The organism is Streptomyces sp. NPDC088147, from assembly GCF_044741565.1.
Lineage (GTDB): Bacteria > Actinomycetota > Actinomycetes > Streptomycetales > Streptomycetaceae > Streptomyces.
The window spans coordinates 171,408-286,750 of the sequence record NZ_JBIUSY010000011.1 but is presented as its reverse complement, the minus strand read 5'-3'; the positions used below and the strand labels follow the sequence as shown (position 1 = coordinate 286,750).

The 115,343-nt window shown below is 71.1% G+C and carries 73 protein-coding genes (2 of these 73 cut by a window edge); 40 read left to right on the top strand and 33 right to left on the bottom strand.

All coding sequences use genetic code 11. The features are described from left to right. The 5 genes from ACIOGX_RS34065 to ACIOGX_RS34045 all read left to right on the top strand — a co-directional run. A protein-coding gene (locus ACIOGX_RS34065) for an IclR family transcriptional regulator (RefSeq protein ID WP_356516403.1) crosses the window boundary here: on the top strand, positions 1-222 show its end. It extends 564 nt beyond the left edge of the window; the window shows 222 of its 786 coding nt (coding positions 565-786); the start codon falls outside the window, past its left edge; the stop codon is at positions 220-222. Positions 223-380: 158 nt separating this feature from the next. Beyond that, on the top strand, positions 381-1,067 hold the full coding sequence (locus ACIOGX_RS34060; RefSeq protein ID WP_401762094.1) for a ThuA domain-containing protein: 687 nt from the start codon (positions 381-383) through the stop codon (positions 1,065-1,067). Further along, the gene (locus tag ACIOGX_RS34055; RefSeq protein ID WP_401918546.1) at positions 1,052-2,131 is read left to right on the top strand and encodes a Gfo/Idh/MocA family protein; all 1,080 of its coding nucleotides are present in this window, start codon (positions 1,052-1,054) and stop codon (positions 2,129-2,131) included. Before ACIOGX_RS34060 ends, ACIOGX_RS34055 begins: the two co-directional genes overlap by 16 nt. A 205-nt stretch (positions 2,132-2,336) precedes the next feature. Beyond that, on the top strand, positions 2,337-5,732 hold the full coding sequence (locus ACIOGX_RS34050) for an alpha-mannosidase (RefSeq protein WP_401918544.1): 3,396 nt from the start codon (positions 2,337-2,339) through the stop codon (positions 5,730-5,732). Continuing rightward, a complete protein-coding gene (locus ACIOGX_RS34045; protein ID WP_401918542.1) occupies positions 5,725-8,007 on the top strand; it encodes an ROK family protein in 2,283 nt (760 codons plus the stop codon). The genes ACIOGX_RS34050 and ACIOGX_RS34045 overlap by 8 nt, the downstream gene beginning before the upstream one ends. 144 nt (positions 8,008-8,151) lie before the next feature. Here ACIOGX_RS34045 and ACIOGX_RS34040 read toward each other — a convergent pair whose 3' ends face one another. Next, positions 8,152-9,426, bottom strand: a complete 1,275-nt coding sequence (locus ACIOGX_RS34040) for a glycoside hydrolase family 71/99-like protein (RefSeq protein ID WP_356516393.1) — start codon at positions 9,424-9,426, stop codon at positions 8,152-8,154. Positions 9,427-9,786: 360 nt separating this feature from the next. Between ACIOGX_RS34040 and ACIOGX_RS34035 the strand changes: the two genes are divergently transcribed. From ACIOGX_RS34035 to ACIOGX_RS34015, 5 genes are all read left to right on the top strand, one after another. Then, entirely contained in the window at positions 9,787-10,371 is a 585-nt protein-coding gene (locus ACIOGX_RS34035) for a DUF5134 domain-containing protein (RefSeq protein ID WP_401918540.1), read from the top strand. 212 nt (positions 10,372-10,583) lie between these two features. After that, a complete protein-coding gene (locus tag ACIOGX_RS34030; protein ID WP_383972179.1) occupies positions 10,584-11,519 on the top strand; it encodes a M56 family metallopeptidase in 936 nt (311 codons plus the stop codon). A gap of 59 nt (positions 11,520-11,578) precedes the next feature. Continuing rightward, positions 11,579-12,280 carry a phosphatase PAP2 family protein gene (locus ACIOGX_RS34025; RefSeq protein ID WP_401918538.1) on the top strand — a complete coding sequence of 234 codons (702 nt, stop codon included), beginning with the start codon at positions 11,579-11,581 and terminating at the stop codon, positions 12,278-12,280. Positions 12,281-12,299: 19 nt separating this feature from the next. Continuing rightward, positions 12,300-13,010, top strand: coding sequence for an HAD-IA family hydrolase (locus ACIOGX_RS34020; RefSeq protein WP_356516385.1), 711 nt, complete (start codon positions 12,300-12,302; stop codon positions 13,008-13,010). A gap of 216 nt (positions 13,011-13,226) precedes the next feature. After that, the gene (locus ACIOGX_RS34015) at positions 13,227-13,880 is read left to right on the top strand and encodes a helix-turn-helix domain-containing protein (RefSeq protein ID WP_356516384.1); all 654 of its coding nucleotides are present in this window, start codon (positions 13,227-13,229) and stop codon (positions 13,878-13,880) included. Here ACIOGX_RS34015 and ACIOGX_RS34010 read toward each other — a convergent pair. Further along, entirely contained in the window at positions 13,856-15,352 is a 1,497-nt protein-coding gene (locus tag ACIOGX_RS34010) for an LVIVD repeat-containing protein (protein ID WP_401918535.1), read from the bottom strand. The genes ACIOGX_RS34015 and ACIOGX_RS34010 overlap by 25 nt on opposite strands. 178 nt (positions 15,353-15,530) lie before the next feature. Here ACIOGX_RS34010 and ACIOGX_RS34005 point away from each other — a divergent pair, with 178 nt between their 5' ends. Continuing rightward, complete coding sequence (locus ACIOGX_RS34005; protein WP_384772021.1) at positions 15,531-16,199, top strand: DUF305 domain-containing protein; 669 nt, start codon at positions 15,531-15,533, stop codon at positions 16,197-16,199. A 62-nt stretch (positions 16,200-16,261) separates the two neighbouring features. Here ACIOGX_RS34005 and ACIOGX_RS34000 read toward each other — a convergent pair whose 3' ends face one another. Beyond that, positions 16,262-17,194, bottom strand: a complete 933-nt coding sequence (locus ACIOGX_RS34000) for a DUF6214 family protein (protein WP_401918533.1) — start codon at positions 17,192-17,194, stop codon at positions 16,262-16,264. Positions 17,195-17,383: 189 nt separating this feature from the next. Continuing rightward, entirely contained in the window at positions 17,384-17,761 is a 378-nt protein-coding gene (locus ACIOGX_RS33995; RefSeq protein ID WP_356516378.1) for a helix-turn-helix domain-containing protein, read from the bottom strand. A gap of 211 nt (positions 17,762-17,972) precedes the next feature. On the opposite strand from ACIOGX_RS33995, the gene ACIOGX_RS33990 reads away from it, so the two are divergent. The 4 genes from ACIOGX_RS33990 to ACIOGX_RS33975 all read left to right on the top strand — a co-directional run bounded on the left by ACIOGX_RS33990 (position 17,973) and on the right by ACIOGX_RS33975 (position 21,935). Continuing rightward, positions 17,973-19,052 carry an NADH:flavin oxidoreductase/NADH oxidase gene (locus ACIOGX_RS33990; RefSeq protein WP_401918531.1) on the top strand — a complete coding sequence of 360 codons (1,080 nt, stop codon included), beginning with the start codon at positions 17,973-17,975 and terminating at the stop codon, positions 19,050-19,052. 73 nt (positions 19,053-19,125) lie between these two features. Then, the gene (locus ACIOGX_RS33985; RefSeq protein ID WP_129771673.1) at positions 19,126-19,803 is read left to right on the top strand and encodes a uracil-DNA glycosylase; all 678 of its coding nucleotides are present in this window, start codon (positions 19,126-19,128) and stop codon (positions 19,801-19,803) included. 81 nt (positions 19,804-19,884) lie between these two features. After that, entirely contained in the window at positions 19,885-20,919 is a 1,035-nt protein-coding gene (locus ACIOGX_RS33980; protein ID WP_401918529.1) for an N-acetylglucosamine kinase, read from the top strand. A gap of 95 nt (positions 20,920-21,014) precedes the next feature. Further along, positions 21,015-21,935: a hypothetical protein gene (locus tag ACIOGX_RS33975; protein ID WP_356516372.1), complete on the top strand. Its 921-nt coding sequence runs from the start codon at positions 21,015-21,017 to the stop codon at positions 21,933-21,935. Between the two features lie 252 nt (positions 21,936-22,187). Here the strand turns inward: ACIOGX_RS33975 and ACIOGX_RS33970 are convergent, their stop codons facing one another. The 3 genes from ACIOGX_RS33970 to ACIOGX_RS33960 all read right to left on the bottom strand — a co-directional run bounded on the left by ACIOGX_RS33970 (position 22,188) and on the right by ACIOGX_RS33960 (position 27,283). After that, positions 22,188-23,246, bottom strand: a complete 1,059-nt coding sequence (locus ACIOGX_RS33970; RefSeq protein WP_401918527.1) for a lactonase family protein — start codon at positions 23,244-23,246, stop codon at positions 22,188-22,190. A gap of 149 nt (positions 23,247-23,395) precedes the next feature. Continuing rightward, positions 23,396-24,910, bottom strand: a complete 1,515-nt coding sequence (locus ACIOGX_RS33965; RefSeq protein WP_401918627.1) for an FUSC family protein — start codon at positions 24,908-24,910, stop codon at positions 23,396-23,398. 297 nt (positions 24,911-25,207) lie between these two features. Next, the gene (locus ACIOGX_RS33960; protein WP_401918525.1) at positions 25,208-27,283 is read right to left on the bottom strand and encodes a BTAD domain-containing putative transcriptional regulator; all 2,076 of its coding nucleotides are present in this window, start codon (positions 27,281-27,283) and stop codon (positions 25,208-25,210) included. A 167-nt stretch (positions 27,284-27,450) separates the two neighbouring features. On the opposite strand from ACIOGX_RS33960, the gene ACIOGX_RS33955 reads away from it, so the two are divergent. Further along, positions 27,451-28,329, top strand: coding sequence for an alpha/beta fold hydrolase (locus ACIOGX_RS33955; protein WP_401918523.1), 879 nt, complete (start codon positions 27,451-27,453; stop codon positions 28,327-28,329). A 50-nt stretch (positions 28,330-28,379) separates the two neighbouring features. On the opposite strand, the gene ACIOGX_RS33950 is transcribed toward ACIOGX_RS33955, so the two are convergent. The 3 genes from ACIOGX_RS33950 to ACIOGX_RS33940 all read right to left on the bottom strand — a co-directional run bounded on the left by ACIOGX_RS33950 (position 28,380) and on the right by ACIOGX_RS33940 (position 33,916). Then, a complete protein-coding gene (locus ACIOGX_RS33950; protein ID WP_401918521.1) occupies positions 28,380-29,039 on the bottom strand; it encodes a TetR/AcrR family transcriptional regulator in 660 nt (219 codons plus the stop codon). Between the two features lie 58 nt (positions 29,040-29,097). Then, positions 29,098-29,886, bottom strand: coding sequence for an SAM-dependent methyltransferase (locus ACIOGX_RS33945; RefSeq protein WP_356516362.1), 789 nt, complete (start codon positions 29,884-29,886; stop codon positions 29,098-29,100). A gap of 241 nt (positions 29,887-30,127) precedes the next feature. Then, the gene (locus ACIOGX_RS33940) at positions 30,128-33,916 is read right to left on the bottom strand and encodes a S8 family serine peptidase (protein WP_401918519.1); all 3,789 of its coding nucleotides are present in this window, start codon (positions 33,914-33,916) and stop codon (positions 30,128-30,130) included. 374 nt (positions 33,917-34,290) lie between these two features. Between ACIOGX_RS33940 and ACIOGX_RS33935 the strand changes: the two genes are divergently transcribed. The 3 genes from ACIOGX_RS33935 to ACIOGX_RS33925 are packed head-to-tail and all read left to right on the top strand — an operon-like array spanning position 34,291 to position 36,958. Further along, positions 34,291-35,703 carry a hypothetical protein gene (locus ACIOGX_RS33935; RefSeq protein ID WP_401918517.1) on the top strand — a complete coding sequence of 471 codons (1,413 nt, stop codon included), beginning with the start codon at positions 34,291-34,293 and terminating at the stop codon, positions 35,701-35,703. Positions 35,704-35,760: 57 nt separating this feature from the next. Continuing rightward, complete coding sequence (locus ACIOGX_RS33930; protein WP_356516356.1) at positions 35,761-36,243, top strand: Lrp/AsnC family transcriptional regulator; 483 nt, start codon at positions 35,761-35,763, stop codon at positions 36,241-36,243. A gap of 25 nt (positions 36,244-36,268) precedes the next feature. Next, complete coding sequence (locus ACIOGX_RS33925) at positions 36,269-36,958, top strand: HAD family hydrolase (RefSeq protein WP_401918514.1); 690 nt, start codon at positions 36,269-36,271, stop codon at positions 36,956-36,958. Positions 36,959-36,998: 40 nt separating this feature from the next. On the opposite strand, the gene ACIOGX_RS33920 is transcribed toward ACIOGX_RS33925, so the two are convergent. Together ACIOGX_RS33920 and ACIOGX_RS33915 are read right to left on the bottom strand one after the other, a co-directional pair. Continuing rightward, positions 36,999-37,796, bottom strand: a complete 798-nt coding sequence (locus ACIOGX_RS33920; protein WP_383972124.1) for an ArsR/SmtB family transcription factor — start codon at positions 37,794-37,796, stop codon at positions 36,999-37,001. Positions 37,797-39,252: 1,456 nt separating this feature from the next. After that, on the bottom strand, positions 39,253-40,149 hold the full coding sequence (locus ACIOGX_RS33915) for an SDR family oxidoreductase (protein WP_401918512.1): 897 nt from the start codon (positions 40,147-40,149) through the stop codon (positions 39,253-39,255). Positions 40,150-40,238: 89 nt separating this feature from the next. Between ACIOGX_RS33915 and ACIOGX_RS33910 the strand changes: the two genes are divergently transcribed. Continuing rightward, a complete protein-coding gene (locus ACIOGX_RS33910; RefSeq protein ID WP_401918510.1) occupies positions 40,239-40,844 on the top strand; it encodes a TetR family transcriptional regulator in 606 nt (201 codons plus the stop codon). A gap of 104 nt (positions 40,845-40,948) precedes the next feature. Here ACIOGX_RS33910 and trpC read toward each other — a convergent pair whose 3' ends face one another. From trpC to ACIOGX_RS33860, 10 genes are all read right to left on the bottom strand, one after another. Further along, the gene (gene trpC / locus ACIOGX_RS33905) at positions 40,949-41,755 is read right to left on the bottom strand and encodes an indole-3-glycerol phosphate synthase TrpC (RefSeq protein WP_356516345.1); all 807 of its coding nucleotides are present in this window, start codon (positions 41,753-41,755) and stop codon (positions 40,949-40,951) included. A 78-nt stretch (positions 41,756-41,833) separates the two neighbouring features. After that, positions 41,834-42,337: a YbaK/EbsC family protein gene (locus ACIOGX_RS33900; RefSeq protein WP_356516343.1), complete on the bottom strand. Its 504-nt coding sequence runs from the start codon at positions 42,335-42,337 to the stop codon at positions 41,834-41,836. Continuing rightward, complete coding sequence (locus tag ACIOGX_RS33895; RefSeq protein WP_401918507.1) at positions 42,334-43,479, bottom strand: branched-chain amino acid aminotransferase; 1,146 nt, start codon at positions 43,477-43,479, stop codon at positions 42,334-42,336. Before ACIOGX_RS33895 ends, ACIOGX_RS33900 begins: the two co-directional genes overlap by 4 nt. 66 nt (positions 43,480-43,545) lie before the next feature. Beyond that, the gene (locus ACIOGX_RS33890; protein ID WP_129771656.1) at positions 43,546-43,920 is read right to left on the bottom strand and encodes a nuclear transport factor 2 family protein; all 375 of its coding nucleotides are present in this window, start codon (positions 43,918-43,920) and stop codon (positions 43,546-43,548) included. A 60-nt stretch (positions 43,921-43,980) separates the two neighbouring features. Next, complete coding sequence (locus tag ACIOGX_RS33885; protein WP_129771655.1) at positions 43,981-44,190, bottom strand: MbtH family protein; 210 nt, start codon at positions 44,188-44,190, stop codon at positions 43,981-43,983. A 41-nt stretch (positions 44,191-44,231) separates the two neighbouring features. Continuing rightward, positions 44,232-52,238 (bottom strand): amino acid adenylation domain-containing protein, encoded by an 8,007-nt coding sequence (locus ACIOGX_RS33880; protein ID WP_401918505.1) that lies wholly within the window; start codon positions 52,236-52,238, stop codon positions 44,232-44,234. A gap of 132 nt (positions 52,239-52,370) precedes the next feature. After that, positions 52,371-66,773 carry an amino acid adenylation domain-containing protein gene (locus tag ACIOGX_RS33875; protein WP_401918503.1) on the bottom strand — a complete coding sequence of 4,801 codons (14,403 nt, stop codon included), beginning with the start codon at positions 66,771-66,773 and terminating at the stop codon, positions 52,371-52,373. A gap of 234 nt (positions 66,774-67,007) precedes the next feature. Further along, the gene (locus ACIOGX_RS33870) at positions 67,008-68,417 is read right to left on the bottom strand and encodes a serine hydrolase domain-containing protein (RefSeq protein WP_401918501.1); all 1,410 of its coding nucleotides are present in this window, start codon (positions 68,415-68,417) and stop codon (positions 67,008-67,010) included. Between the two features lie 319 nt (positions 68,418-68,736). Next, positions 68,737-71,505, bottom strand: coding sequence for an FtsX-like permease family protein (locus tag ACIOGX_RS33865; protein ID WP_401918499.1), 2,769 nt, complete (start codon positions 71,503-71,505; stop codon positions 68,737-68,739). 5 nt (positions 71,506-71,510) lie between these two features. Continuing rightward, positions 71,511-72,329 carry an ABC transporter ATP-binding protein gene (locus ACIOGX_RS33860; protein ID WP_356516331.1) on the bottom strand — a complete coding sequence of 273 codons (819 nt, stop codon included), beginning with the start codon at positions 72,327-72,329 and terminating at the stop codon, positions 71,511-71,513. 286 nt (positions 72,330-72,615) lie between these two features. Here ACIOGX_RS33860 and ACIOGX_RS33855 point away from each other — a divergent pair, with 286 nt between their 5' ends. After that, entirely contained in the window at positions 72,616-73,827 is a 1,212-nt protein-coding gene (locus ACIOGX_RS33855; RefSeq protein ID WP_383968112.1) for a sensor histidine kinase, read from the top strand. Next, positions 73,815-74,483, top strand: a complete 669-nt coding sequence (locus ACIOGX_RS33850) for a response regulator transcription factor (RefSeq protein WP_129769315.1) — start codon at positions 73,815-73,817, stop codon at positions 74,481-74,483. The genes ACIOGX_RS33855 and ACIOGX_RS33850 overlap by 13 nt, the downstream gene beginning before the upstream one ends. A gap of 190 nt (positions 74,484-74,673) precedes the next feature. Here the strand turns inward: ACIOGX_RS33850 and ACIOGX_RS33845 are convergent, their stop codons facing one another. Next, the gene (locus ACIOGX_RS33845) at positions 74,674-75,123 is read right to left on the bottom strand and encodes a hypothetical protein (protein ID WP_356516327.1); all 450 of its coding nucleotides are present in this window, start codon (positions 75,121-75,123) and stop codon (positions 74,674-74,676) included. A 281-nt stretch (positions 75,124-75,404) separates the two neighbouring features. Between ACIOGX_RS33845 and ACIOGX_RS33840 the strand changes: the two genes are divergently transcribed. Beyond that, positions 75,405-76,274 (top strand): thioesterase II family protein, encoded by an 870-nt coding sequence (locus tag ACIOGX_RS33840; RefSeq protein ID WP_384772091.1) that lies wholly within the window; start codon positions 75,405-75,407, stop codon positions 76,272-76,274. Here ACIOGX_RS33840 and ACIOGX_RS33835 read toward each other — a convergent pair. After that, entirely contained in the window at positions 76,156-76,791 is a 636-nt protein-coding gene (locus ACIOGX_RS33835; RefSeq protein WP_401918625.1) for an ATP-binding cassette domain-containing protein, read from the bottom strand. The genes ACIOGX_RS33840 and ACIOGX_RS33835 overlap by 119 nt on opposite strands. A 477-nt stretch (positions 76,792-77,268) precedes the next feature. On the opposite strand from ACIOGX_RS33835, the gene ACIOGX_RS33830 reads away from it, so the two are divergent. The 7 genes from ACIOGX_RS33830 (at position 77,269) to ACIOGX_RS33800 (ending at position 87,078) form a co-directional block, all read left to right on the top strand. Further along, positions 77,269-78,279 (top strand): NAD(P)H-dependent flavin oxidoreductase, encoded by a 1,011-nt coding sequence (locus ACIOGX_RS33830; protein ID WP_401918496.1) that lies wholly within the window; start codon positions 77,269-77,271, stop codon positions 78,277-78,279. Positions 78,280-78,484: 205 nt separating this feature from the next. Further along, positions 78,485-79,642: a LacI family DNA-binding transcriptional regulator gene (locus ACIOGX_RS33825; RefSeq protein ID WP_401918494.1), complete on the top strand. Its 1,158-nt coding sequence runs from the start codon at positions 78,485-78,487 to the stop codon at positions 79,640-79,642. Further along, the gene (locus ACIOGX_RS33820; RefSeq protein ID WP_401918492.1) at positions 79,639-81,201 is read left to right on the top strand and encodes a sugar ABC transporter ATP-binding protein; all 1,563 of its coding nucleotides are present in this window, start codon (positions 79,639-79,641) and stop codon (positions 81,199-81,201) included. Before ACIOGX_RS33825 ends, ACIOGX_RS33820 begins: the two co-directional genes overlap by 4 nt. Then, complete coding sequence (locus tag ACIOGX_RS33815) at positions 81,191-83,170, top strand: substrate-binding domain-containing protein (protein ID WP_401918490.1); 1,980 nt, start codon at positions 81,191-81,193, stop codon at positions 83,168-83,170. Before ACIOGX_RS33820 ends, ACIOGX_RS33815 begins: the two co-directional genes overlap by 11 nt. Positions 83,171-83,261: 91 nt before the next feature. Further along, a complete protein-coding gene (locus ACIOGX_RS33810) occupies positions 83,262-84,353 on the top strand; it encodes a ribokinase (RefSeq protein WP_401918488.1) in 1,092 nt (363 codons plus the stop codon). Continuing rightward, positions 84,350-84,736, top strand: coding sequence for a D-ribose pyranase (gene rbsD, locus ACIOGX_RS33805; RefSeq protein WP_401918486.1), 387 nt, complete (start codon positions 84,350-84,352; stop codon positions 84,734-84,736). The genes ACIOGX_RS33810 and rbsD overlap by 4 nt, the downstream gene beginning before the upstream one ends. A 122-nt stretch (positions 84,737-84,858) precedes the next feature. Next, complete coding sequence (locus ACIOGX_RS33800) at positions 84,859-87,078, top strand: NADP-dependent isocitrate dehydrogenase (RefSeq protein ID WP_401918484.1); 2,220 nt, start codon at positions 84,859-84,861, stop codon at positions 87,076-87,078. A gap of 63 nt (positions 87,079-87,141) precedes the next feature. Here ACIOGX_RS33800 and ACIOGX_RS33795 read toward each other — a convergent pair whose 3' ends face one another. The 8 genes from ACIOGX_RS33795 to ACIOGX_RS33760 form a co-directional block, all read right to left on the bottom strand. After that, on the bottom strand, positions 87,142-88,854 hold the full coding sequence (locus ACIOGX_RS33795; protein ID WP_401918482.1) for a hypothetical protein: 1,713 nt from the start codon (positions 88,852-88,854) through the stop codon (positions 87,142-87,144). After that, a complete protein-coding gene (locus tag ACIOGX_RS33790) occupies positions 88,851-90,686 on the bottom strand; it encodes an NAD(P)/FAD-dependent oxidoreductase (protein WP_356517101.1) in 1,836 nt (611 codons plus the stop codon). Before ACIOGX_RS33790 ends, ACIOGX_RS33795 begins: the two co-directional genes overlap by 4 nt. 126 nt (positions 90,687-90,812) lie before the next feature. Beyond that, positions 90,813-91,658: an SDR family oxidoreductase gene (locus ACIOGX_RS33785; protein WP_401762188.1), complete on the bottom strand. Its 846-nt coding sequence runs from the start codon at positions 91,656-91,658 to the stop codon at positions 90,813-90,815. Positions 91,659-91,743: 85 nt separating this feature from the next. Continuing rightward, on the bottom strand, positions 91,744-92,931 hold the full coding sequence (locus tag ACIOGX_RS33780) for an NAD(P)/FAD-dependent oxidoreductase (protein WP_401918479.1): 1,188 nt from the start codon (positions 92,929-92,931) through the stop codon (positions 91,744-91,746). Continuing rightward, on the bottom strand, positions 92,928-93,125 hold the full coding sequence (locus ACIOGX_RS33775; protein WP_129769303.1) for a ferredoxin: 198 nt from the start codon (positions 93,123-93,125) through the stop codon (positions 92,928-92,930). Before ACIOGX_RS33775 ends, ACIOGX_RS33780 begins: the two co-directional genes overlap by 4 nt. A gap of 93 nt (positions 93,126-93,218) precedes the next feature. Next, positions 93,219-94,460: a cytochrome P450 gene (locus tag ACIOGX_RS33770; RefSeq protein ID WP_401918477.1), complete on the bottom strand. Its 1,242-nt coding sequence runs from the start codon at positions 94,458-94,460 to the stop codon at positions 93,219-93,221. Positions 94,461-94,601: 141 nt separating this feature from the next. Beyond that, positions 94,602-95,447 (bottom strand): response regulator transcription factor, encoded by an 846-nt coding sequence (locus tag ACIOGX_RS33765; RefSeq protein WP_401918475.1) that lies wholly within the window; start codon positions 95,445-95,447, stop codon positions 94,602-94,604. 85 nt (positions 95,448-95,532) lie between these two features. Then, positions 95,533-96,087, bottom strand: a complete 555-nt coding sequence (locus ACIOGX_RS33760) for a MarR family winged helix-turn-helix transcriptional regulator (protein WP_401918473.1) — start codon at positions 96,085-96,087, stop codon at positions 95,533-95,535. A 144-nt stretch (positions 96,088-96,231) separates the two neighbouring features. On the opposite strand from ACIOGX_RS33760, the gene ACIOGX_RS33755 reads away from it, so the two are divergent. Both ACIOGX_RS33755 and ACIOGX_RS33750 read left to right on the top strand, forming a co-directional pair. Beyond that, entirely contained in the window at positions 96,232-96,996 is a 765-nt protein-coding gene (locus ACIOGX_RS33755) for an SDR family NAD(P)-dependent oxidoreductase (RefSeq protein WP_356517091.1), read from the top strand. 374 nt (positions 96,997-97,370) lie between these two features. Next, positions 97,371-100,394, top strand: coding sequence for a family 16 glycoside hydrolase (locus ACIOGX_RS33750; protein ID WP_401918470.1), 3,024 nt, complete (start codon positions 97,371-97,373; stop codon positions 100,392-100,394). A gap of 142 nt (positions 100,395-100,536) precedes the next feature. Here the strand turns inward: ACIOGX_RS33750 and ACIOGX_RS33745 are convergent, their stop codons facing one another. Next, entirely contained in the window at positions 100,537-101,736 is a 1,200-nt protein-coding gene (locus ACIOGX_RS33745; protein ID WP_401918468.1) for an ROK family protein, read from the bottom strand. A 165-nt stretch (positions 101,737-101,901) separates the two neighbouring features. Between ACIOGX_RS33745 and ACIOGX_RS33740 the strand changes: the two genes are divergently transcribed. The 8 genes from ACIOGX_RS33740 to ACIOGX_RS33705 all read left to right on the top strand — a co-directional run. Further along, positions 101,902-103,392 carry a sugar ABC transporter ATP-binding protein gene (locus tag ACIOGX_RS33740; protein ID WP_383974104.1) on the top strand — a complete coding sequence of 497 codons (1,491 nt, stop codon included), beginning with the start codon at positions 101,902-101,904 and terminating at the stop codon, positions 103,390-103,392. Next, on the top strand, positions 103,389-104,405 hold the full coding sequence (locus tag ACIOGX_RS33735; protein ID WP_401918466.1) for an ABC transporter permease: 1,017 nt from the start codon (positions 103,389-103,391) through the stop codon (positions 104,403-104,405). The genes ACIOGX_RS33740 and ACIOGX_RS33735 overlap by 4 nt, the downstream gene beginning before the upstream one ends. Beyond that, positions 104,402-105,409 (top strand): ABC transporter permease, encoded by a 1,008-nt coding sequence (locus tag ACIOGX_RS33730; protein ID WP_356517081.1) that lies wholly within the window; start codon positions 104,402-104,404, stop codon positions 105,407-105,409. The genes ACIOGX_RS33735 and ACIOGX_RS33730 overlap by 4 nt, the downstream gene beginning before the upstream one ends. After that, entirely contained in the window at positions 105,406-106,647 is a 1,242-nt protein-coding gene (locus ACIOGX_RS33725) for an ABC transporter substrate-binding protein (RefSeq protein WP_401918464.1), read from the top strand. Before ACIOGX_RS33730 ends, ACIOGX_RS33725 begins: the two co-directional genes overlap by 4 nt. Then, positions 106,644-107,510 (top strand): sugar phosphate isomerase/epimerase family protein, encoded by an 867-nt coding sequence (locus tag ACIOGX_RS33720; RefSeq protein WP_356517077.1) that lies wholly within the window; start codon positions 106,644-106,646, stop codon positions 107,508-107,510. Before ACIOGX_RS33725 ends, ACIOGX_RS33720 begins: the two co-directional genes overlap by 4 nt. Before the next feature lie 85 nt (positions 107,511-107,595). Further along, positions 107,596-110,715, top strand: coding sequence for a ThuA domain-containing protein (locus ACIOGX_RS33715; RefSeq protein ID WP_401918462.1), 3,120 nt, complete (start codon positions 107,596-107,598; stop codon positions 110,713-110,715). A 437-nt stretch (positions 110,716-111,152) separates the two neighbouring features. Beyond that, positions 111,153-112,829, top strand: a complete 1,677-nt coding sequence (locus tag ACIOGX_RS33710) for a hypothetical protein (protein ID WP_401918460.1) — start codon at positions 111,153-111,155, stop codon at positions 112,827-112,829. A 12-nt stretch (positions 112,830-112,841) separates the two neighbouring features. Beyond that, on the top strand, positions 112,842-115,343 hold the 5' portion of the coding sequence (locus ACIOGX_RS33705; RefSeq protein WP_401918458.1) for a DEAD/DEAH box helicase. The gene runs 504 nt beyond the window's last position; only the first 2,502 of its 3,006 coding nucleotides appear in the window; the start codon lies at positions 112,842-112,844; its stop codon lies off the right edge, out of view.

The following is a 115,343-nucleotide window of genomic DNA, read 5'->3' as shown; positions in this document are numbered from 1 at the left end:
GAGGCGCGGCTGCGCGGGTGGGCCATGGACGACGGCGAGAACTCGCCGGACATCCGGTGTGTGGCCGTGGCGCTCGGCACGGGCCACGGCGGCGGGGACGCGATCAGCTGCTCCGCGCCCAAGAGCCGGATGGACGACGCCCGCGCGGAGGAGATCGCTCTGGCGGTCACGGAGGCGGCCCACTCGCTGCGGACTCTGCTCAAACGGCTCGGGCAGCACTGACGCCGTTCCGCCGCCCATTTGGTAGAGTCGTTGACAAATAGATCTCCCTCTCCCTACGTTCGGATGGCAGTACGTTATTCCGCTATACGTATGCCCACGTTCGCCATGCCCACGTTCGCCGGGCCTGCCGCGCAACACCGATCTGCCCCGCACCACCGATGGGAGCGTGCACGACCATGACGTCCGAGACATCCGATGCCCGGAGGGCCCTGGTGGTCCGTGGCGGCTGGGAGGGACACCAGCCCGTGGCGATCACGGAGTTGTTCCTGCCCTTCCTCCGCGACCGCGGCTTTGACATCCGGATCTCCGACACCTTGGACGTCTACACGGACGCCGAGCTCCTCGCCGCCACCGATCTGGTGGTCCAGTGCTGGACGATGGGCGAGATCACGCCCGAGCAGAGCGCGGGACTCACCGCGGCGGTCCTGGCCGGCACCGGACTGGCCGGCTGGCACGGCGGGATCGTGGACTCCTTCCGGGGCGATGTCGGCTACCAGCTGCTCACCGGCGGGCAGTTCCTGATGCATCCGCCCGGCTTCTCCGACCATGAGGTCACGCTGGTCAAGGAGCGCGCCGACCATCCGGTGATCGCCGGACTGAGCGACTTCGGTGTCCACACGGAGAAGTACTGGCTGGCCACCGACCCGCTGATCGACGTCCTGGCGACCACGGAGTTCGCGGCGGACGAGGAGCGGGCACGGCCGGTCACCATGCCCGCCGTCTGGACCAGGACCTGGGGCGAGGGACGGGTCTTCGTCTCCACCATCGGCCACAAACCGGACGACTTCGATGTGCCCGAGGTACGGGTACTCACCGAGAGGGGACTGCTGTGGGCGAGCCGCTGAGGATCGGGATGGTGGGCGCGGGCAAGATCAGCGGCGCCTATCTGGACACACTGGAGCGGCTGGAGAACGTCACCCTGACGGCCGTCACGGATCTCGACCAGGAACGCGCCGGGGCGGTCGCCGCCCGGGTGCCCGGCACAGCGGTCGCCGGATCGGTGGCCGAGCTGGTGGCGCGCCCCGATGTGGACGCCGTCCTCAATCTGACGATCCCGGCGGTCCATGCCGACGTCGCCCTGACCGCGCTCGCCGCGGGCAAGCATGTGTACGGGGAGAAGCCGCTGGCCGCCACGCGCGAGGAGGCGGACCGGATGCTGGCCGCGGCCGGGGCGGGCGGGCTGCGGATCGGCTGCGCGCCCGACACCGTGCTCGGTACGGGCGTCCAGACGGCGCGCAAGGCGGTCGACGACGGGCTGATCGGCGCGCCGGTCGCCGCGACGGCCTTCATGACCACGGCGGGCCATGAACGCTGGCACCCGGACCCGGAGTTCTACTACCGGCGGGGCGGCGGGCCACTGCTCGACATGGGTCCGTACTACCTCTCGGCGCTCGTCCATCTGCTGGGCCCCGTCATCACCGTCACCGGCGCGGGATCCCGGCCGCGCGACGAACGGGAGATCGGCAGCGGGCCGCGGGCCGGGGAACGGTTCGCGGTGGAGGTCGACACCCATGTCACGGGCATACTGCGGCACGCCAACGGCGCCCTCACCACGCTGGTGATGAGCTTCGACATCCAGGCCGCCCGGCTGCCCCGTATCGAAGTGCACGGCACCGGGGGCTCACTGTCCGTCCCCGACCCGAACGGGTTCGACGGCACGGTCGAACTGCACCGGGGCACCGGCGAGTGGGAGACGCTGCCGGTCACGGCCGGATACGTGGGAGCCGGGCGCGGTACCGGACTCGCGGATCTGGCCGAGTCGCTCGCCGCGGACCGCCCGCACCGGGCGTCCGCCGAACTGGCGCGCCATGTCCTCGACATCATGCTGACGCTGCTCGACTCGGCGCGGCAGGGCAGGGCGCTCCCGGTGGAGAGCGTCTGCCGCAAGCCGGAGCCGGTCCGGCACTGACGCGGCACCGAGCGGCGGCCGTCCCTCCCTTCACCCGTTGTCAATTCACTTACTTTCCGACGGCTTCGCCATTCGTCAATTTATTAACCTGACAATTCCGATGCACGCCGTCACCACCAGGCAGAAGAAGGAAGAGGAAAGCCGTTGACTTGATAACACACGTGGTTTTACATGGCGGTTACTGGCTGGACAGGAAGGGCCGCCCATGTATGACCGCAGGAACTCCGGAGAGGCGCGGATCAGTCATTTCCTCGCCGCCCGACTCCGTCCCGCGCTGTACACCGGGCGGCTTCCGATGGATATCAGCGCCTGGCACATCCCCGGTGAGCCGGTCCCGGTCGATGTGGCCCTGCGGGCCGACTACACACCGTTCTTCGTGGGCGACGCCTGGGGCCGCCCCTGGTCGACCAGTTGGTTCCAGGTCCACGCCACCGTCCCGCAGCGCTGGGCGGGCGAGCGGGTGGAGGCGGTCTTCGATCTCGGCTTCGAGCCCGGCTCCGGCTTCGCGTCCGGCTCCGGCTTCGGTTCCGGTTTCGATCCCGGCTCCGGCTTTGGTTCCAGCTTCGGTTCCGGAGGCGGCGTCGGGTCGGGGAGCCGTGCCGTGGGACTCGTCCACGACCCGCGCGGCACCCCCCTCCAGGGGCTGCACCGGCTCCACCGGTCCATGACAGTGTCGGCCCCGGCGAGCGGGGGCGAGCCGGTCCGGCTGTTCGTCGAGGCCGCCGCCAATCCGCCGATCGACGCGGCCACCGGCGCGGGCGCGCACTACGGGGACCCGGTCACCGCGGGGGACGAGCCCCTGTACCGGCTGCTCCGCGCCGATCTCGCCGTACGCGACGAGGGCATCTGGCAGCTGATCCATGACATCGATGTCCTGGACGGTCTGATGCGCGCGCTCCCGGCGGAGCTGCCCCGCCGGTACGCGATCCTGCGGGCCCTCGAAGAGGCCGTGGACGCCGTCGATCCCCGCGATGTCGCCGGGACGGCCCCGGACGCGCGACGGATCCTCGCCCCCGTACTGGCCCGTCGCGCGCACGAGTCCGCGCACACCGTCTCCGTCGTCGGACGCGCGCCCCTGGGGGCGGCCCGGCTGGGGCCGGCGCGCGAGACCGTACGCGAGACCGCCCGCGCCTTCAGCACCATGGCCGCGCTGGCGGAGGAGTACCCGGAACTGACCGTCGCCGCGCCCTCCGCCCACCGGTACGCCTGGATGAAGGACCGCCATCCGGATGTCTTCGAGCGGGTGCGCAAGTCCGTCGCCGACGGCACCTGGGCGCCGGTCGGGGGGATGTGGGCGGAGCCCGACGGAAATCTCCCCGGCGGCGAGGCGCTGGCCCGCCAGTTCGTGTACGGCCGCCGCTTCTGCCGCGAGGAGCTGGGCACCGACACCGACGGTGTGTGGCTGCCCGGGGCCTCCGGACTGAGCGCCGCCTTCCCGCAGTTGGCGGTGCTCGCCGGGGCCCGCTGGTTCCTCGCGGAGAGTTCCGGCCCCGTGCCGCACCCGACCTTCTGGTGGGAGGGCATCGACGGCACCCGTATCCTCAGCCACTTCCCGCCCGCCTCCGCCCCCACTCATGGCGAACCGGCGGGCAGTGCACCCGACGGTGGCGAAACCGGTCGCGGTGAACTCGCTCGCGGTGCGCTCGGCGGCGACGAACTCGCCCACGCCGCGCGGGCGTTCGCCGAACAGGGCGACGCCGCCCGCTCCCTGCTGCCCCTCGGCCACGCCGACGGTTACGGCCCCACCCCCGGGACGCTGGAGCGCGCCCGCCGGCTGGCCGATCTCGAAGGCTCGCCGCGGGTCGTGAGCCGGCATCCCGCGCACTTCTTCCGGGAGGCCCTCGACGCGCGACCGGACACACCGGTGTGGCGCGGTGAGTTCCGCCCGGAGTCCCACCACGGCACGTACACCGGTCAGGCGCGCACCAAGCGCGGCAACCGCCGCGCCGAATCGCTGCTGCGCGAGGCCGAGTTGTGGTCGGCGACCGCCGCCGTACGGGACGGCGTCCCCTATCCGTACGACGAACTCGACACACTGTGGAAGAAGGTCCTGCTCCAGCAGAGCCACGATCTGCTGTCCGGCGCCTCGACGGCCTGGGCGCACCAGGAGGCCGAGCAGGTCCACCGCGAGGTCCACCGCCGTCTGGAGCGGCTGATCCGCCGGGCCGTGGGAGCGGCCGACGGCGGCGGCGCCACCGGCGCGTCCGTCTTCAACGCGGGACCGCTGGCGCGCCGCGAGGTGGTGGTCCTGGACCGGGACCGGCCGGCGGGCGGCGGTCAGCGGCTCTCCGACGGACGTGTCGCCGTACTGGCCGAGGCGCCGGCCCTCGGCCGCGGTGCGGTCGTTCCCGAGCCCGCACTTCCTGAGCCTGTCGCGCCGGTGACCGTCCGGCCCGCGGACGGCGGCGGGTGGCTGCTGGACAACGGACTGCTGCGGGTCCATGTCGACGCCGAGGGGCTCGTACGCTCCCTGCTGGACCTCGCCACCGGACGGGAGGCCGTCGCCCCGGGAGCGGCGGGCAATCTGCTGCGGCTGCACCGCGACGACCCGCCGCGCTGGAGCGCCCGGAGCCTGGACGCCCGCCATCGCGCGGTGTGCCGCGATCTCGACCGGGCGGAGTCGGTCGAAGTGAGCGAGGAGGGGGCGCTGTTGGCGGCCGTCCGGGTGGTACGGAACACCGGCAGGTCCGCGATCGAGCAGACGCTCTCACTGACCGCGGGCAGCCGGTCGCTGACGATCGACACGGAGATCGACTGGCGCGAACGCGACGCTCTCCTCAAGGCCGTCTGGCCGCTCGACGTACATGCCGAACACAGCCGCGCCGAGGTCCAGTTCGGCCATGTCGCGCGTCCCACGCACCTGAACTCCGGCCGGGACACGGCCCCTTGTGAGCTGTGGGCGCACCGCTGGATCCATGTGGGCGAGCACGGCTGGGGCGTGGCGCTGGCCGGTGATTCCACGTACGGCTACGACGTCTCGCGCGACACCCGCGAGGACGCCGGTACGACCACCACCGTACGGCTCACCCTGCTGCGCGCGGCGCACAGCCCCGACCCGCACGCCGACCGGGGTCCGCAGCGCTTCAGGCACTCGGTACGCCCCGGGGCGGGGATCGGTGACGCGGTCGCCGAGGGGTACGCCGTCGGTCTGCCGCTGCGCCCCGGCCCTTCGGAGCCCGCGGGATCGGCCGCGCCGCCGCTGGTCTCGGTGGACCATCCCGATGTGCTCGTGGAGGCGGTGAAGCTCGCCGACGACCGCTCGGGGGATGTGGTCGTACGGCTCTACGAGTCGCGCGGCGGCCGTGCCCGTGCGGCGTTCTCCGCCGCGTTCCCGGTGGCGTCGGTGTGCGAGACGGACCTCCTGGAGGAGCCGCTCGCCGCCCGCCCGTACGAGAACGGCTCGGTGGCGCTGACACTGCGCCCCTTCCAGATCCTGACGCTGCGGCTCACGCCCGGGGACCGCACGGCTGCGGACCGTACGGCCCTGTCCACGGACCGTACGAACGCGCCGACGGACCGTACGGCCCCGTCTGCGGGGCGTACGGGCTCGGCGACGGGCCCCGCCGCGGCGCGACCCGGGTCCGGAGGCACTGATGCCTGAGGCCCCCCAAGACGACGGCCCGGTCGGCTCTCTGCCCCCGGAGCACCGGGCCGTCTTACACCGCTGGGCCGAGGAGGGCGGCCCCCTCGCGACCCGCGCGCGTGTCGTCCTCCTCGCCGCCGAGGGGCTGCGCGACGCCGAGATCTCCCGTCGGCTCGGGGTGTCCCGGCAGACGGTCGGCACCTGGCGGCAGCGCTGGACGAGCGCGGGGATCGACGGTCTCGGACACCGTCCGCGCACCGGCCGGCCCGCCACCGTGGACGAGGCGGAGGTCGTCACCCGTACGCTGCTGGCGCCCGGTGGCAGCGGCGCCTCGCGCGCGGTCGCCAGGGAACTGGGGCTCTCGCACGCCACGGTCGCCGGGATACGGCGCCGCTGGCGGCTCTCGCCCGACGAGACGCCCGCCCCGTCCGTACCCACCAGACCGCCGCTGCCGAGCGGCGAGGTCTGGGTGATGGGCCTGTACGTGGACCCGCGGCGCGCCGTGCTCCTCACGGGCACAGGACAGGGGGTTCCCCGGCAGTCCGCCGCCGGGACCGTGCTCGGCGCGGACGTACTCGCCGGACTCGACCGGGCGGTGGAGGCCGCGCTGACGGCGGCGATGGCGCGCGGGGCGGCGGGCGACGACGCGCTTTCGTACGGCCTGGCGGAGTATCTGGCCGAGGCCGGCCGCAGCCATCCGGACCTCGGGCTGCACGCCATCACGCTCTGGGACGCGGCGGGCGGCATCGGCACCGGCACCGGCACCCTCCAACAGGCGCCGCCGGACGGCATGGTGACGAGGCATCAGATTCCCGCGCGGTCGACCTGGCGCACCTTCCTCCGGGCCATGATCGCGCTCGACAGCACCAGCCATCCGGAATCCTCGCGCCGCGTCTATCTCGATCTGGCGGCCGAGCTGGAACGGTACGCGACGGCGCGGCCCGACGCCCCGTGCACCGCGGTGCGCTGGCTGCGCGAGAACGTCGCGGGCCTTCCGGGCACCGACCGCCGCCCGGACAGCACGGCGGCGGGAAGCCAGTCCTGGAGCGGGGTCAACCAGATCGATCTGGGGTCGTTCAACGAGTGTGTGGTCATCGAGACGGTACGGCTCTCCGGCACCATCACCCGGGGCGAGATCGCCCACCGCACCGGCCTCACCCAGCAGTCGGTCTCCCGGATCGCCCGTTCGCTGCTGGACCGCGGCATTCTCATCGAGGACGCCCAGCGGCGCGCGACCTCGGGCAAACCCCGTACACCGGTGCGGCTCTGCGGGACGGCGGCCCACGCGCTCGGGATCCATATCGACCCGGAGGTGCTCACCGCGGTCGTCATCGATCTCGACGGCGCGATCGTCCGTACCCGTACCCGGCCCGTCACCGCCGACATCGATCCGGCGGAGTTCGTCGAACGGGTGGCCGCGCTGGGCCGGGAGACGCTGGCGGAGGCGCGCGGGTCGGTGCGGGAGGACGGCTTCCTCGGGATCGGGGTCGCCGTACCGGGGCCGGTCGATATCGCGTCGGGCACGGTCCTCGGGCCGCCGCTGATGTCGGCCTGGGGCGATCTGCCGCTGCTGTACCTGCTCCAGGACCACTTCCCGTGCCCCGTCCTGATGGAGAAGGACTCCACCGCGGCGGCGGCCGGCGAGCGGTGGATCGGGCGCGACCGCAGGGCCAGGGACTTCGCGTATCTCTATCTCGGTACGGGCGTCGGTACGGGGCTCTATCTCAACGGTGACCTGTACCGCGGGATCAGCGCCAACGCCGGGGAGTTCGGGCAGTTGTGCGCCATAGCACTGGGGCGGGTCGCCAAGGACGGCCGTCCGGAGATCCTTCCCGAGTGCAATCCGCCGGTGTCCGTGCCGGAGCTCGCGGTACGGGGCGGGATGCGACCCGTACCGGCCGCGCCGGGGAGTACGTCGGGGAGCACCGCCGCGTATCTGGCGGTGGGCGAGGCCGCCGCCGCGGGCGACCCCGCGGCGGCGGCGGCCGTACGCGAGGTCGCGCAGGCGGTGGGGCGGGGGGCGCTGGGCATGGTCGATCTGCTGGACATCGATCTGATCGTGCTCGGCGGCCCCTTCTTCACCGAGGACGTCGCGGACTTCTATCTGGACGAGATCGCCCGTACCGTCAACGCGTTCCCGACCGCCAGACGGCTGCGGCGGGTCGCGGTCGAGCCGTCCGTGCTGAGCGCGGAGGCCGCCGCTGTGGGGGCGGCCTCGACCATCTTCCACGCGACGTTCACCCCCCGGCTGCGCGGGCGGGAGAGCCGGACACGGCATCTGCCGGCCCGCTGACGCGCAGGGCCGCCGGGATGTCCCGGCGGCCCGTACGTCATCGTCCCGCTGCCCGACGCTCCGGGTCCGGCCTACTCGCGTCCGGCCTTCCGGCGCCCGGCCTTCCGGCGTCCGGCCTTCCGGCGTTCCGCGTCCGGCGTCCCGTCAGATCCTGGGCCGGGTGGGCCTGGTGGCCGTCAGTCCGATCTGCCCCTTGAGCATCCGGCCGCCGTCGCCGGTCAGCCGCAGGTAGTAGTCGGACGAGCAGGACGTACCGTCCTCGTCCAGCGCCCAGATGCCCGATCCGGACGGCACCTGCGTACCGGTCTCGGCGGTCTTCGCGATCTGGTTGCCCTCGTTGAACTCGTCGAACATGGAGATGTAGATGCCCTGCGCGCCGACCCGCACCATGTTGTAGAACTGCCGCCACATGAAGTCACCGTGGGCGCGGTGGCGTTCCTGGAGGTCCCCCGGCAGCACACACGGCTGGTAGTCGATGCCGCGGGCGTTGCACTCCGCCTGGTCGGGGGTGTTGACATCGCGGAAGAACCGGTCGGTGTCGGCGACGTTGCTGATCCGCCCGACCATCCAGGGCGAGATCATGTTGAACGCGCGGTACACGTCCTGGAAGCCGGGGCGTGAGTCGTCGGTGCTGTTGCGCCAGTGGGTGGGCACGCCGCCGATGACGTAGCAGCCCTGGGCCTTGAACCAGTCCACGACCTCCTTGCACGGTCCGGGCGCGAAGGGCCGGCCGGGGTCGTTGAAGCCGAAGCCCCAGATGCACACCACCGGCTTGCCGTTCTGCTTCGCGTAGGCGCTGGACGCGGTGTGCGCCCTCATCTTCGACGTCCAGTCCTCCTTGATCTGGGACTGCATGGACGTCCAGCCGGTGACGTCGTACATGATGTAGAACTTGCGGCCGTTGGCCTCGGCCGACTGGCGCACCTTCTGCGCCATCGCGTCCCGGGTCGGGCCCTCCGGGCTGAAGGGGTTGAAGCGCTGGAGCGCGGCCGTGTCGCAGTTGTTCTCCCGCATCCAGCGGAAGTGCGTGTCGACCGTCTGCTGGTCCCACGAGGAGAACAGCGTGGCGGGCTGGCCGCTGTTCAGGTTCGGGTACGCGGTGGGGTAACCGCGCGAGTATTCCCGCATGTCCGGCCACGACTTGATGGTCGTATTGCCGAGCGACGGCGGCTGGCTCATGTTCTGACTCCAGTGCCACCACCCATTGATGGGGGCGCCGTCACCGGTACAGGCGAACCAGCCCTGGTAGCCCACGGTGATTTTGCCGACCACGTCGCCGGGGGGACTCGCGGCGGGAGCCGGCTGTGCGCGTCGGCGCGGTTCGGAGGCCGACGCACTCTGCTGGGCTGCGCCGACACCGGCGATGGCGGCCGAGGCGGCCAGCGCGGACGCGATGGCGGACCGTCGTGACATATGCATGGGGGAATGCCTCCCACTCGATTTCTGCCAGAAAGACGTAAAGCCCTCGGGGGTGGGGGGTTTTACAGGCGTCGGCAGTCCGCCCGGCCCCCAAGGGCACGCCTTCGCAAAGTAGTCGGGCGCTACCGTCACCACAAGGCCACGCGCGCCAGGAATTCGTTCCGGGAAATCGAAGGTTTGTCAGCCGATTTTCTTTACGCTTTCCGTTTCCACTGAAATGCGAATAACCGAACTGCGGTGCGCTGCCGGGCCCGTGACCCCCGGTGCGCTCCCCCTGTGTCCCTCTGCGCTCGTATGCGCATCGTCGGCGTCGGGCATTCCCTGGACGAGTCCGCAGACGGGTACACGGAGAGGTGCGCGATGCACGGAACGGCGACGTCCGGCTGGCTGCTCGTCGCGCTCTGCGCGGCGGCCGGGAGCTACTGTCTGCTCCGGTTGCGCGACAGCGCGGGCGACCAGCGCGGTTCGGTGGGCGGTGAGGCCCTGATGGGGTTCGGGATGGCGGCCATGGCGGTGCCCGCCGCCGTGCTGACTCCGCCCCGGTGGGTCTGGGCGGGATACGTGGTGGTGTTCCTCGGCGCGGCGCTCCATACGCTCGTCCGCGCCGGTGGTTCGGGGCACCGGCTGCACCATCTGCTGGGGATGCTCGCGATGGTCTACATGGCCGGGGCCATGGCCGTCGCCCCGGCCGGGGCGCACAGCGCGCACACGCAGGGCGCGACGGGCGGGGGGAGCGGTGCGCCGCTGGTCACCGGCGTGCTGCTGGTCTACTACGCCGGCTACGTGCTGTGGGCGGGAGCCCGGCTGCTGCCCGTCCCGGCCGCCGCGGGCCCCGAGGGCGGGGGCGGTACCGCCCTGGTGGGCTGGGGCGAGCGGCCGGAGCTGGCGCTGGTGTGCCGGCTCTCCATGGGCATCGCGATGCTGGCGATGCTGCTCACGCTCTGATCGCGGCCGATCACAGCCTGCCTCGGTCTGCCTCGGCCTGACCCACTGATCCCGGCCGGTCCGGCCGACCTCGGAGCATCCGGACCCCGGAGGATCCGGCCCCCGCGAGCCGGCCCCGGAAGATCAAGGGTGCCCGCGCCGAAACGTGTCGTGGGTCACTTGCCAGGTAAGGACATACCCCTGAGTAGCGCGCCCCTCATACCCTGGGGCCCATGATGGTCTCCCTGGCACTGCTGCTGCTCGGTGCGCTGACCGCCGTCGTCGCCCCGCGGCTCCTGTCGCGCGCCGACTGGCCGGAACGCGAGCCCGTGGTGGCGCTATGGGTGTGGCAGTGCGTCGTGGCGGCCGTACTGCTGAGCTTCGCGCTCTCCATGACCTTCAGCGCCGCCGCCTCCTGGCTCCGTGTCCGCGGCCATGTCTTCGCACCCGCCCCGCGCGGCGTGGTGGAGGCCTACGCCTTCGGTTCGCACGGGCCGTGGACGATCGCGCTGACCGTGCTGCTGGCCAGTGGCGGCCTCTGGACGGTCGCGATGCTCACCCGCGAGATCCACCGGGCCCGCAGCCGACGCCGCCAGCGCCGCAAGGATCTGCTCGTACGCTCCCCCGTGCTGCCCGGTGAGGAGCCGAGCGGTGAGCCCCTCGTCGTCCTGGAGGGCGAGCGTCCCGGCGCGTGGTGGCTGCCGGGCGCCGCGCCCCAGCTGGTCATCACCACGGCCGCGCTGCGCCGCCTGAAGGGGCGTCAGCTCGATGCCGTACTCGCCCATGAGGAGGGCCACGCGCGCGCCAGGCACGACTGGCTGCTGCACTGCTCGGGGGCGCTGGCGAACGGATTCCCGCAGGTCCCGGTGTTCGCGGCGTTCCGCGACGAGATGCACCGGCTGGTCGAACTGGCCGCGGACGATGTCGCCTCGCGGCGCTTCGGACGGCTGACGATCGCGCTCGCGCTGGTCGAACTGAACGAGGACCGCGGGGTGTTCGGGCCCGGCACCACCCCGGACGCACAGCTGCCGCAACGGGTGAACCGGCTGCTGTCGCCCGTACCCCGGCTCACCGCGGGACGCAGGCTGCGGCTGACCGCGGCGGCGGCGCTGGTGCCGGTGGTGCCGCTGCTGGTCGCCTTCGTACCGGCGCTTCGCGCCCTGGGATAGCCCACCCCGCCCCGCCCCGGAATGGCCCCCCGCACGCCGCGTGCGCGAGGATCAACCCCATGCACTCACCCTCGGCCCCCGTGTCCTCCCCGTCGCCCCCGGCCCGTCCCCCGCTCGCCGGACTCACCGGAGCGGGCGCCCTGGCAACGCTGCTGGCCGTCCTCTCGGGGGTGCTGACCGTCCTCGTCGTCGCGGAGTGGGCTCCGCTGGTCTCCTTCGACCGGTGGGTCGCGGACGGCCTGCACCGCCGCGCGGTGGACGAGCCCGGCGCGACCTGGGCGAACCGGGTGCTGACCGACTGGGTCTGGGATCCCTGGATGATGCGGCTGCTGACCGCGGCGGCCGTGATCACGCTGTGGCTGCGGCATGAGCGACTGCTCGCGCTGTGGACGGCCGGGACGGCGGCGCTGGGCGCGGCCGTCTCCCAGGGGGTGAAGGCCGCGGTCGGCCGTGAGCGCCCGCGGTGGCCCGACCCGGTCGACTCCGCTCACTTCGCGGCGTTCCCCTCCGGGCACGCCATGACCGCCGCGGTGACCTGCGGGCTGCTGCTGTGGCTGGCACGCCGCCACGGGGCCGGCGGCCGGCTGTGGCGTACGGCGGTCGTCGTCGCGGCCGTATCGGTGGCCGGGGCGGGCCTCACCCGGCTCTGGCTGGGCGTCCACTGGGGCACGGACGTGATGGCCGGGTGGCTGTTCGGTGGCTGTCTGGTCGCGTTCTCGGTCTCGCTGTACGGGCGCGTGACCTTGTCCGGGAAGCGGTGACCCGGCGAGGATCGGACGCATGACCTTCAAGGGTGTGCTCTTCGACTTCTCCGGAACCCTCTTCCGTATCGAATCCGCGAGCTCCTGGCTGCGTGCCGTGCTCGACGAGGCGGGCGTCGCCGTACCCCCCGACGAGGTGCGGCGGTACGCGATGCGACTGGCCGTGGCGGGCGCACTGCCCGGTGGCTCCTCGCCGGAGCGGGTGCCGCCGGATCTGGCCGGGCTGTGGGCCACCCGCGACGAGAGCGCCGGGCGCCACCGCGCGGCGTACACAGGGCTCGCCCGGCAGGTGGAGCTGCCCAGCCCGGACCTGTACGACGCGCTCTACGACCGTCATATGACGCCGGACGCGTGGCGTCCGTACACCGATGCCGCCGAGGTGCTCGGCACGCTGCGACGCGAGGGCATCGGGATCGCGGTGGTGAGCAATATCGGCTGGGATCTGCGGCCGGTCTTCCGCGCCCACGGCCTGGACGCGTTCGTCGACGCGTATGTGCTCTCGTACGAGCACGGCATCCAGAAGCCCGACGCCCGGCTCTTCCAGGCCGCCTGCGAGCAGTTGGGGCAGGATCCGCACGATGTGCTGATGGTCGGCGACGACCGCGAGGCGGACGGCGGAGCGGCGGAGCTGGGCTGCTCGGTCCATTTCGTGGACCATCTGCCGGTCGAGGAGCGCCCGGCGGGACTGCGGCCCGTTATCGCCCTGGCGGCCCGGGGACCGTTGCGATAGACCCGTAAGGAGAACCGCGGGCAAAGCCTCAAACGGGCGCCCCGAAGCCCGAAACGGGCACCACCGCGGCCGACCGGGCATGCCGAAACCGCCTGCCTTGGACGATCCCCCGCGTCGCCCAAGGCAGGCGGAAGCCCCGCTGACCAGGCCCGGAAGGGTCTGCGACGGGACGCACTGAGTATATTGGCTTAGAGCCAGTCAACGCAGGAGTAAAGCATGTCCCCGCGGAGCGCATCGGTCAATGAAGAACTCCGTCGGCGTTCCCGGGAGCGGTTGCTGCAAGCGACGGTGGAGTTGGTCGCCGAACGCGGTTACGAGGCCACGACGCTCGCCGACATCGCCGACAGGGCGGGTTCCGCGCGCGGTCTCGTCTCGTACTACTTCCCGGGGAAGCGGCAGTTGCTGCAATCCGCCGTGCACCGGCTGATGCACCGCACGCTCCACACCGCCCTGGAGCGTGAACCGGCCACGGACGACGGCCGGGAGCGGCTGGCACGGGCGATCGACGCCATCCTGGGGCTCACCGAGGACAGCCCCGTCCTGATGCGGACGCATATGGCAGGCATCCTGCAAGCCGAGGGGTTCGTGCAGTGCCCGGAGCAGCAGCGGCTCGCGGGGCTGCTGCGGGAGACGGTGGAACGGTACGGCTCACAGGACCCGGACAGCGACTATCCGCTGCTGCGCGCCCTGTTGATGGGCGCGGTCTTCGCCGTTCTGATGCCGGGCGCGCCGATGCCGCTGCCGCGGCTGCGCGCCGAGCTGTTCCAGCGCTACGGGCTGGAGTGGGAACTCGGCGTTCCGCCGGGCGGCTGCCCGCCCGGCGGAACGAGTCAGGACACGATCACTCAGTGGCCCGAGCGGTCGAAGTAGTCCGGCTGCGTCTGCACGTTCAGCTCGGACATCCGCACCCGCTTCGCGGGGTCGGTCACACGGTCGTCGAGCCGGAGCACGTCGAAGCCCTTGACCATGTCGTTCGAGTAGATGTGGCCGTTGTAGTAGTAGGAGGACCAGGTGCCTCCGCCGACCATGGTCTCGGCCGAGATCGGACCGCGCTCGAAGTACGCGATCTCCTTCGGCTTCGAGGAGTTGGTGAAGTCCCAGACCGAGACGCCACCCTGGTACCAGGACTGGACCATGATGTCGCGGCCCTTGACCGGGATCAGCGAGCCGTTGTGGGCCACGCAGTTCTCGGTGTCCGCCTGGTAGCGGGGGATCTTGTAGTAGCTGCGGAAGACCAGCTTGCGCTTGTCGCCCTTGCCGACGATGTCGTAGATACCGTCGGCGCCCCTGTTCGGACCGATCTCGGCGTTGCAGGTGGCGGCGCCACCGCCGCCCAGCTCGTCGGTGAAGACGACCTTGTTGGCACTCTGGTTGAAGGTGGCCGAGTGCCAGAAGGCGAAGTTGACATTGTCCTGGACCTGGTCGATCACCCTGGGGCGTTCGGGGTTCTTGATGTCGAACAGGATGCCGTCACCCATGCAGGCACCGGCGGCCAGGTCCTTGGAGGGCAGCACCGTGATGTCGTGGCAGCCGGTGGTCGCCGAGACACCCGGGTTGGTGGGCGCTCCCGGGTTTCCGCCCTCGGGGAAGAGCACCGGGAAGTTCACGATCGCGGCCTTCTCCGGGGACTTGCGCGGCACCTTGATGATGGAGATGCCATCGTGCGGCGGCTGGCAGTCCGGGAAGGACGCGCTGGGCGAGTACGAGGAGACGTAGACGTAGACGTCCTTGCGCTCCGGTACCAGCGTGTGGGTGTGCGAACCGCACGCGGTCTCGACAGCGGCGACGTACTTGGGGTTCCGCTTGTCGCTGATGTCGAAGATCTTCATGCCCTCCCAGGACGACTTCTCCGTGGCGGGCTGCGTCGTGCTGGTGCACGAGTTGTCGCTGCGCGAGGAGTCGGTGGAGAGGAAGAGCAGATCGCCGGAGACCGAGATGTCGTTCTGCGATCCGGGACAGAGCACCTGGGCAACGGTCTTGGGGGACTTCGGGTTGCTGATGTCGAAGATCCGGAAACCGTCGTAGTTGCCCGAGAAGGCGTACTTGCCCTGGAACGCGAGGTCCGAGTTGGTCCCCGTGATCAGGTCTTTGGGCACATTGGCGAGATGGCTGATGTTGCGGCTGTGGACGATCTCGTCCACGCCGGGTATCTCGCCGTTCTCGATGGCCGACTTCACCTCGGCCGCCTGGCTGCTGGAGACCTTCTCCTTGGCCTGACGGTCACCGGGGTCGGGTGTGGCGACCGCCGGGCCGGCGGTCAGCAACGTCGCGAAGAGCCCGACCGCGGCTGCTGCCACGCCCAGGCGTCTGCGCCGCACGCGGGTGGTGTGCAACGAACTCACTACGTGTCCTCCCTTGTATCCCCGCCCAGACATGAACGGGTCACGGACCTCGGCAGTATCGTCCCTCTCATGTACATCTCAACAGATGGCAACAGAGATGTAATGAAAGTTTTTGATCACTCGTTGCCTGAAGCGTGCTAGGAAATGTCCACCACACCATGTGCCGCAGGAGGTCGCCGTGTTGATCCGCCACCGGAGCCCGCGTGTTCGCCGGTCCGTCGTCGCGGCGGCCGTCGCCGCCGCCGTACTCGCCCTGGGCGCCTGCGAATCGAGCGGTGACGACGGCGCGGACGCGGCAAAGGCCGACGCGGGCAAGGGTGCTGGGGTGGTGGCCCCCGGGAAGCCGGGCGAGCCCGCGAAGACGCTCTCCGCCGAGGAGGCGCTGAAGGCGGCGCCGGACAACACCCCCAACTCCGCCGATTTCACCTATGCGCAGATGATGATCGTGCATCACGGGCAGGCGCTGGACATGGCCGCGCTCGTGCCGGAACGGGCGGGCTCGGAGCAGGTGAAGCGGCTCGCGTCACGGATCGCCGACGCGCAGAAGCCCGAGATCGGCATGATGGAAGCCTGGCTGAAGAACAACGGCGGGGCGAAGAAGCACCAGGGCCATGATCACGGCACGATGCCCGGAATGGCCACCGAGGCCCAGCTGACGCAGTTGCGGGCGGCGAAGGGCAAGGCCTTCGACGAGCTGTTCCTCAAGCTGATGATCACTCACCACCAGGGGGCGATCACCATGGCGACCGAGGCGCTCTCGGAGGGCAACAACGTCCAGGTCGAGGAGATGGCGAACGATGTCATCTCGCAGCAGACGTCCGAGATGAACCGTATGCGCGCCATGTGAGGCGTACGCCCCGCAAGGCGATGATCCGCAGCTGACGTGACCGACGGGACGAACGCCGTGGGTCAGCGCCGGTGATGACGGGGGGTCAGATGTCCTTCGTCGCGGGCGCCGGCGATCAGTCGCAGCGCCTTGCGGCGGCTGTATCCGGTCGCGGACATCACGGCGAGCACCGGGTCCTGGCCGGCCTGCTGGGCGGCGCGGTAGATCTCGGCGACGCCCTGCCGGGCGGCACTTCCGCGCGGGAGGGACGGACGGGCGCGGTGCCTGCCGGACTGGATCTGGTCCTGAGCGGCTTCCGGGGCGGCATCCGGTGCGGCCGGCTGCGCGGACGTCGGCTCGGGCTCCGGCCGCACAGGGTCCCCCACGGGCTGTTCGGCCGGCCGCTCGGGCTCGGGCGCGGGCCCGGACGCGTGAACGGAACCTGACACGTGGACCGGCCCGGTGGCGTGAACGGAACCTGCCGCGTGAACGGGCCCGGCTTCAGGTGCCGGTACCGATTCGGTCGCCGCCACGGGTTCCGATGCGGGTACGGGTTCAGGTGCGGACGGGGACTCGAACCCGAACCCGGGCTCGGCTTCCTCCGCCGCCTCCGGCCTCTCCGGCCTCTCCGGCCCTGACAGCGGCTGTGGTCCGTCACCGGTGCCCGTGGCGAGCGGGGCGACCGGGGCGACCGGGGCGTCGGCGGAGACCGCACTGTCGACGGGCTGGGGCGCGGGCGGCCGGTGCCGGCCGGCGACCACCTGACAGGCGTTGTGGAGCGGCGCCTCGATCGCCTCGGCGAGCGCGGCGAAACCGTCCAGGGCGAGCGGCGGGTCGGCCTGCGCGTCCTCGATGGCGATCCGCCCGTCCCGTACCACCGCGAGCACATCGATGCGCGCACCGTCCGCGAAGGTCAGCCTGATATCGACCCAGGGGGGCAGGATCTCGCGCCGCGCGGCGCCGTCCCTGGGGTCCCCGGCACCGGTGACGGTGCCGTGCCCCTGCACTTCCCACACGGGCCATGGGTAAGCGTCGTGGTCGTGAGATTCCTGGGCGGAAATCGATTTATGTTCCGACACATTCACAACTTAATCAGGCAATCCAACCCTTATTGTCATGGCGCGCACGTGCCGAGGCGTACGGCACCCCGTCGGCTCATCGGATCAAGCGTGACCGGTCTGCGGGTCACGCGACCGGTCTCCGGATCAGCCGTCACCGAGCCGGCCGGCCTGCGCGGCGGCGGCGTCCAGAACACTGTCGAGCAGACCGGGGAAGAGACGGTCCAGGTCCTCCCTGCGCAGTCCGCTCATCTTGGCCGTCCCCCGGTAGTTCTGCTCGATCACGCCGCTCTCGCGCAGCACCCGGAAGTGGTGGGTGGTGGTGGATTTACTGACGGGCAGCTCGAAGTGCGAACAGGAGAGCTCGTCGCCCACCACGGCCAGCTCGCGGACGATCCGCAGCCGCAAGGGGTCGGAGAGTGCGTGGAGCACGCCCTCCAGACGGATCTCCGCACACGAGGGGTGAGCGAGTTCACGTGTGCTGGTCGCGGCGGTCACGGCGGGGCTCCACTTCATCGTGTTCATCGCGCCCCATGGCGCTTCATCGACGAGATCTCCTTGGGCGAGTTCCCATTGTACGAGAGTTCTCGTAGTTTGACATTCACCTTACTACGATGGGTATCGTACGAAGCGTTGGCGGGGCTCGCACCGACGCGGCGGCCCGTCCGTCACGTACCGATGCCCCCTGTACCGGTGACCCGCGCACCGATGCCCCACGTTCCGAATGGAGTCCGCCGTGAGCGCACTGTTCGAGCCGTACACCCTGCGGTCCCTGACCATCCCCAACCGGGTCTGGATGGCGCCCATGTGCCAGTACTCCGCGGACGAGACGGGCCCGGACGTCGGGGTGCCGAACGACTGGCACTTCTCCCATCTCGCGGCGCGCGCCACCGGCGGCACCGGCCTGATCCTCGTCGAGGCCACGGCCGTCAGCCCGGAGGGCCGTATCAGCCCCGCCGACCTCGGGATCTGGAACGACACGCAGGTCGAGGCGTTCCGCCGGATCACCCGCTTCCTCTCCTCGCAGGGCACCGTCGCAGGCATCCAGCTCGCTCATGCCGGGCGCAAGGCCTCGACCGACCGGCCGTGGAACGGTGGCGGTCCCGTCGGCGCCGAGGGCCATGGGTGGGAGCCGCTGGCGCCGAGCGCGCTGCCCTTCGCGGAGGGCCACCTACTGCCCGCCGAACTGACCGTGGAGCAGATCAAGGAGATCGTCGGCCAGTTCGCGGCGGCGGCGCGGCGGGCCAGGGAGGCCGGTTTCCAGATCGTCGAGGTGCATGGCGCGCACGGCTATCTGATCGGGCAGTTCCTCTCGCCGTACAGCAACCGGCGCACCGACGCCTATGGCGGTTCGTTCGAGAACCGCGCGAGGTTCGCGCTGGAGGTCGTGGACGCCGTACGCGCCGAGTGGCCCGAGGAGCTGCCCCTCTTCTTCCGTATCTCCGCCACCGACTGGCTGGACGAGGGCGGCTGGACCGTTGACGACACGGTGCGCCTCGCGGACGAGCTGCTGGCCCACGGCGTGGATCTGCTCGATGTGTCCAGTGGCGGCAACGCCGCGGACGTGCGCATTCCGGTCGGTCCCGGCTACCAGGTGCCGTTCGCGGCCCGGGTCCGGGCGGAGACGCGGCTGCCCGTGGCGGCGGTCGGTCTGATCACTCGGCCCGAGCAGGCCGAGAAGATCGTCGCCAACGGGGAGGCCGATGCCGTACTGCTCGGCAGGGAGCTGTTGCGCGACCCGTCCTGGGCCCGCCGCGCCGCCGGAGAGCTGGGCGGGCGTGTACACACCCCGCGGCAGTACCACCGAGCCGTCTGAAATACCGTCCGCCGGGGGCGGGTTGACGGGTGTGTGCGGAAGCGCCCCGTGCGCACCAGTAGAGTGGCACCCCGTGGCAGCACGACCGTTGAACGAAATCGTCGAGCCCGGATGGGCGGATGCGCTGGGCCCCGTGGCCGGACGCATCGCCGAGATGGGTGACTTCCTGCGTACGGAGATCGCCGCCGGGCGCACATACCTGCCGGCCGGACCGAATGTGCTGCGCGCTTTCCAGCAGCCGTTCGACGAGGTGCGGGTCCTGATCGTGGGGCAGGACCCGTATCCGACCCCCGGGCACGCGGTGGGGCTGAGCTTCTCGGTGGCGCCCGAGGTGCGGCCCCTGCCCGGCAGTCTGGAGAACATCTTCCGGGAGGCGCATACGGATCTGGGGCTGCCGCGCCCCTCCAACGGCGATCTGACGCCGTGGACGCGGCAGGGGGTGCTGCTGCTCAACAGGGCGCTCACGACAGCGCCCCGCAAGCCCGCCGCGCACCGCGGCAAGGGCTGGGAAGAGGTGACCGAGCAGGCCATTCGCGCTCTGGTCGCGCGCGGCAAGCCGATGGTCTCCATCCTGTGGGGGCGCGACGCCCGTAACTGCCGCCCGATGCTCGGGGACTACCCGGCCGTCGAATCGGCCCACCCCTCCCCCATGTCGGCGGACCGCGGCTTCTTCGGCTCGCGTCCGTTCAGCCGGGCCAATGACCTGCTGATCGGCCAGGGGGCGCAGCCGGTGGACTGGCGGCTGCCATGAGGCGGACACCCGCATGAGGCGGACACCCGCATGAGCCGGATGTGCCGATGAGCATGGTGTGCCGATGAGCGTGATGTGCCGATGAGCTGGGTGCTGGGCGTGGACTCGGGCGGCTCGGGGCTGCGGTTCGCGCTCGGCTCGACGGCTCCCGACGGGACGGCGGGCGTGACGACGGTCGCGGCCACCGCCTCCGCCGAGCCGCTGCGCACGGGCCCCTCGGGTATCGACGCGGGGCAGTTGCTCGCCCGGCTGCTGCCCGCGGTGGACACCCTGCTGGCGCAGGCGGGCGTGAATACGAACACGAACACGAACACGGACATGGAGGCGGGCTCGGGTCCCGGCGTCCTGTCCGCGGTCGCGATCGGCGCGGCCGGGATGGCGACACTCGGCGACGGACTGCGCGCCGAACTGCCCGCGGCGCTCGCGCACTCCCTCGGGGTGCGGCGGCTGGTGCTCGCGGCGGACGCGGTGACCGCGTACGCGGGAGCGCTCGGCCAGCGCCCCGGCGCGGTCGTCGCGGCCGGTACGGGCATGATCGCGCTGGGCACGGACCTGACCGGCTGGCGGCGCGCGGACGGCTGGGGTCACCTGCTGGGCGACTGCGGCGGCGGCGCCTGGATCGGCCGGGCGGGACTGGAAGCGGCCATGCGGGCCCACGACGGACGGCGCGGCGGATCGCCCGCACTGCTGTCCAGAATGGAAGAGGTTTTCGGGCCCGCTCCCGAGCTGCCAGGGCTGCTCTATCCGCGTACCGACCGGCCCGCGGTACTCGCCTCGTTCGCGCCGGAAGTGGCCCGTTGCGCGGCCGGCGATCCGATCGCGGCGGGCATCGTCTCGACGGCGGCGCGGCATATCGCGGAGGCCGCCGCGGCGGTCTGCCCGCCGTCGGGCGCGTGCGAAGTCGCCCTCACGGGAGGGCTGTTCGGCCTCGGCGACCCGCTGCTCGTCCCCCTGCGCGCGGAACTGGCAGGTCAACTTCCGCACGCCACGACCGTGTCCGCCGCGGCCGATCCGCTCGGCGGGGCGCTGCTCATCGCGGGGGCGCTCGCCGGGGACACGCTCCGGCTGCCGCACGACGCGCGCCTGCTGAACGTCCTGACAGAACAGGATGGATGAGCAGAAAAACACCTAACGGATAAATAAGGACAGATGGTTCGCGACTGCCCCCTCCCCGAACAGCCGCGCCCACAAAACCAGTAGCATTCGACGCCATGAGCACCCCCACTGGGCCCGCATCCGGCCTGCCTGTACGAATGCCGCGACCCCGTCAGTCGGGGCGCCACCGCCGCCCCGAACCGGTCGCTGCTCCCGAAGGCGCGTCCGCACTCGTCGTCGCCGTGCCCGGCACGCCCTCGGCCGCCGTCCGCGGTCTGGCCGAAGAGGTCGTCAGTATCGCCCGCTCCGAGCTGCCCGGCCTCGACGCCGTCATCGGCTTCCTGGACGGCGACGACTCCGAGTACCCCACGCTGCAGAACGTCCTGGCCGGGACCGCCGCGCTGCGTACCGAGCGCTACGAGCTGGCGAAGGCGGCGGGCCGTGAGGTGGCCGAGCCCGAGGGTCCGGCCGCCGTCGTCGTACCGCTGCTCGCGGGACCGGACAGCGGGCTGGTCACGCGGATAGGCCAGGCCGTCGCGGACAGCGGCGCCACCGCGGAGCTGACCGATGTCCTCGGTCCGCATCCGCTGCTCGCCGAAGGGCTGCACGTGCGCCTGTCGGAGGCCGGTCTGGCCCGCGCCGACCGCGCCAGGCTCTTCACGGTCGCCACGGCGGCCGACGGGATCATCCTGGCCACAGTGGGGGGCAAGGAAGCGGTGCAGACCGCGGGGATCACCGGAATGCTGCTGGCCGCGCGCCTCGCCGTACCGGTCATGGCCGCCGCGCTCGACGAGGAGGGCTCGATCGCGGCCGTGGCCCAGGAGCTGCGCGAGGCCGGTTCGACCCAGCTCGCGCTCGCCCCGTATCTGGTCGGCCCCGAGCTGCCCGAGGGTCTGCTCGAAGCGGCGCTGAAGGAGGCGGACTGTGCCGCCGCCGAGCCGCTGGGCGCGTATCCGGCGATCGGGAAGCTGGTGCTGTCGAAGTACACGGCCGCGCTGGGCATTCCCGCGCAGCCGCAGGGGACGCCGACGCACTGACCCACCCGCACCGGCCGTGCGCCGCACGCCCCTGAGTACGGGAGCGCAGCACGCCCGTACCCATGGAAAGGGCCCGCCCCGGATCACTCCGGCGCGGGCCCTTCCGCGTCGGTACGGACGCACCCGTGCGTACGGTCACGTCCGCTCGTACGGTCACGTCCGCTCGTACGGGTGGATTCGTCCGTACGGAGAGGGCCGTCCGGGGCGGAGAGGAGCGTACGGGTGGAGGGCCCGGCGCCGACGGCCGGCCGGTCAGCCGAAGACCACGCAGGAGGCGGCGGGGACCGCGAGGGAACCGGCGCGTACCGGAATGCCCGTCGCCGGATCCACGTCGAACCAGGTCACGTCCCCGGAGTGCTCATTCGCGGCGTAGAGCCGGATGCCCGCAGGGTCCAGCGCGAGATCGCGCGGCCAGCGCCCGCCGCAGTCGACCGAGGTGACCAGCTCGGCCTTCTCGTACGTCGCGTCGAGCGCGAGAACGGCGATGCTGTCATGGCCGCGGACCGCCGCCCAGACGAACCGTCCGTCGTGGGACACGACCACCTCGGAGCCGAAGCCCTCGACGTCCACGCCGTCGGGCAGGACGGGGGCCTCGCCCACCGGTTCGAGCAGACCCCGCTCCGCGTCCCAGCGGCAGAGGGTGAGCGTCGGCTCCAGTTCGTTGAGCACGTACGCGTGGCCGCCACCCGGATGGAAGGCGAGATGGCGCGGTCCTGTGCCGGGGCGCAGCGCGGTCTCGGCGTGCGGTGTCAGCGCGCCGGCGGTGGCGTCGAGGGCGCTGATCCGGACGGAGTCGGTGCCGAGGTCGGTGGTGAGGATCCACCGGCCGCTCGGGTCGGTCACCACCTGGTGCGCGTGGGGTCCGCGCTGGCGGTCCGGATGCGGTCCGGAGCCTTCGTGCCTGGTCACTCCGCTCGCCGGCCGGAGAGCGCCGTCGGTGCCGACGGGCAGCACCGTGACACTGCCCGAACCGTAGTTGGCGGTCAGCAGATGCCCGGCGGTGAGGGTGAGATGGGTGGGGGCGGCGCCGCGGACCGGTACGGGCTCCCCCAGCAGTCGCGGCGCCCCGTTCCCCGCGTCCGCCGCCGGTGTGCCGAACGCCGCCGCCGCGCCTTCCTCGGTCTCGGAGACCGCGTAGAGCACGGATCCGTCCGGGGCGAGCGTGAGATAGGACGGATCGGCGACGGCGTCGGTGACTCCACGCTCCGTCAGGGCTCCGGTCTCCTCGTCGACGGTGACGGTGGTGATCCCGCGGCCTCCCGTGGAGGTGAACGATCCGATGAAGGCCCGCCCTTCGTTCCTGCCGCTCACTGTCTGTCCCCTCTTCGGCTGATCTCTTCGGCTGGTCTCTTCGTCCGTCGTGCAGGCCACCGCTCGCCCGGTGTCCGGGGCAGACGGTAGCAGGGGGTCTGGACCAATCGACCGGCCCGGTAGGCCGTTTCCCGGCGACTTCCGGCAGCTCAGGCCGCGACGAGCCGGCCGCGCGGCGCCGTGCGCAGAGGCGCGGAGAGATCCGCGAGGGCCCGCTCCAGACCGTGCAGATGGGCCAGTGCCGCTTCGGCCCCGGGGTGGTGGTACGGCGCTTCCGGCGCCCCGGGCACCGGACGGGCCGGCTCCGCCCCGGGCGGTGCCAGTTCGCGTACGGCGGCCTCGACCCGGCGGCAGGCCGCGGCGAGCCGGGCGTCGTGCGAGGCGGCGGGGTCGGCGGCCACCGCGGCGAACCCCCGTACCTCGCGGGCGCACTCGTCGAGCAGGACGAGCACCTGGCGGGCTCTGGCCCCGCGCGCCCGCAACGGGTTCAGCGGATGCACGAGCGGCGCGAGGGACATCCGTACCCGGCCGAGCAGCAGTTCCAGTTCCGCGGCGAGCGGCCCCGGGTCGGCGTGGTCGTCCCCGGCGAGCCGGCGGGCGGCCGTGGCGGTACAGCCGTGGACACAGCGCAGCGCCTGCTGTATCCACGCGTCGGTGACGGCGTGTGTGGTCACCGGCAGCAGGAGAAGGACGGCCGCCGTCGCGCCCAGCGCCCCCACACCGGTCTCCGCCAGCCGCAGGGCGAGCAGCCCCGGGTCGAGCACGCCGAGCAGTCCGTACAGCAGGCCGACCATGACGGTCACGAAGAACATCATCCAGCTGTACGAGACCGCGGCGGTGTAGAAGATGCCGAACACGCACAGGGCGACGAGCGCGGCGGTGGGGGCGGGCGCGCCGTGCAGGGGTACCGCGACGACCAGCCCGACGGCGCAGCCGACGGCCGTGCCGACCATCCGCCGGAAGCCGCGGACCAGGGTCTCTCCGCGTGAGGCGGTGTTCACGAAGATCCACCAGGCCGCGCCGACGGCCCAGTACCACCGGTCCTGGGAGAGCAGCTGGCCCGCGCCGAGCGCGAGCGCGCCCGCGACGGCCACCTGAACCGCCTGCCGGGTGGTCGTACGGACCAGACCGGACGCACCGGGCAACGCGGGTACGGCGCGCGGCGGCAGGCGTCGCTCGTAGCACCAGACGCCGAAGCGGACGACCGACGAGGCGAGCAGGGCGAGCAGAACCGCGGCGTACAGGCCGGGCAGCCGCGCGGGGACCGTGTGCAGGAACTGCGCCACGAAGAAGGTCATGAACCCGAAGACACCCAGGGCATGGCCCCTTGCGCCCCAGCGGCGGGCGTACACCCCGGCACCCGCCACGACGAGGAACGCCGCGTCGCGGAGCAGCGGCTGATCGTGCAGCGCCGACGCGAGGGCGAGCACCGGAAAGCCGACGGCGGGCAGGAGCGCGGTGGTGACGGCCTGGCCCCGGACCGTCGTGTCGGTGACCGTGAAGAGGGCGAGGAGCGCGGCGAGCCCACCGGTGATGACTCCGGCGAGCGGGTGCCCGGCCGCCGCGCACACGAGGACGGCCAGGCCGATGCCGAGAACGGCGCGCACGGCACCGTACAGCCGCAGCCGTCCCGGATCGGGACTCACGAACATCCTCTTCAGCACTGCCAGCCCGCCCGTTCCCACTCCGGCATGAGAAAGGCGCCGCGGGGATCCGCAGCGCCATTGATGGCTCCATCACAGCACCTTCGGCCCCGGTGGCTCAAGTGAGTGCCGGACTGCTGGGCCATTGGCACAGTGAGCCGTGATCGCCGCCAGCGGGCGGAGGACCAACGGGCCAGGGCGGCGCCGCCGGGCGGTGCGCGCGCCCGGCGACGGCCGCCGCGGTCACGGGCTGTCGCCGTGGTTGTGCAACGGCTTCCCGCCGGACTCACGATCCCCCTGTGCGGAATGTCCGGCCCGTCAGGCCCGTCCCGCCTGTCCGGCCGATCCCGCGGTGGCGAGCTCGTCGAGGTACCCCGCGACCGGGCCGAGGCTGAGCAGGCCGCTGCCCGCTCCCGCCAACTCCGCTGCCGCCGGGGTCAGTTCGCTCCGCGCGCGCCGCATGGTCTCCCGGTCTCCGAGGGCGACGGCCGCCCGCGCGGTGAGACACCACAGCGCCTCGAACAGCAGGTCGGGCGGCGGGTCCGGGCTGTCGCGCAGCGCGGTCCCGGCCGCGTCGCGGCGGTCCTGTGCCAGCAGCACCAGGGGACGGACCCATGGCTCGTACGGCCCCCAGTCGATGTGCTCGTCGGCCGGGGCCGGCAGGCCGTGCCGCACCCGCGGGCACAGCAGCGCGAGCGGCAGCAGGCCGCGTTCCAGGCCGGGCATGCCGGCTCCGTCGAGACGCGCGGCGGCGTCCCGGTAGGCCGTCTCCACCTCGGCCGCCGGTGCCCGGCCCGTCTCGGCGAGCCGCAGCGCCCGGTACCACTGGGTGAACACGCCCACGAGCGGCAGCTCATGGCGCTCGGCCAGCCGGTCGGCGGCGACCGCGTGCCGGTCGGCTCCGGAGAAGTCGGCGAGCGCGCCGCGCGCCTGGAGACGGATGAGGTGGCCGAGTACCTCGTAGGTGACCAGATCGTGGCGGGCGGCCAGAGTGACCAGTTCGGCGCCGATCGCGTCCCGGCGCGGGGCCAGACCCGCGCGGTGGAAGGTCTGCATGAACACGCCGTTGAGCGCGAAGGCCAGCAGTGCGGGATCGTCCAGGCCGCGTGCGATCCGCTCCGCCTGCCGGGCGGCCTGGAGGCCGCGCGCCGAGCGGGTGCCGCCCGGCCGAAGGGCGTGGGGCGGGGTGCCGCGCGACTCCAGCGCGATCGTGGCGAGCAGCCGGGCCCGAGCCCCCTCGTGGCCGCCGGGAGGGAGGGCGGTCAGGGTGCGCTCGGCCGCGGCCACGACGGCCGCCGACTGCTCCGGGTCGTCCGAGCGGGGCCAGATCGCGGGGACGTCGTACGCGCCGATCACCCGGGCGGTGAGCGCCGGGTCGCCCAGTTCCTCCGCCGCCGTGATGGCCGCCACGCGGTGCAGGCGGGCCGCTTCCAGGCCGCCGCCCCCGGTCACGGCGAGGCCGCGCAGCAGGCCCACGGTCGACTCCAGGCGGGCACGGGCGCCGGAGGCGACGGTGCGGTCGTACGCGGCGGCTGCCCGCGCCCACACGTGCCCCGCCGCGCCGTCCCCGCTGCCGACCGACCCGGCGTGTCCGGCCGCCCCGGCCTGCCCGCTCGGTCCGGCCTGACCCGCCGAGGGGTCGAGGTGGTCGGCGTGGGCGAGGATGTCCGCTTCCAGACGGCGCAGACCCGGGCCCGGGTCCACCCCGAGCTGCTCCACCAGGAGCGTGCGTGCCCGGCGCAGCACCGCGAGCGCGTCGCCCTGGCGGCCGGTCCGGTAGAGCGCGAGTGCCAGCAGCCGCCAGGCGTCCTCGCGCCAGGGGTGCTCGGCGACATGCGCGTCCAGGTCCGGCACCGCCTCGGCCGCCAGGCCCAGGGAGAGCCGGGCCCCGGCCCGCCGCTCGACGGCGTGCAGTCGCAGTTCGGCCAGGCGGGAGCGCTCGGCGCGGGCCCAGGCCGCGTCGGCGAACTCCGCGTACGCGGGCCCGCGCCACCATCCCAGCGCCTCTTCCAGCCGCGCGAGCGCGTCCTGCGGAGGCAGCGTCGCGGCGGCGGCCACCGCCCGCTCGAAACGCCAGGCGTCCACCGTGTCCGGCTCCGCGCGCAGCGCGTATCCCGGCCCGGACGTGATCAGCAGCCCGGCCGGGGCGCGGGGCGGGCGCTCCGGCTCCAGCGCTCGGCGCAGCGCGGCGACGAAGGTGCGTACGGCCCCCACCGCGCCGGGCGGCGGATCCGCCCACAGATCCTCGACGAGGCGGCTGACCGGGACGACGCCGCGCCGGGCGACGATCAGCCGGGCCAGCACCGCGCGGTGCCGCGGCCCCTTCAGCGCGATCGTGCCGCCGGTACCGTCCCAGGCCGTCACCGGCCCCAGCACCCCGAACCCGACCCGCACCCGTGACCACCCCTTCCCTCGGGCGTGGCTTCGCCCCCGGCCACGCTATAGCGCGCTGATCCGATGCTCATTCGCGCCCGGCAGGCTGAAGGCACCTGTTCACACCGGTCGGCCGGGCCATCGCATCACCCCGGTCAACCGGATCAGCCAAGGAAAGAGGCGGAACCATGACGCCTGCCATCGCCGGCTTCGAGTACCGGCGCGTTCCCGTCGCGGACGGCGTGTCGCTGAACGCGGCCGTCGCGGGCACGGGCAGTCCGGTCGTGCTGCTGCACGGCTTCCCGCAGACCCATCTGATGTGGCGGCACGTCGCCGCCGACCTCGTGGCCGATCACACCGTGATCTGCCCCGATCTGCGCGGCTACGGCGCCAGCGACAAACCCGACGGGGCCGGTGCCGACACGTACTCCAAGCGCACCATGGCCGCCGACATCGTCGCCCTGGCCCGCGCGCTGGGTCATGAGCGCTTCGCGCTGGCCGGGCACGACCGGGGCGCCCTGGTCGCCTTCCGCGCCGCACTCGACCACCCCGCGGCCATCACCCACCTGGCCTGCCTGGACGTGCTGCCGACCCTGGACATGTGGGAGGTGATGCACGGCACCACCGCCGCCGTCGGCTTCCATCTCTATCTGATGGCCCAGCCGCCCGGTCTGCCCGAGCGGATGATCACCGCCTGCGCGGACGAGTTCTTCGGCCACTTCCTGGACAGCTGGACCGGCGACCCGCGGGCGATCCCCGCCGATGTCCGCGCCGCTTATCTGGACGCCTGCCGCGACGCGGTGCCCTCCATCGTCGCCGACTACCGCGCCTCGGCGGGCGTCGACGTCGATCACGACCGTACGGACCGGGACGCCGGCGAGCGGCTGCGGATGCCGGTCACCGTCCTCCAGCAGGACTGGGGCGCGGCCCTCGGCTACGACGCCCGGTCCCTGTGGCAGGCGTGGGCCGCGGATCTGCGCCATGTCTCCGTCGCCTTCGGCCACTTCATGGCAGAGGAGGCCCCCGCCGATATCGCCAAGGCCCTGCGGGACCTGCTCACCCGGTGACGGACCCGCTCACCGGCTGAGGAGGCGGGGCCCGGGGGCCCACGGCGTCCTCAGCCGGGCAGGGAGATTCCGTTGATGAGCACTTCGGCGACATTCTCGGCGTAGAGCCGTACGCGCGCCTCGTCCTGTGACATCACTTCCGGGTTCATCAGCGCGGCGAACCCGATCTGCGCATAGGGCGCGGGGCCGCCGGAAGTGAGGAGGAAATAGAAGACCTCGTACGGGATGTTCTTGATTCTTCCCTGCTCGCGCAGCAGTTCAAAAACGGGAGTGATACGCGAGCGTACGGGCTCGATGTACTGGTGGTAGAGATAGTCCACCCGCTCCGTGTGGACCCCGCCCTCCACGGTGACCAGACGTCCGAGATAGGGGCGCGTCGCCGAGTACTCGATGAAACTCCGGATCAGTACCCGCAGCCGGACCATGGGGTCCGCGGATTCGTCGTCCGAGGCTTCGAGATGCTCCAGGAGCGGGCGGAAAGCCCAGTCGACGGCGGCGCGCCACAGATTGGCTTTCGAGCCGAAGCGCTGATAGAGAAGGTTGCGGCTGACACCCAATTCTTCATTGACCGTCCGCAGTGAAACCCCGTTGTATCCGTGCACCGAGAAAGCCTCGATCGCCGCGGCCATCACCTGGTCGGTCGGAGCGAATTGGGCGTCTTTACGCGGACGCCCTCGCGGACGGGCGACGGGGTGCGGAGTATCAGGCATGAGACCAGTTTAGCGGCGCCCCCTCCTGTCCCCGTCGGGATCGGAGGGGAGGAATTCGCTACCGCACGCGCGCCACTCCGACATAGAAGCCGCTCTCCTCGCGCTCCGGCGCCGCCGTGTCCCGGTACCATTCCGGCGCCCTGACCAGGCCCGGGTCCACGAGGTCGGTTCCCTCGAAAAACCGCTCCACCTCGGCGCGGGTGCGGGGGCACAGGGAGATGCCCCCTTTCCGGTACGTTCCGGTGACTTTGCTCGCCTGCTCGGGATCGAGGAAATCGGCGGTGCCGTGCGACACGATCAGGACGCTGCCGGAGGACAGGGTGTCCACCAGGGTGCGGGTGATGCCGTACGGGTCGTCCTCGTCCGGGACGAAATGCATCAGCGCGATGAGCGAGAGGACCACGGGCCGGCTGAAGTCCAGTAACGCGCGGGCGTGTTCGAGGATCTCCTCCGGGCGGCGGACATCCGCCTCCAGGTAGTCGGTGGCGCCCCGAGGACCGCTGACGAGGCGAGCCTCCGCGTGGCGCAGCACGATCGGATCGTTGTCGGTGTAGACGATCCGGGAGGCCGGGAGGATCTCCTGCACGACCTGGTGCAGATTCGGCTCGGTGGGGATACCCGTACCGATGTCGAGATACTGGTCGATACCCTCGCGAGCCGTCCAGGCGACGGCGCGGTGCATGAACTCCCGGTTGATCTGGGCGCCGCGCTGCGCGCCCGCGGCCAGTTGCTCCGCCATCTCGATGTCGACGGGGTAGTGGTCCTTGCCACCGAGAAAATAGTCATACACACGAGCGGGGTGGGGCTTACTCGTGTCGATGTGGCGCCTGAGCCTGCCGGCCGTCACGGGGATGCTCCTGTATGTGGGGGGCGGAGAAGGACGGATGATGCTTACCCGCGCGGGTGTGCGGGCGAACTGACAGATTATGGTGCGGAGTTGGTGCGTCCTCGTCGCGATACACCGTTGTTCCGGACGAGTTGGCCGGTTCCGTTCGTCCTTCGTCCGGCAGTTCACGGTGGCGCGGGCCCGGTGGGCCGGTACAGCCTGCGTTGTCGGCCGTACCGGCCCACCGGGCCCTGAAGCGGGGCTACTTGACGCCCACCGCCCGGATGATCTCCTGTGTCACCGATCCGCCCCGGTCATCGGTGGCGGAGGCGCGCAGGGAGACATACGCCGCGTCCTTCGGTACCCGTACCGTGCCCTCCCAGGCCGCCCGCTCGCCCCCGGCCCGGTCCAGGGAGACGGCCGTCCAGCTCTTGCCGTCGTCGTACGAGACCTCCAGCCGGCCACCACCGATCCTGCCGGTGTCCGGTGCTCCCTTGACGTACTCGGAGAAGATCCCGAGTGACAGCCGCTTGCCCGCGCGCACGTCACCCGCGAGATCGGTGTCGACGTCGAAGCCGAGGTTGAGGAGCGGCAGGAAGGTCTCGCGGTCCGCGGGGGTTTCCGCGGAGCGGAAGGTCCACTCCGCGTGGCCCTTGGTGGACAGCCGCCAGCGTTCCGGGTCGAGGGTGGTGTCCGTGACGACCTTGTAGGTCTGCTCCGCCGGGTCGGCGTCCCAGGCGTACGCGCCCGAGCTGGTCTTGCGGTCGACGAGCTGCCCGTTCGCGTAGACCTCGGTGGTCTGTGTCATCGAGTCGTCGCTCCACACATCGCCGAAGCCGGTGTGGTCGGGGCCCGAGTCGCCCCAGCCCGGTGTGTTGAACCGCAGGTCATTGCCCCTGCGCTGCTGTCCCCAGCCCAGCCCGGTGCCCAGCCACGGGTGCAGCACCGGCTTGAACCAGTCCAGTCCGGAGCGTGTACCGCCGCGGTAGGTCACCACGCCGCCGCGCTGTTCGAGCGTGGCCGGGCCCGCGGTGACGGACTCGTGCCAGTACTGGCCGGCGCCGGTGCTGACGTAGTCGGTGCGCTCCGCCGGGTAGGCGGTCCTCTCCGGGAAGCCGAAGCCGATGGGGAAGGTGTCCGTGATCGAGTAGCGGAACTCACCGCCGTCGACGGGCTCCGCGGCATGGAACTTCGTGTTCAGCACGGCCAGTTCGCGTGTGCCCGGCCGGTACACCAGATCCTTGGGGATGGCTCCGGGGTGCCCCTCGGAGAGATCGTAGACGTACGGGGTGTAGCGCGTGCCGGTCAGCTCCGCACTCCGGTGGCGCCGGGCCGACTCCAACAGCAGTGCGCCGTCGGCCGCGTTGACGGTGGCGATGGTCAGCGGACGTTCCTCGCCGGATTCCGTGGAGAAGTCGGCCAGCAGCCGGCCGGGCGCGTCGTCGGTGACGAACAGCGCCTTGGCGCCCGCGTCCTGAGCGTTCTGCGCCAGCTGCCGCGGGCTGACGGTGTCGCTCGCGCGCACGACGACGGCCTTGCCGCGCGCGGCTCCGCCCTCGTACTCCTCCGTGCTTCCGGTACCCGCGTCGACCAGTGGGAGCCGCTGCCGTCCTTCGGGCAGCGCGGAACCGAACGGGACGACGGTCTCCCCGACACGCCTGCCACCCGCCGTCAGCTCCAGCAGCGGCTTGCCGAGGCGCCAGACCGTGCGGTACTCGAAGGTTCCGGTGGCGGGCTCACGCGTGGGGGCCGCGAAGACGCTGTCGTAGGTGAGCGGCACCTGCACAGCACCGGCGTACGTCGCGCCGTTCGCCTCCCTGTTGAACTCCATCAGCAGTTGACGGGTCTCGGTCCGGCGGTCCACCTCGGCCCGTATCTCCCGCAACTGCCGCCCGTCGAGCGTGATGTCGCGGTCGCGGTCCATGACGACCTCGGGCTCGGAGAGGAAACCGAGGCCGAGCGAGTCCTTGCCCTTGCTGCCGCGTACATCGAGGAACGAGGAGACGGCGTAGGCGCCGGGCGCCAGGCGCAGCCGGAGCGTTCCGGAGTCTCCGACCGTGGCCGGGAAGGGGTCATGGCCCTCGGCGAGCCTCTGTACCGTGAGCGGGGCGGCGGTGGGCGCGCCGTCCCGGTCCTTGGCGTGGACCGTGAGGGTGTACCGCTCCTCCTCCTTGACCAGGCCGAAGGCGGTGTGTGCGACGACCGTGTCGCCGTTCTTCGCGACGATACGGCCCGAGGTGGTGCCGACGGGGGCCTTCGTGCCGTCTCCGGTGACGGTCGTCTCGGCCGTACCGTGCGCCGGGACGGTCAGGGTGGAGTCGGCGAGCGTCACGACTCCGTCGGCGGCACCCTCGGCGGCGAGGCACAGAGTGACGGGACGGCCGGAGGAGTTGGTGTAGCCGACAGTCCGGGTGACGGGCTTGTTGTCCTCGTACGGCCAGTTGTGGAAGCCGAGGTCGGCGCTGCCGGTCGCGGTGATGACCGCGTCCACGGCGGCCGGTACGTCGACCCGGCCCGCGCCGAGCGCGTAGACGGAGTCGGTGAGCCGCGCGGACGTGCTCATGAGCGCGTCCTTGAGCTGCCGCCCCGACCAGTCGGGGTGCTTCTCGGCGAGCAGCGCGGCGGCTCCGGCGATATGCGGGCTCGCCATGGAGGTGCCGCTCATCGTGGTGTACGGGCCGCTGCCCTCGGTGAGCTGGGAGCGGGCGGCGAGGATGCCGACGCCGGGGGCGGACAGGTCCGGCTTCAGGGCGTTGTCGCCGTGGCGCGGGCCCTGGCTGGTGAAGTACGCGGGCTGGTCGGCGGAGTCGACGGCGCCGATGGTCAGCGCGGAGTCCGCGGCGCCGGGCGAACCGATGGTGCCCGCGCCGCCGGTGTTGCCCGCCGCGATCACGAAGAGCGCGCCGGTCTGCGCGGAGAGGGTGTTGACCGCCTGGGCCATCGGGTCGGTTCCGTCGCTGGGTTCCGTCGAACCGAGGCTCATCGACACGATCGTGGCGTCGATGTCCTTCGCGGCCCACTCCATACCGGCGATGATCTGCGATTCGCTGCCGAAGCCCGCGTCGCTGAGCACTTTGCCGACGGCGAGACCGGCGCCGGGGGCGACGCCCTTCTCCTTGCCGTCCGAGGCCGCGCCGCTGCCGCCGACGGTGGAGGTGACATGGGTGCCGTGTCCCGCGCGGTCGGCCACCTCCTCGCCCTCGATGAAGCTCTTGGTCTCGCCCAGCCGGCCGGTGAGATCGGGGTGTCCGGCGTCCACGCCGGTGTCCAGGACGGCGACCTTGACGCCCTTGCCGGTGAGGCCGGCCTCCCACGCCTTCGGGGTGCCGATCTGGGCGTTGCTCTCGGCCATGTCGGCCGTCACGCGTCCGTCGAGCCAGATCTTGTCGATGCCGGCCGCGAATCGCGCCGCGGCGGGGTCTGAAGGAGCGGTGGAAGTGGTGGACACGGAGGGAGCGGTGGAAGCTGTGGACACGGAGGAAGCGGTGGACACGGAGGATGCTGGGCGAACGACCGTGCGCCAGAAGGCCGTTCCGTCCTTCGACGCCTCGACGGCGGCGCCGTTGACGCTCGGCAGCGACCGTATCCGGTCGGCGCCGCGCGGGGTCGCGGCCCTGCTGCCCTTGCCGTACGTGACGATGAGCGGGAGTGTGTCGGCGCCGCGGTCGTCGTAACCCAGCTCGATCAGCGAGGTGACGTCGAAGAGCCGCTTGTCGAGTGCGCCGGACCGGAGATAGGGCGCGGCCTCGTCCGGTACGACGGTGATCCTGCCGCCGGAGATCTCACTGCGCACCGCTCCGGTCGCGCCCTCGGGACGCTCGACGGAGACGGTGCGCCGACCGCCGCCCACGTCGGTGACGGTCACCGTGTCGCCCGTCACGAGCGTGACGGTGTGTTCAGCGCGGGCGGTCGCGTTCGACGGCGGCGGCGCGTCCGTGGGGGCGGAGGTGTGGCCGGCGCCGGCCGCGACGGCCTGTCCGGCGGGGAGCAGTACGAGCGAGAGCCCGGCTGCCAGCAGCCGGGCCCCGCGTCTCGCCGGTGCTCTGGTCATGAGTTGCCTCTCCTCAAGCACCCGGTGAAGGAGGTGGGTTCGGGTACTGCGAAGAGTCTCGGCGCTCCTTTCTTCGAACACAGCGCCGGATACTGGCGGTAAGTCGCCATGGCGGCAATCTGCCATGCGCGGCCACGGCCGGACTCCCGCCCTGCCTCCTGGCCCGCTTCCCGACTCGCCGTACGGGTGGGCGGACAGGCGGGCGGGGACCGGAACCTCGCCGCCAAACCACAACAACCCCAACCACTCCGGATCCACCGCACAACCACTCCCAAGAGTGGCGACGTGTCAGTTATCGCCGTCCGCGAGGTTTCACCCGGGGCGTGTACTGCCAGAGATCAGGTGACTACTTACCGTAGAGACGAGGAACAGTGTTGGCCCGGAACAAGGACGACGGCTCCCACACCCTGCTGAGCATGCTGCACAACTCGCTGACCGACACACGCAGGGAGCTGCGGGCGGCCCTCGCCGAAGGGTTCGACCGGCTCCGCATGGCGGGCGACGAGGCGCACCGGGCCACCCAGGAGGCCATCGCCTCCGGGCTGAACGAGCTGCGCACGGAGCTCCGGGAGACGAAGGAGGACCTGGCGCGCGGCAGGGACGAGCTGGGGCAGACCGTCGAAACCGCCGTGGAGATCCTTCAGGACGAGGTCCAGCAGCTGAAGGAGGCCGTCGAGGGACTCCGCCCCGGGTCCGCCGGTCACCCGTCCCTGCCGTTCGGGACGGCCGGCGAACCCCTGTTTCCGCCCGGGATGACGGTGCCCGGCGTGACCGGCATGCCCGGGGTCCCCGGTGTGCACAGCAGCGTTCCCGGTATGCCGGGCATCGCCGGTATGCCCAGCGTTCCCAGCCAGCGTGAGGAGGACGACGCGCGGACCGTACGCTCGGGGCCGCCCGACCCGTCGGCACCGGCCGAGCACTCGCCCGAGCCCTCCCCCGATCCTTCGCAGCCGCCCGAGCACTCGACACTGTCCGAGCCCTCGGCGCTCAACCGGGGCCTCCCGGCGGACGGGGCCTGGCCAGGGCTGACGGAGCGGGTGACGCCGTCGCTCCTGGACGCGCTGCGCCTGGAGTTCAACCCGCTGCTCGAGCACCTCGAAGAGGCCCGCGGCGAGCTGGCGGCGGTCCGCGCGGACATCACCGCGCTGACCTCCCGCATGGACGACGCGGAGGGGGGCCTGCGCACGCCCGGGGAGTCCGCGCGACAGGCTCCGCCCGTGACCCCCGTGACCGCCATGCTCCCCGTAAGCCCCATGCTCCCTGTGAGCCCCGTAAGCCCCGTACGCTGCGTGACCCCCATGACCGAGGAGCACGGTGAGCTGCTGAAACGCGCTGCCCGGGTGTCGTCGGCGTCCCTGGTCTGCCACCGCGACACGTGGGAGTTCATCACCGGCCAGGCGGGCCGGCACTCCCACTTCCGGATGCCTCCGCGGATCACCGACCGGGGCGATGACCGGATCGCCGCCGCGCTCTCCGGGCGCTCGCTGATCGCCGTTCTGATCTCCCTGTTCACCACCCGGCACACCACGGACGCGGGTGACGGCGACTGGGCGCTGGCCACCACTCTGTACGAACGCATCGGCGCCGGTCTGGACGCGCTCGCCCACGCGGGCACCACCGTCACCATCACACTGGACGACCGTGCTCCCGGCGCCGGGAGCGGAGACGCGGACAGTGACGGCGACAGCGCCGCCGACGTCGGCGGCGAGGCGCCCGAGAGGATCAGCCTGCCGTCGCCCGCGTCGCCCGAGGGCCCGGGGCTGATGGCTCAGGCCGGTCCCACATAATGGGGCCATTGGTACAGGCACGGGCCGTACCCACGGACGGCAGGAGGCAGGCGGACGATGGCGGTGGACGCGCTCGACACCCGCATCCTGCGGCTCCTCATCGAACGGCCGCGTACCAGCGTGCGGGAGTACGCGCGCATCCTGGGGATCGCCCGGGGAACGCTCCAGGCCCGGCTCGACCGACTGGAGCGCGAGGGCGTGATCACCGGCACCGGGCCGTTCCTCTCCCCGGCCGCCCTCGGCCATCCGGTGCTCGCCTTCGTCCATATCGAGGTGACGCAGGGACATCTGGACGAGGTCGGTGACGCACTGGCCGAGGTCCCCGAGATCGTCGAGGCTTTCTCGATCACGGGCGCCGGGGATCTGCTCACCCGGGTCGTGGCCCGCGACAACGGCCATTTGGAGGATGTGGTCCAGCGTCTGATCCAGCTGCCGGGTGTGGTCCGTACGCGTACGGAGATGGCGCTGCGCGAGCGCGTGCCGCACCGGCTGCTGCCACTGGTCGAGTCGGTGGGCCGGGCCGTCGGTGAGCGACGCTGACGGAAGGCTTGGCATGCTGGACCGTATGAGCACTTCCCCAACGCTTGCGGTCATCTTCGATCTCGACGGAACACTCGTCGACAGCGAGCCCCACTACTACGAGGCCGGACGGCTGCTCCTGGCTCAGTACGGTGTGTCCGACTTCAGCTGGGAGCACCACAGCCGGTTCATCGGGATCAGCACCCGCGAGACGCTGGAGGCGCTGCGCGGGGAGTACGGGATCGACGCGCCGCTGGACACCCTGCTCGCCGAGAAGAACCGGCTGTATCTGGAGCGGGTGCGCGCGTCGGCGGAGACGTTCCCGCAGATGCGGAAGCTGGTGGAACGGCTGCACACCGAGGGCGTGCCCATGGCCGTGGCGTCCGGATCGTCCGGGGCGGCCATCGAACTGGCGCTCGCCGTCACCGGGCTCGACGGGTATTTCGCCACGACCGTCTCGGCCGAGGAGGTCGCGCACGGCAAGCCGGAGCCGGATGTCTTCCTGGAGGCGGCACGCCGGCTGGGAGCCGACCCCGCCCACTGCGTGGTACTTGAGGACGCGGCGCCCGGTGTGATGGCCGCGCGGGCCGCGGGGATGCGGTGTGTCGCGGTCCCCTACGCCGCCGCGCCCGGCGCACCGCTCGATCCGGCGTTCGGTACGGCGGGGCTGCTCTTCCCGGCAGGGCAGAGCGAGTTCACGGCGCAGGCCGCGTACGCGTGGATCGTCGGGGAGTGAAGCCCGCCGGCGCGCGAGCCCGGCATGGTGGGCGAGAGTGCTAGCTCCGGTCCACCATGTCCCCGTTGAGCAGCGCGACGCCGAGCGGGGTGATGGTGTGCTGCACCTTGTTGAACGTGCGCAGGGTGGTGATCAGCCCGGCCGTGCGCAGGACCGAGGTGTGCTGGCTGGCCGCGGCCGAGGAGATGCCCACGCTCTCGCCGACCTCGGTGGTGGTGCAGCTGCTGGTCACGGCCTCGAGGACCGATGCGCGCGTACGCCCCACCAGCGCGTGCAGCGCGTGTTCGGCGCCGCCCTTGGACTCCCACAGCGAGTCGGCCCATTCGGGGTTGGCCCGGGTGGGGTAGATCAACGTCACCGGGCGTCCGTCGGATCCGCCGCCCGAGAGCACCGGGGGCCGGCCCGCGAGGAAGAGTGAGGGCGCCAGCGCGAGGCCGCCCGACTCCAGCTTCAAGTCGTCCCCGTTTCCGGGGACTTCGAGGATCGGCGCGTCCCAGCGGATGGCCGGGTGGAGGGTGGAGAGCAGCTTGCCGACGCCGTCGCTCAGCATGATCTGACCGCGCGCGGTGCGGTCGGCGTGCAGCCGCTTGGAGATGGCCTTCCAGTACGGGGCTATCGCGATGCGGTGGAACTCCTCCAGATCCTGGACGACTTGAGGTCTCTCCCGGGAATCGGACGGCTCCGCGAGGCCGCCCTCCTCCGTGGCGCTACGCGCGTCAAGTCCCAGTCTTCGCACCACTTGATCGATGTCCGGGATGGGGCGGACCACTTGGGCGAGCCTCACCAGGGCGCGGATGTTGCCGGAGTTGCCCACCTTCTTGCGCCATGGCTTGAACACCGGTCCGCCGCCGCCCAGGCTCAGCTCTTCCAGGGCGAAGAGGGACTCGCGAACTTGATCAACCTGCGGAAGAACTCTGGTTTGCGACAGGCTCTCAGGCGTAAAATATATGCGACGCATACTCCCCCGCAGGATCCGTGCGCACTGTCGACCCGGCCTCGGATTCACCGGCGACGAGCCGCTCCCACCGTTTCCACTCGCAAGTGCATTCGACGTTACCACGAGTCGCCAAGGGCTATCGGAAACATTCGAAAGTACCGTTGGCCTCGATGACTTCCATAGTGCGTCCGCCCCATCACATCCGACAGGGGAGGCCGCACGCCTATGGAGGTACAGCTGGCTGCACCTGCCCAAGAGGGGTCAGCTGTAGGTGAAAGTGCGTCAACCCCGCCGTTTTCCAGGAGTTTAGCCGCAGTCCCGAGCCGCGCCCGACAAAGGGCGCCGAGCCGCCGGCCGCGTTCTCCCTATGCCGGAATGGGCGGGGTTCCAGAACATCTCCGGGAAATGTGGCCAGAATTCCGTAGTGGCCCGCGGGGACGCTTTAGCGAGGGCTAAAACTCCGCCGGGCGATCCGGCTGCGCCCCTTCCGTTTCCCTCGGCAACACGGCAGGTCGTACGTGAGCCGGGCGCCGCCGCCGGACCTACCCCATCCCCGCCTGTTCCACAACCGGCGACGCCCGGCCACGGCCCGGCCACAGCGGTCGACAGCATCGGCGAGGCGTCGCCGGAGGGTCTCCCGGGACGGCCGGGCGGCGAGCGTTTCCGCCACCAGAAAGGCGAGTTCGCGTGACTGCCGGCGTTCGGGTGACTGCCGGGCGGTTGACCGCCGCCGCACCCGGGCGATGCCCGCGCCGTCGGTCACGGTCTTCGCGGAGGACTTCACGGAGCACTTCACGGAGCACTTCACGGAGGAGTTCACCGAAGACTTCGGCGAGGTCTTCCTCATGAAGGCGAACGGACCGGTTGGTCGGTTCGGAAAGCGTCGCGGATACCGCTGTGCGCGAGACAGGGCGAACAAGAAGGAAAACGGCGGCTTGAATTCGATTCCGGCGCGGGGACTGCCGGACGAATGAGAACCGACCGGTGGAACACCGCGAGGCATCGCCGGCTCGGCGGAGTGGACCGGAGCGGACCGCACCGACCTTCCCCGATTGGTCCGGTCTGCGTACCGGGACCCCTGTTCATCGCGATACGGCCATGGCGGCAATCACGAATACGGACAACGGCCGATCGGATCATGAACAGGGGTCGCGGGCTAGTCCCTGTTTCCTTTTCACGCCGCCACCGATCACCTGCGTATTGGCCGCCCGGAACGCGATCGTGGCGGGCCCGGCCACACCGACCGCGGTGACGAACGGCGGCTTCGGCGCGGTTGTGCGGCCGGGGGACGGCCGCACAACCAGCGGCGCGAGGCGAGCACAGGGAGCAACGGGGCGCCCGCCGGGCGTGGCGCGCGTCAGGCGCGGAAGTAGGACCCGGCGTCGAGGTCCTGGAGGAGGCTCGGTCCGCTCGGGGCCCAGCCGAGGAGCTCCTGCGTGCGAGCGCTCGAGACGAGGATGTCCGAGGCGAAGAAGCGGCCGATCCAGCCGAAGTGCTTCTCCGCGTCCTGCGGTCCGATCGAGGCCACGGGTACGCCGAGTCCACGCCCGATGGCCTCCGCGATCTCCCGCGTGGGGACCCCCTCCTCGCTCACCACGTGCAGGAGCGTTCCCGCCGGGGCCTTCTCCAGCCCCAGGCGGGTGACCCGCGCGGCATCCGACCGGTGGACCGCCGGCCAGTGGTTCGCGCCGTCGCCGACGTAGCCCGCGACCCCTTTCTCCCGGGCGATCGCGACCAGGGCCGCGATGAAGCCGTGGTCTCCGTCGCCGTGCACGGTCGGGGCGAACCGGAGGCTCACGGTGTGCACGCCGCGGTCGACGTACTCCAGCGCGAGGTTCTCGCTGCCGCCCCGGAGGGACTCCGGGCCGTGGAACGGTGACCGGTCGTCCTCGGTCATCACCCGGCCCTGCGCCGCACCGGCGACGCCGGACGCCAGCAGGAACGGACGGCCCGATCCGGTCAGGACGTCCCCGATCGCCCGCACGGCGGCCCGTTCGGCCCGATCGGAGACGGCGGGGTTGTCGAAGTCGTGCTTGTTGGCGAGGTGGATGACGGCGTCGGCGGTCGCCGCGCCCTCCCGGATGCTGTCGAGGTCGTCGAGGTCGCCTCGGCGGACCTGGGCACCTTTGGCGTCGAGGGACGCGGCCGAGGTGTCGGAGCGGGCGAGCCCGGTCACCTTGTGGCCGGCGGCGAGCAGCTCGTCGACCGTGGCCGAACCGATCCACCCGGATGCTCCGGTGACGAAAACGTGCATGTGAAGGATCTCCTTCGCTGGTCAAGCCTGGTGGACGAAGCGAGCGATGTCAGTCACTGATGTCAGTCGCTGATGTCACTGTAACTCCGATGTCGGTCACTGTCATCACTAGAGTGGTGGCCATGGTGCGATGGGAGCCGGGCACGCGGGAGCGACTCCGGGCGGCGGCGATGGACCTCTACATCAGTCGCGGCTTCGGCGGCACGACCGCGGCCGATATCGCCCAGGCCGTCGGTCTCACGGAGCGCACGTTCTTCCGCCACTTCGCCGACAAGCGTGAGGTGCTCTTCGACGGGCAGGAACTGCTGGAGCAGGCGTTCCTGGACGGGGTGGCCGCGGCCGCGCCGGACGCGTCACCGCTCCAGATGGTCCGGTCCGCTCTGTCGGCCGCCGCGAATGTCTTCCCGGCCGAGCGCCGTGACCACTCCAGGCGGCGGCAGAGGATCATCTCCGCACATCCCGAGCTGCGGGAACGGGAGTTGCTGAAGCTGGCGCGGCTGGCCACGGCGATCGCCGCCGCCCTCCGAGCGCGGGGCGTTGCGGAGGCGACGGCCACGCTCGCGGCGGAATCCGGCGTGACCGTGTTCGGCGTGGCCTTCGGCATATGGATCACCGAAGGCGAGGAGCGGTCGTTCCTCGACGTCGAAAGCGAGGTGCTGGGAAAGCTCGTGGCGCTGGCCGCCGACGCGACGTGATCAGCGCGGCGGTGGATCGTGGCGGTGGATCACCGTAGCGATGGATCAACCGGGGGAACCGCCTGCCGACGTCGGCGCCGGCGCGGCGGTGATCACTACCGCCTTCAGGCCCTTGGCGCCCGTCCGGCACGGCCCGCCGCGCGCAGTGCCGCCAGCGCGGGACCGGGGCCCGCGGCGGTCACCAGTGCCTCGCCCACCAGCACGGCGTCCGCGCCGTGAGCCGCCGCCTCGGCCACGTCCTCGGGCCCCCGGATACCGGATTCCGCGATACGTACCACCCCCTCCGGGATGCGCGGGGCGAGCCGGGCGAACGTACCCCGGTCGATACGGAGGGTCTTGAGATCCCTGGCGTTGACACCGATCACCTGCGCGCCGAGTGCCAGCGCGCGATCGGTCTCCTCCTCGTCGTGCACCTCCACCAGTGCGGTGAGCCCCAGTTCGCCCGCGAGCTTCAGCAGCGCGGCGAGTTCGTCCCGCGCGAGCGCGGCCACGATCAGCAGCGCCAGGTCCGCGCCGTGCGCCCTGGTCTCCCACAGCTGGTACGGCGTGACCACGAAGTCCTTGCGCAGTACGGGGATCCGTACCCCGGCGCGGACCGCGTCCAGGTCGGCGAGCGAGCCATGGAAGCGACGGCCCTCCGTCAGGACGCTGACCGCCGCCGCGCCGCCGCGTTCGTACTCCCCCGCCAGCGCCGCCGGGTCGGTGATGGCGGCGAGCGCGCCCCTGGACGGGCTGGCCCGTTTCACCTCGGCGATGACCCGCACGCCCGTGCCGCCGCGCAGCGCGGCGGCGGCGTCGAGGGCGGGCGCCCGCTTCAGCGCCCGCTCGCGCACCTCGCTTTCGGACACCCGCCGTTGGCGCTCGGCGACGTCTTCGCGTACTCCGCCGATGATCTCGTCGAGCACGGTCATGGGGTGTCGGGTCCTCTCACATTGATTCCCGCCGCCGTCCGGCCGGCCGGACGGACGGTGACGCGGTCACCGCGCGTGTCAGGTGGCGATCGGGACGATCTTGGGGTTGGCGAGGGCCAGATAGTCCTCGGAGGCGAGCGCCACCGACAGATCCAGCCTGGCCGCGTTGAAGTAGAGAGTCGGCTCGGCGAAGAGCGCGGGGTCGGCGAGCACGGTCAGTTCGTCATGGAACGAGAACGGGATGATGCTGCCGCTCACACAGCCGGTCAGGCTTTCCGCGAGGTCGCGCCGGGCGAGTTGGGCGTGCTGTCCGCCGCACTCCGCCGCGACCCGCGCCAGGTCCACCCGGCGGTCGCCGGGGATCACCGCGAGGAGGTGCCGCTCGGCGGGGGTGCCGCCGAGCACGGTGACGATCATGCATTTGGCCGCCGCCGTCAGTGCGTGACCGCGCAGCACGCTGGCGAGCGCGGTCCGGCCCTCGGGCGTGTGGGCCAGGAGTTCGTAGCGTGCGCCCGACTCCTCCAGCAGGTCCAGCAGACGCTGTGACGCGACGAGTTCGTCGCGGCCGGCGGTCTCGTTCATGTGGTCGCCGACTGTCTGGCCGGGGACACCGGCCGCATCCAGGCGTGGGGGTCGGGCAGTTCGCCGCGCTGGATACCGAACAGCGCGGCGGAGAGCCTGCCGGTGATCTCGCCGGCCGTGTTCGCTCCGGCGCCGTTGCCGCCTGCGCCCTCGCCGACGACGCCCGCGCCGATGGTCCAGGAGCCGTCCTTGGTGCTGACCTCGTTGACGGGGCTGATCCGGGCGGCGGTGCCGCACGCGAAGACCTCGGTGATCTCGCCGGAGGCGCAGTCGGCCCGCCACCGCTCCAGGCTCAGCGGGGCTTCGCTCACCGGCACGCCGAGGGTGGGTGCCAGTCGCAGCAGCGCGTCTCGGGTGACACCGGGCAGCAGGCTGCCCGTCAGCGGCGGGGTGACGAGCCGGGCCGAACCGCCGGATCCGTAGACGAAGAACAGATTCATGCCCCCCATCTCCTCGACCCAGCGGCGCTCCACCGGGTCGAGCCAGACGACCTGGTCGCATCCCCTGCTCAGGGCCTCCTCCTGGGCGAGCAGGCTTCCGGCGTAGTTGCCCGCGCATTTGGCGGCTCCGGTGCCGCCGGCGGCGGCCCGGGAGTACTCGTCGGTGACCCATACCCGTACCGGGCGCTGGGCAGGGCCGAAGTAGCCCTCGGTGATGAACGCGACCATCAGGAAGCGGTATTCACGGGCGGGGCGCAGGGCGAGGGTGCGCTCGCTCGCGAAGAGGAGGGGGCGCAGATAGAGGCTCATGCCGGGGTCGTCGGGTATCCACTCCTGGTCCTGGGCGACCAGGGCGTCCACCGCCGCGAGGAACAGTTCCTCGGGCGGCTCGGGCATCATGAGGCGACGGGCCGAGGCGCGCATCCGTACGGCGTGCGCGTCCGGCCGGAAGACCGCGACCTCGCCGGTGTGCGAACGGAATGCCTTGAGTCCCTCGAAGACGACCTGGCCGTAGTGCAGACCGACCGTGGCGGGGTCCAGGAGCAGCGGACCGTACGGCACCAACTCGGCGTCGTGCCAGCCCTGTTCAGAGGTCCATCGGGCGGAGACCATGTGCTCGGTGAAGGCGGTGCCGAAGGCGGGGGCGGCGCAGCGCTCCGCGCGCTCCCGCGCCGTCAGTGGTCGGGCTACTGGTGTGGACACGATATGCACTCCGGCCTCCTGTGGCGGTTCGTGCGATCGGGGTGTGGCGTGGTGGGGCGGGGTGGGTCATACGAGTGGGGCGAAGAAGTAGGTGTCCCTGCGGCTGAACCGCCGCTCGCCGTCGAGCAGGAAGAAGTCGGCGAATTCCAGCTGGACTTGGCGGCCGTCCTTGAGGACGCCCTCGAAGACACCGTTGACCGCGACCTGGTCGCCCCGTGCGACGACCGTGGCGACGGTGTGCCGGCCGCTCTCGATCACCCGCTCCCCCGTGTAGAAGGCGGTCAGGCCGGTGTGACCACGCATGGGCTCGTAACCCGGCCGCCGGTAGACGGCGTCCTCGGTGAAGAGCGAGACGAGTCCGAGGACGTCGTCCGCGTCCACCAGCCGGTAGTACTCACGTACCCGGGCCACATTGGCCTCGGTGGGAGAGCTCTCGGTCATCTGCTGTCCTCCGTCCGGTGTGTGCGGCATGTGCGGGATCCATGGGCCGTACGGGTCACGTCACGCGCCCATGGCCTCGATCAGCGACTTGGGCCGCATGTCGGTCCAGTTGGTCTCCACGAAGTCGAGGCACTCCTGCCGCCGCCGCGGGCCGAAGACGACTTCCCAGCCCTTGGGCACGTCGGCGAAGGTGGGCCACACCGAGTGCTGGCCCTCCATATTGACGAGTACGAGATAGAAAGCCTCATTGTTCTCGAACGGTACCGACATTTCCGTGTTCCCTCTCATTCGGATACGAACGCGCGGGGGGGTCAGCCGAGGAGCGCGCGCAATTCGCGCAGGAATTCCCCGGAGAGCTCCGCGATGGTCTTTTCGTGATGCGTCACGCTGGAATAGCGGATGGCGAGCCGGAACCGGCCGCCGATGACGACGCCCGTGATGTCGAGCAGATGGGGCCGCTCGGCGTGGTCGCTCTGCTGGGCGACGGCCGGCAGTACGGCGCGTACCGGACCGCCCTCCGCGGCGCCCGGGGCGTCGTCGAACCGGCCGAGGTAGTTGAAGACCACCTGGGGCGTGGGCGCGGCGAGCAGCGCGGGCTCCCGCTGGAGGTAACGCAGGGCGCCGTACCCCAGTCCCTGCCCGGGGACGGCACGCAACCGCCGGCCCACGAGCTTCACACGCGCCCTCGGCGGCTGATCCCCGGGGACGCTCAGACGGACCGGATGGATGCTGGTGAACCAGCCGACCGTACGGGACAGATCGAGGTCGTCGAACAGCTCACCGCGGCCATGGCCTTCGAGGTCGACGGTGACGCCTTCGCCACCCGCCCATCCGGAAAGGCTCGCGCCGAGCGCGGTGAGCAGAATGTCCTCCGTACGGACACGGAATGCGGCGGGCGCCGTGCGCAGGAGCGCCTCGGTCTCCGACTCGTCCAGTTCGACGGTGAATTCCGCTTCCGTGCCGACCGTATTCGGTCCCGGCCCGTCCAGGGGAAGAGGAGTGGATTCGTGTTCCAGCACCTCTTTCCAGTAGGGGAGTTCGGCTGCGAACGCGCCGTCCCTGGTGTGCGCGGACAAGCGCGCGGCCCACTGCGCGAAGGACGTACGGACCGGTGCGACCGTGATCGGCTCGCCGTCGCGTGCCTGCCGGTAGGCGGAGTGGATGTCCGCGAGCAGGACGCGCAGCGACACCGCGTCGGTCACCAAGTGGTGGGCGACCAGCAGCAGTCGGGGCGCGCTGCCCGCGCCGCCGTCGAAGAGGATGGCGCGCGCCACCGGTCCTTCGGTGAGGTCCAGCGATGCCTGGGCCTCGGCCGCCGCCCGGTCCATGACCTCTGCCAGCTCCCGCGGGGTGACACCGAAGATGTCCCGTCGGGCGACGGGGACCGGCTGTGACGCCGGGACGATGTGCTGGGTACGTTCGGCGCCGGTGCCGGTGAAGCGGGTCCGCAGGGCCTCATGGCGCGCCATGACGGCGGTGACGGCCCGGATCAGCGCGTCGTGATCGGTGTCCGGCGCCAGCTCCAGCTGGACGGACATGTTGTAGTGGTGCGGGTCGGTGGGGTACGTCTCGAAGAAGCGGCGTTGTACGGGGGTGAGCGGCAGCGGCCCCGCCACCGTCGCGGTCTGTGGTGCCGGTCCGTCGCCCAACCCGTCGCCCGGTCCGTGCGCCGTGCTGTCGGCCAGCTCCGCCAGCGCGCGGACCGTCGCGGCGCGGAAGATGTCCTTCGAGGTGAGCGGTACTCCCGCGGCGCGTGTGCGCGCCACCAGCTGGATGCTGAGGATCGAGTCACCGCCGAGATGGAAGAAGTTGTCGTCCAGGCCCACGTCCTCGACACCGAGCAGGTCGGCGAAGATCCCGGCGAGCAGCACTTCGGTGTCGGTGACCGGCCGTGCGTCGGGATCTCCGGCCGTGGCGGCCGGCTCCGGCGCGGGGAGCGCCTTGCGGTCGACCTTGCCGTTGGCCGTCAGGGGCAGTTCACCGAGTACGACGAGCGCGGCGGGGATCATGTAGTCGGGCAGGGTCAGGCCCGCGTGCCGGCGCAGCGCGTCGGTGTCGAGCGCGGGGACATCCGTGGCGGGGGCAACGGCGCCGGTCGTCACGGTCCGGTCCGGGCGGGGCGTGACGTAGCCGACCAGCCGCAGTCCGCCCGGCCCCTCGGCGGCCACCACACACGCCTGTCCCACGCCGGGTCCGGCGGCCAGCACGGCCTCCACCTCGCCCAGTTCGATGCGCAGCCCGCGGATCTTCACCTGGTGGTCGGTGCGGCCGAGATACTCGACGGTGCCCCGGCCGGTCCAGCGCACCAGGTCGCCGGTCCGGTACATCCGCGCGCCCGGCGCGCCGTACGGGTCCGCCACGAAGCGCTCCGCCGTCAGCCCCGGCCGCCCCAGATACCCACGGGCCAGCTGCTCACCCGCGAGATACAGCTCACCCGGCACCCCCACGGGCACCGGCCGCAGCAGCCCGTCCAGGATGTGCAGCCGGGTGTTCCAGACCGGGCCGCCGATCCCGTGCCGTACGCCGGGCCGTATGTCCTCGGTGGTCGCCCAGATGGTGACCTCGGTCGGACCGTAGAGGTTGGTGACGCTCGCGGCGGAACCGGCGAGCCGCTCCGCGAGATCCGGCGGCAGCGCCTCGCCGCCGACGAGTACCCGCAGGCTCTTGACCGCGTCGGGCTGTACGGCGAGCAGCATCCGCCACAGCGACGGGGTGGCCTGCATGATGCCCGCCCCGGAGTCTTCGAGGATCCCGGCCAGCCGGTCGGGGTCGCTCACGGCGTCCTGTTCCGCGACGATCACCCGCGCGCCGGCGAGCAGCGGGAGGTAGATCTCCAGTGCCGCGATGTCGAAGCTGATGGTGGTGACGGAGAGCAGCTGGTCGTCGGCCGTGAGCGGGAATCGGTCGGCCATGCAGGCGAGGAAGGTGGCCAGCGCCGCGTGCGGGATCACCACGCCCTTGGGCCGTCCCGTGGAGCCTGAGGTGTAGATGACGTACGCCGGGTGGTGGGCGGCGTGCCTGCGTACCGGATCGACCGCCTCGTGGGCGGCGGGGTCGTAACCGTCGCCGTCGGCCGGCTGGTCGAGGAGCAGCAGGGGGCTCTTGCTGTCCGCGACGCGATCGCGGGTGGCGGTGTCGGTCAGTACGCGGACCGGCTCCGCGTCCCGCAGTGTGTACGCGAGCCGGTCGGCGGGGTGGCCGGGGTCGAGCGGCAGATACGCGCCGCCCGTCTTGAGGACCGCGAGCAGCGCGACGACGAGGGTGGCGGAGCGGGGCAGCGCGAGCGCGACCACGTCCTCGGGTCCGACGCCCTGCGCGATCAGATGGTGCGCGAGCCGGTTGGCGCGCTCGTTCAGTTCGGCGTAGGTGAGGGTTCCGGAGTCGCTGACGACGGCCGGCGCGTCGGGGGTACGTGCCGCCTGCCGCTGGAAGAGATCGATGACGGTGGCGTCCGGCAACTGCCGCTCCGCGCCCGCGCGGTCCGCGTCGACGCGCGCCTGCTCGCCTTCGGTCAGCATGGCCAGTCCTGCCATCGGACGCTCGGAAGCGCCCGGCGCGGCCAGCGCCTCGGCGAGCGTGACGAGATGACCGGTCAGCCGCTCGATCGTGGACGCGTCGAACAGATCCGTGCTGTATTCGACCGAACCCCGCAGCTCCCCGCCCTCCTCCCAGTACGTGAACGTCAGATCGAAGAGCGAGAAATCACGGGAGAGCGGCTGCTCGGAGAGTTCCACCCCGTGCAGCCGCAGGGGCGCGGCGGGGGTGTTCTGGAAGGCGACCAGCGCCTGCACCAGGGGCGGACGGCTCAGATCGCGCTCGGTGACGACCGCGTCGACGACCCGGGAGAAGGGCGCGTCGCCGTGCGCGAACGCCTCCAGCACCGTCTCCCGTACGGAGCCCAGGTACTCCCCGAACGTGCGGAGTTCGTCCACGTCCGACCGCAGCACCAGGGTGTTGACGAAGAAGCCGATCAGCCCTTCGACCTCCGCCCGGTCGCGTCCGGAGCTGAGGGTGCCGAGCGCGATGTCCTTCCGGCCGGACCAGCGGGCGAGCAGGAGGGAGCTGAGCGCCGTGGTGGCCATGAAGAGCGACGCGCCATGCTGCTGGGCCGCACGTGTCAGTCCGTCGGTGGCGTGGGCGGAGAGCCGGAAGGTGTGCAGCGCGCCGGCGTAGCCGAGGACCGGTGGGCGGGGCCGGTCCGCGGGCAGTTCCAGCGGCTGCACCCCGGCCAGCTTCCGCTGCCAGAAGTCGAGTTGGGCATCGAGTTCGTGGGCGGAGAGCTGCTCGCGCTGCCATACGGCGTAGTCCGCGTACTGCACGGGGAGCGGGGGCAGGGCGCTGTGCCGCAGAAGGTGGGCGGCCTCGCGCGAGCCGGTTTCGAGTGCCGCGTTGTAGAGCGCGCCGAGCTCGCGCGAGACGACGCCCATCGACCAGCCGTCCGTGACGATGTGATGGATCGTCACGGCGAGCGCGTGGTCGTCGGGTGCCGCGCGGACCAGTAGGGCGCGCAGCAACGGACCGTTCCGCAGGTCCATCGGCAGGGCGAACTGGGCCGCCAGAGTCGTCCGGAGTTCCCGTTCGCGTTCGTCCGGGTCGGTCGCGGTGGGTTCGGTGACCGGGACCGGGACCTCGTAGGGATCGCCGATCAGCTGTACGGCGCGGCCGTCGACCGCGTCGAAGGTGGTACGGAGCGATTCGTGCCGTATCACCAGGGCCGAGAGCGCGGCCGAGAGCGCGGAGATGTCCAGCGGGCCGGTGAGCCGCAGCACTCCGCCCGCGTTGTAGGCCGGGTTGCCGGACTCGAACTCGTCGAGGAACCAGAGGCGTTGCTGGGCGAAGGAGAGGGGCAGCGTCCGGTCGCGGCCGGCCGGGGCGATCCGCGCGGTGTGTCCGGCGGCCCGGCCCTCCGCGACCCGCTCGGCGAACTCCGCGATGGTCGGCCGGTCGAAGAGCGCGCGGGCGGACAGCTCGATCCCGAAGGTCTTCCGTACCCGGGAGATCACCTGGATGCTGAGGATCGAATTGCCGCCCAGTTCGAAGAAGTTGTCGAGGACGCCGATGTCGTCGAGGCGGAGCACCTGCATCCAGATGCCTGCCAGCGCCTCTTCCAGGGCGTTGCGCGGGGCGACGCGCTCGGCGGTCGAGGCGAAGAGCGAGGGGTCCGGGGCGGGCAGCGCCCTGCGGTCGACCTTGCCGTTGATGGTCAGCGGCAGTGTGTCGAGGACGACGACGGCGGCGGGGACCATGTAGTCGGGCAGCGCGCGGGCCGCGTACTCCCTGAGGGCCGCGGCTTCGAGCCCGGGGCCGTCCGCGTGGGACGTGGGGACGTCCACTTGGGACGCGGGGCCTACCGCGTGGGGCTCGGTACCGTCCACGTGGGGCACGGGTTCGTCCGGGGCGTCCGCGCTCACCGAGCCGCCCGGCCGCGCGGTGACGTACCCCACCAGCCGCAGTCCGCCGGGGGCCTCGGCCGCGATCACACACGCCTGCCCGACACCGGGCGCCGCGGCCAGCACGGCTTCCACCTCGCCCAGTTCGACGCGGTGCGCGCGTATCTTGACCTGGTCGTCGGTACGGCCCTGGTACTCCAGGGCCCCGTCGGCCGTACGGCGCACCAGGTCGCCCGTACGGTACATCCGTCCGCCCGGCGCGCCGTACGGGTCCGCCACGAAGCGGTCCGCCGTCAGCCCCGGCCGCCCCAGATATCCACGGGCCAGCTGCTCACCCGCGAGATACAGCTCACCCGGCACCCCCACGGGCACCGGCCGCAGCAGCCCGTCCAGGACGTAGCCGCGCATGTTCCAGGAGGGTCTGCCGATCAGGACCGCGCCCGCCGGGTCGGCGTCGTCCGGGGCCACGGTGTGTACGACGCAGCCGACCGTGGCTTCGGTCGGCCCGTACTCGTTGACGACGCTCGCGCCGCGGTGTCGCGCCCGCCAGGGGGCGAGTGCCTCGCCGAGCAGCTGCTCGCCGCCCACCACCAGATCGCCCCGTGCGAGCACCTCGTCGGGCAGCGACTCCAGCAGCGGCAGATGGCTGGGGGTGGCCTTGATGAAGGTGGGCGCGGGCCGGCCGTCGGCCCACAGGTCCGGGTCGATGTCCTCCAGCGCGCTGACGTAGACCGTGCCGCCGACGGCGAGCGGTGCGAACAGGGTGGTGACGGTCAGATCGAAGGAGACCGAGGAGTGCAGTATCGCGCCGCCCCGGATGCCGGGGTACGAACCCTCGCACCAGCGCAGGTAGTTGGTCAGTCCGCTGTGCGGTACGACGACTCCCTTGGGACGGCCGGTGGAGCCCGAGGTGTAGATGACGTACGCGGCGTTCGCCGGTCGCAGCGGGGCGCGCCGGTCCGCGTCGGTGAGGTCGGCGGCCGACCGCGCCGCGAGCGCTTCACGGGTGGCGGGCAGATCGAGCACCAGGTGCGTGGTGCCGGGGCCCGGACGTACGGGAAGACCGTCCGCGCGCTGGGTGATCACCTGTACGGGGCGCGCGTCGGCGAGCAGCGCCGCGACGCGTTCCGCCGGGTAGTCGGGGTCGACCGGCAGATACGCCGCGCCCGCCTTGAGCACCGCGTACAGCGTCACCATCAGGTCGGCGGAGCGTGGCAGGGAGACCGCGACCACGTCCTCGGAGCCGACGCCCCGGGCGGCCAGCTCATGCGCGAGCCGGTTGGCGCGCTCGTTGAGCTGGGCGTAGGTGAGGGTTCCGGAGTCGCTGACGACGGCCGGCGCGTCGGGGGTGCGGGCCGCCTGCCGCTGGAACAGTTCGACCGCGTTGGTGTCCGGCAACCGCCGCTCCGCACCGGACCGGTCGGCGGCGATCCGTGCGAGTTCGCCCTCCGCCAGCATGGCCAGACCGGCCATCGGACGTTCCGAGCCGCCCGGCGCGGCCAGCGCCTCGGCGAGCGTGACGAGATGACCGGTCAGCCGCTCGATCGTGGACGCGTCGAACAGATCCGTGCTGTATTCGACCGAACCCCGCAGCTCACCGCCCTCCTCCCAATACGTGAACGTCAGATCGAAGAGCGAGAAATCACGGGGCAGCGGCTCCTCGGCCAGCTCCACGCCGTCCAGCCGCAGGGGCGCGGAGGGAGCGTTCTGGAGCGCGACCATCGCCTGTACCAGGGGCGGACGGCTCAGGTCCCGCTCGGTGACGAGGGCGTCCACGACCTGCTCGAACGGTGCCTCGCCGTGCGCGAACGCCTCCAGCACCGTCTCCCGTACGGAGTCCAGGAACTCTCCGAACGTGCGGAGTTCGTCCACGTCCGACCGCAGCACCAGGGTGTTGACGAAGAAGCCGACGATCGGCTCCACCTCTCCCCGGTCGCGTCCGGAGACAGGGGTGCCGACGGCGATGTCTTGGCGGCCGGAGTGGCGGGACAGCAGCAGCTGGCTGAGCGCGGTCACGGCCATGAACAGGGTCGCGCCGCGCCCGCGCGCGAGGGCGGTCAGCTGCTCGGTGAGCCCGGCGGGGAACCGGAAGGAGTGTGCGGCGCCCGCGTATCCGCGTACGGCGGGGCGTGGCCGGTCGGTGGCGGTGTCCAGTGGTGTCAGCGCCGCCAGTTTCCGTCGCCAGTAGTCGAGTTGACGGTCCAGCTCGCCGCCGGTGAGCCGCTCGCGCTGCCAGACGACGAAGTCCGCGTAGGCCAGGGGCAGTGGGGTCAGCCCGGCGCGCTCCAGCAGGGCGGCGGTTTCACGCGGCCCCGGCAGCAGGGCGGCGGCGTAGAGCGCGCTCAGCTCGCGCTCCAGGATGCCCATCGACCAGCCGTCCGTGACGATGTGATGCATCGTCAGCACCAGGATGTGGGTGGTGTCGTCCAGCTTCACCAGGAGCGCGCGGAGCAGCGGTCCCGTACGCAGATCGAAGGGGCGCGTCACCTCGGCCCTGAGCAGGCTCCTGACGATCAGGTCCCGCTCGGCCCCGGGGGCGGGCGGCACCTCGGTGACGGGCACCGGCACCGCGAAGGGTTCACCGACGAGCTGTACGCCCTGTCCGTCCACCGCGTCGAAGGTGGTGCGCAGCGATTCGTGCCGCACCACCAGCGCCGAGAGCCCGGCGGCCAGCGCGGGGACGTCCAGGTCGCCGGTGACCCGCAGCGCCGCGCAGGAGTTGTACTCCGCGCTGCCCGGCTCGAACTCGTCCAGGAACCAGAGCCGTTGCTGGGCGAACGACAGCGGCAGGTCGCGGTCGCGGCGGGCCGGGGTGATCCGGCCGGGCCGGGCCTTCCCGTCGTCGCCGCCGGCCAGCCGTGAGCGCATCCTGTCCCGTACGTGCTCGGGCAGGGACTGAATCCAGCTCTCGCGTGATGCCGCGTCCATGCGTCTCTCTCCTCTACGGGTGCCACGAGGTCGTACGGGTGCCGCAAGGTCGTACGGGTGCACGAGGTCGTACGGCGGGGTACCGCCTGCGCCGGGGGCCGGCTCCGGCCGCGGGCCGCGCTCCGGCGCGCGCTATTCCAGTTCCGCCAGCACCTGGGACTCGACCGCCGACGCCAGATCCGCGACCGTCGGGTTGTCGAAGAGCGTGCGGGCCGGCAGATCGACGGCGAACACCTCGCGGACCCGGGAGATCACCTGAATGCTCAGGATCGAATCGCCGCCCAGATCGAAGAAGTTGTCCAGGACACCGACGCGCTCCAGGCCCAGCACCTCGGCCCAGATGCCGGCCACCAGCTCCTCGCCGGGGTCGCGCGGGGCGAGGCCCTCGGTGCCCTCCCCCGCCATCTCCTCGGGCGAGGGCAGCGCCCGCCGGTCGACCTTGCCGTTCGGGGTGAGCGGGAAGACGTCCAGGACGAGTACGGCGGCGGGGACCATGTAGGCGGGAAGCGAGCGGCCGATGAAGCTCTTCACCTCGTCCGGCTCGGGCGCCGGGGCACCGGACTCGGGCACCACGTAGGCCACCAGCCGTTTGCTGCCCGGGATGTCCTCGCGCGCCAGCACCAGCGCCCGCGCGACACCGGGATACCCGGCGGCGGCCGACTCGATCTCGCCGAGTTCGATGCGCTGTCCGCGGATCTTGACCTGGAAATCGGTGCGGGAGACGAAATCGAGGTTGCCGTCGGGCAGCCAGCGCACCAGGTCTCCGGAGCGGTACATCCGGGAGCCGGGAGGACCGAACGGGTCGGCGACGAAGCGCTCGGCGGTGATCCGGGGCCGGTTCACATAGCCACGCGCCATCCCGTCGCCGGACAGATACAGCTCCCCGGCCACCCCCGGCGGCACCGGTCGCAGCGCGGCGTCCAGTACGTACACACCGGTGCCGGCGATGGGGGTGCCGATCGGCATCGGGCCGGTGCCCGTGTAGTTGTCGTTGACGACGAACAGCGAGGTGAAGACGGTGCCCTCGGTCGGCCCGTAGCCGTTGATCATGCGGACACCGGGCAGCTGCCCGACCACCTTGACGCAGTGTGCCGGCGAGAGGGTGTCACCGCCCGACATGATCAGCCGCAGCCCGGAGAAGACCCGCACATCGCTGTCCACGATCTCGTGGAACAGTCCGGCGGTGATCCAGATCGCGGTGACACCGCGGGAGTGCAGGAACGCACCGGTCTCGGCCGCGGACATCACGCGGGTGGGGCTGACGGCCAGCGCGGCGCCGTTGAGCAGCGCGCTCCAGATCTCCAGGGTGCCGGCATCGAAGGAGACGGTGGCCAGCTGGCCGACCACATCGCGTTCGGTCATCGCCAGCTTGGGGTCGCGGGCGACGCGCAGCACACCGCGGTGCGGGAGTACGGCGCCCTTGGGCCGGCCGGTGGAGCCGGAGGTGTAGATGACGTGGGCGAGGTTGTCGGGCCGTACGGTCACCTCCGGCGCGTGGCCCGGCCGGGCCGCGACGGCGGCGTGCTCGGTGGCGTCGTCCAGGAGAAGCAGTCCGGCGTCGGTGGGCGGGAGGGCCCCGGCGCAGGCGCTGTCGGTGACCACGAGCCCGGCTCCGGAGTCGGTGACCATGAAGGCGAGACGGTCGGCCGGGTACTCCGGGTCCAGTGGTACGTACGCCCCGCCGGCCTTGAGCACGGCCAGCAGCGCGACGAACAGTTCGGTGCGGCGCCCGAGGCAGACGCCGACCCGGGAGTCGGGCCGTACCCCTCGCTCGACGAGGTGATGGGCGAGGCGGTTGGCGCGGGCGTCCAGTTCGGCGTAGGAGACCCGCTCGTCACCGACGATCAGGGCGGTGTTGCCGGGGACCCGCGCCACCTGTTCGGCGAAGATCTCGATGAGGGTGTGCCCGCTGTCGCCGGGGGCGCCTCGGCCCCAGGTCCGCAGGATCTCGTTCCGCCGGCCGGGGGTGACGAGGCCGAGGTCGGCGATCTTCTCGTCCGTGACGTCGACCAGGCTCCTGGCATGCAGGGTGAGCTGGTCGCGCAGCCCCTCGACGGTGGTCCGGTCGAAGACGTCGGGGTCGAAGAGCAGGATCAGTACGAGGCGCTTGCCGGTGAACGCGGCCAGGTTCAGCGGGTAGTTGGTCGCCTCGACCGAGCCGACCTCGCTGACGCTCAGACCGTGCCGGTCGGCCGCGTCGGTGTCGACGGGATAGTTCTCGAAGATGACCAGGCTGTCGAAGAGCGGTTGGTTCATGGGGAGTTCGCTGAGTGCCTGGACGCGGTTGAGGGGAAGGTGGTCGTGGCGGCGGGCCTCGACCTGCTCGCTCTGCAACCCCTGCAACCACTCCACCACCGGACGGCCCGGATCCAGCCGCACCCGCACCGGAAGAGAGTTGATGAACAACCCCACCATGTCCTCGGCACCATCGAGATCAGTGGGCCGGCCCGAGGTCGTCGCGCCGAACACCACATCACCCTGACCACTGCGCCCCGAAAGCAACAGCGCCCACAAACCCTGCACCACGGCATTGACGGTCAGCCGATGCCGCCGCGCAAACGAAAAGAGCTGACCGGACAGTTCCTCCGACAACTCCACCTCCACCCGCTCCGAAGAACGAGCCTGACCGGCATGAACCGCCGGCCTGTCATACGGCAACGCCACCGGCGCATCAAAACCCGCCAGACCAACGCGCCAGAACTCCTCCGCCACCCCCACATCACGCCCCGCCATCCACCCCGCCTGAACACCCAGCCCACGACCACCCACCACCACCGGCAACACCAACCCATCCCGCCGCGCCGCATAGTCGTCGAGGACGAGGGAGAGCACCCGCGCGACGCTCCAGCCGTCGAGCAGGATGTGGTGGAAGGTGAACAGGACGCGGACACGGCCCTCGCCGAGCCGGGCCAGGGTCAGCCGCGCCAGCGGCACCCGGCGCAGATCCAGACCCCGCTTGTGGTCGGCGGCCAGCAGGGCTTCCCAGCGGGCGTCCTGCTCCGTCAGGAGGCTGTCGCGCCAGTCCAGGATCTCGACCGGCAGACGTACGTCCCGGTGCACCACTTGGACCGGTTCGGGCACGCCTTCCCATACGAGTCCGATCCGCAGCGCCTGGATCTCGTCGACCATGCGCTGCCAGGACGCGGCGAACCGGTCGACGTCCGGCACCCCGTCGACCACGTACATCAGCTGCTCGAAGTAGGCCGGCCTGTCCGCCTCGGCGAGGGCGTGGAAGAGCATCCCGGACTGCAACGGCATCAACGGCAGGACGTCCTCGACACCACGCCCGTCACCGACCGCCGCGTCCAGACCCGCCTGATCCAGCGGCGACAGCGGAAAGTCCGACGGCGTGACACCACCCACACCCGGCAGCTCACAATGCGCGAGGAAACCCTCCAGCTCCCCCACGAACGCCGACGCCAGCCCCTCCATCACCGCATCGGAGAACACACCGGCCGACCAGACGAAGTCGACCAGCAGGCGGCCGTCCGCGACCCGGGATGTCACATCGAGGGCGTGGTCACGACCGGCGAGCAGGCCGGCGTCGTCCTGGATGAACCCGACCTCCCGGAGCGGCCCTTGTGGAGCGGAGCCCGAGCCCGTCGCACCGCTTGTGACGGTGTCGAACTGGCCGAGGTAGTTGAAGCTGACCTGCGGGTGGATCTCGGGGACGGAGTGGCGCAGATGGCGCAGCGCGCCGTAGCCCAGACCACGGCCGGGCACCGAACGCAGCCGCTCCTTGGCGGACTTGACGAGTACGGCCCAGTCGGGCCCGGTCGCGTCGCCGCCGGCGCGGGGTCCCGGCTCCGTACCGGACGTCAGCTCCAGGGGGAAGACGGTGGTGAACCAGCCCACGGTCCGGGACAGGTCGAGGTCCGGGAAGATCTCTTCCCTGCCGTGCCCCTCGACGTCCACGAGCACGCGGTCCTGGCCGGTCCAGCGGCCGAGGACGCGGGCGAGTACGGCGAGGAGCACCTCGTTGACCCGCGTGCGGTACACCGAGGGCACCTTGTGCAGGAGTCTGCGGGTGGCGTCGGGCGACAGCTCGGCCGAGGCGGTGGCGGGCGCCGTGGGCTCGGCCGGGTCGGCCGCCTGCGTGGCCGCGGCCGGCTCGGCCGTGGGCGTCGTGTCCGGCAGTTCGGTCGGTACGTCGTGGCCGATCCCGCTCCAGTACTCCAGCTCCGCGTCGAAACCACCCGCCTCCACATGCGACCGCAACCGCGAAGCCCACTCCTGGAACGACGCCGAACGCGGCCCCAGATCCACCACCGACCCCGACACCAACTGCCCATACGCCAGCGCCAGATCCTCCAGCAACACCCGCCACGACACCCCGTCGACCACGGCGTGGTGGACCAGCAGTACCAGCCGGTCGCCGTCCTCCCCGAGCCCAAAGGTCAGCGCGCGGAGCAGCGGTCCCTCGGTGAGGTCCAGCGCGTCACGGGCGATGTCCGTGAGCCGGTCCATCTCGGACTGCCGCTCGCCGGACGGGAGATGCGTGAGGTCGGTGTGTTCCGTGTACGGGTGGGTACTGTCCGCCGCGTCGGCGACGTACTGCGTCCATACGCCGGCCTCGTCGCGTACGAAGCGCAGCCGCAGCGCGTCATGGTGAGCCACCAGGGCGGCCACCGCTCCAGCAAGCGCGTCGAGGTCCGTACCGGCGGCGAGTGTGGCGGCCATCGACATGTCGAACCGGTGCGAGGGGCCGGCCGGGCTCCCGAAGAACCACTCCTGGATGGGCGTGAGACGTACCGGGCCCTCGACGGGTGCGAGCGGCTGGGGTCCGGCCGCGTCGGGCGTCCGGTCCGCCGCGGCGACCCGGGTCAGGTGCTCGGCCAGGGCCCGTACCGACTGGCGGTCGAACACGTCCTTGGGTGAGATACGCAGCCCGGCCGCGCGGGCCTGGGAGACGACCTGGATGCTGAGGATCGAGTCCCCGCCAAGATCGAAGAAGTTGTCGTCCACGCCGACCCGCTCCACACCCAGCACCCGCGCCCAGATCCCGGACAGAGTCTCCTCCGTCATGGAACGCGGAGCCACATACCCGGTGTCCTCGACACCGGACGACTCCACACCGGCCAGCGCCTTGCGGTCGACCTTGCCGTTCGGCATCAACGGCAACGCGTCCAACATCACCACCGCGGACGGCACCATGTACTCCGGCAGCACACCAGTCAGGAACTCTCGCAGACCGGCCGTCGTGGGGACTGCTCCGGCACCCGGGACCACGTACGCGACCAGCCGCTTCGCGCTCCCGGCGTCCCGCACGGGCGGGGCGAGCACAACAGCCTGCGCGATGTCGGGGTGGCCGGCGAGTGCGGACTCCACCTCACCCAGCTCGATACGGAAACCCCGCACCTTCACCTGATCATCCGACCGGCCCACGAACTCCAGCACACCCTCCGCCGACCACCGCACCACATCCCCGGTCCGATACATCCGCGCACCCGGCACACCAAACGCATCCGCCACAAACCGCTCCGCCGTCAAACCACGCAAACCCACATACCCCTGAGCCACACCCCCACCACCGATAAACAACTCCCCCGCCACACCCACCGGAACCGGACGCAACCACCCATCCAGCACATACACCCGGGCATTCGCCACCGGCCGCCCGATCGGCGGACTGCTCTCGGCAGCCACGGGCAGGGCATCGCTGAGTGTCACCGCGACACTGGCCTCGGTCGGACCGTACGCATTGACCATCCGCCGGCCCGGCGCCCAACGCGCCACCAGATCAGCACTCACCGCCTCCGCACCCACCATCAACGACCGCAGATCCGGCAACTCCGCCGCAGGAAGCGTCGAGAGGAGAGCGGGAACGAGAAACGCGTGGTTCACCCGATGCCGCTCCAGCAGCCCCACCAGGTCCTCCGCCGACACCACACCGGCGGGTGACATGACCAGCGCACCACCCAGGCCCAACCCGGCCAGCACCTCAAGAATCGACGCGTCGAAACTCGGCGAGGCCGTCTGCAACAAACGATCACCCGGCCGCACCCCGAACCCCTCGGCCAACCCCGCCACAAACGCACTCAACCCACCACTCGGAACCTCCACACCCTTCGGCACCCCCGTCGAACCCGACGTATAAATCACATACGCCGGCTGCCGCAGATCCACCGACACCTCAGGAAGAACCGACGACAACCCCGCCAACTCGCCGTCCAAGGAATCGACTTCCAGAACGCGGACTCCGCCGTCCGCGGGCGTGGCAGGGCCGAGGGACGACTCGGCGAGCACCAGTACCGCGCCGGAGTCCGCCAGCATGTGCGCGAACCGCTCGGCGGGGAACTTCGGGTCCAGCGGTACGTAGACGCCGCCCGCGTGCAGGACGGCCTGCATGGCGACGAGCCACCCCACACCGCGCTCCATCGCCACCGCGACCCGCTGTCCGGGCCGCACCCCTTGAGCGATCAGGAAGTGCGCCAGCCGCGCCGCCCGCCCATGCAGCTCCGCATACGTCAGCGTCACCTCGTCAGTGACCACCGCGGGCAGATCAGGAGTCCGGTCCAGCTGAGCACGGAAGATCCCCGCCAGCGTCAGCCGCTCCGACCGCTCCTCACCCCGCCCCCACTCCTCCAGCAGCAGGTGCCGCTGCTCGCCGCCGAGAAGGTCCAGCTGGGCGAGCGTGCGCCCGGCGGGGGCATCGGCGACGGTGCCCGTATGCCGGACGAGGTCACCGCGCAGGCTCTCGATGGTGGCGCGGTCGAACACGTCCGGGTCGTACGCGAGGGTGAACGTCAGTCGGTCGCCGCTGTAGACGATGAGGTTGAGGGGGTAGTTGGTGGCCTGGTCGACCACGATCTCGCTGATCTCCAGGCCGTGCCCGGCTGCGCCCTCGGTGTCGACGGGGGCGTTCTCGAAGACCACAAGGCTGTCGAACAGCGGCTGGTTGGGGCCGAGTTCGCTGAGTGCCTGGACGCGGTTGAGGGGAAGGTGGTCGTGGCGGCGGGCCTCGACCTGCTCGCTCTGCAACCCCTGCAACCACTCCACCACCGGACGGCCCGGATCCAGCCGCACCCGCACCGGAAGAGAGTTGATGAACAACCCCACCATGTCCTCGGCACCATCGAGATCAGTGGGCCGGCCCGAGGTCGTCGCGCCGAACACCACATCACCCTGACCACTGCGCCCCGAAAGCAACAGCGCCCACAAACCCTGCACCACGGCATTGACGGTCAGCCGATGCCGCCGCGCAAACGAAAAGAGCCGACCGGACAGTTCCTCCGACAACTCCACCTCCACCCGCTCCGAAGAACGAGCCTGACCGGCATGAACCGCCGGCCTGTCATACGGCAACGCCACCGGCGCATCAAAACCCGCCAGACCAACGCGCCAGAACTCCTCCGCCACCCCCACATCACGCCCCGCCATCCACCCCGCCTGAACACCCAGCCCACGACCACCCACCACCACCGGCAACACCAACCCATCCCGCCGCGCCGCATAGTCGTCCAGCACGAGAGACACCACCCGCGCCAGACTCCAGCCGTCCAGCAGGATGTGATGGAAGGTGAACAGCACGCGGACACGATCGTCCGTGAGCCGGGCCAGGGTCAGCCGGGCGAGGGGGACGGAGCCCAGGTCCAGACCGCGCTGCCGGTCGGCGGCGACACGGTCCGTCCAGAGTGCGGCGTGCTCGGGCGCCGAGGCGGCGCGCCAGTCCAGGGTGTCGACGGGCAGCGTGACCGACTCGCGCACCACCTGCACCGGCCGGCTCACGCCTTCCCACACGAGCCCGATGCGCAGCGCCTGTATCTCGTCGACCATGCGCTGCCAGGACGCGGCGAACCGGTCGACGTCGGACACACCGTCGACGGCGAACATCAACTGCTCGAAGTACGCGCTGGAGCCGTCCTGGGCGAGGGCGTGGAAGAGCATCCCGGACTGCAACGGCATCAACGGCAGGACGTCCTCGACCCCACGCCCGGCACCGACCGCCGCGTCCAGACCCGCCTGATCCAGCGGCGACAGCGGAAAGTCCGACGGCGTGACACCACCCGCACCCGGCAGCTCACAATGCGCGAGGAAACCCTCCAACTCCTCCACGAACGCCGACGCCAGCCCCTCCATCACCGCATCGGAGAACACACCGGCCGACCCGACCAGGTTGACGACCAAGCGCCCGCCGACCACACGGGCCGCCACATCCAGCGCGTGGGCCCGGGGACCGAGCGGGCCGTGCTGTCGCCCGTCGGGTCCCGGCTCTGTCACGTGGTAGAGCGGATTCTCGGCGGGCGGAACGTCGACATCGGTCCCGGTCCACGTCCCGGTCCCGGTCCCGGTCCCGTCTAGGCAGCTGTAGCCGACCTGCGGACGGACCGTACTGCCCAGGTCACCCGCCGCCGAGTCGGGATCCCCGAGGTAACGCAACGCGCCGTACCCATGACCATGGCCGGGTACCCCACGCAGCCGCTCCTTCGCGGACTTGACGAGTACGTCCCAGTCGGCCGGGTCCGCACCCGCGTCCCCGCCCTCAGCCGCGCCGGAGGCTCCGGAATCCAGCTCCAGCGGGAAGACCGTACTGAACCAGCCCACCGTCCGCGACACATCGACGCCCCGGAACACGTCCTCCCGGCCGGCTCGCTCGACGTCCACAACAATCCGGTCCTGGCGGGCCCACCGGCCCAGGACGCGGGCGAGCACCGCGAGCAGCACCTCGTCCGGCCCGGTCCGGTAGACCGATGTGGCGCGGTGGCAGAGCTTCCGCGTCGACTCGGCCGACAGTTCCACCGACGTGACCAGGCCCTCGTGCGAGGCGTCGGGCGCGGGAGTGCCCTGGCCGGGCAGTTCGGTCGGTACGCCCTGGCCGACCCCGCTCCAGTACTCCAGCTCCGCGTCGAAACCACCCGCCTCCACATGCGACCGCAACCGCGAAGCCCACTCCTGGAACGACGCCGAACGCGGCCCCAGATCCACCACCGACCCCGACACCAACTGCCCATACGCCAGCGCCAGATCCTCCAGCAACACCCGCCACGACACCCCGTCCGCGACCAGATGGTGGGCGACCACCGCCAACTGATCGTCCTGCTCACCGCGTTCGAAGAGCGCGAAGCGGATCAGCGGTCCTTCCGCCAGATCAAAGCCGGTCCGCAGGGCCTCGACGGCATCCTCCATGGTGGCCCGCGCGGCCGGTGCCGAGAGCGCCGAGAGGTCGTGGCGGTCGAGGGTGACGGACCGGTCCTCGGCGAGATTGCGCTGCCGCCAGCCCGCGCCGGTCCGCTCGTAGCGCAGTCGCAGGGCGTCGTGATGGGCCACCAGCGCGGTCACCGCACCGGCCAGCGCCGCCGGGTCGGTGCCCGGACGCAGCCCGAGCCGTACGGCGGTGCTGAGCAGCCGCGGGTCCTTGCGGTGGGTACGGAAGAACCAGCGCTGAACAGGGGTGAGTACCACAGGGCCCTCCACGGGCGGTCGGTCCCGGCCGGCGGATTCGTCCGCGTCGGCGCTGGTGAGCGCGGCAGCCAGGGCCGCGATGGTCTGCCGTACGAACAGGTCCTGCACGGCGAGCGCGATGCCCGCGGCGCGGGCCTGGGAGACGACCTGGATGCTGAGGATCGAGTCCCCGCCCAGATCGAAGAAGTTGTCCTCCACGCCGACCCGCTCAAGGCCGAGCACCCGCGCCCAGATCCCGGACAGCGCCTCCTCCGTCACGGAACGCGGAGCCACATACCCGGCCTCCCCGACCCCGGACGGCTCAGGGCTGGGCAGCGCCTTGCGGTCGACCTTGCCGTTCGGCATCAACGGCAACGCGTCCAACGTCACCACCGCGGACGGCACCATGTACTCCGGCAGCACACCGGCCAGGAACTCCCGCAGACCGGCCGCCGTCGGCGCCGCACCGGGTACGGGAACGACGTACGCGACCAGCCGCTTCGCACTCCCGGCGCCCCGCACCGCCAGCACTGCCGCTTGTGCGATGTCGGGGTGGCCGGCGAGTGCGGACTCCACCTCACCCAGCTCGATACGGAAACCCCGCACCTTCACCTGATCATCCGACCGGCCCACGAACTCCAGCACACCCTCCGCCGACCACCGCACCACATCCCCGGTCCGATACATCCGCGCACCCGGCCCACCAAACGGATCCGCCACAAACCGCTCCGCCGTCAAACCCCGCAAACCCACATACCCCTGAGCCACACCCCCACCACCAATAAACAACTCCCCCGCCACACCCACCGGAACCGGACGCAACCACCCATCCAGCACATACACCCGGGCATTCGCCACCGGCCGCCCGATCGGCGGACTGCTCTCAGCAGCCACGGGCAGGGCATCGCTGAGTGTCACGGCGACACTGGCCTCGGTCGGACCGTACGCATTGACCATCCGCCGACCCGGCGACCAACGCGCCACCAGATCAGCACTCACCGCCTCCGCACCCACCATCAACGACCGCAGATCCGGCAACTCCGCCGCAGGAAGCGTCGAGAGGAGAGCGGGGACGAGAAACGCGTGGTTCACCCGATGCCGCTCCAGCAGCCCCACCAGGTCCTCCGCCGACACCACACCGGCGGGTGACATGACCAGCGCACCGCCCAGGCCCAATCCCGCCAGCACCTCAAGAATCGACGCGTCGAAACTCGGCGACGCCGTCTGCAACAAACGATCACCCGGCCGCACCCCAAAGCCCTCGGCCAACCCCGCCACAAACGCACTCAACCCACCACTCGGAACCTCCACCCCCTTCGGCACACCCGTCGAACCCGACGTATAAATCACATACGCTGGCTGCCGCAGATCCACCGACACCTCAGGAAGAACCGACGGCAACCCCGCCAACTCGCCGTCCAGAGAGTCGACATGAACAACCTTGACCTGATCGTCGGCGGGCAGCTCCGCACGCGTGGACGACTCGGCGAGCACCAGAACGGAACCGGAGTCCGCCAGCATGTGCGCGAACCGGTCCGCGGGGAACTTCGGGTCCAGGGGCACATACACACCGCCCGCGTGCACCACACCCAGCAGCGCGACAAGCCACCCCACACCGCGCTCCATCGCCACCGCGACCCGCTGTCCGGGCCGCACCCCTTGAGCGATCAGGAAGTGCGCCAGCCGCGCCGCCCGCCCATGCAGCTCCGCATACGTCAGCGTCACCTCGTCAGTGACCACCGCGGGCAGATCAGGAGTCCGGTCCAGCTGAGCACGGAAGATACCCGCCAGCGTCAGCCGCTCCGGCCGCTCCTCACCCCGGCCCCACTCCTCCAGCAGCCTTCTGGTCTCCTCGGGATCCAGCGTGCCCGCCTCGGCCATGGGCCGGTCCGGGGCGGCGGTCAGCTCGCCCAGCAGCGTGCCGAGGGTATGGGTGAGACGGTCCATGGTGCTGGAATCGAAGAGATCGGTGCTGTACTCGACCGACCCGGTGAGCCCGCCCTCCGCGTTGTGCCAGAACTCCAGCGTCACATCGAACAGCGCGGCCTCACGCGGAAGGTCGGTGTCCGACGCCTCGATGCCCGGCAGTTCGGGAACTCCGGCCGGGGCGTTCTGGAGGACGAGCATGACCTGGATGAGCGGGGGCCTGCTCGGGTCTCGTTCGGGGAGTACGGCGTCCACGACCCGGTCGAACGGCACCAGCGCGTGGTCAAGCGCCTGCCGCACGCTCTCCCGGGCACGGTCGGTGAACTGCGCGAAGGTCAGCGACTCGTCCACCTCGGCGCGCAGCACCAGTGTGTCGACGAAGAAGCCCACGAGGTCGGCGAGTTCGGCGCGGTCCCGGCCCGATCCCGCTGTGCCGAGCACGATGTCGCGCTGGCCCGACCAGCGGGCGAGCAGCAGCTGAGTGGCGGCGGCGAGTGGCGCGAAGAGCGTGGTGCCCCGCGCCCGACCGACGGCGGTGAGTCCCCGGACGGTCTCGGGCGGCACCTCGAACAGCCGTCGCGCGCCGGCCGAGGTGCGGAGGGCGGGGCGCGGTCGGTCGGTGGGCAGCTCCAGCGGCGTCACACCGGCCAGCTCGCGCTTCCAGTGGGCGAGCTGCTCGTCCACCACCGGTTCGTCGAGCCGGTGGCGCTGCCAGGCGGCGAAGTCGGCGTACTGGACGGCGAGTTCAGGCAGTCCGGCGGCGGCGAGCACAGCATCGGCATCCGCACCGCCACCCGTGCCCGTGCCCGTGCCCGCACCCGCACCCGCACCCGCACCCGCACCCGCACCCGCACCACCGGACCGCACCGCGAGAGCCGCCGCGTACAGCGCGCCCAGCTCCCGTGCGATCACCTCCATCGACCAGGCGTCGGCGGCGATATGGTGCGCGGTGAGCACGAGCACGTGATCGTCGGGTGCCGTGCGCAACAGCAGCGCGCGCAGTACCGGGCCGGAGCCGAGGTCGAAGGGCGCGGACACCTCGGCGCGCAGTACCTCGCCGAGCCGTCCCTCGTGATCGCCGCCGGACGGATCCCGGCCTGACAGATCCCCGCCTGACAGATCAGCGACCGGCAGCGGCACCGGCGCCGGCTCTCCGATGATCTGGAGCACCTGTCCGTCGGCCTCGGCGTATGTGGTGCGCAACGGCTCGTGCCGGGCGACGAGCGCGGTCAGCGCGGTGGCGAGCGCGTCGATGCGCAGTTCCCCGGAGAGCCGCAGCCCTGTGGCGCAGTTGTACGCCGCTCCGCCCGGCTCGTACGCGTCCAGGAACCACAGCCGCTGTTGCGCGGACGAGGCCACCAGAGCCCCGCTCCGGTCGGCGGGGGCGAGCGGAACCACGGTCCCCGTCTCCCGGCCGCCGCCGCTCTCACTCAGCCCGGCGGCGTACCCGGCGTACGCGGCGATGGTCGGGTGGTCGAAGAGCGCGGTGGACGCGGGGGTGAGCCCGAGCCTCCGCTCGACCTGGAAAGCCATCCGCAGACCGGAGATGGAGTCGCCGCCGATGGCGAAGAAGTCCTCCGTCACACCGATCCGGGAGCGGCCGAGCACCTCTTCCCAGATCCCGGCGAGTTCCGATTCCAGTGCGGTGCGCGGTGCCGCGTACGGGACGGACTCGCGCCCGCCCATGTCACCGGCGAGGTCCGTGGGGGCGGGCAGCGCCCTGCGGTCGACCTTGCCGTTGGGTGTCAGTGGCAGTCGCTCCATGGCGATGTAGGCAGTCGGCACCATATGGACGGGCAGCCGGCCCGAGGCGTGCCGGCGCAGCTCGGCTGCTCCGGGGCGCCCATTGGGGCCCACCGGCACGTAGTGGGCGACGAGTTGGTCCGTACCGGCGTTCTCCACCAGCGTGACCACCGACTGGAGGACCGCCTCGTGCCCGGTGAGCACGGCCTCGATCTCGCCCAGTTCCACGCGCAGACCACGGATCTTGACCTGGCCGTCGGCGCGGCCGATGAACTCGTGCTCGCCTCCCGGAAGCAGTCTGACCAGGTCGCCGGTGCGGTACATCCGGGACCCCGGGGGGCCGTACGGGTCGGCGACGAACCGTTCGGCGGTCAGCCCCGGACGGTTGACGTACCCCCGGGCCAGGCCGTCGCCCGCGATGCACAGCTCGCCGGTCCCGCCTTCGGGCACCGGTCGCAGCTTCTCGTCCAGGACCATGACCCGGGCGCCGTCGATGGCCCGGCCGATTCCGGGCGAGACGGTGAGGCCGGCGGGCAGCGGCCCGTTGAGGGTGACGGTGACGGTCGCCTCGGTCGGTCCGTACATATTGATCATCCGTCGGCCGGTGGCCCAGCGGGCGACCAGTTCCGGCGGGCAGTTCTCACCGCCGGTGGCCAGCGCGCGCAGGTGTGGCAGCTCGATCGGCGGTGCCACCGTGGCCAGTACGGACGGCGGCATCATGGTGTGGGTGACGGCGGCGTCGGCGAGCAGGGCTCCGAGCGCTTCACCGACGGCCTGGGTGGGGCTCTCGGGCAGGATCAGCGTGGCGCCCGCGTACCAGGTCTGCACCAGGTCGGCGATGGAGACGTCGAAGTTGGGCGAGGCGAACTGGAGTACCCGGCTGTCCTCGTCGATGGCCAGCGCCGCCACATGGGCGAGGGCGAGGTTCCCGAGTCCGCGATGGGTGACAGCCACGCCCTTGGGCGTGCCGCTGGAACCCGAGGTGAACAGAATGTACGCGGTGTTGTCGAGGTGTGTGGTGATGTCCGGCGCGGTGTCGGAGTCTTCCGGAATCACCCCCGCCAGGCTCTCCAGGGACAAGGTGTCGGGTGCGTTGTCCGGCCGCGCCCCCGGCCCGTCGTCGCTGATCACCAGCTCGATCCCGGCGTCCTCGACCATGAACGACAGCCGCTCGGCGGGGTAGTTGGGGTCGAGTGGTACGTAGGCCCCGCCCGCCTTGAGGACGGCGAGCAGCGAGACGATCAGCTCGGGGCCGCGCCGCAGGCAGACACCGACCCGGGTCTCGGAGCGCACGCCCCGGGCGGCGAGCCGGTGCGCGAGCCGGTTGGCGCGCCGTTCGACCTCGGCGTAGCTGAGCCGGACGGTGCCCCACTCGACGGCGGTGTGTTCGGGTCGGCGCGCCGCCCGGCTCTCGAACAGCCCGTGCAGGGTGACCTCACCGGCTGTCCGACGGCCGTGCGTAAGGGAGTTGCTGTCTGAGTTCATGTCGAGACCCCATGGAACGCCGAGAGGGAGGGTGGCCTGTGCCGTGTGCGGGACGCCGGTCCGAGGGAATCGGGCACTGATCGCACCCACGCCATCACTATGAGTGACAATGGCGTGCGTGCGTGACCGCCAGACGCGTTCCTGTCCCGCGCGTCCGCCCTACAACACCGCTTGTTCTCTGGCTGATTGATCCCGCCGTGGCCGCCCGCTCAGCGCGGCCGGGCACGGCGGTCGTCAGTGTGGTTGTGCCGCGACCGGCTGGCGCAGCAGCGTACGGCCGCTGTACTGGAGGACACGTACGTCCCCGGTGGCCGCGTCCTTGAGGAATCGGCCGAGGAACACACCCGCGTCCCCCGGCCGGCTGGAGAAGACCAGACCGCTGTGGGAGGCGGCGGAGTCCCGTGCGCCGTTGGGAAGTTCCAGCAGTATGTTGCGATCGTCGAGACTGACCGTGACGGCGAGGTCGCCGTTGCGGTAGGTGCCTGCGCAGTCCGCGAATCCCGCCGTGGATCCGGGGGACGGCGGCACCATGCTGTAGACGCCGACGGAGATGCCCACGGACCGCAGCTCGCGGAGCACCGCCTCCCACAGCCCTTGCCCGGTGGCCGAGTTGGTCGTCAGCGCGACCACTGTCCCCTGGCTCGGCTGGATGCGCAGATGGCAGGTGGTGCCGTCCAGCGTTCCGTCGTGGCCGAGCCAGCGGTCCTCCGCCGGGCCGAAGTGGCCGAGGCCCAGACCCCAGCCGTCGGCCAGTCCGAAGGGCTCCGCACCGGCGACGGGCCGGGCCATCTCGCGCAGTGTGTCGACGTCGGCCACGGCGTCCCTGTCCAGGTCACCGGGGTCGTCCAGGTGCAGTTGGGCGAAGCGTACGAGGTCGGCGGCGCTGCCGGCGAGCCCGCCCGCGGGGGTGAAGCCCGCGTAGGCGGAACAGCGCACGGAGTGCACCACGCGGTCGCCGCCGGGGGTGGTGCGCATGGTGTGTCCGGACACCGCGCGGACCGGCTCCCCGTCGTGCCGGGTGCCGGGCAGCAGGCCGATCCCGGCGCCCAGCGGCGCCAGCAGGTAGTCGCGTACGGCGTGCCACCAGGTCAGTCCGGTGGCGGCCTCGACGACTCGGCCCGCGATGCCGTAGCCGACGTTGGAGTAGGAGAAGGAGCCGGGCGCGGGCCAGAGCGCGGGCGCGTCCGCCGGTCCGGTGGCCAGGAAACCGGTGAGCCACCGGCGCAGCGAGGTGGCGTCCCCGTCGTCGTGGTCGGACGGCAACCCGGCTGTGTGGCTGAGGAGTTGGCGGAGTGTGGCGTCGAGTCCCGGGTGTCCGTCGGCGACGGACCGTTCACCGAGCCAGGTGCGCACCGGAAGATCCAGGCCGAGGTCGCCGTCCGAGACCAGCTGGAGTACGGAGGCGGCGGTCAGTGCCTTGGTGACGGAGCCGTAGGGGAAGGCGGAGTCACGGTGCACGGGGCGTTCGCCGCCGTACTCCTCCTCGCCGAACTCCCAGGTACGCAGGGTTCCTTGGTGGTACACCGCCAGCTGTCCGCCGACCACTCCGTGTTCCTCGCCCAGGCTGCCAGGACAGCCGAGTCGGTCGAGCGGATGGCTGAAGGGAGCGCCATTGACCTTCTCTTCCGCGATGGTCCCCAACACTGCGAACAAGCTCCTTCTTCACTGTGCGCGAAGTCCGGCGTGTACCGCGCGGCTCGGCGGCCGACCGCTTCAGTTGCGCGCAGTCGACCGCACGAAAAGGATTCTTCAGCAGAGGTGAAGGCTCGAACAAGGATTTAAGTGCTGTTGTAAACACCGAGCCCAGAGGCCTGATCACGAAGACTTTCGAGGACGGGGGCGGCGTCCTGGCCCCCCGGCCCGGCCGGCCCTCCGACCCCGCCCGGCCGGCCCTCCGACCCCGCCCGGCCGGCCCTCCAGCCCCGCCCGGCCGGCCTCCGGCCGCCCGCCCCGTCATGATCTGTCAGCCGTGGCCGATCACGGTCGGCGGCCGTTTGCGCAGCACGGACCTCAGCGGCAGCACGTACCCGGCCCCGGCGGTGACGACCACGGCCAGCACCACCAGTCCTGCCTGGCCCGGGGGCATGTAGGGCCAGGATCCGGTCGTCGCGAGACTGAAGGCCAGGAGCGGAACGAGCGCGGTCACCGTGCCCACCACCAGCCCCACCAGCATCACGGTCATCGCCTCGATCCGGAGCATCCAGCGGATCTGCCGCCGGCCCGCGCCCACCAGCCGCAGCAGGATGATCTCCTGGCGGCGGCCGACCATGATGAGAACGAGCGTGCTGAGCACCGCGATGACCGTGAAGCCACCGATCACACTCACCGCGACCAGGGAGATGACCTGGCCGACGCCGCGGTCCTCGGTCCGCAGGTGCTCGCCCTGCGGCCGCTCCGTGACCGTCGCCCCGGGCGCGGCGCCCGCCAGCTCTCGCTGGACCGCGTCCTTCACGTCCTGGAGGGCGGCTCCGGGCTCCAGGCTCAGCAGGACGCGCGTGTTGAGCGGTGCGGCCAGGTGCGGCGCCAGTTCGGCGGGGGCGAACAGGAAGTCGCCGAGCGCCAGGGCCCGTTCGTACACCGCGGCCACCCGCAGCGGCACGTTCGCGCCGTCGCCGTAGCGCACCGTGACCTTGGAGCCGATGTCCAGGTCCAGCGACCGCGCCCGCTCCTCCCCCACCGCGACGGTGCCCGCGCGCAGGTCGCCGAGATCGCCCGAGGTGACCTTCGGGTCGATGGTGGCGGGCAGCGCCGACGGGTCCAGGGCCATCACCGGCAGCCGGTCCAGCCTCGGCTCCCCGGCCTCCTTGCGGGCCAGTACGACCGTACTGTGCAGCACCCCGGAGGCAGCCGCCACACCGGGCACCGCCTTGACCCGGCGCACCGTCTCGTCCGGGATCCCCGGCCCGTCCGTGGTGACGGCGAGTTCGGCCCGCATGGCCTGACCCGCCTGCCGGCCGCCCTGTGTGTCGAGGGTCGCCCCGGCCGAGAGCTGGACCCCGGCGAAGGCCACCACGAGCACGATCGGGGTGATCGCGGCGCCCAGTCTGCGGGAGTTGGCCCGGGAGGCGGCGGCGGCGAGATAGCCGCCCGCACCGCCCAGCCGCTCCGCGGGCACACCGAGCACCCGCATGGCACCCCACGCGATCCAGGGCCCGAGCAGCGCGCACGCGATGACCAGGCACACGGCCGCGGTGCTGGCCGCCATCGCGGCCAGTTCCCCGAACTGGAGGACCGCGGTGCCGGCCGCGCCGCAGCCCAGGACCAGCATCACGACGCCGGTGACGGCCCGGCCCCGGCCGAACTGTTCGGCCTCGCTCTGGGCCTCGCCCATCGCCTGTGCGGGGCGCACCTTGGCGATACGGCCGCAGGCGATGGCGGCGGCGATCCTGGCCACCAGTACCGTCAGAGCGCCGGTGACCAGCGGGGCCGCGTACATCCAGAAGGGCGCGGGGAGTTCGAGACCGACCGGCACCGCGCCACGCGTCCGCAGCATCTTGATCAGCGCCAGGAACACCGGCACCGCGCCGATCGCACCGGCCACGGCGGCGGTCGCGGCCACCACGTTGACCTCCCGGCCGACCATGGCACGCAGCTGCCGGGGGGTCGCGCCCACCGCGCGCAGCAGCGCCATCTCGCGGGAGCGCTGGTGGATCGCCTGGGCGACGGTGCTGGAGACCACCAGCAGGGCGATCAGTACGACGAGCGCGCAGACCGAGCCGAGCAGTGCCAGCAGACTCATCCGGCTGGGGGCGGAGGTGACGAACTCCGTCTCGCCCCGCCCGTTTCCGGTCAGCACGCGCAGCGAGGTGTTGTCGTCCTTGTAGCGTGTGCCGGCGGCGGCGCTGCGGGCCGGGCGCTCACCGTCCAGTGCTTCCCGCAGCCGTGCATGGAGGGTTCCGGCGCTGACGCCGGGGTCGGCGAGCACGCCGATGGCGTCGGTGGTCTCCGGGTGGCCGGCGAGGAGGCGGGCCCGCTCGTCGCTGAAGAAGACGGCGCCCTGGTTGCCGAGCCCGCTGTCGTCCGCCCGCCCCTCGGGCGCCGCGATGCCGGAGACCCGGTATGTCTCGGGCGCGCCCGTGGACTGGAGCCGTACCTCGTCGCCGACCCCGGCACCGGCCCGTTCGGCGAGATCTCCGTCCAGGACGATCTGTCCGGGACCCGCCGGGGCCCGGCCGTCGCGCAGGGTGAACGGCGCGAGCGCGGCGGCGCGCCAGGTGTGCCCGTAGACCGGGGAGGCGCCGGAGTCGCTGTCGGGCCCGGCCACGAGCGAGCCGTCCGCGCCGGTCAGCGCGACCGGGAAGGTGTCGTCGGCGATGGCCGCCCGTACGCCGGGGACGGCCTCGATCCGGGGCAGCACCGAGCGCGGCACCCGCACCCGTTCGGTGAGCGCCGCCGTCTGCGTCTGCCGCTTGGACCCCCAGGGCTTGGCGGTGAAGCGTGTCTCCTGGTCGCCCGCGACGACCGCCGCGGCGGCGCCGTAGCGCTCCACGCTCGCGTGGCCGAGGGCGGCGGACAGTACGGCGAGACCGAAGCTGCTGAGCACGAGCGAGGTGAGCAGCAGGGCCGCGAACACCGCCGTCCACGCCCTGGTGTGGACGCGCATCGAGCGGCCGGCGAGGAAGCGCGCGATATGGCGGGTGCGGGCCGGGCTGTCGTGGTTACGGGCCAGCTCGTGCGGGCCGGGTGGCCGGGCCGGGTCGGCGCCGGGGAGCGTACTGGATCCGAGCGGCATACCCGTCACGCCTCCCTGAGCTCTGACAGCATCCGCGTCACGGCGTCGGCCCCGGGGTTGGGCAGCCGGCCGACGATCCGCCCCGCCTCGATGAAGAGCGCCTCGTCCGTCCAGGACGCGGCGTGCGCGTCATGGGTGACCATCACGACGGTGTGTCCCTGCCGCTCCACCGCGTCGCGCAGGAGTACGAGCACATCCCGCGCGGTGACCGGGTCGAGCGCGCCGGTCGGCTCGTCCGCGAAGATCACGGCGGGGTCGGTGACCAGCGCGCGGGCGATGGCGACGCGCTGCTGCTGGCCGCCGGAGAGCCGCAGTGGTGAGTCCTCGGCCCGGTCGGCGAGCCCGACCGACTCCAGTACCTGGAGGGCGCGTTCACGGACGGCGGGGCTGTCGGGCCGCTCACCGGCCAGCAGCAGGGGCAGCGCGGTGTTCTCCCGGACGCTGAGCGAGGGCACCAGATTGAGCGCCTGGAACACGAAGCCGATCCGCTCCCGGCGCAGCCGGGTGAGCGCGGCCTCGCTGAGCCGCGACAGGTCGGTGTCACCGAGCCGCACCGTGCCGGACGTGGGCTGGTCGAGGCCGGCGGAGCACTGGAGGAAGGTCGTCTTGCCTGATCCGGAGCGGCCCATGACCGCCAGGAACGTGCCGCGTTCGACGGTCGCGGTGACACCGTCCAGGGCGTTCACGGGGGTGCCGTTGCGCCGGTAGCGACGCGTGACCGACTCCAGTGTCAGCGCCGGCGCGGGGCCGGGAACGGCGCTGATCGAGGCCCCTCGGGTGCCGCTTCTCGCCGTGGCACGTTTCCCCGTGCGAAGCCTGACCATGTGTGTGCGCCTTCCAGGCAGTACGGCCGAGGTGCGGCCGTGTCCGTGCCAGCCGGCCAACTGCCCCGCCAGATGGCTTGTTCCTCCTGGTGAGAACGGTACGGAGCGGCCGGCCCCGGCGCGATGGAGCGCACACCCGTCCTGGGGTTCAGCCTGCGTCACCCCGGCTGGGGTGACGGACGTACCTCGCGAACAGCCGGTTCGCATTACCGTGATCCGAAGGGCCGGTCGTCCACCGGACGCCCGTCCTCCCCCGGACGCCCGTCCTGCCCTCAGGGAGCCCGCCGTGCGTGACTTCTCCACCCAGCTCCAGCGTTCCTGGCTCGACACGCACTATCTGGTGCTCGCCCTTCCGGTGGCGTCGATGTGCTTTCTGATGGCCGCCGCCGTCCCACTGGGGCTGGTCTTCATGGCGCTCATCATCGGCGCTCCCGCCTGGCCCGATCTCGTGCGATTACTCCGCAGACTGGCCGGCTACGAGCGGGTGCGGGCCGGTACCCGGCTCCGTGCGCCGGTCCCGGAGCAGTATCTGCCGCTCGACGGTGTGCCGGCGGACCGGCTGCGGCTGTCGCTGACGGACCCCGGCACCTGGCGCGACGCGCGCTGGCTGCCGTTACAGATCGTCATCACCCTGCTGTTCTGCGCGGTGGCCATCCTGGTGTGGGTGGTCGGGCTGGTGGTGGACGGGCTCAACATGGGGGTGGGCGGCGCCATCGCGCGGCGCCGCGAGGACGCGTACGGTACGCCCGCCAAGCCCCGTACCCCGCTGGTGCTGCACCGGCTCGGCACGCTCGCGGACACCCAGGCCGCGTGGAGCGCGGCGCTGCTGCGGCCGAAGCCGTCCGCCCGGCTGGTGGACCGGATCGCGGAGCTGTCGGAGAGCCGGGCGGGCGCGGTGGAGGCGCACAGCGCCGAACTGCGCCGTATCGAACGGGACTTGCACGACGGCGTACAGGCGCAGCTGGTGGCGCTCTCGATGCGGATCGGGCTGGCCAAACAGCTGGTGCGGACGAATCCGGACGCCGCGCTGGCCCGGCTGGACGAGGCGCAGTCGGGTGTGGAGAGCACACTGGCGGATCTGCGGCACGTGGTGCGTACGGTGCACCCGCCGGTGCTGACCGACCGCGGTCTGGCCGGCGCGGTCCGCGCCCTGGCGGCGTCCTCGGAGATCCCGGTGGAGATGGGCCTCGGCTCGGTGGAGAACTCCTTCCGGCTGCCGGCCGCGGTCGAGGCCGCGGCGTACTTCGTGGTGGCCGAGGGGCTGACCAATATCCGAAAGCATTCCCGGGCCACCCAGGCGTCGGTGCGCTTCACCCGGGGCAACGGCATACTGAGGGTCATCGTGGCCGACAACGGCCGCGGTGGCGCCGACGAGCACGAGGGCAGTGGTCTGATCGGCATCCGCCGGCGCGTCGCCGCGCTTGACGGCACGGCGAGCCTTTCCAGCCCACGCGGTGGGCCGACCAAGCTGAAAGTGGAGCTGCCTTGCGGATCGTGATCGCGGAGGACAACGCCCTCTTACGTGAGGGAATGGTCCTGTTGCTGACCAGCAATGGCCATGAGGTGGTGGCGACATGCGCCGCCGGGCCGGAGGTGATGCCCGCGCTGCGCGAGCACCGCCCGGACGCGGCGGTGCTGGACGTACGGCTGCCGCCGACCTTCCGGGACGAGGGACTGCGCGCGGCGGTACAGGCCCGGAGCGAACTGCCCGACCTGCCGATCCTGGTGCTGTCGCAATATGTCGAACAGACGTACGCGGCCGAGCTGTTGGCCCAGGGCGCGCGCGGTATCGGCTACCTGCTCAAGGACCGGGTCGGGCGGGTGGAGCAGTTCCTCGAGGCGCTGGAACGCATCACCACCGGCGGGACGGCCCTCGACCCCGAGGTGGTCACCGAGATCCTCAGCCAGAAGGCCGCCGCGCGGCCGTTGCAGGCGCTGACGCCGCGTGAGCACGAGGTGCTGGAGATGATGGCGCAGGGGCTCGCCAACGGGGCGATCGCGGAGCGGCTGGTCATCACCGAACGGGCGGTCAGCAAACACATCCGGGGAGTCTTCGACAAGCTCGGACTGCCGCCCGAAGGCGGGAACGTGCACCGCCGGGTACTGGCTGTGCTGGCCTATCTGGGCAATCACGCACCGGAGAACTCCGCATGACGTTCACACGATCCACGTCGTGAGCGGGGGCCGGGGGATCGCACCCCCGGACAGCGGAAAAGCCCCGGGCATCCGGAGACGGGGGAGGCTCCGAACGCCCGGGGCGGGGATTCCGCACTGCCACGACGGGGGAATGAACAGCCGTGGGAATCCCGGCTTATGGGCGCGGCCGTATCCGGGCCGCCGTTTCTCAGCCGAACGAGATGCAGGTGTTGCGGATAATCTTGATCCGCTTGGTGGTCTCCGAGATGATTTCGCCGACCGAGTCGGGATCCCGGCCACCCGGCGAGACACCGCGTAATTCCTTGGCGGCCTCACGGAGCTTCTCGTCGTCGGTGTCCTCCGCCAACTGCGCGATCTCGTCGGCGAGATCCTTGAGTTCCTTCTCCGCCGCCTCCGGGTCCTTCGTATCGGAGAAGTTCGTGGACTTGGCGAGAATCTTCTCGCACGCGTCGCCGCGGCTCTTGGCGTTCTCCGGCCCCTCGCACGCGGCCATACCGAGCATCGCCGGTACGACGATGAGCGCGGCGAGCACCGCCCTGGCCGTGGTCCGCCGCGGGCCGCGCGCCGCCCGCGCCGGGCCGGGGTCACGGCCGGCGGGCGTACCGCCGGTGGCTGTCCTCTGGGCTGTGTCCGCCATGGAAGTGCTCCCACTCGTGCCCGTCGTATCGCGGTCGAGCCGCGCCGTCTGCCTCCATCGTGTCGGCCGGCGGGGTTCAGGTCAGTACACCGCGTACCCGGACCGGGGTGGCCCCTGCACCACCATCACGGGTTCAGCACGCCGCGTGAACGCGCTGACGTCCGTCCCCAGCAGGGCAGTTACGTCCAGGCTTAAAGGGCTGCCGGACGCCGCCCCGCGGTGGGACCATGCGGCCATGTCCCGGCCCCACCCCATCCCGACCCCGGCGAAGGTGACTCATCGTGTCTCAGAACCGACCTTCCGCACCTCGGCGCGCACCGCGCTGGGTGGCGTCCAGGCCGCCCCGGCCCGCGGCGGACGTACGGCTGTTCTGCTTCCCGTACGCCGGCGGCGGAACCAGCATCTTCCGTTCCTGGGCGAGCCACTTGGACGAGAGTGTCGAGGTGTGCCCTGTACTGCTCCCCGGCCGTGAGGAGCGGTTCAGCGAGCCGCCGCACACCCGGGTGACGGAACTGGTGCCGCTGCTGGCCGACCGGATGGCGAGCTGGTTCGACAAGCCGTTCGCGTTCTTCGGCCACAGCATGGGCGGGGAGATCGCGTTCGCCCTCGCCGAATTTCTGTGCGCGCAAGGCCCGGGTACGGCACGGCCCGGACATGTCTTCGTCTCGGGATGTATACCGTTCCCGGGCCCCGTCCAGCGGCATACGCTGCCCGACCCCGAACTGCTCGCGGAGGTGCGGGAGATGAACGGGGCTCCGGCGGAGTTCCTGAACAGCCCCGAGCTGATCGAGCTGATGCTGCCCACACTGCGGGCGGACTTCACCCTGGCGGAGACGGCACTGCCGGACCCCGCCGCGGTGCTTCCGGTGCCGCTGACCGCCTTCGCGGGCACGGACGATCCGGAAGCCGGTCCGGGGCAGGCCAAGGCGTGGGCGCGGCACGCCGGCGGTCCGTTCGAGATGCACGAGCTGGCGGGCGATCACTTCTTCCTGCACGACCCGGTTCCGCTGCTCGACATCGTCGGACGGGTGCTCAGCTCAGGCTCGGGTCGGTACAGTTCCGGCGCGGATCCTCAGGGCCCCGGCCCCGGCGGCCCGCGTCCCGGCCCCGGTCCTGACAGCTACGGCCCGAGCGCTCCAGACAGTCGCTGATCACCTCGGGACCGGCCCCGGCGACCATGTCGACGACGCCCCCGTCCCGCAGGAACACCACGGCGTCGGCGCGCGCGGCCACCGTCGGCGCCGAGGTCGACATCACCGCCGCGACGCCATGCCCCTTCACCGCCCGGCGCAGCGCCGCGCCGGACTCCTCCGACGCCTCGTCGGCGAGCAGCAGACGCGGCCCGAGCGCGACCGCCGCCGCGACGGAGCCCGCCCCGCCCGGCCCGGACACCCAGGACACCAGCGGTGCGCGCCCGTCCTCGCTCCCGGGCGCGCGCCGCACCACACCGGAGGATGGCTCGATCTCGCCGGAAAGGCACTTCAACAACGTGGTCTTACCGGGACTTCCCTCGCCCATTACCGCGAGAAACACCCCCTCTCTCACGACCAGGCTGACATTCCGCAGCGCATAAATGGTCCCGGGTCTCGTCTCGTAAATCTTCGTGACATTTTCGAGGGCGACAACTTCGGACACGCGTTCGATTGATTGGCTCGAATCCACGTGCATCATCGAAACTCTCCCCTTTATCGCGCTGTCACGGCGAAATGAACCCGTCCCCCGCACCTGCCCGCCGGCACGTCACATACGGCAAGGTACCGATACCCGGCATCGCCGGAACAGGGGGGTCCGCAAGCGAATTGCGGGTACAGCTAACCTACCCAAGGACGTAGTGCGGGCACCCGTGACAGCGTGAAAGAGCCTTATTACCGGCACTATCAGCCACGCGTCATTCCCGACTCAACCTTTCACCCCTCACACCCCTCCGGGGCATGACCGACCACGTGGCACACCGGCCAGGCGGCGCACCGGCCACGCGGCACACCGAACGCGTGACACACCGGAGGAAACGGGCGGCGGTCATGTTTCATGAGTCGTGGCACGTGCGAGCCGGCCCCGGGTGTCCACCCGGAGCACCGTCGGGAGGAGTCCGGTGTGACAGGACGGGAACGGGCGCAGGCGTTTTGTGACCGCTTCGGATTGCGGATGCCGGTACTCCAGGCTCCGATGGCCGGGTCTTCCCCTGTCGAACTCGCCGTCGCCGTTGCCGAGGCGGGCGGCATGGGCGCCCGGGGCGCCCTCCAGGACTCCCCGGACCGCATCGCGGCATGGGCGGCCGAGTTCCACGCCCGGTCCTCCGGGCCCCTCCAGTTGAACGTCTGGATCCCTGAAACCGCGCGTGACGATCAGGAGGACCGAACGAGGCGCACCAGCGCGGCTCGGGCCTTTCTCGGCCGTTTCGGCCCTCCCGGTGAACCTGTCACGACCCGCCGGCCGGCGTTCGATGAGCAATGCGAAGCCCTGCTCCGTGCCCGCCCGACCGTCATCTCCTCGATCATGGGCCTGTTCGAGCCCGAATATGTACGGCGCCTCCACGCGCGGGACATCGCCTGGTTCGCCTGTGCGACCACCCTCGATGAGGCCCTGGCCGCCCAGGAAGCCGGCGCGGACGCGATCGTGGCCCAGGGCATGGAAGCCGGCGGACACCGGGGCACCTTCCGTCAGGACGCCGCCGAACACACCGACGTCGGACTGTTCGCTCTGCTTCCCTGGTTCGCCGACCACCTGCGTGTGCCCATCGTCGCCGCAGGCGGCATCGCCGACGGACGGGGCCTGGCGGCCGCATTGACCCTGGGCGCCGACGCGGTTCAGGTCGGCACGGCCCTCCTCCGCTGTCCCGAGACGGCGACTCCACCGCAGTGGTCCGCCGCGCTGACCGGGCTGGCACCGGACGCCACCGTGACCACCCGCGCCTACACCGGACGACTGGCCCGAGCCGCGTCCACCCCCTACGTGGAAGCCTGGAGCAGGCCCGGAGCGCCGAGCCCGGCGCCGTTTCCCGAGCAACTGGAACTCACCGCCCAGTGGCGGCGGGGCACCAACGAGGTCGACCCCGCCAATCACTGGGCGGGCCAGAGCGCCGCCCTCGCCACCGATGAGCCCGCCGGTGACGTACTCACCAGAATGTGGCGCGACGCATCGAACCTGATCACCTGAGGGGACCGCCGCGCCGGGGCTCGCCGAAACCGCGAGGCCCCCGCGCGGCGGACCCGGCCGCCGGGCGCCTCGTCGACAAGAAGGTGGTCGCGCCCGGGGTGATCATTACGATCCGGTCTCGGGGTACCCCCAAGGTCTTGCCTCCTGCCCGTGTAATCGATTCCAATCCTCCGTGTAATCGATTCCACGAGGAGGTGGACCGACGATGGCGGGCATCAAGGATGTCGCGGCCGAGGCAGGCGTGTCCGTCGCCACGGTGTCGCGGGTGCTCAACGCCCATCCCTCGGTCAGCCCCGCGTCCCGCGCCCGGGTGCTCGCCGCCGTCGCCGCGCTGGGCTACCGGCCCAACGCCGTGGCCCGGTCCCTGCGCACCGACCGGACCCGCACGCTCGGCCTGGTCATCAGCGATGTGCTCAATCCGTACTTCACATCGCTGGCCCGCGCGGTCGAGGAGGAGGCGCGGACACTCGGGTACAGCGTGATCATCGGAAACGCCGACGAGCGGCCCGAGTTGCAGGACCACCACATCCGTACGCTCCTCGACCGCCGGATCGACGGGCTGCTGGTGTCGCCCACCGACCGCGGTTCGCCGCTGATACGCGACGCGGTACGTGCCGCGACCCCGATCGTCTTCGTGGACCGGTGGATCCCGGGCGTCGAGGTGCCCGTCGTACGGTCCGACGGCCGCGCCGCCGTACGCGATCTGGTCACCCATCTGCTGCGGATCGGCCATCGCAGGCTCGCGATCATCGCGGGCCCCGCGACCACCACCACCGGCAGCGAACGCGTCGACGCCTTCCGTACGGCACTGGGCGAGCACGGGGTCGCGCTGCCCGACGCGTACATCGGCCAGGGCGACTTCCAGGCCGAGAGCGGACGCCGGGCCGCGGAGAATTTCCTCGATCTGCCCGAGCCTCCCGACGCCGTGTTCGCGGCGGACAATCTGATGGCCCTCGGCGCGCTCGACGCGATCCGCGCCCGGGGTCTGAGCGTCCCGGAGGACATCGCGCTCGCGGCCTTCGACGACATCCCCTGGTTCGTGCACACGGATCCGCCGATCACGGCCATCGCCCAGCCGACGGACGAACTGGGCCGGGCCGCCGTACGGGCGCTGGCCGAACGCATCGCCGGCCGGGTCCCGCCGTCCGTCACACTCCCCGCCCGGCTGGTCGTACGCCGCTCCTGCGGCGCGGAGTTCCCGCCGGTCCCCCGGCGTCCCGACCCCTCGGAGCGCGTGCCGTCGGCACACCGCGCCCCAGCACAACACGGCGCCGCGGCACACAGCCCGCCACCACACGGCCCGTCAGCAAACAACCCGTCAGCACACAGCCCGTCAGCCCGAATGCGAAGGAGCGACCCGTGAGTCACCCGGACGAGTTGCTGCGTGTCGAAGGGATACGCAAGACCTTTCCCGGCGTGGTCGCGCTCGACAGCGTCGACTTCGATCTGCGCCGCGGCGAAGTGCACGTCCTGCTCGGCGAGAACGGCGCGGGCAAGAGCACGCTGATCAAGATGCTCTCCGGTGCCTACCGTCCGGACGCCGGCCGCGTGCTCGTCGGCGGGCAGGAGGTCCGTATCCAGGGCGCGCAGGACGCGGAGCGGCTGGGAATCGCCACCATCTACCAGGAGTTCAACCTCGTTCCCGATCTGACGGTGGCCGAGAACATCTTCCTGGGCCGCCAGCCGCGCCGCTTCGGCCTGGTCGACCACAAGAGGATGGAGTCGGACGCGGCCGAGCTGCTGGAACGCGTCGGAGTCACCACCCCGCCGCACACCAAGGTGCGTGAACTGGGCATCGCCCGGCTCCAGATGGTCGAGATCGCCAAGGCGCTCAGCCTGGACGCCCGGGTCCTGGTCATGGACGAGCCGACCGCCGTACTGACCTCCGAGGAGGTCGAGAGGCTCTTCCGGATCGTCCGCGCGCTGCGCGAGGACGGCGTGGGCATCGTCTTCATCACCCACCACCTGGACGAGATCGCGGCGCTCGGTGACCGCGTCACCGTCCTGCGCGACGGCCGCAGCGTCGGGCAGGTGCCCGCGACGGCCCCCGAGGACGAACTCGTACGCCTCATGGTGGGCCGCGACATCGACCAGCAGTATCCGCGCCGGGCCGCGGAGACCGGTACCGCCCTGCTGTCCGTGTCCGGGCTGACCAGGGAGGGCGTCTTCCACGATGTGGGCTTCGAGGTGCGCGCCGGTGAGGTCGTCGGTGTCGCGGGGCTGGTGGGCGCGGGCCGTACGGAGGTCGTCCGCGCGGTCTTCGGCGCGGACCACTACGACACGGGCTCGGTACGGGTGGCGGGCGCCGCGCTGCCGCGCCATGACGTGAGCGCGGCGATGGCCGCCGGGATCGGGCTGGTGCCGGAGGACCGCAAGGGCCAGGGCCTGCTGCTCGACGCGTCCGTGGAGGAGAACCTCGGTCTGGTCACCCTGCGTTCGGCGACCCGTGCCGGGCTGGTGGACCGTGCGGCACAGCACACGGCAGCCGCCCGGATCGCCGGGCAGCTCGGCGTCCGGATGGCGGGGCTCGGCCAGCGGGTACGCACCCTGTCCGGCGGCAACCAGCAGAAGGTCGTCATCGGCAAATGGCTGCTGGCCGAGGTCAAGGTGCTGATCCTGGACGAGCCGACGCGCGGTATCGATGTCGGCGCCAAGGTCGAGATCTACGAGCTCATCAACGAACTCACCGCCGCCGGTCACGCCGTGCTGATGGTCTCCAGCGATCTGCCGGAGGTGCTGGGCATGAGCGACCGGGTGCTGGTGATGGCCGGGGGCCGGATCGCCGGTGAACTCACGGCGGAGGAAGCGACACAGGACGCGGTGATGGCGCTGGCCGTCGGCGCCGCGCGCCCATACGGCCCGGGATCCGGGACCGGCACGGACGACGAAGCAGAAGGGGTGGAGGGCTCCCGTGGCCACTGACACGCTCAAGAACACGACAGACGGCGGAAGCGGGGGCGGTGGCGGAGGCGCCCGAGCGGTCCGCCGGCTCCTCCTCGACAATGGCGCGCTGAGCGCCCTGGTCGTTCTGGTGGTGGCGATGTCGCTGCTGTCGGGCGACTTCCTGACCACCCAGAACCTGCTCAACGTCGGTGTGCAGGCGGCCGTGACCGCCATCCTCGCGTTCGGTGTCACGTTCGTCATCGTCACCGCGGGCATCGACCTCTCGGTGGGCTCGGTGGCGGCGCTCTCGGCGACCGTCCTGGCCTGGTCGGCGACGTCGGAGGGGGTGCCGGTGTGGCTGGCCGTCGTGCTCGCCGTGGGCACCGGCATCGCGTGCGGGCTCGTCAACGGCGCGCTCGTCTCGTACGGCAAACTGCCGCCGTTCATCGCGACGCTGGCGATGCTCTCGGTGGGCCGCGGTCTGTCGCTGGTGATCTCGCAGGGCAGCCCGATCGCCTTCCCCGGCTCCGTGTCGCGGATCGGCGACACGCTCGGCGGCTGGCTGCCGGTGCCGGTGCTCGTGATGGTGGCGATGGGGCTGGTCACGGCCCTGATCCTGGCCCGTACGTACCTGGGCCGCTCGATGTACGCGATCGGCGGCAACGAGGAGGCGGCGCGGCTGTCCGGGCTGCGTGTCAAGCGGCAGAAGGTCGCCGTCTACGCGCTGTCGGGACTGTTCGCCGCCGTCGCCGGTATCGTCCTGGCCTCCCGGCTCTCCTCGGCCCAGCCACAGGCCGCGCAGGGGTACGAACTCGACGCCATCGCCGCGGTCGTCATCGGCGGCGCCAGTCTGTCGGGCGGTGTCGGCAAGGCGTCCGGCACGCTCATCGGCGCGCTGATCCTGGCGGTGCTGCGCAACGGACTCAACCTGCTGTCGGTGTCGGCGTTCTGGCAGCAGGTCGTCATCGGTGTCGTCATCGCGCTGGCGGTGCTGCTCGACACGGCGCGCTCCCGCGCCGGTGCGTCGGCCGCGCCCGGTGCGTCCGGCTCGGGAGGCGCGGGCGGCTCGGGCCGTAAGGGCGCGAGAGCGGTGAAGTACACCGTCGCCGCGGTGCTGGTGGCCGCCGTCATCGGTGGTGTCTCCCTCTGGAACAACGGCTCCTCCGGCGGCGGGACCAAGGTGGGGCTCTCCCTCTCCACCCTCAACAACCCCTTCTTCGTCCAGCTGAAGGCGGGCGCGGAGGCCGAGGCGAAGGCCGAGGGCGTCGAACTCACCGTCACCGACGCGCAGAACGACGCCTCCCAACAGGCCAACCAGATACAGAATTTCACGAGCGGTGCCATGTCGTCGGTGATCGTCAACCCGGTCGACTCGGACGCGGCGGGGCCGTCCGTACGCGCCGCCGACAAGGCCGGCATCCCGGTGATCGCCGCCGACCGCGGTGTCAACAAGGCGGACATCGACACGCTGGTCGCCTCCGACAATGTCGCGGGCGGCCGGCAGGCGGCGAGGACACTGGCGGAGAAGCTCGGTGGCGAGGGGCGGATCGTGATCCTCCAGGGCACGGCGGGCACCTCGGCCAGCCGTGAGCGCGGTCAGGGCTTCGCCGAGGGCATCAAGGCGTACCCCGGCATCAAGGTCGTCGCGCGGCAGCCGGCGGACTTCGACCGCACCAAGGGGCTGGATGTGATGACCAATATGCTCCAGGCGCACAGCGGGGTGAACGGGGTCTTCGCGGAGAACGACGAGATGGCGCTCGGGGCGGTCAAGGCGCTGGGCTCCAAGGCGGGTACGTCGGTGCCGGTCGTCGGCTTCGACGGCACGCCCGACGGCCTGAAGGCGGTGAAGGCGGGCACGCTCTACGCCTCGGTGGCCCAGCAGCCCGCGGAACTGGGCCGGCTCGCCGTGCTCAACGCCGTCAAGGCCGCGCGGGGCGACAAGGTCCCCTCGATGGTGAAGGTGCCGGTCAAGGTGGTCACGGCGAAGAATGTCGCCGACTTCTCCTGACCACACGACGGGCTCCGAACACTCACGGCCTCTGGAACACTCCACGGCTTCCGGCCACTCGGCGGCCTCCAGCGAAAGAGACGAAGAGACAGTGACGTACGACTACGACCTGCTGGTCGTGGGGTCGGCCAACGCCGACCTGGTGATCGGTGTCGAGCGGCGCCCCGGCGCCGGTGAGACGGTGCTCGGCTCGGACCTGTCCGTCCATCCGGGCGGCAAGGGGGCGAACCAGGCGGTCGCCGCCGCCCGCCTCGGAGCCCGTACGGCGCTGCTGGCCCGGGTCGGCGACGACGCGCACGGGCGCCTCCTGCTCGACTCGCAGCGTGCGGCCGGGGTCGACACCGCGGGGGTGCTGTCCGGCGGCGCGCCCACCGGCGTCGCCCTGATCACGGTCGATCCGTCCGGGGACAACAGCATCGTGGTGTCGCCGGGCGCCAACGCGCGGCTGTCCCCGGCGGACATCCGGGACGCGTCGGGTCTGCTGCGGGCCGCGCGGGTGGTCTCGGCGCAGCTGGAGATCCCGCTGGAGACGGTCGGCGAGGTGGTGGCGGGGATGGCGCCGGGCAGCCGGTTCGTGCTGAACCCCTCTCCCCCGGTGCCGCTGCCGGCCGGGATCCTGGCGGCATGCGATCCGTTGATCGTGAACGAGCACGAGGCGCGGGTGGTGCTCGGCGGGCCGGTGGTCGACGGCCCGGAGGATTCGGTGGCCGACGAGCCGGAGTCGGCGGGCGAGACCCCGGAGTCGGCGAGGGAGACGCCGGAGTCGGTGGGCGACGACCCGGAGGAGTGGGCGAGGGCGCTGCTCGCGCGGGGGCCGCGCTCGGTGGTGATCACACTGGGCGCGCGGGGCGCGCTGGTGGCGGACGACCGTACGACGGCGCTCGTGCCGTCCGTACCGGTGCGCGCCGTGGACACCACGGGGGCCGGCGACGCCTTCACCGCGGCCCTGGCCTGGCGGCTCGGCGCCGGCGAGAGCCTGACCGTGGCCGCCGCCTACGCGGCGCGGGTGGGTGCGGCGGCGGTGACCAAGGAGGGAGCGCAGGTGTCGTTCCCGACGGCCGCTGAGGTGGCGTCGCTCGCGGCAGCGGCCCCCGGGTCTCTCCCCCGAGCGGGCGCGGCGGAACGCCACGTAACCGCTCCCGGACAGCCGGTGTCCGGCCCCGACCAGGGGGTGACCGGATGAAGAGGTCCGGGATCCTGAACCGGCATCTCGCGTGCGCCCTGGCCGAGCTGGGCCACGGGGACGGCGTCCTGGTCTGCGACGTGGGAATGCCGCTGCCCGCGGGTCCGCGCGTGGTGGATCTGGCGTTCCGGGCCGGGGTGCCACGGTTCGCGGAGGTACTGGACGGCCTGCTGGCGGAGCTGGTCGTGGAGGGCGCGACGGCGGCGCACGAGGTCCATGAGGCGAATCCGGAGGCCGCGCGGCTGCTGGCGACGCTGCCCGGTCTCGGTTTCGTCCCGCACGAGGAGCTGAAGGAGCTGTCGGCCGGCGCGCGTCTGATCGTCCGCACCGGGGAGGCGCGGCCGTACGCGAATGTGCTGTTGCGCTGCGGCGTGTTCTTCTGAGCAGCGGCGCGTTCCTCCGGGCCGCGCCGCGTGGCTCCGGTGGCAGGGCCCCGTCTCGACAGGACTGGGTCACGAGATATCTTGATGTCGAGCAATGTTGCAGACGTGGAGCGGAGCACCCGGTGACTGACTCGACCATCATCTACACACACACCGACGAGGCCCCGGCCTTGGCGACGTATTCCTTCTTGCCTGTGGTCGAGGCGTATGCCTCGACGGCGGGGGTCACCGTGGAGAGCCGTGACATCTCTCTCGCGGGACGGATCATCGCGGGCTTCCCCGAGCGTCTGGAGGAGGGCCAGCGGATCGACGACGCGCTCGCCGAGCTGGGTGAGCTGGCCAAGACGCCCGGTGCGAACATCATCAAGCTGCCGAACATCTCGGCCTCGATCCCGCAGCTGAAGGCGGCGATCGCCGAGCTCCAGCAGCAGGGCTACGCGCTGCCGGACTACCCGGACGACCCGAAGACCGACGAGGACCGCGACGTCCGCGCGCGCTACGACAAGGTCAAGGGCAGCGCCGTCAACCCGGTCCTGCGCGAGGGCAACTCCGACCGCCGCGCCCCCGCGTCGGTCAAGAACTACGCCAAGGCGCACCCGCACCGCATGGGCGCGTGGACGGCCGACTCGAAGACGAACGTCGCGCACATGGACGCCGACGACTTCCGGTCCAGCGAGAAGTCCGTGGTCATCGCCGAGCCGGGCTCGCTCCGTATCGAGCTGGCCGGTGACGACGGCACCACGACGGTCCTGCGCGAGTCGGTGCCCGTGCTCGCCGGGGAGGTCGTGGACGCGTCGGTGATGCGGGTGGCGGCGCTGCGCGAGTTCCTCAAGGCCCAGATCGGCCGTGCCAAGGCCGAGGACGTGCTGTTCTCGGTGCACCTGAAGGCCACGATGATGAAGGTCTCCGACCCGATCATCTTCGGCCATGTCGTACGGGCCTTCTTCCCGAAGACGTTCGCCGAGTACGGCGAGGCGCTCGCGACGGCCGGTCTGACCCCCAACGACGGCCTCGGCGGCATCCTGGGCGGGCTGGACTCCCTGCCCGACGGCGCGGCGATCAAGGCGTCCTTCGAGGCCGAGCTCGCCGAGGGCCCCGCGCTGGCGATGGTCGACTCCGACCGCGGCATCACGAACCTGCACGTACCGAGCGATGTCATCGTCGACGCCTCCATGCCGGCCATGATCCGCACCTCCGGCCACATGTGGGGGCCCGACGGCCAGGAGGCCGACACCCTCGCGGTCATCCCGGACAGCAGCTACGCCGGGATCTACCAGGTCGTCATCGACGACTGCCGCGCGCACGGCGCGTACGACCCGTCGACGATGGGCTCGGTGTCGAACGTCGGTCTGATGGCGCAGAAGGCCGAGGAGTACGGCAGCCACGACAAGACCTTCGAGATCCCCACCACCGGCACGGTGCGTGTCCTCGACGGCTCCGGCGATGTCGTACTGGAGCACGTGGTGAGCGCGGGCGACATCTGGCGCATGTGCCAGGCCAAGGACCTGCCGATCCGGGACTGGGTCAAGCTCGCCGTGACCCGCGCCCGCGCGACCGGCGACCCGGCGGTGTTCTGGCTCGACGAGAACCGCGCGCACGACGCGAACCTCATCGCGAAGGTCGGGACGTACCTCGCCGAGCACGACACCGAGGGCCTGCGGATCGAGATCATGTCGCCGGTCGAGGCGACCGCGTTCTCCCTGGAGCGCATCCGCCGCGGCGAGGACACGATCTCGGTCACCGGCAACGTGCTGCGCGACTACCTGACCGACCTGTTCCCGATCCTCGAACTCGGCACGAGCGCGAAGATGCTCTCCGTCGTCCCGCTCATGAACGGCGGCGGGCTGTTCGAGACCGGTGCCGGCGGCTCCGCGCCCAAGCACGTGCAGCAGCTCGTCAAGGAGGACTACCTGCGCTGGGACAGCCTGGGCGAGTTCCTCGCGCTCGCGGTCAGCTTCGAGCACCTCGCGCAGACGACGGACAACGCGCGCGCCCAGGTGCTCGCGGACACCCTCGACCGCGCCACGGCCACCTTCCTCAACGAGGACAAGTCGCCCAGCCGCCGGCTCGGTGGCATCGACAACCGCGGCAGCCACTTCTACCTGGCGCTCTACTGGGCGCAGGAGCTGGCGAAGCAGACCGACGACGGCCGGCTCGCGGAGGCGTTCGCGCCCCTCGCCAAGACGCTGGCCGAGCAGGAGAGCACCATCGTCGACGAGCTGATCGCGGTGCAGGGCAAGCCGGCCGACATCGGCGGCTACTACCAGCCCGACCCGGCCAAGGCCGCGGCCGTGATGCGCCCTTCGGCCACGTTCACCCAGGCCCTCGCGCTTCTCGGCTGATGTGACCGGAACCGCCCCGGCCGATGTCTCCGTCGGCCGGGGCGGTTCCGTCGTTCGGTGGCGTTACGCGGCGTCTCCGTCGGTGTGCTGACGCGAGAGCCGCAGCACGCTCCCCTCGCCGTTGGCCGAGACGAACAGCGAGCCGTCCGGGCCGAGGGCCAGTCCCGCGAACTGGCTCGGCGGGCCCGGGACTCCGGGGACCGGGTGGTGGGCGGGACGGGTGGTGCCGGGGGGAAGACCGACCGCGAGGTTCTCGGCGTCGATCCTGCTCTCCCCCGTGACGAGCGAAATCGCCCGCAGCCGCCGGTGCGCGGTCTCCACGGTGAACAGTTCGTCGTCGCGGACGACCAGGCCCTGCGGCGCACCGAGTCCGTCCGCGACGGTGACCGCCTCGCCGTCGTCGAGCCGGAGCACCGCTCCGAGCCGGTCGTCGCTGACGTAACAGCGCTGTTCTCCGTCGAAGGCCACGTCCACGGGGTGGGCGAGCCCCGAGGCGAGAGCGGTGACCGTGCCGGTCTCGTCGATCCGCAGGATCCGGCCGCCGCCCGTCTCGGCGACCACGAGTGAGCCGTCCGGGGCGACCGCGATGCCGGTGGGCTCGCTCAGTCCGGTCGCCCGTACCCGTGTGGTCTTCCGTACGGGGTCGTAGGTACGGACGTCACCGAGCTGCGAGGTGAGGTGCAGGACGCCGTCGTCCGCGGTGACGCCGTGGACGAAGTGCAGCAGACCGTGGGTGATGATGCCGCCGGACTCGTTCGCGTCCCCGTATCCGTTTCCGCTGGAGGTTCCCTGCCCGTTTCCGCCGGCTTCCCCGTGTCCGCTTCCGCTCGCGTCCCCGTTCCCGCCCGCGCCGGAGCCCTCCGGGCTCGCCAGGCGGTAGTGGTCGGCCGCGTACACCGTGCCGCCGAGATCGACCGTCACACCGAAGGGGCCGTCGAGCCCGCGCGGCACGATCTCCCGGATCCGGCCGTCGGTGTGCATCTCCGTGACACCGCCGCTCGCGTAGCTGGAGACGAACATCCGGTTCTCGTCGTCGAACGCCGCGTTGTCCAGCCCCGCGACACCGGAGACGACGACCGACCGCGCGCCGGTACGGAGATCGATACGGGTCACGATGCCCGCCACACCGCGCGACAGCACCACCAGGACACCGCCCCGGTCGAACCGCACCGCGACCGGGTCGTCGACGTCCTTCGCGACCAGCTCGGGTACCCCGCCATCGGGAGATATCCGCCAGACCTCGTTGGCGATCATGTGCGGGTAGTAGAGCAGCCCGTCCGGGCCGAGCTGCATCGCGTTGCCCCAGGCCAGTCCGTCCGTGAGCACCACCGGATCGCCGCCGCCGGGGAACATCTCCATCAGCCGGCCGTCGCTGCGCATCTCGTTGACGAAGAGGCGATCTCCCACGCAGGTAATGCCGTTGGGCAGTTTCACCGTGTCGGAGACGAGGGTGAACTCACCCGCGGGATCCCGCCGCCAGACCCTGCCGGGGGTCAGGTCGGTGATGTACATCGAACCGTCCGCGCCGAAGGCGAGATCGTCCGGCGCCTGGACCGGGCTGTCCAGTGGCACCACCACGTCGACGTCTCCCGAGACGGGATCCACGGCGCTGATCTGTCCGGCGATGAACTGGGCCACGTACAGCCGCCCGTCGGGCCCGAAGGTGACACCGTTCGAACCCCACAGCCGGTTCGGCGGGTTCAGCCTTGTCGTGTCCCACCGCTCGCTCGTGGTGTGCCAGTGGCCGGTGTCGTCGAACCGGCTGGGCCGCCTCATCGGACGATCGCCTCGCTCATGTCACCGTCCGTGCGCCAGCGCTTGATCAGTTCGTAGAACTCGATCGGACCGCCGCCGTACGACTGGCTCTCCTTACCGGGCTTGCCCTCGTTGTTGTAGTAGCCCGGGGTGCATTCGGCGAGAAACGCGTGCGTGTTCTGCGCCTTCTCGCGAATCGTGGCGACCCAGGCGGCCTGCGCCTCGGCCGTCGGCTCGATGTACCGCGCCTGGCGCTTGTCCGCCTCGGCGACGATCTCGGCGATGTGGGTCGCCTGCTCGTCGAGGACATGGACGAAGTTCACGGAGACCGCGTTCTGGAGGGAGCCGAGGTGGAAGAAGTTGGGGAAGCCGTGGCTGTAGAACCCGTGGAGCGTCTTCGGACCGTCCTTCCACGACTCGGCCAACGTGACACCGTCCCGGCCGTGTACGTTGAGTCCGGCCCGCTCGGCCGGCGGACCGCCGATGTCGAAACCGGTCGCGAAGATGACGCAGTCGACCTCGTACGCGACGCCGTCGACCACCAGAGCGTTCTCGGTGATGCGCTCCACACCGCGGCCGGCCGTGTCGACCAGCGTGACATTGGGCCGGTTGAACGTGGGCAGATACATGTCGCTGAACGTGGGGCGCTTGCACATGTAGCGGTACCAGGGCTTGAGTGCCTCGGCCGTCGCGCGGTCCTCGATCTCGGCGTCCACCCGGGCACGTATCTCGTTCATCTTCTTGAAGTCGGCCAACTCGGCCATGGCGCCGCGCTGTTCGGGTGACAGGCCGTCGCCGCCGCTCGCGCCCGGCACCAGGCTCTGGAGCAGCCGGGCGCTGGTGGTCCAGCCGTCGGACACCAGGTCCTCGTCCGCGCCGCCACCGGCGACCTGCGCGAGGAAGTTGTCCTGGCGGCGCCGCTGCCAGCCGGGGGTCAGTGTCCCGGCCCACTCGGGGTCCGTGGGGCGGTTGTCTCGTACGTCGACCGAGGACGGCGTGCGCTGGAACACGTAGAGGTGCTGGGCGTCGCGCCCCAGGTGCGGCACACACTGAATGGCGGTGGCGCCGGTGCCGATGACGGCGACCCGCTTGTCGGCGAGCTTGTGCAGGCCCCCGTCCGCGTCACCGCCGGTGTACGCGTAGTCCCAGCGGCTCGTGTGGAACGTGTGCCCCTGGAAGGTCTCGATGCCCGGGATGCCGGGGAGCTTCGGCCGACTGAAGGGTCCGCTGGAGACCACGACGTAGCGCGCCCGCATACGGTCGCCCCGGTCGGTACGGATGGTCCACTCGAACTCGGCCTCGTCCCAGCGGAGTTCGGTCACCTCGGTCTGGAAGCAGACGTCACGGTACAGCTCGAACCGCCGCCCGATCGCCCGCGCGTGCTGTCGGATCTCCTCGCCCGGCGCGTACTTCCACTTCGGTACGTAGCCGACCTCTTCGAGCAGCGGCATGTAGATGTACGACTCGATGTCGCAGTGGATGCCGGGATACCGGTTCCAGTACCACGTTCCGCCGAAGTCCCCGGCCTTCTCGATCACCCGGATGTCCCGCACGCCCGCCTGGCGCAGCCGGGCACCGGCCACCAGGCCACCGAAGCCGCCGCCGATGATCACGACCTCGACCCGGTCGTCGAGAGGCTCCCGGCGCGGCGCGGGCTCCACGTACGGGTCGTCCACGTAGTAGCCGAACTCCCCTGTGGTGCTGTGGTATTGCTTGCTGCCGTCGGGACGGATCCGGCGGTCGCGCTCGGCGCGGTAGCGGTCGCGCAGGGCGTCCGGATCGAATCCGAGTGCCTCCGGATCCAGCTGGGGGGCGGGAGATGACGTAGGCGGGGTGGGGGTGGGGGTGGGCATGCGTGTCCTCTCAGGGCCGATCTGAACCACTGCTGTGCTGTTGTGCCGCTGTGCTGTTGTGCGGCTGTACTGCCGCGCCGATGTACTGCCGTGCCGCCGGCGCTGTGGCGCGCGCCGATGGCGGTGTCAGGCCGTCCGTCGACTGCGTATCCACGCGGTCTGGCCGCCATCGACAAGAAGGTCCGTGCCGGTGATGTACCGCGCCCCCGGACCGGTGAGGAACGCCACGGCGTCGGCGATCTCCGCGGGCGTTCCGGTACGGCCCGCGCCGCACTCCTCCAGCATCCTCATCATCCGCTCGCCGGACGCGGACTCGGCCTCCGCCTTCGCCATGGCCGTGGAGATGACCCCGGGGCTGACGGTGTTCAGCCTGGCGCCGCGGAGGTTCCAGGCAAGCGCCGCGGCCTGCACCCTCAGGTGGTTGGAGCGCTTGCTCACGCAGTAGGCGGACACCGCGTCGTCCCCGATGCCGACGACGACATCGAGCGCGAGAAGCCCGTCGGTGGGCGTCGTGGCGAGGGCGAGCTCCTCTTCCCGGCCGAGTGACGCGTAGTGCCCGGCCATGCTGGAGACGCAGACCAGAGCCGTACCACGGGACGCCACCGTCCCGAAGACATCGATCACATGAGCCGTGCCCATCAGATTGACGTCGACGATCGCCCTGGCCGGCGCGGTCGCGGGAGAGAGCCCCGCGGTGTGTACGACGGCGGCCACCCGGCCGGCGCCGGACGCCGTCGCCGCGAGTCCCTCGACCGAACCGCGGTCGGACACATCGGTGACCGCGCCCCGTACCGCGTAGCCCTCGGCGGTCAACGCGCCGACGGTTTCGCCGAGTCGCTGTTCCGACGCGTCGGCGAGGATCACGGTCCGCCCGCTGCCGAGCCGGCGCGCGATCGCCACGCCCATACCTCCCGCGCCCGTGACCACGACCACGTCACGGCGCTCGTCCCGCTCTCCCCGCTGGTCATCCATCCTGAACAACTCCCTGGATTCGGCTGATTCTCCCGGGGCGGTCGCCCGCTCACTCCGGCGTCCGCTCCGGTCGCTCGTACACGCCCTACGCCACGCCGGCGGCTCGCGCCACGGCTCGCAGGGCCTCGTCCCACGGCGCGCGGGACGCGATCGCCGCCCGCCAGGGGCGGATCGCCCTCGGCGGCATACCGACCGCGAGAACTCCGACCAGACGGTCACCGGTGCGGTAGCCGACCATGAACCGGCGGTCGCCGAAGTCCCCTTCCACGAGGGCCACTTCGTCGTGCCCCCGGAGATGGCCGAACGCCTGGATCTTCATGTCGTACTGGTCGGACCAGAAGTACGGCATCGGGGCGAACGGCTTACGGGCCCCGGGGCGCAGCAGGTTGCGGGCGGCGGCCATACCCTGTTCGGCCGCGTTGGTACGGTGCTCGACGCGCATCGCCACACCGAACAGCGGGTTGTGCCAGTGGGCGACATCCCCCGCACCGTACACATCCGGCGCGGCGGCGCTGTACTCGTCGCACACCAGCCCGTCGCGCACCGTCAGGCCGCTGCCTGCCAGCCATTCGGTGTTCGGCAGGGAACCGATGGCGACGAGGACCTCGTCGGCCTCGACCACTTCCCCGTCGTCGAGCCGTACGCCGCCGTCGGCCACCTCGGACACGGTGACCCCCGTACGCAGGTCCACACCGTGGTCCAGGTGCGCGCCCGACAGGACCCGGCCGACCTGCTCGCCGACCGCGTGGGCGAGCGGTACCGGCGCGGGTTCGAGGAGGGTGACCTCGGTGCCCAGCCCCCGGGCCACGGCCGCGGCCTCCGCACCGAGGAAGCCGGCTCCGACGATCACCAGCCGCCGCCCGGGACCGAGCCGGTCGCGCAGGGCGAGGGCGTCGTCGAGGGTACGCAGGACATGTGCGCCCTCGCCGGGCAGACGGCGCGGACGCACCCCCGTCGCCACGATCAGGCCGTCGTACGACAGCCGGGTGCCGTCGGCCAAGTGCACGGTGCGTACGTCGAGTTCGAGGCCGGTCGCGGCGATACCGAGACGCAGATCGAGGCCGAGCGCGTCCAGATCGGCCGCCGGGCGCAGCGGCAGCCGGTCGGGCTCCCACCGCGCGGACAGGATCTGCTTGGACAGCGGCGGCCGGTCGTACGGGGCCCGCGGCTCGTCGCCGACGAGGGTGATCGTGCCGTCGTAGCCCTCCCGTCGGAGTGCCTCGGCGGCGGCGAGACCGGCCGCCGAGGCTCCGACGACCAGGACGGTCCTCACGTCTCCACCAGCCGGATCGCCGCCGCCGGACAGAGGCCGGCGGCCTCGCGCACCCCCTCGTGGGTGTCGGCGCCGGGGTCGCTCTCCAGCAGGATCACCACACCGTCGTCGTCCCTCTGGTCGAACACCTCGGGGGCGCTCATGACACAGAGGCCCGCCGAAACACACTTGGGTTCGTCCACTTCCACACGCATGGTCGTTTCCTCGCTCGTCACTTCGTCATTCGTCGCGTCGTCACTTCGTCACACCGTCCGCGCGTCGGTTCGTATCGGTCGGTGACGCGGGGCTCACCAGGTGACGGGCAGTGAGCGCACGCCGTAGGTGGTCCCGCTCTCCTCGAACTCGATACCGTCGAACGCGGTGGCCAGGCGCAGCGTGGGAATACGCCGGTAGAGCGTGCCGTAGACGACCTGGAGTTCCACCCGCGCGAGCGACTGGCCCAGACACTGGTGGGGGCCGAAGCCGAACGCGTTGTGCAGGCGGGCATTGCGGGTGAGGTCCAGCCGCTCGGCCTCGGGGAAGGCCGCGGAGTCCCAGTTGGCGGCGGAGATCTCCACCACGACCCCCTCCCCCGCGCGGATGACCTGACCGCCGATCTCGATGTCCTCGCGGGCGACCCTGCGCAGCCCGGAGTGGACGATGGAGAGATAGCGCAGCAGTTCCTCCACCGCGCCCGCGATGACCTTCGGGTCCTCGGTGTCCCGCAACACGGCGAGCTGTTCGGGGTTTTCCAGCAGGGCGAGAGTGCCCAGGCTGATCATGGTCGCGGTCGTCTCGTGTCCCGCGATGAGCATCGCGACGCCCATGTGGACCGCTTCGCTCCGTGTCATCTCACCTGCGGTGACCCGGGCGGCCATCTCGGACATCGCGTCCGCGCCGGGCGCGGCCAGCTTCTCGGTGAGCAACTCGTCGAGATACCCGGAGAGCGCGCCGCTCGCCGCGCGCGCCTCGTCCGGGGGTACGTCGCGGTCGAGGGCGATGTTGCTGTTGCGCTGGAAGAACTCGTGGTCCTCGTACCGCACGCCGAGCAGCTCGCTGATCACCAGCGACGGCACGGGCAGTGCCAGAGCCGTGAGGAGGTCGGCGGGCTTCGGACCGGCGAGGATGTCGTCGATCAGATCGTCGACGATCTTCTGAATGGCGGGCCGCAGGGCCTCGACCCGCTTGAGGAGGAGCGGACCGTTGACCATCCGGCGCAGCCGGGTGTGCTCGGGGGCGTCCGTGTTGGTGATGAGCTTCGGGGTGACCCGCGCGATCTCCGCCCGGTACGCGCTCACATGCGGGAAGGCGCCGAACTTCTCGTCGTTGCTGAGGCGGGGATCGGTGAGGATGGCCCGCTGGTGGGCGTGTCCAGTGATGAGCCAGGGCGTACTGCCGTCCCAGATCCGGACCTTCGTGATCGGCGTCTCGTCCCGGAGCCGCTCAAGGCCGGGGGGCGGGGCGAACGGGCAGCCGGCCGCCCGGGGCATCGGGAACTCCGGCATCGGCCGTGCCGGGTCGTCCGCGGTTTCCGTCAGTGTGTCGGCCATGTCACTCCTCGGTGGGGGCTCCGCGGGGGCGGAGTGCGGGGAAGGGTGGCGGGACGCCTCGATGAGCACATGCAACCGGAGTGCACTGACACCTTCCGGTCAATTACCTGACGGCAAGCTGACGTGAGGACGATCACACGCTCAGCGGCCGAGCAGGTAGCCGAACCCCCTGCGGGTATGGATCAGTTGCGGTTCCTCCTGGTCGACCTTGTGGCGGAGACGGGAGACGAGCTTCTCGATGGCGTTGTCGGCGCGGCCGTCGCCCCAGACGTGACGGCAGATCTGTTCCTTCGAGAGGACCTGGTCGGCGTTGACCAGCAGATGACGCAGCAGCCGGTACTCCGCGGGCGTGAGGTCGAGCGCCCGGGGCCCGCGCCACGCCTGGCAGGTGGCGTCGTTCAGGACGAGGTCGCCGTAGTACGGGCCGCGCCGCGCGGCACCACGCCCACGCCCGCGGCCCCGCAGTAACACCTGTGCCCTGGCGAGGACTTCGGCGATCCGGAACGGCATGGTGACGTAGTCCTCCTGCCCGGGGCCCAGTTCGGGAAGGAGGCTGTCCAGGTACTCGCACACGGTCAGGAAAAGCACCGGCGGGCGGTCGGCGACGGGGCGGCGTCCGCGGGCGAGACCGTGCAGATCGGGCAGCGTCGTGTCCAGGACCACCAGGTCGAACCGGTGTCCCGCGATCCGCGCCAGCCCCTCGGCACCGGTGCGCGCGATGGTGACCCGATAGCCCGCGAGTTCCAGCGTGATCGTGAGCAGGTCGGAGTTTTCCTGATCACCGACGACCACCAGGACCTGCTGCCCGTCCCCACGAACGGCCGACGGTTTCCCGCCGACGCCCCCGCGCCTGTCCTCCACCTCGCGCGTCTCGTTCACACCGCGCGTCTCACTCACCCCGCGCAGCTCGCTGACCCCGCGCATCTCGCCCACCCCGCATATCCCGTGCATCCCGTGCATCCCGTGCATCCCGTGCATCCCGTACATGGAAGGACCACCTCGCGTCAGGCTCACGCTTCACGTCCGAACGAACGGCAGCGCCGGGGCCCGGACGCCCAGGGCGGCCGTGGCCTCAGGCGGGGCGCTCGGGATCGATACCGGCATCGCTGTCGTCGTAGCCGAGGAAGTCGTCGACCATCCGGTGGAACAGGGCGGCGAGCTGCTGAAGGTCCTGCGGCGACCACTCCGCCAGGGCCGCCTGCATCCCCCTTCGGCTCGCCTCGCGGATACGGTCGATCGCCCGCTGTCCGACCGGGGTGAGCTGGATGCGCTGCGCACGGCCGTCCTCCGGGTCCGGGACGCGGGTCACGTACCCCGTTTTCTCCAGCCGCTGTACCTGCCGGGTGACATGGGACGCCTCCACGGCCAGCCGGTTCGCCAGCTCTCCGGGGCGCAGGGGTTCGGTATCGGCGATCTGCCGCAGCAGCGCCACGGCGGCGCGGTCCAGTGACACTCCGGCCTGGGTCATCAGGCGGTCGTGCGGCCGGACCTTGCTGGAGAGATAGGCGACGCGGCTCAGCGCCCGCTCGATCTCGGCCACATCGGCCGAGGACGGGGATGAGGCCGAGGACGGGGATGGAGATGGGGATGAGGGAGATGGGGTAACCGCTGGCGGTGATTTGGGCATCCATGCACTGTACCATCTACTTGCCTGAGTCAAGCAACTTTACATTTCACTTGCTTGACTCAAGTAACTCACACATGCTTGCCTGACTCAAGTAATTCCGGGTATCGCCGCGTATCCGTCCGACTGTAAGGAGCACCAGCACCCATGAGCAGCAACGGATTTGAGGGACGCAGCGTCGTCGTCACCGGGGCGGGATCGGGAATCGGCAGGGCCGCGGCGCTGCGATTCGCCGCGGAGGGCGCGAACGTACTGGTCGCGGATCTCAACCAGGAGACCGCCCACGAGACCGTGACGGCGGTGAGGACCGCGGGCGGCGTCGCACGCGCGGTCGTCGGCGATCTCAGCGAGCAGGCCGTGGTGGACGAGATAGTCGCCACGGCCACGAGCGCGTACGGCGGCCTGGACGTCCTGGTGAACAACGCGGGCATCATGGACCGGATGTCGGCCCTCGCGGACACCGAGGACGCCGAATGGGAGCGTGTCATCCGGGTCAATCTGACGGCGCCCTTCATGCTGACCCGCGCCGCGCTGCCGCACATGCTGGACCGGGGCCGCGGGGCGATCGTCTTCACGGCATCGGAGGCCGCCCTGCGCGGCAGCGCGGCCGGCACCGCCTACACCGCCGCCAAGCACGGCATCGTCGGCCTGACGAAGTCCCTCGCCGTGATGTACCGGAACAACGGGATCCGCGCCAACGCCATCGCCCCCGGGGCGACGTCGACCAACATCCGGGTCGACGCCGAGGCGGGTGCCCACGGCCCGAGCGTGGTCGGCCCCCATGTCGCGCTCGCCGGCCGGGTGGCCGACGCCTCGGAGCAGGCCGCCGCCATCCTGTTCCTCGCGTCGGACGCCGCCGGCAACATCAACGGCACGGTCCTGCCCGTCGACAACGGCTGGTCGGCCATCTAGGGCCTCTCGTTTGGATCATGCCGGGCTCGCGTGCCCAGGCCCCGCTCCCTGATCCGGCCTGATCCGAACGAAAGACCCTGAGCCGGTCGTCGACACGGCCGTCGGCGACAGGGCCCGCGGGCTCGGGTCGCCGGCGCCGTGAACCCGGCGACGGTGCGCCCCTGCCTCAACTATCAGCCAGTTCTTCCTTGTTGAGGACAAAGTATGGACGGTGTGGGGCGCTGTCCCTACCCTGGGCGTCGTTCTCGCGCGGAAGTCCGCGTGAAACACGGCGTAACTCCGTCGTAGCACCCCGGTACGTGTACGAACTCCACTCCGCGGACGCGGGGCCGCCCCGGCCCCCGCCCACGCGCAGCCCCCCAGCAGGAGGACGAGTGCAGCCACACGAGTACCAGAGCCCCCGCCCCAGCCGACGCAGATCACGGACCCTCACCGGGTTCCTGCTCGCCGCCCTCATCACCGGCGGTCTCGTGGCGCCCGCGGCCGGCGCGGAGGAGAGAGCCCCCGCGGAGCTGCCGCCCCAGGAGCCCGGTGTCACCCTCCGTGTCTTCGACGTCCAGTCCCCGCTCAGCAAACTCTGCGATCTGAAACCGGCTCAGACGCCCAACGTCGACAAGCTGATTCCCACGGTCGACTGGTCCTCCACCGAGGGCTTCGGCTTCACGGACAACTTCATGTCGCAGATCATCGGCAATCTCGACGTGCCCGCCGACGGGACCTACGCCTTCCGTCTGATCAGCGACGACGGTTCCCGTCTCCTCATCGGCGACCAGCGCGTCATCGACCACGACGGACTGCACGGCGCCGAGCCCAAGGACGGCGAGATCACCCTCACCTCCGGCTACCACGCGCTCCGCGTCGACCACTTCGACCGCGGCGGCGACCAGCAGGTGACCCTCCAGTGGAAGCCCCCGGGCGCCGCCGACTTCACGCTCGTCCCGAACTCCGTACTGAGCACGGACGCCGGGGTGGTCCGCGTCACCGCTCCCGGCCGCAAGGAGTGCGAGGGCAGCTACGACACCCCCGGCGACGGGCTCCCGCTGACGTCCGTCCACCCCGGATACACCCTCACCGACCTGCGCCCCGACGGCTTCGAGCCGCAGGTCTCCGCCATGGACTGGCTGCCGGACGGCCGGCTCGCCGTGACCACGTGGGGCGGCAGCGACAACACCGTGGGCGAGGCGTACGTCCTCGACCATGTCACGGGTGACACCGGGCCGGAAGAGGTCACGTACAAGAAGATCGCCGGCGGGCTGAAAGAGCCGATGGGCATCAAGTACGTCGACGGCAAGCTGTACGTGTCGGAGAAACACCAGCTGACCGAGTTGTCCGACACCAACGGCGACGACGTCACCGACTCGACCCGCAAGGTCGCGTCCTGGCCGTACGGAGGCAACTTCCACGAATTCGCCTTCGGACTGCTCTACAAGGACGGGGACTTCTATCTGAATCTCTCGGTCGCCATCAACTACGGCGGTGCGACGACCGATCCGCAGCCCGCCGCGAACCGCGGTACCACCATCAAGGTCAACAAGGAGACGGGGAAGGTCACGTATCTGGCCGGCGGTCTCCGGACGCCGAACGGGATCGGCTGGGGCCCGGAGGGGGACATCCTCGTCACCGACAACCAGGGCGGCTGGCTGCCCGCCTCGAAGCTCGTCCAGGTGAAGCAGGACCGGTTCTTCAACCACTACACCAACCCGGACGGCCCGTTCGACGACCGCGCGGTCACCAAGCCGGTGCTCTGGCTGCCGCAGAACGAGATAGCGAACTCCCCCAGCACGCCGATGCTGGTCAAGGAGGGGACCTTCGCCGGTCAGCTGCTCTTCGGTGACGTCACCTACGGCGGACTGCAACGCGCCGATCTGGAGAAGGTGGACGGCGAGTACCAGGGCGCGGTGTTCCGCCACACGCAGGGCCTGGAGGCGGGCATCACCCGGATCAGCACGGGACCGGACGGCGCGATCTACGCGGGCGGCCTCGGCGCCGACGGGAACTGGGGCCAGGAAGGGAAACTCCGCTTCGGCCTCCAGAAGCTCACCCCGAACGGCACCAACGCCTTCGACATCAAGACCATGCGCGCCACCCGCGACGGCTTCGAACTCACCTACACGAAGCCGCTGTCGGAGGAGACCGCCGCCAAGCTGGCGACCGGCGGCTACTCCGTGGAGCAGTGGCGCTACGTACCCACACCGGCGTACGGCGGCCCCAAGGTCGACGAGGAGACCCTGCCCGTCGCGGCGGCCCGGATCTCCGACGACCGCCGTACGGTCCGGCTCACCATCCCCGGGCTGAAGACCGACCGGGTGGTGCACGTACGCTCACCGCGCCCGTTCGCCTCGGCCGACGGTGAGCAGCTGTGGTCCACCGAGGCCTGGTACACCCTGAACGCGCTGCCCGGCCCCGAGGCGCCCGTCACGTCGTACGACGCCGAGTCCGGGCGGCTGTCCGGCGGCGCGGACATCGACACCGAGCACGCCGGTTACACGGGCGGCGGCTTCGTCGACGGCTTCGGCACCCAGGGCGCCACCGCCACCATCGAGGTCGAGGTCCCCGCGAAGGGGGCGTACGACGTGAGCCTGCGCTACGCCAATGGCCCCAACCCCTTCGACGGCATCAAGACGATCGGCGCGAGCGTCAACGGCGGGCAGGCACGGCAGATCAGCCTCCCCTCCACCGGTGCCTGGAACCGCTGGTCCAGCCGGACCGAGCGGTTCGACCTGCGCAAGGGCCGTAACACCCTGACCTACGCCTACCGGCCCGAGGACACCGGCCATGTCAACCTCGACATGATCGAGGTGCGCAGACCCGGCAGCCGTATCGACCTCTTCTCCGGCGGCAGTGTCTCCAGCGCCTGGCAGCACACCGACGGCCGCGGCGTCGAATGGCCGCGTACGCCCGAGGGCTCCGTCGAAGTGTGCTGTGGCGACATCCGTACGAAGCAGTCCTTCGGCGACTTCAGACTCCACGCCGAGTTCCGGGTGCCGAAGCTGCCGCCGGACGTCACCGGGCAGGATCGCGGCAACAGCGGTATCTACCTCCAGGAGCGGTACGAGATCCAGATCCTGGACTCGTTCGGGGTGGAGAAACTCGCCACGAACGAGGCCGGCGCGATCTACAACAAGGTGGCGGCGAGCGTGAACGCCGGCAGGGCGCCCGAGACATGGCAGACGTACGACATCGTCTTCCGCGCGGCCCGTTTCGACGCCGGGGGGAAGAAGACCGAGGACGCCAGGATCACGGTGGTGTGGAACGGCACGAAGGTCCACGACAATGTGGCCGTGGACGGCCCGACGGGCAGCGGCGACGCGGAATCGGCCGCGGCGGGCGCGATCCGGCTCCAGGACCACGGCAACAAGGTCCGCTTCAGGAACGTGTGGATCGAGCCCCTGGGCTGACCGCCGCGCGGCGGCACTCCACGCGGTACGCCGTGCAGGGCTCCGGCGCCTCCCCCGGCCGTTTCCGGCCGGGGGAGGTGCCAGGTCCGCACCGCCGGACCCACCCGGCGTGAACCGGGGGATCAGCGTGCGTCGGCCGGCATCAGGCCATCGCCCGCGCCAGCCTGCGGTCCACCTGGGACGGCGACATGGCGTGCTCGGTGGCGAGGATCCCCGCCCCGATGACCGCGGCGTTCTCGCCCGTACGGCTCGGCTCGATCCGCAGCACGCGCGTGGCCAGCGGATGCGAGCGCCGGTACACCGCTTCCCGTACCCCGGCGAGGAGTTGGTCGTGTACGGCGGCCAGCGCGCCGCCGAGCACGACCGTGTCCGGATTGAAGAAGTTGACCAGACCCGACAGGACCTCGCCGACCGCCCGGCCCGCCTCGCGCACCATGCGCACGGCGTCCCGGTTGCCGGAGGCCACCAGCCGCACCACATCGCTGCCCGACGCCGCGTCCAGCCCCAGACCGGCCAGTCTCGCCGCGAGCGCCGCCCCGCCCGCCACCGCCTCCAGACACCCGGTGTTCCCGCACCGGCACGCATCCCCCTGGTCCCCGACCCGGATATGTCCGATGTCGCCGGCGCTGCCCTGGGCGCCGCGGTGGAGCCGGCCGTCGGCCACGATGCCGCAGCCGATGCCCGTACCGACCTTGATGTAGAGGAGATAGCGGGTGTCGGGAAACGCGCGGCGCTGCTCGGCCAGCGCCATCACGTTCACATCGTTGTCGACCAGCGCCCGTACCCCGAAGCGCGAGGCGAAGAACTCCGGGATCGGATACTGGTGCCAGCCCGGCATGATCGGCGGATCGATGGGGCGGCCGGTCGAGAACTCGACAGGTCCCGGTACCCCGACCCCGATCGCGCGCAGTGTGCGCGGGTCCTGCCCCGTCTCCTTCAGCAGCGCCTGCAACGCCCGCTCCACCCTGCGCAGTACCGATTCCGGACCGTCCGCGATCGACAGCGGCTCCTGGTGGGCGGCCAGCATCGCCCCGCCGATGTCCGTCAGAGCCACGGCGCAGTGCGAGGCGCCGAGGTCCACACCGGCCACCAGCTGCCCGGCGGTGCGCAGTTGGAGCCGGCGCGGCGGGCGGCCTCCGGTCGAGTCGCCGGGGGCGGGGGCGGACTCGTCGACCAGGCCGTGCGCGATCAGCGCGTCCACCCGCTGCGACACCGTGGAGCGGGCCAGCCCGGTGATCCGGGCGATGTCCGCGCGCGTCGCCACGGCTCCGGAACTGATCAGCGCCAGCACCTCGCCCGGCGAGTGGATGGCGGAACCGCTGTGATCCGACGGCGCAGGCATGGCAGTCACCCTAGGGACGACTTCCGCTGCTCACAAGGCGTTCTATGTTCGCCGGTCGGCATAAGTGACCGTCAACTCGCCAAAATTCAGGGGCTCTTGGGCTCTTGACAGGTCAAAGGCGAGTCACGACTCTGCACAACAGACCGCTGACCGAGGAGCCGGCTGATGCTGACGATGCAGGGCGTGTCCAAGAGCTTCCTGGGGGTGCGTGTGCTCCATGACGTGGAGCTCGACCTCGAACGGGGTGAAGTCCATGCTCTGGTGGGCGAGAACGGCGCCGGCAAGTCCACCCTGATGAAGATCCTCGCCGGCGAGCACACCCCCGACACCGGCACCATCACGATCGACGGCACCGCGCACACCTTCACCCACCCGGCGCAGGCGCAGGCCGCCGGAATCGGCATCATCCACCAGGAGTTCGCGCTCCTTCCCCACCGCACCGTCGCCGAGAACGTCTTCCTCGGCCGCGAGCCGGTCCGCCGCGGACTCGTGGACCGCGGGGCCATGGAGCGCCGTACCGGTGAGCTGCTCGCCGGGATCGACGAAACCGGCATCACCCCGCGCACCCTCGTCCGTGACCTGTCGGTGGCGCGTCAGCAGACCGTCGAGATCGCCAAGGCGCTCGCCTCCGACGTCCGGGTCCTCGTCATGGACGAACCCACCGCTCCCCTCGCCGACCACGAGAGCGCGCTCCTCGCGGCGCTCGTGCGCCGGCTCGCCGCGCGCGGCCTCGGCGTTCTCTACATCTCGCACCGTCTCCCGGAGGTCTTCGACCTCTCACAGCGCGTCACCGTCCTCAAGGACGGCCGCCGCGTCACCACCGTGCGCACCGCGGAGACCACCACCGACGAGGTGGTCCGGGCCATGGTCGGACGGGAGCTGACCGACTACTACCCGCCGCGTGCCCGCCCGGAGGAGATCGGTGCGGAGCGGCTCACGGTCACGGGCGGCGGCAACGCCCGTATTCATGACATGAACCTGACATTGAGAGCGGGAGAGGTCGTCGGCGTCGCCGGCCTCCAGGGTTCGGGACGTACGTCGCTGGCACGCGCCCTGTTCGGCGCGGCCCCCTTCACCACGGGCGGGATGACCGTCGGCGGCAGACCGCTGCGCCCCCGCCGTCCGCGTCAGGCCATCCGCGCCGGAATCGCCCTGGTCACCGAGGACCGCAAGACGGAGGGTCTCGCCCTGCACCAGTCGGTACGGGACAACGCGCTGCTCGTCACCCGGGCCGTCTCCCCGCGCGGCGGGCCGCCGACGGGCAGGGAGATCACGGCGCTCCTGGAGCGCGTACGCCTCCAGGCCCGCGGTGAGGACCAGCAGACGCTGTATCTCTCGGGCGGCAACCAACAGAAGGTCGTCATCGCCAAGTGGCTCGCGGCCCGGCCCCAGGTGCTCCTGTTCGACGAGCCGACCCGCGGCGTCGACGTCGGCGCCAAGGCCGCCATCCACACGCTCGTACGCGAACTCGCCCGTGAAGGACTCGCCGTACTGATCATCTCCTCGGAACTGCCCGAGCTGATCGGTATGAGCGACCGGATCCTCGTGATGTCCGAGGGCCGTCTCGTGGGCGAACTGCCCGCCGGAGCCGAGGAGGAGAGCATCATGCGGCTCGCCACCAGCGGGCGCCGGGGCGGACAAGGGGAGGCCGCGTGACCACGACGGAACGCGGACCGCTCGCGCCGCCCCGGACCGGCGTCCGCCTCCGCGGGGTCCGGCTCGGCGATCCCGTCGTCGGTGTCTGGCTCGCGGCGCTGGCCGTCACACTCCTCGGCTGGATCGTCGTCACCGCCCGCGGCGGGGACTTCCTCACCACCACCAACGTGGTCGCGATCCTCCAGAACAGCGTCGCGCTCGGCCTCGTCGCCGTCGGCCAGTCCGTCGTCATCCTCACCGGCTCGCTGGATCTCTCGGTCGCCTATCTGATCAGTCTCGGCACACTCGTCGCGGCCGAGACCATGGCGAGAGGAGGTGTGGTGACGGCCGTGATCGCCGTCCTCGCGCTGTCGGCCGCGGTCGGGCTCGCCAACGGACTCGTCGTCACCGGCCTGAGGGTCAACGCGTTCATCGCGACACTGGGCACGGCGTTCATCCTGCGCGGCTGGATCGAGGACAACTACACCGGCCCCGCCGGGAAGGTACCGGCCTCCTTCCAGCACCTCGGCTACGACCGGGTCGGCCCCGTCCCCGTCTCGGTGTTCCTGCTCGCGGCGGTGGCCGCCGCGGTGTGGTTCGTCACCCGCCGTACCCGCCTGGGCCATCACCTGTACGCGACCGGGGGCGACGAGCACGCCGCCAGGCTCTCGGGCGTCCGGACCCGCCGTACCGTCGTCGTCGCGCATGTCATCTGCTCCCTGTGCGTCGGCGCCGCCGCGCTGTTCCTCGCGGCGCGCCTCGGCGCGGGAGCGCCCTGGGCGGGTACGGAGGCCCGCTACGACCTGGAGTCGATCGCCGCGGTGGTCCTCGGCGGCACCGCGCTGGCCGGCGGTCGCGGCGGGGTGGCGGGGACTCTCGGCGGTGTCCTCGTCCTCGCCGTTCTCGACAGTGTCTTCAACCAGCTGGCCGTCGACCCGTTCTTCAAGAACGTGGTCCGCGGTGTCGTCATCATCGCGGCCGTCGCCGTCTACGCCAGACCCCGCCGTGCCGCGAAGGGAAGGCCGACCGCATGACCACGGCAACCGTCACCCGCCACGGCAAGCGCGTCGTACGGGCACTGGGCACCGGCACCCCCGTCTTCGTGCTGCTCGCCGTCCTGCTCGCCGCGCTGGCCCTCACCGATCCGGGCTTCTACGAACCCGATCGCTTCCTCTCCTTCGTCAAACGCGCCGCGCCGCTCGTGATCCTCGCCGCCGGCCAGTATCTGGTCATCGTCTGCGGTGAGTTCGACCTCTCCGTGGGGGCGATCGTGACCGCGGGGGTCGTGGTCGCGGCCGAGCTGTACGGCTCGTTTCCCGGCGCCTCCTGGCCGCTGGTGACCGCCCTGCTGCTCGTCGCGGGCGGGGTCGCCGGACTCGTCAGCGGGCTGATCACCACAGCCCTGCGGGTGCCGTCGTTCATCACCACGCTCGGCATGATGCTGATCCTCGAAGGCGCGGTGTTCTTCTGGACCGGCGGCTCCCCGCAGGGCGCGCTGCCGGCCGCCTTCCGCCAGCTCGGGCGCGGCGCCGCGTTCGGCTGGCTGCCGTGGGCGGTGATCGTCTGCCTCGTCGTGGGCGCCGCCGCCGTCCTGCTGATGCGCTCGGACTTCGGCCGTACGCTCGTCGCCACCGGCGACAGCGAACGCGCCGCGTCCCTCGCCGGGGTGCGGGTCTCCCGGGCCCGGATCATCGCCTTCGTCCTCTCCGGGGTCGCCGCGGCGATCGCCGCCGTCCTTGTCGGCGGCTTCTCGGGCGTCTCCGCCCAGGCGGGCAGGGGCTACGAGTTCGAGGCCATCACCGCGGTGGTGCTCGGCGGTGTGGTCCTCGGCGGCGGGCGGGGCTCCGTCGTCGCCGCCATGGCCGGCGCCTTCTCGCTCCAGGCGCTGTTCACCCTGCTCAACCTCCAGGGCGTCTCCGGCGCGCTGGAGTCCACCGTCCAAGGATGCATCGTCATCGCCGCCGTCGGCCTGGGCGCCGCGGACTGGTCCCGGCTGCGTCGCCGCCGTACGAACCCCTCGGGAGGACAAGCCTCATGACAGCGATCCGCCCCCCGCGCAGAAGTCCGCTCCGCGGCCGCGCCCTCACCTCTGCCGCCGCCCTGCTCGCGGTGGGTCTCCTCGCGTCCTGTACGAGCGACACACCACCGGACTCGCCCGGCGCTCCCGGCAGTGCCTCCGCCACGGCGGACGCCTCCGGCAGTGGCAAGCAGTCGGAGTTCTTCGAACAGGCCGAGTACGACCGCCAGTTGGCCCTCGCGAAGGAGCAGCCACAGGGCCCCGCGGGCAAGCCGTGGGAACAGATGCTCAGCCCCGAACTCATCGACACCACGCGGTACAAGAAGAAGGAGGCGGGCGGTGTCCATCTCTGCTTCTCCAACGCCGGTGTCTTCAACCCCTGGCGCCAGGTCGGCCTGAAGAACATGACGGCGGAGGTCGAACTGCACAAGGAGATCAGCGAGTTCACCGTGCTCGACGCCCAGGGCAAGGACGACAAGCAGATCTCCGACATCCAGGAGCTCACCGGCAAGGGCTGCGACGCGCTGATCGTCTCCCCGAACACCACCGCCACGCTCACCCCCGCCGTCGAGCAGGCCTGCGCCAAGGTGCCGGTCATCGTCTTCGACCGCGGTGTGGAGACGGACTGCGCGGTCACCTTCATCAATCCGGTCGGCGGCTACGGATACGGGGCGGTCGCCGCCGACTTCCTCGTCGGCAAGGTCAAGCCCGGGGGCAAGATCCTCGCCCTGCGCATCTCGCCCGGTGTGGATGTGCTGGAGACCCGCTGGTCGGCCGCGAAGGTCGCCTTCGACAAGAGCGAACTCGACGTCGTGGACGTGAAGTTCACCGACGGTGACCCGGCCAAGACCAAATCGGTCGTCACCGACGCGCTGACCCGGCACGGCTCCGTCGACGGTGTGTGGATGGACTCCGGCGCGACGGCCGTCGCCGCGGTGGAGGCGTTCGAGGACGCGGGTCAGGACGTACCGCCGATCACCGGTGAGGACCAGCAGGACTTCCTCCAGGCGTGGAAGGACAAGAAGCTGACCGCGTTCGCGCCGACGTACCCGACCTTCCAGTGGCGTACCCCCGTCATCGCCGCTCTGAGGATCCTCCAGGGGCAGCGGGTACCCAAGGAATGGAAGCTCCCGCAGCCCTCCGTCACACAGGACACCCTCGACGAGTACCTCAAGCCGGGCATGCCGCCCCTGCACTACGCGATGTGCGGCTGCGCCGATCTGCCCGGGTACCCCGAGGACTGGGGAGGCAAGGGATGACGCGGTTCCCGCTCGGCGCCAACCCGTGGATCTGGCACTCCCCGGTCGGGACCGGCGCCCTGGCCGAGGTGCTCCCGCGACTGGCCGGCTGGGGTTTCGACTGTGTCGAACTGCCGCTGGAACAGGCCGACGACTGGGAGCCTGCGGCCACCGCCAAGCTGCTGGACACGACCGGGCTCGCCCCGGCGGCCGTGATCGCGGTCATGCCGCCCGACCGGAATCTCGTACGGACGGAGCCGGGCACCGTACGGGCCACCCAGGACTATCTGCTGCGGTGCGTCGACGCGGCCCACGCGGTGGCGGCCCCCGTCGTGGCGGGCCCGGTGTACACCGCCGTCGGGCGCACCTGGCGCATGACCGGCGCGGAACGGGCCGCCGCCTACGCGGAGTTCAGGGAGAACATCGCGCCCGTGACCGACCACGCGCGCGCCGCGGGGGTACGGATCGGGGTCGAACCGCTCAACCGGTACGAGACCGGTCTGCTCAACACCGTCGGCCAGACCCTCACGGCCCTGAAGGGCCTGGACCCCTCGGTCATCGGCGTCGCCCTCGACACGTACCACCAGAACATCGAGGAGCGCACACTGCCCGGCGCCGTCCGGGAGGCCGGCTCCCGTATCGTCCACGTCCAGGTGTGTGCCAACGACCGCGGCACCCCCGGTGCCGACCATCTCGACTGGGCCGGGTTCCTCACCGCGCTGGACGGCCACGGCTACCGGGGCCCTCTGTGCATCGAGTCGTTCACCGCGCACAACAACGCGATCGCCGTCGCCGCGTCCGTGTGGCGCCCGCTCGCCCCCACTCAGGACGGGATCGCCACCGAGGGTCTCGCCTTCCTCCGCCGGGCTCTCGGCACCCCCTGACCGGTACCGCGCCTCCCTCATCGGCACCGCACTCCCCTGATCGGTACCGCACCCGCACACCGAACTCCCTCAGAGAGGACCGGTTATGAGCCGTCATGCTCGCGGAACACGAAGGGCGGTCGTCGCCTGGGCAAGCGCGTTGCTGCTCGGGTTCACCGCGATCCCCGCCGCCGCCACCGCCGCCACCAGTGAGGAACCCGCCTTCCGTGCCCTGCTCTTCACCCGCGCCGTGGGGTACGTCCACGGTTCCATCCCCGCGGGCATCAAGATGTTCGAGGAGGAGGCGGCCGAGAACAACTTCGAGATCGTCCAGACTGCCGACCCGGCCGTGTTCGACGACGAGAAGCTGAAGGACTTCGACGCCATCGTCATGCTCCAGAACTCCGGCATGGTGTGGGACACCCAGGCACAGCGCGACGCGATGGAGACGTACGTACGGAGCGGCAAGGGCGTCGTCGCCCTCCACAACACCCTCGACATGGGCGTCGAGGAGCAGTTCCCGTGGTGGGACGAGACCATCAACGGCGGCGTCCACATGCCGGCCCACTCCCCCGGAGTGCTCCAGGGCACGGCCAAGGTCGCCGACCGCGTCCATCCCTCCACCAAGGGCCTTCCCGAGCGCTGGGAACGCCCGGAGGAGTGGTACAACTTCGACCGCAATCCCCGGGGCGACGTGCACGTCCTGGTCACCGCGGACGAGACGACGTACGACCCGGGCGGCTCCGCGATGGGCGCCGACCACCCCATCTCCTGGTGCCGCTCCACCCAGGGCGGCAAGGTCTGGGCCACCGCGATGGGCCACGACACCCCGGCGTACAGCGAGGCGTTCTTCCGGGACCATGTCATCGGCGGACTGAAGTGGGCCGCGGGTGTCGAGGCGGGCGACTGCGGCGGCACCGTCTGGAGCGGCTACGAGAAGGTCACCCTCGACGACAACACCGCCGACCCGATGGAGCTGGACGTCGCCAAGGACGGCCGCGTCTTCTATGTCCAGCGCAGCGGCGAGGTCAAGATCTTCGACCCCACGGCCCACTCCACCGTCACGGCGGGCAAGCTCGACGTCTACACCGGCGGCGAGGACGGCCTGATCGGCATGGAACTCGATCCGGACTTCCGCAGAAACGGCTGGATCTACCTGTACCACTCCCCCGCCGACGCCACGAAGGACATCAACCGTCTCTCCCGCTTCACCGTCAAGGGCAACACCCTCGACCCGGCCAGCGAGAAGAGACTCCTCGACGTGCCCGCCTACCGGGACCGCACCTTCCCGGAACCCGGACACACCGGCGGCGCCGTGGAGTTCGGCCCGGACGGCACGCTGTATCTCGGTGTCGGCGACGACGTCCCGCCCAACCTCGACCCCGACTGGCAGGGATACGCGCCGATCGACTGGCGTCCCGGCAAGGAGATGCTCGACGCCGCGCGTACCGCGGGCAACACCAACGACCTGCGCGGCAAGATCCTGCGCATCAAGCCCACCAAGACCGGCGGCTACACCATCCCCAAGGGCAACCTCTTCAAGCCGGGCACCAAGAAGACCCGCCCGGAGATCTACGCGATGGGCTTCCGCAACCCGTTCCGCTTCACCGTCGACCCGAAGACCGGATACGTCCATGTGTCCGACTACGGCCCGGACCGCGGAGCCCCCGCCACCGACAGAGGTCCCGAGGGGCTCGTCGAGTACAACGTCATCAAGAAGCCGGGCAACTTCGGCTGGCCGTTCTGCCACGGCGACAACCAGGCGTACGCCCCGTACAACCCGGACACCGGGGAAGTCGGCGCCAAGTTCGACTGCGCGAACCCGGCCAACCCCTCGCCCAACAACACCGGTCTCACCGACCTGCCGGACCTGGCACAGCCGGAGATCTGGTACGGCTACGGCGCGTCCGAGGAGTTCCCCGAGGTGGGTGAGGGCGGCTCCGCCCCGATGAGCGGCCCGGTCTACCGCTACGACAGCAAGAACCCCTCCACGACGAAGTTCCCGGCCTACTTCGACGGAGCCGGCTTCTTCTACGAGTGGGCGCGCAACTACGTCAAGGAGGTCCGGTTCGACCGGGACGCGAAGCTCCTCAAGATCAACGACTTCCTGTCCTCGGCGAAGTTCAACAAACCGATGGACATGACCTTCGGCCCCGACGGCTCGCTGTACGTCCTCGAATGGGGCAGCTCCTTCGGCGGCGGCAACAACGACTCGGGCCTGTACCGCATCGACTACGCCCAGGGTCAGCGCATCCCGGTCGCCAAAGCGTCGGCCTCCGTCACGAACGGGCCACTGCCACTGGACGTCGCCTTCTCCAGCGAGGGCAGCACGGACCCGGACGGCGACGCGCTGACCTACGCGTGGGACTTCGACGGAAACGGTACGTACGACTCCACCGAGGCGGCCCCCACCCACACGTACACCACCGCGGGGGACTTCACCGCCCAGCTCAAGGTCACCGACTCCACCGGCAAGTCGGGCTACGCCAATATCCCCGTCACCGCGGGCAACACCGCGCCGAAGGTGACCATCGACTTCCCGGTCAGCGGCAAACTCATCACGTTCGGCGACAGGATTCCGTACAAGGTCACGGTCACCGATCCGGAGGACGGGCCGGTCGACTGCTCCAAGGTCACCGTCAACCCGGCACTCGGCCATGACGACCACGAGCACCCGACCACCGACATCCCGGGCTGCGAGGGCACCGTCGACACCGGCGACCTGGGCGGCCACCCCGAGGGCGCGGACCTCACCTACGTACTCAACGCCAAGTACACCGACAAGGGCGCCACGGGAACCTCCACGCTCACCGGCTACGGCCGGTCCGTCCTCCAGCCACGCCACAAGCAGGCGGAGTACCACGACGCCCAGTCCGGCACGCGCGTGGTCTCGCAGGCCGGCGCCGAGAACGGCAAGCGCATCGGTGACATCAGCGACGGCGACTGGATCGCCTTCGATCCGATGAGCGTCGAGGGCATCAGCGGCGTGAGCTACGCGCTGTCGTCCCCCTACGGCGTCGGGGCGATCGAACTCCGCGCGGACGCTCCCGACGGCAAGCTCCTCGCCACGACCCCGGTCCCCAACACCGGCGGCTGGGACACCTACCGGTCCACGCCGGCCGTCCCGGTCGAGGCACTCACGGGCACCCACCGGCTGTATCTGGTCTTCACCTCACCGCAGGACAACTCGTTCGACGTGGACGCGGTGGAGTTCATCAGCCCGTAGGGCCTGTCGCGAAGGTCCGGACAGCGCTACAGCAGGCGCCGCGCGCCCCCGTGGGTCCACCGGGGCGCGCGGCGTGCTTCCGGGAGGGGGCTCGATGCGGTCGACTGGCAGGGACTGCAGATGGGGACTTCACGCATGCCCGGTCAGCGGCACTCATGAGCCCCAGGCTCTCAGCGAGATTCTCGGCAGCACGCCCCACAGTTGTCTGAGTGACCAACGAGGCGCTGGAGTGGCTCGTACTTTACCGTTCCGGCAGCGGGCGTCATGAGGCAAGACGGGCTCACGAATACGCTTCGACAGGCCAGGCTAGAGTGCTCGTTCTTGCTGCTTCCCACGCGGAACGGGATTGCAGTCGGAAGTGATGAGGTTCAGTCTCAGACCTGTGAAGGTGAGGGTTTCCGTTGGAGGGAGCGAGCGGGCGACGGCCCACTGTGGTTGTGCTCACTGCTTTGCAGGTGGAGTACGAGGCAGTGCGCCAGCACATGGTGGATGTCTCCGAGGTCGAACTGCCGCAAGGTACCCGTCTCGACGTCGGTCGGCTGCCAGGCCTCAACTGGGAGGTGGCGCTGGCGGAGACGGGGCCCACCAACACCCGTGCGGCCCTCGTCACGCAGTCCGCAATCGGACACTTCAACGCCGAGGCTGTGCTCTTCGTCGGCGTCGCCGGTGCACTCAAGGACGATGTCCACCTCGGTGACGTCGTTGTCGCCAGCAAGGTTCACGGCTATCACGGTGGACGCGAGAGCGTGGACGGGTTCTCCGCCCGCCCCGATACCTGGTCGCCGGAGTACGACGTGGATCAGTTGGTGCGCTCCGCCTGTCGCAACGAACCCTGGGCCTTTCTCAGCCCTGACGCCCGCCTCTCCACACCACCCAAGGTTCATTTCGAGCCGATCGCGTCAGGTGACGTACTACTCGGCTTCCGCGACTCCGAGACAGCTCGACGGATCCGCCGGCACTACAACGACGCGGTGGCCGTCGACATGGAGAGCCACGGTGTCACCCAGGCGACCAGGATGAATCGCGCGGTGCGGGCCCTCTCCATCCGCGGCATCAGTGACTTCGCCGACCCGGACAAATCAGCACGCGACGCCGCAGGCTCCCAGGAGACGGCGGCGCGGCACGCCGCTGCCTTCGCCGTGCGGGTGCTGCGCGACCTGCGCCCGAAACGGCGGGTGGCCCAGGAGCCGCGCAGCGCACCCGCCGTGGTCGTAGTGTCCTCCCCTAACCGCTCCCCACAGCCAGCCGCCTGGGACAGTCGGCCCGTCGTCGAGGTCGCGGGACAGCAGTACCTGCTGTACGAAGGCCCCGGTGATCTCGTTCACGAGTCGCGGGACGGCGACGTGCTGCGACGTCAGGCAGTGGCACGCGTGGTGCCCGACGGGGGTGGTCGCGGCGCCTACGCCTGGCTGCGCCAAGTCGAACGGACTGGGCCGCCTCCCGGCCCGAACCAATTCGACCCGCTGGCCGCGCTCGAACAGGAAGCCGAGCTGTGTCGCAGACTCCGTGGCCCCGGCGTCGTACAGCTGACCCGCAGCGGGAAGACCTCCACGCTCGCCCTGTCCTGGCCGGACGACCCGAAGCTCGGTAGCCCCTTGAAGACTGTCCATGAACTGCTGCCCGAGTCGCCGTTGCCGACGGACCCTCAGCGCCTGTGGTCCATCGTGAGAGGGCTCGCCGACGCGGCCTACATCATCGAACAGCTGAGCGATGCAGGCTTCTCGCACCGCGCGCTCCGACCGACTGCGGTCGTCATGCACCGGCCCCAGATGGTGCTTCGCGACTTCGGTCTGGCCACGGTGCCACCCCGCCGAGGCGAGAACGTCGGGCCCTACCAGGCACCCGAGCAGCGACACGGTTCCCGTGTCCGCCCCGGATCCGCCACCGATGTCTACCAGCTGGGCGCGCTGCTCCACCGCGCACTGACCGGCCGCATCCCCAACCCCGGGCTGCCCGCCTACCGCGGCTCGGACTCCGTACCGGACAGTCTTGTCCACGCGGTCACCGGCGCGCTGCGGGAGGATCCGGGGGCCCGCCCTGAGGTGGGTACGCTCCGCCTCGCTCTGCTCTCCGCCGCACGTGAGCTGGCATCCGTCCCGCCGCCCCAGCTCTGAGGAGTGCCGCCGATGTCCGTCACCACCATCGCCCTGCGCGCTCCGCTGGTTCTCGTCCCCGGTTTCCGTCTCGACGAGCAGCTTCGCGCGAAGGCCGAAACCAGCGCCGGTCTGCCAGCGGACGTCTCACAGATCGTTCGCGACCTGAACCAGCTGAAAGCCGGCGTTGCCGTAAGGGTCAGCCCGGCCAGCGGCAAGTACAAACCATCCCTGCTGGTTCATACACGTACATACCGGATGCGCCTCGAAGCGACGAACCGAGGGACCGGCTATCTCGTCAAACATATCGATCCGCTGCGCCTCGCAGACCACGCGCACCTCGCCAGGTCCTGCCTCGTGGTGCGCCCACCGGCCTGGCACATGGTGTTTGAGCTGAGGGCTGTGCCCACGGGCTCGGACGCCCAGTGGCAGGTCCTCGAACAGGCCTGGCAGCGTCTCGGTCAGCTGCGGCCGGATCAGCCGGAAGTCACTTCCGCCGACGGTGCCCAGTCGGAGTTTCTCGACTCGGTGGACCGGCTCATCGACGCCACCGAGGAAATCACCACCCGGGAGGCACGCCAGGCCGCTCCCTTCCCGTATCAGAACTTCACGGCCACCGGTGGCAAGCGCGGCAAAGCCCTGCAGTCCGTCTACGAATTCCAGCTCATCGGACCGGAGCTGCCGCCGTCCGGCGCCTTCGTCCGCGTTCAGGGCGACATGGAAACCCGTGGCAAAGTGGGTCGGGCAGCGGGCCAGTGCGTCACCGTCCGCTTCGATCAGCCCGTGTCATGGGACCGACTGCCGACGCGCGGCGCTCTGGAGCTCATCCCCAGTCGTGTGATCTTCAACAAGCAGCGACAGGCCGTGGCGAGCCTCCGCGCACGCGACTCAAAGAACCCTGGCCTCCTCCCTGCCGTCGTCGAACACCGGGTGCGCCCGATCCCGGTGACCGACGCGCAACCGCACCAGGAACTCGACCCCGAACAACTCCAGGCGTTCCGCAAGGCGTTGACCACCCAGGACCTGCTGGTGGTGCTCGGCCCGCCCGGTACGGGCAAGACCCGGACCATCACGGAGATCGCCCACACCGCCGCGACCACGTCCGCTGCGGACAGCGGCCGGGTACTTGTCACCTCCCACACCAACCGTGCCGTGGACAACGTACTGGCCCGGCTCCCGCAAGATCTCGTGGTGATCCGGGTCGGGGACGAGAGCAAGGTTCACGCCGACGTCAAACCGTTGCTCCTGGAAGAACAGTCGGAGAGCCTCTCCGAAGAGATCCGGCACGCCATGGCCCAGCGTACGCAGGCCTACCAGGAGGCAGCAGCCGTAGAACCGTGGACAGTCGAGCTCGCCACGCGCGTTCAGCAGGTCGACAGCCACGCCGAAGAGGCACGGACCGCGGACCTGTGCCTGCGCGCGGCGATCCAGGCCGCGGCCGCACCGGCCCAGGAGCATTTGGCGGCGCTCCGGTTCGAGGAACAGGAACGGCGGTCGGTCCTAGAGGAACGGACCGAGCGTGCCGAGTGGCTCCGGGCGAAGGCTCACTCCGCACGGCAGCGTTCCAACGCCCTGTTCACCGGTCGCCTGCACCGCTCTCGGGCTCGCCGCCGGGAACAGGAGCTCGCCACTGAGAGGGCCGAGATCGAGAAGCTGAACGCGTTCGCCCACGGCATCCTCCGGCGGACCGAAGCAGCGAACGCCGAGGCAGAACGCGCGGCCCGCGAGGACCCCACCGTCATCGCGGCCCGAACCACACGTCAGACGGCGGAAGGCCGCCTCGCCAAGAGCGTTCAGTCCGCCTACGAGGCAGCCGACATGGCCGTCCACGCACTGCGCGCGGTTGTGCCGAGGGCAGTGCTGCCTGCGCGCCTGCTGGATCCTGCCGATGGGGCGACCGCGCTGCGCGCCCTGCACGGGCAGCTGAAGGACTGGATCCCGGTCCTTTCACGACGCCAGGAACTGGCTGGCCAGTGGCGAGCTGCCATCGGCCAGGACCCAGGACAGCTGGTGCCCGAACTCGTCCGCTACGCCCATGTGGTCGGCGCCACCTGCATCGGCGCCGCGTCACGCTCCGAACTGTCCGGCGTGGAATTCGACTTGGGAATCATCGACGAGGCCGGCCAGATCGGAATCGCGGACACACTGGTGCCACTGGCCCGGGTTCGCCGTGGTGTCCTGGTCGGGGATGACCGGCAACTGCCACCTTTCCGTGATTCCGACGTGGACGAGTGGGCCCAGGACATCGGTGATCCCGAACTGGTCCGGCTCATGTCACAGAGCGCCTTGGAACGCTTGCGTGCCGGACTGCCCTCTTCGCATGTCGTGCAGCTGACCCGCCAGCGTCGCATGCCCGCCGAGATCGCTGATTTCATCTCGGCCTCCTTCTACCGGGGAGAACTACTCACGGAGAAGGACCACAGTCACCGCGATCCCCTGTTCGCGAGCCCGATGGCCTTCGTCGACACCGCCGCACTGCCCCACCGAGTACGTCGTGAATCAGGGCGCGGCCGCACCGAGGGCCGTAGCCACAAG

Bases quoted from the DNA above. Each gene is read 5' to 3' on its own strand.
- ACIOGX_RS34060 (WP_401762094.1), top strand. From the start codon at position 381: ATGGGAGCGTGCACGACCATGACGTCCGAGACATCCGATGCCCGGAGG.
- ACIOGX_RS34050 (WP_401918544.1), top strand. From the start codon at position 2,337: ATGTATGACCGCAGGAACTCCGGAGAGGCGCGGATCAGTCATTTCCTC.
- ACIOGX_RS34045 (WP_401918542.1), top strand. From the start codon at position 5,725: ATGCCTGAGGCCCCCCAAGACGACGGCCCGGTCGGCTCTCTGCCCCCG.
- ACIOGX_RS34040 (WP_356516393.1), bottom strand. From the start codon at position 9,426: ATGCATATGTCACGACGGTCCGCCATCGCGTCCGCGCTGGCCGCCTCG.
- ACIOGX_RS34035 (WP_401918540.1), top strand. From the start codon at position 9,787: ATGCACGGAACGGCGACGTCCGGCTGGCTGCTCGTCGCGCTCTGCGCG.
- ACIOGX_RS34030 (WP_383972179.1), top strand. From the start codon at position 10,584: ATGATGGTCTCCCTGGCACTGCTGCTGCTCGGTGCGCTGACCGCCGTC.
- ACIOGX_RS34025 (WP_401918538.1), top strand. From the start codon at position 11,579: ATGCACTCACCCTCGGCCCCCGTGTCCTCCCCGTCGCCCCCGGCCCGT.
- ACIOGX_RS34020 (WP_356516385.1), top strand. From the start codon at position 12,300: ATGACCTTCAAGGGTGTGCTCTTCGACTTCTCCGGAACCCTCTTCCGT.
- ACIOGX_RS34015 (WP_356516384.1), top strand. From the start codon at position 13,227: ATGTCCCCGCGGAGCGCATCGGTCAATGAAGAACTCCGTCGGCGTTCC.
- ACIOGX_RS33995 (WP_356516378.1), bottom strand. From the start codon at position 17,761: ATGAACACGATGAAGTGGAGCCCCGCCGTGACCGCCGCGACCAGCACA.
- ACIOGX_RS33980 (WP_401918529.1), top strand. From the start codon at position 19,885: ATGAGCTGGGTGCTGGGCGTGGACTCGGGCGGCTCGGGGCTGCGGTTC.
- ACIOGX_RS33975 (WP_356516372.1), top strand. From the start codon at position 21,015: ATGAGCACCCCCACTGGGCCCGCATCCGGCCTGCCTGTACGAATGCCG.
- ACIOGX_RS33955 (WP_401918523.1), top strand. From the start codon at position 27,451: ATGACGCCTGCCATCGCCGGCTTCGAGTACCGGCGCGTTCCCGTCGCG.
- ACIOGX_RS33950 (WP_401918521.1), bottom strand. From the start codon at position 29,039: ATGCCTGATACTCCGCACCCCGTCGCCCGTCCGCGAGGGCGTCCGCGT.
- ACIOGX_RS33940 (WP_401918519.1), bottom strand. From the start codon at position 33,916: ATGACCAGAGCACCGGCGAGACGCGGGGCCCGGCTGCTGGCAGCCGGG.
- ACIOGX_RS33930 (WP_356516356.1), top strand. From the start codon at position 35,761: ATGGCGGTGGACGCGCTCGACACCCGCATCCTGCGGCTCCTCATCGAA.
- ACIOGX_RS33925 (WP_401918514.1), top strand. From the start codon at position 36,269: ATGAGCACTTCCCCAACGCTTGCGGTCATCTTCGATCTCGACGGAACA.
- ACIOGX_RS33915 (WP_401918512.1), bottom strand. From the start codon at position 40,149: ATGCACGTTTTCGTCACCGGAGCATCCGGGTGGATCGGTTCGGCCACG.
- ACIOGX_RS33910 (WP_401918510.1), top strand. From the start codon at position 40,239: ATGTCGGTCACTGTCATCACTAGAGTGGTGGCCATGGTGCGATGGGAG.
- trpC (WP_356516345.1), bottom strand. From the start codon at position 41,755: ATGACCGTGCTCGACGAGATCATCGGCGGAGTACGCGAAGACGTCGCC.
- ACIOGX_RS33900 (WP_356516343.1), bottom strand. From the start codon at position 42,337: ATGAACGAGACCGCCGGCCGCGACGAACTCGTCGCGTCACAGCGTCTG.
- ACIOGX_RS33890 (WP_129771656.1), bottom strand. From the start codon at position 43,920: ATGACCGAGAGCTCTCCCACCGAGGCCAATGTGGCCCGGGTACGTGAG.
- ACIOGX_RS33885 (WP_129771655.1), bottom strand. From the start codon at position 44,190: ATGTCGGTACCGTTCGAGAACAATGAGGCTTTCTATCTCGTACTCGTC.
- ACIOGX_RS33880 (WP_401918505.1), bottom strand. From the start codon at position 52,238: ATGGACGCGGCATCACGCGAGAGCTGGATTCAGTCCCTGCCCGAGCAC.
- ACIOGX_RS33875 (WP_401918503.1), bottom strand. From the start codon at position 66,773: ATGAACTCAGACAGCAACTCCCTTACGCACGGCCGTCGGACAGCCGGT.
- ACIOGX_RS33865 (WP_401918499.1), bottom strand. From the start codon at position 71,505: ATGCCGCTCGGATCCAGTACGCTCCCCGGCGCCGACCCGGCCCGGCCA.
- ACIOGX_RS33860 (WP_356516331.1), bottom strand. From the start codon at position 72,329: ATGGTCAGGCTTCGCACGGGGAAACGTGCCACGGCGAGAAGCGGCACC.
- ACIOGX_RS33845 (WP_356516327.1), bottom strand. From the start codon at position 75,123: ATGGCGGACACAGCCCAGAGGACAGCCACCGGCGGTACGCCCGCCGGC.
- ACIOGX_RS33835 (WP_401918625.1), bottom strand. From the start codon at position 76,791: ATGCACGTGGATTCGAGCCAATCAATCGAACGCGTGTCCGAAGTTGTC.
- ACIOGX_RS33830 (WP_401918496.1), top strand. From the start codon at position 77,269: ATGCCGGTACTCCAGGCTCCGATGGCCGGGTCTTCCCCTGTCGAACTC.
- ACIOGX_RS33825 (WP_401918494.1), top strand. From the start codon at position 78,485: ATGGCGGGCATCAAGGATGTCGCGGCCGAGGCAGGCGTGTCCGTCGCC.
- rbsD (WP_401918486.1), top strand. From the start codon at position 84,350: ATGAAGAGGTCCGGGATCCTGAACCGGCATCTCGCGTGCGCCCTGGCC.
- ACIOGX_RS33795 (WP_401918482.1), bottom strand. From the start codon at position 88,854: ATGAGGCGGCCCAGCCGGTTCGACGACACCGGCCACTGGCACACCACG.
- ACIOGX_RS33790 (WP_356517101.1), bottom strand. From the start codon at position 90,686: ATGCCCACCCCCACCCCCACCCCGCCTACGTCATCTCCCGCCCCCCAG.
- ACIOGX_RS33785 (WP_401762188.1), bottom strand. From the start codon at position 91,658: ATGGATGACCAGCGGGGAGAGCGGGACGAGCGCCGTGACGTGGTCGTG.
- ACIOGX_RS33775 (WP_129769303.1), bottom strand. From the start codon at position 93,125: ATGCGTGTGGAAGTGGACGAACCCAAGTGTGTTTCGGCGGGCCTCTGT.
- ACIOGX_RS33770 (WP_401918477.1), bottom strand. From the start codon at position 94,460: ATGGCCGACACACTGACGGAAACCGCGGACGACCCGGCACGGCCGATG.
- ACIOGX_RS33765 (WP_401918475.1), bottom strand. From the start codon at position 95,447: ATGTACGGGATGCACGGGATGCACGGGATGCACGGGATGCACGGGATA.
- ACIOGX_RS33760 (WP_401918473.1), bottom strand. From the start codon at position 96,087: ATGCCCAAATCACCGCCAGCGGTTACCCCATCTCCCTCATCCCCATCT.
- ACIOGX_RS33755 (WP_356517091.1), top strand. From the start codon at position 96,232: ATGAGCAGCAACGGATTTGAGGGACGCAGCGTCGTCGTCACCGGGGCG.
- ACIOGX_RS33745 (WP_401918468.1), bottom strand. From the start codon at position 101,736: ATGCCTGCGCCGTCGGATCACAGCGGTTCCGCCATCCACTCGCCGGGC.
- ACIOGX_RS33740 (WP_383974104.1), top strand. From the start codon at position 101,902: ATGCTGACGATGCAGGGCGTGTCCAAGAGCTTCCTGGGGGTGCGTGTG.
- ACIOGX_RS33730 (WP_356517081.1), top strand. From the start codon at position 104,402: ATGACCACGGCAACCGTCACCCGCCACGGCAAGCGCGTCGTACGGGCA.
- ACIOGX_RS33725 (WP_401918464.1), top strand. From the start codon at position 105,406: ATGACAGCGATCCGCCCCCCGCGCAGAAGTCCGCTCCGCGGCCGCGCC.
- ACIOGX_RS33720 (WP_356517077.1), top strand. From the start codon at position 106,644: ATGACGCGGTTCCCGCTCGGCGCCAACCCGTGGATCTGGCACTCCCCG.
- ACIOGX_RS33715 (WP_401918462.1), top strand. From the start codon at position 107,596: ATGAGCCGTCATGCTCGCGGAACACGAAGGGCGGTCGTCGCCTGGGCA.